Below are 100,609 nucleotides of genomic sequence, written 5' to 3'. Positions count from 1 at the left end.
GGTGGCTACGACGGGATTCGAACCTGTGACCCCATCATTATGAGTGATGTGCTCTAACCAACTGAGCTACGTAGCCATAATATTCTGTGAAAAGCGAAACGCTTATTTTCAAGAACGGAGCGCATTATGCGGATATGGCCTTACAGCGTCAATAGTTTTTTTGAATATATTGGCTGAAATTGGCTGTTCGTGTTTTTTTTAAACAAAGCGGGCTATTTCTAAATGAAAGCGTGTCTCAAATCACCCAGAGTTCTTGTTTTTAAGTGGGTAAAATAGAGCATATAAAAAAGGCCAATCAAAAATGATTGGCCTTAAATTACCACTTGTTTGGTTTAGACGTTAAAGCGGAAGTGCACTACATCGCCGTCTTTTACTATGTAGTCCTTACCTTCTAAGCGCCATTTACCGGCTTCTTTCGCACCAGATTCACCACGGTATTGGATAAAGTCATCATAGCCCACCACTTCTGCACGAATAAATCCACGTTCGAAGTCGGTATGAATCTTACCCGCAGCTTGAGGAGCAGTCGCGCCAACTGGGATGGTCCAAGCTCTCACTTCTTTTACACCAGCCGTAAAGTAAGTGTGAAGAGTTAGTAACTCGTAACCAGAGCGAATTACACGGTTAAGGCCTGGCTCTTCAATGCCTAGATCTGCCAGGAATTCGTCACGATCTTCATCGTCAAGCTCTGACATTTCAGCTTCAATTGCCGCACAAACCGGTACAACGACGTTGTTCTCTTTTTCTGCGTATTCACGAACAGCATCAAGATGAGGGTTATCATCGAAACCATCTTCATTCACATTGGCAATGTACATGGTTGGTTTTAGCGTTAAAAAGTTAAGATAGGCAACGGCTGCTTTCTCTTCTTTCGCTAACTCAACGGTACGAGCCGAACCGCCTTCAGTAAGTACTGGAAGCAATTTCTCTAGCACGGTGATTTCAAATTTTGCGTCTTTATCGCCACCTTTTGCGCGTTTCGCTTGGCGTTGAATAGCACGTTCACATGAGTCAAGATCGGCTAATGCAAGTTCAAGGTTAATCACTTCAATATCGTCTAATGGAGAGACTTTTCCTGATACATGGACGATGTTTTCATTCTCGAAACAACGCACAACATGACCAATCGCATCCGTTTCGCGGATGTTGGCAAGAAATTTATTCCCCAAACCTTCGCCTTTAGAGGCACCAGCAACGAGACCTGCAATATCAACAAATTCCATTGTAGTCGGAAGTATGCGCTGAGGATTAACAATTTCCGCTAATGCATCGAGACGTAAGTCAGGCACAGGAACGATCCCTGTATTTGGCTCGATAGTACAGAAGGGAAAGTTTGCCGCTTCGATACCGGCTTTAGTTAACGCATTGAAAAGTGTGGACTTGCCCACATTTGGCAATCCTACGATGCCGCATTTGAAACCCATGACAGTAAACCTTATTCCGCTTTGAACGTATGTAAACGATTTTGAGCTTTGGAAAGCCCATCTTTTAATAAAATATCTAAGCAACGTACTGCTTCGTCAACCACAGCATCAAGACACTCTTGTTCTTTGGTTGGTGCTTTACCAAGTACGTAGCCTGCGACTCTATCTTTATGTCCCGGATGGCCAATGCCAATTCTGAGACGATAAAAGTCTTTGTTATTTGCAAGCCGGCTAATCGTATCTTTGAGGCCGTTATGACCACCGTGACCGCCGCCTTTTTTAAACTTTGCCACACCAGGTGGAAGATCTAACTCATCGTGAGCGATCATGATTTCTTCTGGTTTGATCTTATAAAACGTTGCGAGAGTGCCAACGGACTTTCCCGACAGGTTCATAAAAGTGGTTGGAATTAATAAACGTAATTCTTCACCATTGATAATCAATCGTCCAGTTGCACCAAAAAATTTGGGTTCAAGTTTTAATGGGGTGTTGTGCACCCTAGCTAACTCTTCTACCACCCATGCACCCGCATTATGCCGCGTACGTGCGTATTCTTGGCCAGGGTTGGCTAATCCTACAAGCAGTTTGATTTTTTGACTCACCGTTCGGTCTCTAACAATTTAAAAAGCGCGGTATGATATCACAGAATGTAACGAGTAGGGGAGTGTCTGTTTTGGATATAGAAAGCAAAGAAAAAGGCGCATAAAGGTTTCCCTTATGCGCCTTCCAAATACCAAACTGGCAAATTAATTGAACATTGCCGAGATAGATTCTTCATTGCTAATACGACGAATCGCTTCAGCAAGCATCGTAGACAATGTTAGTTGGGTTACTTTACCTGTTGCTAGCATTTCTGCTGATACAGGAATGGAGTCAGTTACAATAACCTGATCCAAAACAGATTCACCGATATTTTTCGCCGCATTACCAGAGAAAACAGCGTGCGTTGCATAAGCGTAAACTCGCTTCGCACCGCGCTCTTTTAGGGCTTCAGCGGCCTTACATAATGTTCCACCGGTGTCGATCATATCGTCAACAATTACACAGTCTCGGCCTTTAACATCACCAATAAGGTTCATTACTTCTGATACATTAGCGCGTGGACGGCGCTTGTCTACAATTGCAATATCAACATCATCCAAGGCTTTTGCGGTTGCTCTAGCGCGAACAACACCACCTAAGTCAGGCGATACAACAACAGGATCTTCTAGACCACGTACTTTCATATCTTCAAGTAGAACAGGTGTACCGAAGATGTTATCAACGGGTACGTCAAAGAAACCTTGAATTTGCTCAGCGTGCAAATCAATGGTTAAAACGCGGTCTACACCAACGTTTGACAAAAAGTCAGCGACGACTTTTGCAGTAATGGGTACACGAGCAGAACGCACACGGCGATCCTGACGAGCATAGCCAAAGTAAGGGATAACAGCAGTAATACGACCTGCGGAAGCTCGGCGCATCGCATCAATCATTACAACGAGCTCAATTAAGTTGTCGTTGGTTGGGGCACAAGTAGATTGAATGATGAATACATCACTGCCACGTACATTTTCATTGATTTGCACTGCTATTTCTCCATCAGAGAAACGATTAACAGTAGCATCACCAAGTGAAATATACAGGCGTTCAGCAATACGTTTGGCTAGTTCAGGCGTTGCGTTACCAGCAAATAGCTTCATATCAGGCACGGTGGAAACCTCGGGGTTGCGTCCAGTTTTTAGTGTGGTTGTGTGGTGGCAATTCATTGCGTCACCAGAGTCTTTTTCAGCGGAGATGTATTTCGCCCTTGGGCTACAAATGCTGTGACTCCGTCAGGTAATTTGGCGAGAATGTTATTGGCTTTCTCTTGGCTATCGAATTCAGCAAAGATACAAGAGCCTGTTCCCGTCAATCTTGACGGGCCGTATTGTAGCAGCCAAGAAAGTTGCTTATCAACCTCTGGATACAGTAATTGTACTATTTTTTCGCAATCGTTTTCATAGGGAGTATTGAGAAGCTCTGCCAACTCACGCTTGGGCGTGTTTCTAGTTAATTGAGGGTGAGAAAAAATCTCGGCAGTCGAAATACTTACATTGGGTCGAATAACAAGATACCAGGGCTCCTCAGGGGTGATGAAGGAAAGCTTTTCACCGACACCTTCAGCAAAAGCGGCATTCCCATGAATGAAAATTGGAACATCGGCTCCAAGAGTTAAGCCTATTTTCGCCAATTCTTCATCATTTAAGTTCGTCTGCCATAAGTGGTTCAACGCCACCAATGTCGTTGCGGCATTCGACGACCCACCACCGATACCACCGCCCATCGGCAGCTTTTTTTCGATATTAATGTTTGCCCCTAGCGAGCATCCCGTTTTCTCTTTTAATGCCATTGCAGCGCGCCAAATCAAGTTGTCTTGCGTTGCAACGCCTTCTAACTCAGGGGTGATTGTAATTTCATCACGTTGAGTGGGGGTAATGAAAAGCTGGTCGCTGTAATCGAGGAATTGAAACAAGGTTTGTAATTCGTGATAACCGTCATCTCTTTGCGCCGTAATATAGAGGAATAGATTCAGTTTAGCGGGTGATGGCCATTGGGTTGTGGATGATTGCATTTATTCAATTGTCCATTTTGTAATTTGGAGATTAATTTTAATGTCGTCTTGGGTAAGCTTTAGCAAACTTGGCAACGGAAGTTTACTGTCGCCATCGGTAATATCAGAGTAACGTAGATAGTCCACCTGCCAGGTACGCTCAGCAACACTCGTGGTTTGACTGGCGAGCGTATTGGTTTCTAGTAATGTGTAGCTGTTTTCGATGTCTATCGTTACTGCGCCTTTTAACCATTGTGGCAGTTGTTCAAGGGGGACAACCAAACCAGTCAGTTGATAAAGTAGGCTAGCGCCATCTGCCGCCTGAAATTGATCGCCTAAATAGGTTTCAATGCTGGTCTCTTCAGGTGTCATTGTAAGTTTTAATAAGGTTTGGCCAAACAAAGAAGTCAGTCTAAGCTGGGTTCTTTCTTCTTCTTGTTGCCAAAAAAAGGTCATTGAGCGCCGTTCTTCGGGAGATATAAACCCTAATTTCCCTGTGGCCTTGTAATGTTTTAGATTGGTTAAACGTTGTTGGTGCTGCTGCCATTCAACATTGGTCGAATCGTCTGGAAGTTGAGCACAGCCAAACAGGAGAATTGTTGTAATAACAATAAGAACATAACGTTTTAGCGGTAACTTAACAGTACTAATAAACATCAATTTTAGTTCTCTTTTATCAATTTTAGGTATGAGAGAATGGGTGTAAAACGCGACTAACTATACCATCCAAATCACGAACTAAGGAAAACAAATCCTTTCAGTGCTTTCAATCACTAGGGGCATACAGTAAAATTCCCGCTTTAATTCTAACCTTGTTACCAGAGTATCCTCACACCATGTCTTTGCTTGTTATTGGAATCAACCATAATACTGCCCCACTCGAGCTTCGAGAAAAGGTAGCATTTGGGCCCGATAAGTTACGTAAAGCACTTTTGGAATTGTGTGCAAGAGAATCGGTGAATGGCAGTGTTATTGTATCGACTTGTAACCGCACCGAGCTTTATTGTACGGCAAAACGTTGTACCAAAAATCAGATTATTGATTGGTTGTCGGAGTTTCATCAGGTTGATGCGACCCTTTTGCGTCCGAGTATTTATGAATATGAAGAACAGGCCGCCATTCATCATTTGATGCGAGTTGCCTGTGGTTTAGATTCATTGGTATTAGGTGAGCCTCAAATCTTGGGACAAGTGAAACAAGCGTTTTCTGAATCGCGCGAGGTCAATGCTGTCGATTCTACCATGGATAAATTGTTTCAAAAGACGTTCTCTGTTGCTAAGAGAGTAAGAACTGAAACCGAAATCGGTGGTAGTGCAGTTTCTGTTGCTTATGCCGCTTGCACGCTTGCGAAGCATATTTTTGAGTCTTTGGAACAATCGACAGTGCTGTTGGTTGGTGCTGGAGAAACCATAGAGTTGGTGGCAAAACACTTAACTTCGAATGGGTGCACCGACATGATTGTGGCAAATAGGACGCGAGAGCGAGCGTTGGGTATGGCGCAAGAGTTTTCGGCGGAAGTGATCAGTTTACAAGAAATTCCAGAGCATTTAGCCAGAGCGGATATCGTAATTAGTTCTACGGCGAGCCCTTTGCCTATCATTGGAAAAGGCATGGTTGAAAGTGCGATCAAAGCTCGTCGTCATCAACCTATGTTATTTGTAGATATTGCCGTACCTAGAGATATTGAGGCTCAGGTGGGTGAATTACCTGATGTCTATTTATACACAGTCGATGATTTGCAGTCGATTATTGATAGCAACTTGGAGCAACGTAAGGTGGAAGCGGTTCAAGCCGAGGCGATCATTACTGAAGAAAGTACCGCTTTTATGAGTTGGATGCGATCTTTGCAAGCGGTAGACAGTATAAGAGAGTATCGCGAACAATCGAACGAATTGCGTGAGGAATTGTTGGCGAAGAGTCTACAAGCTCTGGCTTCAGGTGGTGATGCCGATAAAATTATGAATGAGCTCAGTAATAAGCTGATGAATAAGCTGATTCATGCCCCAACGAAAGCGATGCAAGTTGCTGCAGAACAAGGCGAACCTGCCAAATTAGCCGTTATTCGGCAAAGTTTAGGTCTAGAAGATCTATCTTAAATACATTTATTGAGTAAAAAGAAGAATCTATGAAAGCGTCGATTATTACAAAGCTTGAAACGCTGGTTGAGCGTTATGAAGAAGTGCAACACTTATTGGGTGATCCTGATGTTATTGGCGATCAAAATAAGTTCCGAGCTTTATCGAAAGAATATGCTCAGCTCGAAGAAGTCACTAAATGTTTTCAATCTTATCAGCAAGCTAACGAAGATTTAGAATCTGCTGAAGAGATGATGAAAGAAGATGACGCTGAAATGCGTGAGATGGCGCAAGAAGAAATCGTTGAAGCGAAGGAGACCATTGAGCGTCTTACTGATGAGCTTCAGATTCTATTACTACCGAAAGATCCCAATGATGACCGCAACTGTTTTCTTGAGATTAGAGCCGGTGCGGGTGGAGATGAAGCTGGAATCTTTGCGGGAGATTTGTTCCGCATGTATAGCCGATTTGCAGAGAAGAAAGGATGGCGCATAGAAGTCATGTCGAGCAACATTTCTGAGCAAGGTGGTTACAAAGAGATGATTGCAAAAGTCAGTGGCGATGGTGCTTATGGCGTACTGAAATTTGAGTCAGGTGGGCATCGTGTGCAACGTGTTCCTGAAACTGAGTCTCAGGGCCGTGTCCATACTTCGGCATGTACCGTTGCGATCATGGCTGAATTACCAGAAGCAGAAATTCCTGATATTAAAGCAAGTGATTTGAAAATTGACACATTTCGTTCATCAGGAGCAGGTGGGCAGCACGTAAACACCACGGATTCTGCCATTCGAATTACTCACCTTCCTACGGGCACAGTGGTCGAGTGTCAAGATGAACGTTCACAACATAAAAATAAAGCAAAAGCGATGTCGGTGCTTGCTGCTCGAATTGCTCAGGCTGAAATTGCTAAGCGCGCTGCTGAAGTGTCGGATGCGCGCCGTAATTTGTTGGGGTCGGGCGATCGCAGTGACCGTATTCGAACGTATAACTACCCACAAGGTCGAGTGTCTGACCACCGAATTAACTTAACCTTGTACCGCCTGTCCGAAGTGATGGAAGGCGATCTCCAGTCGTTAGTTGATCCGATTATTCAGGAGTTCCAAGCAGACCAACTTGCCGCTCTGTCGGAGCAAAATTAAGGTAATGTTGATAACGGATTCGATTGAGTCGCTAATTAGTCAAGCTGAAGAGCGCTTTACTAAAAGCGGCAGCAATTCTCCCCAGCTCGATGCTGAAGTCTTGCTTTGTCACGTTATCGATAAACCTCGTTCGTATCTTTTTACCTGGCCGGAACGATGCATCGAAGACGGTCAGCTCGAGGGCTACCGAGCTTTAGTTCATCGTCGTGAGCAGGGAGAGCCGATTGCATACATTGTGGGCAGCAGAGAGTTTTGGTCTTTGCCACTACAAGTGTCACCTTCAACACTCATTCCTCGGCCTGATACAGAACGCTTGGTCGAACTGGCGTTAGAAAAAGCAACGCAAACAGAAGGCTCGTTACTGGATTTAGGAACAGGCACTGGGGCCATCGCTTTAGCCCTCGCTTCTGAATTACCATTTCGTCAGGTCGTCGGTGTCGATTATCAACCAGAGGCGGTCGCACTAGCGAAAGCTAATGGTGAGCAGTTGAATATTAAAAATTGTAAATTCGTTCAAGGTGATTGGTTTGGCGGAATAGAATCTGGTATGAAGTTTGCTGTCATAGTTTCTAATCCACCCTATATTGATGCTGGAGATCCTCATCTATCGCAAGGCGATGTGAGATTTGAGCCAGCCTCGGCACTAGTTGCTGAACAGAATGGATTAGCGGACATTGTATTCATAGCGAAGCAATCGAGTCAGTTTTTGCTTGAGGGTGGCTGGCTGTTGTTTGAACATGGTTTTGAACAGGGCTGCGCAGTGCGAGATATTCTTTTAGAGTTAAATTTTGACAATGTTACGACCGAAACTGATTATTCAGGGTTAGATCGAGTGACATTGGGGCAGTATAAGGTTAATTGAAAGTATGTATTTAGTTGTTAAAAATTTTCATATGGTGAGTGTCACCATTAGTGTTTTGTTGTTATGTTTTCGTTTTGCTTTGATGTTATTTGACTCCCCCTTACTTCAACGTAAGTGGCTAAAGGTAGTTCCTCATATTATTGATACACTGTTGCTTGCATCGGGACTTTATTTAATTCACTTAACTCGTTTTATTCCGTTTACCGCTGCCGCGCCATGGCTTACTGAGAAGCTAGTGTGTGTGGTGGTGTACATTATTTTAGGTGCTTTTGCATTGAAATATGGACAAAATAAAACGGTACGTACGTTTGCCTTTATTGGGGCATTAGGTTGGATTGCGACAGCGGGTTACCTCGCGGTAGTAAAACTCCCTATTTTTATTCAATAACAGTGAGTGATGATAAATATGCTTGAGTTATTTGATGAAGATTTTGATGCCATGGAGTTGGTGGACGGTGCGCTGATTCTGAATCATGCGGTCGATCCAGAAACGGACGTTGAATGGAGTAAACGGGAACTTGACCGGCTATTGGCAGAAGCTGAGCACGAGTTAGCCCATGAAACTCACACTCAATCTAGAGTTGATGCTTTTCTGCGTTTGTTTTATCACCAATGGAAGTTTCATGGTGATCAAGATGCTTTTTTCCATTCAAGTAATGGTTTTATCGATAAAGTGTTAGAAGAAAAAAGAGGGATTCCTCTTTCTTTAGGCTCACTATTATTGTTCTTTGGACGTAATTTAGGGCTTCCATTTTCTCCGGTCATGTTTCCGACTCAGTTTTTGGTTCGAGTGGACTGCGCTGATCAACCGCCAATGTTTATCAACCCATTTTCTGGAGAATACGTCTCAAAACACACATTGCAAGCATGGTTAACGGGTCATAAGGGACCGTTAACTAAGCTGAAAAATGAAGATACGCAAATCGCTGATCATCCGACCATTATTGGTCGCTGGTTGGCATTGCTAAAAAGTTCTTTATTGCGAGAAGAACGCTTTTTATTGGCTTTGCGTTGCACTGATATTGCGCTTTCATTTGTTCCTTATGATCCACATGAAATTCGAGATCGTGGTTATATTTATCAGCAGTTAGAGTGTCACCATGTTGCTTTGACCGATTACCGTTATTTTGTTGAGAATTGCCCTGATGATCCAGGTGCAGAACTACTTAAAAACCAGATTAGCGTACTAAGCAATAGTCAGGTTACGCTACATTAATTAATTCGAGAAAGAGAGCTTAAGATGGAACAGAAAATAGTTTCGGTTGATGGAATTCCGGTAGCAAACGACAAGCCTTTTACGTTATTTGCCGGTATGAATGTATTGGAATCTCGTGATTTAGCCATGCGAATTTGTGAGTATTACGTTGAAGTGACAACTAAACTCGGCATTCCGTATGTTTTTAAGGCTTCGTTCGATAAAGCGAATCGAAGTTCTGTCCATTCTTATCGTGGTCCTGGTCTTGATGAAGGGATGCGTATTTTTGAAGAACTTAAGAAAGAATTTGGCGTAAAGATCATTACAGATGTTCATACCGAAGCCCAAGCTCAGCCAGTTTCTGAAGTGGTTGATGTGATTCAACTTCCTGCTTTTCTTGCGCGTCAGACTGATTTGGTTGAAGCAATGGCAAAAACCGGTGCGGTCATTAATGTTAAGAAACCTCAATTTATGAGCCCAGATCAAGTGGGAAATATTATTGAGAAGTTTGCGGAATGCGGTAATGAGAACATTATTTTATGTGAGCGTGGCACATGTCATGGCTACGATAACCTTGTTGTCGATATGCTTGGTTTTGGTGTAATGAAAAAATCATCTCAAGGTTCACCGATTATTTTTGATGTGACCCATTCTCTTCAGATGCGAGATCCTTCTGGAGCTGCATCAGGTGGACGTCGTGAGCAGACAGTTGAACTGGCTAAAGCAGGCTTGGCGACGGGGATCGCAGGGTTATTTATTGAAGCTCACCCAGACCCTGATAATGCGAAATGCGATGGGCCTTCAGCGTTACCACTCGACAAACTTGAACCGTTCTTGGTACAAATGAAATCGTTGGATGATTTAATTAAAAGCTTTAAGCCTATCGATATCCAATAATTGATTTGATATCAGATAATTAAATTTCTTATCGAATTTAAAAGCACAGACTGAGGTGACTCATCTGTGCTTTTTTCTGACTAGAATTTTCATAAAGTGCTTTTCACAGCAAATAGAGTTGCTTACACTGGTTTATTAAAGTAATTACTCTCATTTAATTATAGCGCTAAAATGTCGGCGTAAGGAAAAGGAAGTTGCATGAATAAGGTATTCAAAATAAGTGCGATCACGGCGTTACTCGCATCAGCAATTACAGGATGTACTAGTACTCCAGAACATATGTGGGAGCCTGATACTACCTATCAACTAACAGTTCTGCATACTAATGACCATCATGGCCGCTTTTGGCAGAACCGCCATGGCGAGTACGGTATGGCAGCTCGTAAGACATTGATCGATCAAGTTCGAGCAGAAGTTGAAGCGGCAGGTGGCAGTGTCTTGTTGTTTTCTGGTGGCGATATTAACACCGGTGTTCCTGAATCCGATCTTCAAGATGCCGAACCTGATTTTAAAGGTATGAGTCTGATTGGGTATGACGCAATGGCGTTAGGTAATCACGAATTTGATAACCCATTATCAGTATTAGAAAAACAACGTTCGTGGGCAAACTTCCCAATGTTATCTGCCAATATCTATGACAAGGCAACCGGCGAACGCTTGTTTAAGCCTTATGAGATATTCGACAAGCAAGGGGTTAAAATTGCCGTTATTGGGTTGACGACGGAAGACACGGCTAAAATTGGTAACCCTGAATTTATTAGTGGCTTAGAGTTTCGCGATCCTAAAGTAGCAGCTAAAGAAGTTATTGAAGAACTTGAAGCGAATGAAAAGCCAGATCTTATTTTTGCAGTAACCCATATGGGACACTACCAAAATGGTCAATTTGGTGTAAACGCTCCGGGTGATGTGACTCTTGCTCGCTCGTTGCCAAACGGTGCATTGGATATGATTGTTGGCGGTCACTCTCAAGATCCAGTGTGTATGGCAAGTGAGAACGTCGCTGATCCAAACTTTAAGGCGGGACAAACTTGTGTTCCTGATATGCAAAATGGAACCTACATCGTTCAAGCCCATGAATGGGGTAAGTATGTCGGCCGTGCCGATTATGAATTCCGCAATGGCGAGCTGTCTTTGGTCAATTACGACCTAATTCCGGTCAACTTGAAGAAGAAAATCAAAGTTGACGGTGAGTCTAAACGCGTTCTTATTCAAGACGAAATTGAGCAAGACTTAGAATTACTTGGATTCTTAACGCCGTATCAAGAAAAAGGGCAAGCTGAACTTGGGAATAAAGTTGCTGAAATAGATGGAAAACTGGAGGGCGATCGTAATGTTGTTCGCTTCTCTCAAACCAATTTAGGTCGCTTAATTGCTCGTGCTCAGCAGGAAAGATCGAAAGCCGATTTCGGTGTAATGAACTCTGGTGGAGTGCGTGATTCGATTGAAGAAGGGGATGTGACGTATAAAGATGTCCTTAAGGTTCAGCCGTTTGCTAACCAAATTACTTACGTTGATATGAGTGGACAAGAGGTTCTCGATTATCTTAATGTCGTTGCCATTAAACCTGTCGACACCGGAGCATATCCTCAATTTTATGGCATTGGTATGACGGTTACAGCTACTGGCGTTAGTGATGTTAAGGTTCAAGGCGAGCCGCTAGACTTGACTAAACAGTACCGCTTCTCGATTCCTAGCTTTAACGCAGCCGGAGGTGATGGTTATCCTAAGCTAACCTCGCACGCTGGTTATGTTAATACTGGGTTTGTCGACGCAGAAGTGCTGAAACAATACCTCGAGTCACACTCTCCAATTCAAGTTTCTGATTACGAGCCTCAAGGTGAGATGACTTACAACTGGTAAGGTAAATAGTTAGAGTAAGAGAGTTCAGAGTGGTGGCGAAAGTCCCACTCTGATTTTTTATAGGAGCACATCATGACCCCCGCAATTAATCTCGCGAAAAAGAAGAAAATAGCATTCAATGTTCTTCAATATAACCATGACCCCAAGCATTCAAGTTATGGTTTGGAGGCTGCTGAGGTGTTGGGGCTTGATCCAAAAAGGGTATTTAAAACCTTACTATTTGCACTAAATGGTGAGCCAAAGCGCTTGGCTGTGGCCATTATTCCCGTCGAGCAAAAACTCAACCTTAAACTTGCGGCAAAAGCTGCAGGTGGCAAAAAAGCGGAGATGGCTGACCCAATCATTGCTCAGAGCGTCACCGGCTATGTGCTTGGTGGTATTAGCCCGCTCGGACAGAAGAAGCGTTTGCCGACGTTCATTCATTCAACGGCCACTGAATTTGAGAGTATTTGTGTTAGTGCGGGTAAACGGGGTTTAGAAATTGAGCTTTCGGCAAATGACTTAGCGACCTTGGTTCAAGGATCTTTTGTCGATCTGTGCCTTTAGTAAGACCAAAAAAGGCCCTTAACGTTAAGGGCCATCATAAAAATAAATTATTTCTGGTTATTACTCTAATTACAGAGCGTTACTCTTCAATTTGAGCATTATCAACAACGTGGTTTTCACCGATATCATCAGGTAGCACAAGATTTAGAACAATCGCAACGATACCGCATAAACTCACACCTTGTAGGTTGAAGTCACCGACTCCAAACGCCATCCCACCGATACCAAACACCAATGTCACAGCAACAATTACTAAGTTACGAGATTTGTGCAGGTCGACATTATTTTTGATCAGTGAGTTGAGACCGACTGCGGCAATAGAACCGAATAGCAAAATCATAATCCCACCCATTACTGGTGTTGGTACGGTTTGCAATATTGCGCCTAGTTTACCCACTAACGCTAGGACGATGGCACAGATAGCAGCCCAAGTCATAATGACAGGGTTAAAGGCTTTAGTTAGCATTACGGCACCCGTTACTTCACTGTATGTCGTATTCGGTGGCGCACCGAGAAAAGCGGCAGCCATTGTTGCAACACCGTCGCCAGCAATAGTGCGGTGTAAGCCAGGCTTTTTCAGGTAATTTTTACCGGTTACATTCGAAATCGACAGAATATCTCCGACGTGTTCGACAGCAGGTGCAATAGCGACTGGAATCATAAACAGAATGGCATTGATGTTAAATTCTGGGAAAGTAAAGTTTGGGATTGCAAACCAAGCTGCTTGCGTAACAGGCTCAAAATTAACCACACCGAAAACTAAACTTAAAAGGTAACCCGCGACAATACCGCCGCAAATAGGAAGTAACCTCAACATGCCTTTGGCAAATATACTAATAAATATTGTGGTTAAGAGAGAAACAACAGAAATCCACAAAGCGATGTCGCCTTCAACGAGTTGAACCGACCCATCACTCGTTTTACCTAATGCCATATTTACTGCAACGGGTGCTAACCCTAAACCGATGACCATGATGATTGGCCCCACAACAACTGGAGGCAATAGTTTGTGGATAAACCCTTCACCTTTTAATTTAATCATGCCACCAAGAACAACATATATAAGGCCAGCGGCAACTAAGCCTCCCATTGTGGCGGCAACACCCCAAGTTTGTGTTCCGTACATAATGGGAGCGATAAAAGCGAATGAGGATGCTAAAAAAATGGGAACCGTGCGACGCGTTATAAATTGAAATAAGAGAGTACCTAAACCGGCGCCGAATAGAGCGACATTAGGATCAAGACCTGTCAGTAATGGAACGAGAACTAAGGAACCAAATGCAACAAATAGCATCTGGAATCCCATGAGAGTGTTTTTCATTATTTTCCCCAAGTAAGCAAATTTCACGAATAGTATCATTACTTTTATGGGCTTCTATTATTCTGTCTCAAATATTTTACGAATTGAATGAGGGAAATGACATACATGATATGGCGAAGGAGCGAAGTTGTTCTATTTGTTTGCGGTTTCTAGTCTATTTCGGCCATTATGTTTAGCTTTATATAATGCTTGATCTGAAGATGAGTACAGTAGATCGACGGTTGAATTCTTGTTGGTGAGTTTAGAAAGACCAATACTAATGGTGAGCTTAATTTCGATGCCATCGAAAATAAAAGTATGCTGGCTGATGGCTAATCGGAGCTCATTTAGAGCATTGATAGCGTCTTCCATTGAAATATTTGTCATTAAGATTGAAAACTCTTCGCCGCCCATACGCCCTACTAAATTAGGAGCCTTAAAATAATCAGAGCATTTCTCAGCAACGTTTTTCAGTATTCTATCCCCAATTGGATGGCCGTATTTATCGTTGATGCTTTTAAAGTGGTCTAGATCTATTAGAGCCATAAACAACTGAGTATTATTTTGTTTTGCTCGAACGATTTCACCTTGAGTAGAAGATAAGAAATAGCGCCGGTTATACAAACCGGTTAAGCCATCTTCATTGGCTAACTGGTTGAGTTTATTCTCCAGATCCACTCGACGAGCAATTTCTTGCTCAAGATAAGCTCGTTCGTTGATAAGCTCCATATTTTGTCGATTAAATTTCTCCGTGTATCGAGCTCGATAGTATTCAAGCCAACAAGTGATCAATAGTATGGTGAGATAACTTGCGGCAAATCTTATTTCAAAATTCACAGAAGCAGCGGAATCAATATCCTTATCTAATAGCACACCAATGAGAATAGAGGCTAGCAGTAGCAGACTCCAACGAACTCCAACTCGATTTCCAAATAGAAAAATACTTATTAAAGGGTATGTGTAGCACCATAAAATTTGCCCTTGGCTCAAATCACTCCAAACAGTGATGAGAAAGAGCATCAATAAATATAAGAAATTATTAAAGTGATAAATGTAGGTTAGATTCAGTTTTCTTATGATGCCGATGATGCTGACAATCATACAAAATGCAAAAATACCAGACACTGTGGCAATATGCATATTATTTATTAATACGTTTTTGATGATGAAACCAACAGTAATAGGCGTCGATAATACAATCAGCCATATATAGTGGTTTAGGCGAAGCTTGTCGTTCGTACTGGCACAATTACACCGTGCAACAAGACGATCAACCACTTTTTGACCTTGGGTTAAAAGTGACAGCATTAAATAACAACCCTAATCTAAACGTATTGGTATATGGCTGAAACAATAGCCATATAAGTAATACCATTAACTATAGTAGAATTATATGGTTAGCGTAATAACTCAAAAATTAAATTTGAACTAGAGTCCGCTATTTTAATGAATGATGTCTGTTATTACGTCGAGTCGTCTAGGGTTTGTTAGTGAACAAAGCCTTCTCATTTTTCTCGACCTGAGACAGTTTGGTGAGTTTTAATCCCAATTCTCTTCCTCGATGTCGTGCATAATAGATATTCGCGACAAAACTTAATGACGTTAGAAGTAATTCTACAAATGCCAGTAGACGTTCGCCTTCGTCGAGGTAAATCATACTTAAGGCGTGGAGAAAATAGAGCATTAATACAAAATTTGCCCATGCGTGTGTATAAGGCTTACCTTTAATTATTCCGATTAAAGGAAATAGTAAAGGAATCAACCATGCGATTGCGATACCCCATGGCGATATTTGTTGATGTGGGGCTAACCATAAGTGCCATAAAATGACCCATAGTGTTAATCCTAAATAGGATGTTAACGCGAGTATCCGCCATGCTTTGGTTTTATCTGACATCGGTATCACTATGTACTTCCCTGTAATTTTAGGGTTATGTTGGCCAAACGTTTCCCTAGTTGTTGAGCTAAGTTTCGCTCATGTTGATCTAAACTTTCGTTACCATTGTCTAAACTACTTGCCCCATAAGGTGTACCACCGGTTTGGGTTAAATGAAGACTTGGTTCACTGTACGGAATGCCGAGTATGATCATACCATGGTGTAGAAGTGGCAATTGCATACTAAGCAAGCAACTCTCTTGCCCACCATGTAAGGAAGAGGACGATGTAAACACAGCGGCAGGTTTATCAATGAGATCGCCACTAAGCCAAAGAGATGATGTGCTATCCCAAAAGTGCTTCATCGGTGCAGCCATATTACCAAACCAAACAGGGCTACCCATTGCCAACCCAGAACAGTTTTTTAGCTCATCGAGTGTGGCCGGTGGATCAAACTCATCCTTTCCATTTGAGTCAATATCCGCAACGGTTCTAAGTGCCGCGCGACACCCCTCAACAGACTCGATTCCTCGAGCAATGTGACGAGCCAGTTGGCGCGTGGAACCGTGGCGGCTAAAGTAGACCACTAATATGGTGTGACTCATAAAATCTCTAGAACACTTTCAGGCGGTCGGCCAATACGAGCTTGTCCCTGACTGACAACGATAGGTCGCTCAATTAACCTTGGATGTGACACCATTGCGTTGAATAGATCGGCATCACTAATTGTGGAATCTTTTAAATTAAGTTCCTGATATTCTTTTTCTTTGGTTCTCATCATATCTCGAACTTGAGTTAATCCAAGTTGTTGATAAATAGTCTGAAGTTGCTCAACCGTTAACGGAGTATCAAGATAAGTGATGATTTCCGGTGCAATGTCTCGGGCTTGCAATAACGTTAAGGTTTCACGGCTCTTTGAACATCTTGGGTTATGATAAATAGTCACGGACATAGATATTGCCTCTTATCGTATTGTTCATTATTAGTGGTTAATTCTTCAACGTAGAATAGTGTTCACGTTGGATTAATAGTTGGTCTATTCGAGCATCGTAACGTGCTTGAGTTAGACTACCTAGTTCGGTCAACTGACTCGCCTTAGTATAATACTGTATCGCTTTATTCCAATCAGCTTTTAGTGCAAAAAGTTCAGCGCGAGAGGCCAACTCTTCTTTTTCATTTCCTAAATGGTTATTGGCTTCAGCCAAAAGTTGCCATCCGATTGTGCTATTAGGGTCATCGTGGGTGTAGCGTTGTAATAGTTTAGCGGCTTCTTTGTAGTTTTTCTTTTGCATCAACACGTTAGCTAAATTTACTGTCAAGACGTTATTTTTTGGTGATTGAAGTAGGGCTCGATTAAGCATTTGAATGGCTTGGTCGTATTTTTCTTCAGCAATGTATACATCGCTGATGGCATCAAGGTAAAAATGATTGCTTGGGTCGTTACTAAGCAGTTTTTTTAATATTGCTTCTGCTTGTTCGGTTTTTTTTGTATTGAGATAGACCAAGGCTTCACCGTAGGCCGATGCGGTTGATAACTGTGCTTGATTCTTTTTTTTCTGCCTAGCGAGCCAATCTAAGGCGTTCGTTGTGTTTAACCCTGAATATCGCACGACTACACGGGCTCGAGCCAACTGAAACTGCAGGGATAGTGGTGGATTTGTTTGCGGATAATTCGCCGATCTTGATCGGCTATCGGTGATGCGAGAGTCCGGCAAAGGGTGTGTCAGCAACATTGCCGGTAACGTACTTGAGTAGCGGTATTCATCGGATAACCGTCCAAAGAAGGTTGGCATTGCTTGAGGTGCAAATCCGGCTTTTGCAAGTGTGTCTATCCCAAAGCGATCCGCTTCTTTTTCATTTGCTCTGGTATAGTTGATAGCACTTTGCATTGAGCCTGCTGTAGTGGCAGTAAGCGCGGCAACACCGACCTGTGGAGCGGCAATAGCGAGTAACAAAGACCCTGCAAGAGCAGCCATAGTTGTTGCAGAACGGTTAGCTTGGCTTTCCATACTCCGAGCAAGGTGACGTTGAGTGACGTGTGCGATTTCGTGAGCCATCACCGAGGCGAGTTCACTCTCTGAACGCGTATAGCGAAACAGTCCAGTATGCAGTGCAACGTAACCGCCAAAGAAAGCATAAGCGTTAAGCTCGTTGTTTCGAACCAAGATAAATGTGAATGGCGTTTTGACATCGTCTGCATTCGCCACCAACTTATGGCCAAGTGTTGATATATATTCAGATAGAACCGGATCTTCTATTAGTGGTTGATTGCCACGTAGAACTCTCATATAGGCATCACCGTATAAGCGTTCTTGATTGATCGTCAGTGTCGAACTGGCGACGGTTCCAATATCAGGTAAGTCTATATCATTTGATGCATGGAGCGGTTGAAGTAAACTCGCTGCAACTAACATTGAACAGACCGAATGTTTCAGCTTCATCATTGACCTTAAAAGATGGTTTGAGACTAACGCTAGTCAGACAGAGGGAATCATTAATGGTTTCATTTTCTTACGTTTGGTTTACGATAATCGATTGTTACAAAGTGATAAATGAAATTCTGTTTAATCATAGCTGCAATATCGATAATGTGTGGCGTGCAGATTAAAACGATATACAATACTCAAATATTCAACTCAAAGAGACTGCATGAAGCCGGTAACCCTTGATTTACGAGAACAACGTTGCCCATTATCTCTTTTGCTCGTAAAAAGGGAGTTGAAGATGATACCAGAGGGAAAGAGTTTACGTATTTTGATTTGTGATGAAGCGTCATTTCGTGATATTCAAAGGTATCTTCAACGTGACTATGATTCTACACGTAGTAGAGTGGTAAGTGATGGCTTTCAAATTGACGTAACAAAGGAAGTGAATTAAATGTTCGAAATGCTAGTTCGGTGGTACAAACGGCGCTTTTCTGATCCCCATGCTGTGAGTTTATTTGCCATCCTGTTTGTTGGTTTCTTTACTATTTATTTCTTCGGTAGCTTGATAGCACCTCTCTTGGTTGCAATTGTCTTAGCTTACCTGCTTGAACGTCCTGTCGCGAAGATGGTGTCTTTTCAGGTTCCGAGAACGTTAGCTGTATTAATCGTGATGTTAATCTTTACTGGCGTTATGTTAATTGCCATATTCGGCCTCGTGCCTACGATTTGGCAGCAGGTTGGAAACTTGATTAACGATATACCGAGTATGTATAGCGAGTTACAAGCTAAAATCGTTGTTCTTCCTGAAAAGTACCCTGAACTTGCGAATCTTCAGATTGTTGAATCAATCATGACAAACGCGAAAAACCAGCTGATCTCTATGGGAGAAAGTGTGGTTAAAGGATCTCTTGCTTCCCTTGTTAGTATTGCGACTCTATCCATTTACTTAATACTGGTTCCACTGCTGATGTTCTTCCTTTTGAAGGACAAACGGCAGATGATGAAGTCAGTCAGTAACGTTATGCCAAAAAATCGAAAGCTTGCTGATAAAGTCTTAGTTGAAATGAATCAGCAGATTTCCAATTATATTAACGGAAAAGTGTTGGAAATATTGATTGTAGGTGGCGTTAGCTACATTACGTTTGCCATTCTTGATTTGCGATATTCAGTACTTTTAGCAGTTGCGGTTGGATTTTCAGTGCTGATTCCATACATTGGCGCGGCAGTAGTTACGGTTCCTGTTGCTATCGTCGGGTTATTTCAGTGGGGCATTACGCCAGACTTTTATTGGCTCTTAATTGCATACGGAATTATTCAAGCCCTTGATGGTAACGTATTAGTGCCCGTGCTGTTTTCCGAAGCGGTTAATCTTCATCCCGTTGCTATTATTGTCGCGGTATTGGTCTTTGGCGGCATGTGGGGATTTTTAGGTGTGTTCTTTGCTATTCCATTAGCGACATTAGTCAAAGCCGTCTGGACTGTTATTCCAAGTAATGACGACGAGCCTGAAACGGCCTAAAATCCTACTGATTAATTTATAAACTACGAAATTTAAGTCTATATTGTATATATAGGCTTAAAGTTATTGGCAATATTGCCGATATCTTAAAAGGTCATTTTATTGTGTGAATTTTTCCACATTTGGTGTTTTAAGAGGTCGTATGAAATTTAGTCACAAAATCGTTGCCGCGTCTTCCGTTCTATTGTTTACCACAGTTGCGCTATTGTCATTCCAGCAACAATATACCGTTAAAAATGAAATTGAGTCGATGGTTAATAGTAACGTCGAAGAAATGGTTGTTGGTATATCAAGGACCATGACAGCCAGCATCGACAGTAAAAAATCCCTTGCTCAATCTGTTGCGGATACATTAGCTCTAGCACCGAATGATCGAGAATATGTAAGTAACATATTAGAAACCCCTCAAATTAAGAGCAGTTTCCTTGGAGCCGGGTTGGGTTATCAATCTGATGGTCGAGTGGTTGAAAACTTTGATAACTGGACTCCTGGAGATGATTACGACCCTCGTCAGCGCCCTTGGTATATTGATGCTAAGCAGAAAGGTAGCATAATGCTGACTCAGCCTTATATGGATGCTGCCTCAAATCAGATGATTACGTCCATTGGTGTACCAGTGAGTGATAAAGGTTCTTTTACTGGTGTAATGTTCTTCGATATGGACCTTTCAAGTTTATCTGAACTCGTTAACTCAACCACGATGTTTGATTCGAGTTACTTGTTTATTGTTACTAAAAATGGCATCACAATTGCTCACCCTGACCAAGAAAAAAATGGGCAAGAGTTGTCGAGCTATTTACCACAATTGCAAATAAAAGAAGGCATGCAGACGGTCGAAGTTGATGGGGAGACCTATCTTGTAGATATCACTTTGGCCTCGAGTGAAGGTTGGTATGTTGCTGCGGTTGTGAATGAATCAGTAGCGTTCAGTACGTTGGACGCGTTGAAAACCAGTTCTATCATCTACACTTTAGTTGGCTTTGTATTAAGTGTGATTGCGCTAATGTTTTTGCTGAATGTTCTAATGAAACCTTTAGGCGCATTAAATCGGGCAATCAAAGATGTGGCATCGGGTGAGGGCGATTTAACCAAACGTTTAGACACCAATACAGATCAAGAGTTTTCGGAGTTGGCTCAGGCATTCAATGAATTTACTCAATCACTACAAGGACGAATTCGTCAATCAAAAGAAATTAGTGGAGAGCTGCATATCGGAGCCGATACCATTTTAGATAGCTCAGAAACATCGGCTAAAGCGGTGGACTCTCAAATGTATGAGCTAGAGCAGTTGGCGACAGCAATGAATGAAATGTCGGTCACGGCTTCGGAAGTTGCGGGGCATGCTCAACAAGCTGCTGATGCTGCTAAATTAGCGGATGATGCGACGATTGAAGGCGAGAAAATGGTAGAGACAACGACCAACTCAATCTCGACTTTATCAGAGCGAATCGAACAAGCAGTACAACAGGTTAAAGGTTTGGAAAGTGCAACGACAGACATAGAAACTGTGCTAAAGGTGATTAATGATATTGCCGATCAAACCAACTTATTAGCACTGAATGCTGCGATAGAAGCGGCGCGAGCAGGTGAGTCTGGACGAGGCTTTGCCGTGGTAGCAGACGAAGTACGGACGTTAGCTTCCCGAACTCAGGAATCTACGACGGAAATTAAAACGATGATCGAACAGCTACAACAGGGATCGTCAGCGGTATCGTTAGCTATGTTGGATAGTCAAACCACAGTTTCAGAAGCGGTCGAACACTCTGCTGAGGCCGATCGAGCTCTTGTGAGCATTCGTGAGTCAATTAGTCAAATCAGCGATATGAATATTCAAATTGCGTCAGCAGCAGAAGAACAAAATGCTGTGGCCGAAGAAATTAACGCAAACACAGTGAAGATAAAGGATATTGGTACTCAAGTGAGTGTTCAGGCCAATGATGTTGCTCAAGCTATTCAATCTCAGGTAAATCAAGTTCGCGAGCAAGAAAAATTACTCAACACCTTTGTTGTGTGATGATTGTCCGCCTTTGATATATCATCCTAAGTGTGGGGTGATGCCTAAACTAAAAAACGCCAGTCTTGGCGTTTTTTATTATTTCTTTTCCATGAATCGTGGTAGTGGAACGCGTAACAGGGATTATTGATTTAAATAATCCAACACCACTTGATGATGGTCTTTGGTTTTAAACTTGTTAAATACATGTTCAATCATGCCATTTTCATCAATTAAAAAGCTGATTCTATGTAAACCATCGTAGACTTTTCCCATAAATTTCTTCTCGCCCCAAACGCCAAAGGCTTCGGCAACTTGGTGATCTTCATCTGAAAGTAGTGTGAAATTAAGGTTGTCGCGTTCAATAAATTTACCCAAACGCTTTACAGGATCAATGCTGACACCAAGGACAACGACATTTTTATCGTCTAGTTGCTGTTTAATATCTCTCATTCCTTGAGCTTGCACCGTACATCCCGGTGTCATGGCCTTAGGGTAAAAGTAAAACACGACCTTTTTTCCTTGAAAGTCAGATAAACTGACGGTATTGCCATCTTGATCTAATAGGGAAAAATTTGGGCAAGCAGCCCCAGCGGTTAAGGTGTTCATTTTGGCTTCCTTTTTAATAACTCAATTGAGCTAGTTGCTCTTCTTTATTTCTGATTAATCTTATCACAGCTTGAGCCGAGAGTTTCAGATGGGATAAGGGAATATTTATGTTTAAAAAGCACAAACAATCAAATGAGTGCAGTATGGCTTGGTTTAATATATCGGAAACGACAACAGGGAAGAGATATGAAGTACTTAAGCAAAATTCAGAAAGGCGTTGATTACATTGAGGATAACTTAGACAAGCCTCTCGACCTAAAGTCTGTTTCAGCGCATGCCAATATGAGTCACTGGCATTTTCAACGTATTTTTAAAGGCTTGACGAATGAAACATTAAAATCGTATGTGCGCTCAAGGCGCATTGCAAACTCGATGGACAGTTTATATAACAAAAACTTGTCGATCTTGGATGTGGCCATCGCATCTGGTTTTGAGTCTCATGAGGCTTATACCCGAGCATTTAAAAAATTATTTGGCTATTCACCGAGTGAATATCGTGAACGTTCGAGCCAATCATTGATTATGAAGAAGGCACGCTTTGATAACGAATATCTTAAAAACCTAAACCAAAATTTAACCTTAGAACCTAGAATTTACACGTCTCAGTTGAAGCAACTTGTTGGCACTAAGATTGAAGTTATTGGAATCGAGTCTGAAAAAACGAATATAGCCGAGAAACTTCCGAGTCTATGGCAGAGTTTTATTCCGAGACTAGCTGAGATCGAGAATCAAATTGAAGGAACTTGCTACGGAATTATTAGCGTAGAAGAAAACAAAGAGGGAGAGCAGAAATTGTTCTATACCTCTTGTGTTGAAGTATCAGAAATCGCATCTTTGCCAGAGGGGATGATTAGTCTTACGTTACCTGAGCAAAGATATGCTGAGTTTAAGCACAAAGGTCAGGTCAACACCAAGCATTTTAACCAAACCATAAGCTACATCTATTCTAGTTGGCTTTTGCGTTCAAACATGAAACACACATATGGACCAGATGTAGAAACTTACGGTCCAGAATTCCAATATCAGTCAGATAATTCAATCGTCTATTATGCATTACCGATAGACGCTATTTCGGCTTAGGAAAGCTTGTTTCATTATTTTATTAGTCCATGACTAAATTCGTCCATATTTCAGGGGTTTTGCTATGCCTTATGTTGAACTTGTTGCCATATTAGCAGTTTGCCAATTTTTATTTTTTGGTGCGATGACAGGCCGTGCCCGAAAAAAGACGGGCTTATTAGCCCCTGCGATTATCGGTGCGCCTGAGTTTGAACGGATGTATCGCGTACAAATGAATACATTAGAGTTATTGGTGGCATTTCTTCCTGCTTTATTTATCGCAGGAAAGCATCAAGATCCCATTTGGATGGCGGTTCTCGGAAGTTTTTACATCGTGGGGCGATTTATTTATTGGCAGGCTTATGTTAAAGCTCCAGCATCACGAGGAATCGGATTTATGTTGAGTCTAGTACCAACGTTATTACTCTGTGTTTTTGCGCTGTGTGGTGTATTAAGAGCACTTTAACTTTACGTCTTTAAGGATAAAATAATGATAACGTTATACGGTTTTGGCCCTAATCTAAATATCATAGACCCGAGTCCTTTTGTATTAAAAACGCATTTTTTACTTAAGGAATCCAAACTTGAATTTGACGTAAAAACTGGAACTAAGTACCTTCAAAAAGCCCCTAAAGGAAAGCTTCCTTTTATCGAAGAAAATGGAAAAATTATTGCCGACAGTTTTTTTATCGAACGTTACCTTCGAGAAGAACGGAAATTTGATATCAATGCTCATTTAACTGATGAACAAAGTATGGCATCTGCTCTAATGTGTAGTGCATTAGAAGATCGTTTATATTGGTGTGTGGTTTATTTTCGTTGGGGTTATGAAAGTAATTGGCGAGTAATCAAAGACACTTTTTTTTCAGATATGCCATTTCCTATGAACAAAATTATTCCCGCAGTGGCCAAGAAAGGAACTATGAAAGCACTTTATGGGCAGGGGATAGGACGACATTCACAAGAGGAAATATTACAAATAGCTGAGACACAGCTATCGGCATTGAATGAGTTCATTGGAGATAAGGCATATTTTTATAATGATAAATTGAGCTTAATTGACATTACCGCTTATTCAGTACTTGCTCAGATATTGCTAACGCCTTTACCTTCGCCTTTGGTTGAGCTTACCAAGCAACATAGTAATTTAGTACGATTCTGTAACGATATTCATCGTCAATACTATGTTTAAACCCAAATCGAGGGAATGTTGTTGGTCGACATGTCGGATTGTTCCATCAGTTAGATTTGTACAAAATAAAACGGAAAAGTGTAAGGATTTACATCATATCGGGCTCGACGATAAAAATTCAGCCAAATAAGTCAAATAAGCAGACGGTTTCGCTTGTTTTTTTTGACTTGCTTACAGTACCATGCAGGGAGTATCAACCTTGGGAGAAAGACATGTTTTCTGGAAGTATTGTTGCATTAATAACACCTTTTGATAGTGATGGCGAAGTAGATTACGCAAATCTCAAAAAACTCGTCGATTATCATGTTGAAGCAGGAACTGACGCGATTGTTTCTGTTGGGACAACTGGCGAATCTGCAACGCTGAGCAATGAAGAACATGTCAAAGTCGTATCGAAGACAGTTGAATTTGCCGATGATCGTATTCCTGTGATCGCGGGAACAGGGGCTAATGCCACCCATGAAGCGATTACTTTTACTCGTCTATTTAATAACACCGGTATTAAAGGGTGTCTGACTGTAACGCCTTATTATAATAAACCTACTCAAGAAGGAATGTTTCAGCACTATAAAGCCATTGCTAATGAAACGGATATTCCTCAGATTCTTTACAATGTTCCTGGTAGAACCGCGGTAGATTTGTTACCTGAAACCGTTGCTCGTTTGTCTGAAATACCGGTTATCGTAGGAATCAAAGATGCAACGGGTGATGTAAGCCGAGTGAAAATACATCGTGAACTTTGTCGTGATGATTTTGTCCTATTTAGTGGTGATGACCTTACAGGGCTTGAATTTGTCAAGCAGGGCGGAAATGGTGTCATTTCTGTGACCAATAATATTGCAGCCAAAGATATGGCCGATATGATGCGTTTAGCATTAAGTGGTCAGTTTGCTGAAGCGGAAGCTATTAATCAGCGCCTGGAAACTCTTCACAAAAACTTATTTGTTGAATCTAGCCCAACCCCAGTTAAATGGGCGGCACATCAACTTGGTCTGATCGAATGCAGTGATTTACGTTTACCACTAATGCCATTAACAGAGTCATCTCAACCTATCGTTGCTGAAGCACTTAAACTTGCTGGTATTGAATAAATATCTCTGCTGATAGTTCATTTTCCGAGGGTTCATCCCTCGGTTTTTATTTGGGAGTATGAATGAAATTTTCTTATCAGCTAATGGGGATATCCATTGCTGCATTGCTACTAACGGCGTGTACTAAATCTCCACTTGAGCGCAATCAAGCGAAAGATGATTTTGAGTATCTAAATACACCAGAATTTACTCAGTGGCAGACAAGTGATGATGCGGTCGCTCAATCTTATCGTCAATTTATTATCCCACGTGGAAATTTCTCTGGTGAAGTTGGAGGCGATCTTGATATTCGTCCCCCTCTTCAGGTATTAGAATTAGTACCGGGAATGATTGTGGATGAAGAACCTCGTGCGGTTACGCTATGGACAGCAAGGCCAGAACAATCGGATCAGCTGTGGGCCATCTTGAAGAGCGAGCTCAATAAACACAATGCAACGCTAGTTGATCATTCCGATCGAGACTTGATTGGTAAAAATGTGACTTGGGTTATTGGTAATGAAGAAGGCCAAGCTATCGCCGATTATCAATTTACACGTATTAATTTCGGTCGTCGCTCTGGTGTTCGAATTGAGATCACTCAGCTAACGAATGATTTGAATTTACCAAGCCAAGACTTTTTGCTCGATCGCTATGCAGCGGCTATGGCCAACTTGCTAACAACAAATTACGATGCACAATTGCGCGCTGAAACTAAACGCCAAGCACTGCGTTTAGGGCAAAATATTGTCTTTACTATGGGTACAGATAGAAATGCATTGCCAATTATCGTTGCTCGTACACCGTTTGATATCGCTTGGCATCGAGTTCCAACTATGATTGAACAGTTTGGCTTTACCGTCACGGGTAAAAGCCAGTCGCAAGGAGAGCTAACGGTATTTTATCGTCCAGCTGATCAAGAAGTTTGGGATAGCCATAAAATTGAACCACTGACGATCGATCGCGGTAAGTATCATTTATTATTTGGTGACTTAGGGAATAGAACTTCAATTAATATTACCGACACCGATGGAAAGCTTCTTACTGAAGAGCAGTTAAGTGAGTTTATTCCAATGCTTAGTGCGACATCAAACAGCACAAATTGATACACTGATAAAAGTGAAAAGGACGAGTGATTACTCGTCCTTTTTTTTGGTCGTTTTATCGTTGTGGTTATGCAATGTTTCCTGGTGCTTTTTATCTAATTCAATTAAACGGTTGAGTTCGTCATTGTTTTTGGGTTTAAATTTGTCGAGATTTTTTGGGGTAAAATAACGAAAAGCCGCAATGTTACCGATTAAAAAACACATGATGATCGTTATGATGACCCAAGGAGAGGTAAGAAAGTCCATATTGCCCAACTATAATGAAATATTGAGAATATATTGATTGTATATACTTTCTAGTTTTTGTCTCACGATATCTTTTGCCAAAACGTGTTGCTGAGCGAGAGTTTTATCTAGAGTATCGATAGAAAACTGATTAAGGCAATTAGTGGCTGTTTTTCGATGGCTGATATGCCAAGGCTCGATACTCACCCCACCTAACTCTTTTCGATAAGGCAAAAAGAAACCAAATTGCTCTAAATTACATTCGAGCCATACAAAAAACTTAGCTTGATGTCCGGTTTGATACTCCCAGGGCTCTAGTTTTAAATTATGAATACCTAAAGAGGTTTTACAATAGACATCAAAATCGGTGCCCCAATGATGACGACTGGCACCAGGTAACGCCGACCAGCGTAAGATTGCGTCGACTAATTGATGCTGAGAAAGTAAAGAGATGTCTAACGGGCGGCTTTGCTTATCTAATACAGGGAGTTCGCCAGTGCACTTTCGATTCCAAATCGACGCTTGGCGCCCAAAATCTCGAAAGCCACTAGCAATAGAACAGTTAAATCCAGCTTTATCGGCCGCATGAATTAAACGGCCGAGATCTTGATGAACATCTGGGTGAACTAACATTGAACTTGTGCCTATTTGCATCGGCGCAAGATGTGAATCGATTAGGCCACTAAGCTGTTCTGGAGTCATGGTTTAAACCAGTAAATGTTTTAGTACATTTTGGTACATATCGGTTAGCTTCTCAAGATCAGCGACATTTACGCACTCATTGACTTTATGGATCGTTGCATTAACCGGCCCTAATTCAACAACTTGAGACCCCATTTGAGCAATGAAACGCCCATCTGATGTCCCGCCTGTTGTAAGCAGTTCTGGGGCTTTGTGGTTAACATCAGTTACTGCGTTCACAACAGCGTCAAGTAGACTTCCTGCATCCGTTAAGAATGGTTGACCGTTGATTGTCCACTTTAGATCGTAATCTAGACCATGCGCATCTAATGTTGAATGAACACGACGTTGAATCTCTTCATGGGTTAGCTCAGTGCTAAACCGGAAATTAAACTGAACATCGAGCTCCCCAGGAATGACATTCGAAGCACCAGTGCCACTATTCATATTTGGGATTTGAAAGCTTGTTGGTGGGAAGAAAGCATTACCGTCATCCCATTTCGTTGCTGCAAGTTCAGATAACGCAGGCATAGCTTGGTGAACCGGGTTTCTTGCTAAGTGTGGGTAAGCAACGTGTCCTTGAATGCCTTTAACGTGAAGATCACCGGTTAATGATCCGCGACGACCATTTTTAACCACATCACCGACAGCATTTGTACTTGATGGTTCACCCACAATACACATGTCAATAATTTCGTCTCTGGCCATTAGTGTATCAACAACACGAGTCGTACCGTTGATAAATGGGCCTTCTTCATCAGAGGTAATTAAGAATGAGATCGAACCTTTATGGTCGGGATGCAGTTCAACAAATCGCTCTACGGCAACCAGCATACAAGCCAATGAACCTTTCATATCCGCTGCGCCACGGCCGTGAAGGTGACCATCGATAACCGTTGGTTCGAAAGGTGGAGTGTGCCACTGTTCTAATCGGCCGGCAGGGACAACATCAGTATGTCCCGCGAAGGTAAATAAAGGCGCTTCTGTACCACGACGAGCCCAGAAGTTGGTCGTATCTTCAAACACCATCACTTCAATTTCAAAACCCAATGCTTTGAGACGTTCGATCATTACTTCTTGGCAGCCAGCGTCTTCTGGAGTGACCGATTGACGGCTAATCAAATCCTTTGCAAGTGCCAGTACGGGACTGTCTGTCATTATTTAATCCTATATTCTTTTTCGATTCTATATTAACTAAAAAGTTAAAAGCTAAGAGCTGAAAATTGCAGCGTATTGTTCAGCTTTAAACCCTATGTTTAATGCGCCTTTAGTTGCTAGCACTGGGCGCTTTATCATGGCTGGGTATTCTACTAGAAGATCGATTATTGTGGTGTCATTTATTGACTCTTTTTGTTCATCACTTAATTGACGATAGGTTGTGCCACGTTTATTAAGCACATTTTCCCACCCTAATTGCTGGCAAAATTGCACAACTAATTCATTATCAATTCCATCTTTACGAAAGTTGTGAAAAGTGTAATCAACCTGATGTTCATCAAGCCACTTCTTGGCTTTCTTAATCGTATCGCAGTTTGGGATACCGTATAGGACTGTGCTCATTATGATGGTCTCTTGTGTTCGATTGATGAAAACTATGAATCCTATCAGGAACGAGAGATGAGGACAAAACAGGAATGGTGAGAGCTTTCGGTAATCTAACTTGGTAATTCATAACTAAGTTGGTGCGAGTTATTGATCTCTTGATCAAACGCAACACACAAAATGCCAAAACATAAATAATAAATCGATATAGAATTAGGAGGTATCGATGGAACTAAGTCCTGTTTTCGCAAGGCGATTGTATCTTGCGTATTTGGTTGAACATATTGAACGCCCTAATGTTCCCAAATTGATAGAAATTACGGGGTGGCCGCGTAGAACTATTCAGGATGTATTAAAAGCACTTCCGGGAATTGGTATCGAATTAATGTTCATTCAAGATGGGCGTCGCCATAATGATGGTTATTATCAATTGTCTGATTGGGGACCATTCGACAGCCAATGGGTATTAGATAAGCAAAATGATATTGCATCCAGCTTAGGACGTTGATTTCTTATATTGAATTCACGTCCAAAACTGACGGTTGATACACCCACTATTTTACGTAAATAAACGCAATAAACCCAATCCAACTGATTAACAACAATACCCAAGGTAGCTTTGGTGATGTTTGTGGTTCAGGTGTTGGTAGGTGATTTTGCTCGGGAAGAGAAGATGATTTACTAATCTTCTCTTTTTGTTGTTTCTTTCTTTCCTTATCAGCCTGGCGTTGTTTTTCTTTTTGTTGCTTTTTGTATAGTGCAATGCCATGTTCAATTCCCTGAGCAATCAATTTCGTTTGATCTTTGGTTTGCCCTGGTTTTTGAGTTGCTTTGGCTAGCTTTAAGGCCTCTTGCTGAGTTTGTGGTGACACTGTTTTTTTATTCATCGCGGATTATACTGTTTTCAGAGGTTATCTAACACTTTACCATATTGGTTTAGGTGGGCACCTGTAAATTACGTAATAATGATAGTGTAATGTGTATATAGTTTTCATTTTACTTGGTTTTTGTCGGTGACAACTAGCCTAGTATATTAAGTAATCAAATTGAGTTAGAAATAAAAGCAAGTAGGAAAAATACCTACTGATTTCAAAGTGGATAGAGGATTTATAATGTTGTGTCAAAGTGCCATTTTACCGGAAGCGGAACCTTTTGCGCTCTATACGCTGTTTAAGATCAAGAGTGAACCGAACTTGGTTTTAGAGCATTTAAAAAAATTACCAAAAATTGTCGATGAATTAAATCAAGTTCAACCAGGCGCGAAGCTTACCTTATCGATAGCCTTTACTTCTCAATTCTGGGCTTTGTGTGACGTGGCGATGCCAACTGAATTGGTTGAGTTTCAGCCTTTAGGTGAAGGTGATATATATGCTCCTGCGACCGATGTTGATTTTATTATTCATGCTCACAGTGCTCGTCATGATTTACTATTCTATTTCTTACGTAAATTCGTATGTGAAGTAGAAAGCCATATTGAGTTTGTTGATGAAAGCTATGGCTTCCGATATTTAGATGCTCGAGATACCAACGGCTTTATTGATGGTACTGAGAACCCTGAAAATGAAGAACGTAAAGACGTTGCGATTATTCCAGACGGTGAATTCTCTGGTGGTAGCTACGTCATGTTGCAGCGTTTCGTTCACAATTTACCTGCTTGGGAGCGCCTTAATATTTCGGCCCAAGAAAAAGTCATTGGTCGGACAAAGCCTGACTCAATCGAATTGGATAATGTCCCAGCTAACTCGCACGTCGGCCGTGTGGACATTAAGAAAGAAGGTGTGGCACTAAAGATTGTTCGTCATAGTTTGCCGTACGGATCGGTGAGTGGGGATCATGGCTTGGTGTTTATTGCTTACTGCAATACGTTATCGAATTTCCAAGATATGCTGCACAGTATGTACGGCATGACCGACGGGAAAACCGACAGTATGTTGCGCTTCACTAAAGCCGTAACTGGCGTTTTTGCTTTTGCACCATCTCAAGAAATGCTTCAGGCTCTGACTCTTAAATAGGTTTAGCATCATAATGTTAACGATAGTCGTGATAACATTGGTGACGATTTAGAATTAATAGAATAAAAAATGGCGCGTCTTAGTAGGACGCGCCATTTTTATTGCTTAGAGTCATTTACTGCAACGCATTATCGCATTTTGAATATCTCTTTATGAAATTGCTGCTTTGGAAGTCCTGATTTTTCAAAATAGGTTTGCAGCTGCTGCCCAAAACCTTCAGGCCCACAGAAGCAAACATCGAACGTTTTACCTGCCATGGTTTGCTCTATTTTACTGCCATCTAAAATCTGATTGTTTTCAGCATCGAACAGGTGTAACTCAACAAATTTAATCTTATTAAGGATAGCGAGCATTTCTTTCTCGAAATACGCCTCTTTTTTGGAGTTAACGCAATAGAATAGGTCTATTTTCGTGTAGCGATTGGGTTGGTTGTTCTTTTGATTTTGTAACCAGTAAAGGCGAGAAACGAAAGGCACAATCCCAATTCCAGCCCCAATCCAAACCTGATTCTCTGCTTGAGGAATTTGAAAATGACCATAGCTACCTTCAATTGTTACCTGTTGACCAACTTCTAATTTATTGACCAACACAGTGGTATAGTCACCCAATGCTTTAATACCAAATTCAACCTGTTTTGATTGGTCATCATAATTCAAAATAGAAAATGGATGAGGCGCTTCACCATCATGAAAATTTAGATAGGCAAATTGTCCCTCTTTATATTGAATTGGAGAGTCAAGCTTTACGCTAAAGCGAACAATGGCATTTTCGTTGTCACCAGCACCAAACTTTTCAACGCTCGACACAGTTCCTTCTGATTTATTAGCTTGTCCAATTTTCCCTGAGAGAGATAAGTATGAGCACCAAACTCCTACAATAGAAAACAGCGTAATGGCGATATTGAAAGGCGTAGACGCTGTGGTCCAGTCGAGTAGCAATGCTGAATGAAATGCTCCGGCAATCACAAGGATACCACCCAATTTATGGGTGAATTTGAATTTTTTGTAGCTGATGGCTTGAACCAAGCTAATGACACAGAAGATAACAAAGACCTTGAATGAAATATCACCAACTTGTTCAGCGACACCATGCCAATTAATTCCTTCAATAGTTGGACGATCATCTCGATTTGGAGGTGAAAGGAAACCAAGATCTGTAAGCCAATGAGCACTCTCTATCGTTGCCCAATGTAAAATAAGGGCGACTAGGGCACCAATACCTAATTGTTTATGTATGGCGTAGCCTTTATCCAATCCGCGAACGATGGATTCAACCCACTGAAATCGAGAAGCTATCAAAACGGCAGTACACATATAGCTAAAGCCCAACATACCTGTGAGCATTGTTAATTGATGTCTCCAGAAGATAAATTCACCAAACTGATCGTAGCCAACCAGAAGGGAGGGCAGCCAGAGTAAAAAGAGGATGATAGTTATTCGAAACATAATAGCTCACTGTATAAAATTGATGGGCGATGGAATGGCGTAATAATAAGCAAAATTGGGGTAAATAGTAGTGAGTAGACGCATTCTTTGCATGGATTTACATATTTTTACGAATAAAAGAAAGGTTCTAATTGACGCTGATCGACGTGTGATCCTTTCAATACCGAAAGTGCTTAAGTTTTTCTGATGTCGACCGATACCCTTGTTGAGAACAATTGTAAGGTAGATTATGACCATCACCGTTAATACCAACGTGCCTGCGTTGACGATTCAAAGACAGTTAACGAATTCAAGCGAGATGTTAAATCAAGCGCTTGAACGTTTGTCGTCTGGAAATCGGATTAACAGCGCGAAGGATGATGCGGCAGGGTTACAGATCTCAAATCGACTTCAATCACAAATGAGTGGTTTAGATGTCGCGGTGCGAAATGCTAACGATGGTATCTCTATCTTGCAAACCGCAGAAGGCAGTATGCAAGAGAGTACGCAATTGCTGCAACGGATGCGAGATCTTGCGCTTCAGTCGAGTAATGGTGCAAATAGCCAAGATGATCGACGGGCATTACAGCAAGAGATGTCCGCGTTAAATGATGAAATCAATCGTATCGCAGAAACGACGTCATTTGGTGGCAATAAACTGCTCAATGGTCAATATTCTAAAGCCGCATTCCAAATTGGTGCGAGTTCAGGGGAGGCGGTTCAAGTGTCACTCCAGAATATGCGCAGTGACAGTATCAATATGGGAGGCTTTAGCTACCAAGCTTCTGCAAAGGCTGATTCAACATGGCAAGTTTCTGCCGCAAATAGAAACTTGACTATAAGTTACCTAGATCGCCAAGGAAATCAGCAAGATATTTCCATTGATGCAAAAGTAGGTGATGATATTGAAGAGTTGGCGACCTATATCAATGGCCAAACGGATTCTGTTTCAGCCTCGGTGAATCAAGATGGTCAACTTCAGATTTATATGGCAGGGAAGGAAACTCAAGGAACCTTATCGCTTTCCGGTGGCTTAGCCTCTGAACTGCAAATAGGGGCGTTAGGTTATGAAGCCGTCGATAATATAGATATTACCGATGTCGGAGGCTCACAGCGGGCTGTCGCAATTCTAGATACTGCTCTTGAGTTTGTTGATCAACACCGCTCAGAAGTGGGGGCATTGCAAAATCGATTTGGTCATGCAATTACTAACCTTGAGAACGTCCATGAAAATCTTGCAGCATCGAATAGTCGTATAAAAGATGCAGATTACGCAAAAGAAACCACTCAGCTTCTTAAGCATCAGATATTGCAACAGGTTGGCATGTCATTGTTAGCTCAAGCAAAGAAACAGCCCAATCTCGCGATTACCTTATTGAGTAATTAACAAAAAATTTTGTTATATCGTATTGAATGCGAAAAACTTTAGCACTTTTTTTGAAAAGTTTGACACCTAGAACACTTAAGTTATCGGCAAAAATAAATTTAAAAAAAAATCACTTTTTTCCTCAAGAATCCCAAACCAGTGCCGTTATAAAAAGTAACTTTGAGAGAACTACTTGGTTTTTCGAGACGTCGAAAACCTGAATATCGGAAAATCAATTGGAGAATCATCATGGCAGTTAACGTAAATACAAATGTATCAGCAATGACAGCGCAACGTTTTTTAAACAGCGCAACTCAAGCACAAAATACATCAATGGAACGTCTATCTTCTGGCTTTAAAATTAACAGTGCAAAAGATGACGCAGCGGGATTACAAATTTCAAACCGCTTAAATGTTCAGAGTCGCGGTCTAGACGTTGCAGTCCGAAATGCCAATGATGGTATTTCAATGGCACAAACCGCCGAAGGCGCAATGAACGAGACCACGAGCATTTTACAAAGAATGCGTGACTTGTCCCTACAATCAGCGAATGGTGCGAATACCGATGATGACCGTGGTGCAATCCAGGAAGAGATGACTGCACTGAATGATGAGTTAAATCGTATTGCTGAAACCACATCATTTGGTGGTAATAAATTACTTAACGGCACATTCGCGACCAAATCAATGCAAATTGGTGCTGATAACGGTGAAGCCGTTATGCTAACAATAAATGACATGCGCAGTGATAACGCAAGTATGGGTGGCATGTCTTATGTTGCGGCAAATGGTAAAGACAAAGATTGGACTGTTCCTGAAGGCGCGAATGATCTGCAAATTTCGCTGACTGATGGTGATGGGGTTGAGCAAACAATATCAATCAATGCAAAAGCAGGCGACGATATTGAGGAGCTAGCGACTTACATTAATGGTCAAAATGATTTGGTCAAAGCGTCGGTGAACGAAGATGGAGAGCTACAAATCTTTGCGGGAACCGATACCGTTTCAGGCCCTGTATCGTTTTCTGGCGGATTAGCTGGTGAGCTTTCGATGGGAGCGGGTAAAGCAGAGACGGTCGATGAAATTAACGTAAGATCGATTGGTGGCGCACAACAAGCGGTTGCGATTATTGATTCAGCTCTAAAGTATGTTGACAGTAACCGAGCGCAACTTGGTGCATTCCAAAATCGCTTCGACCACGCGATTAACAACTTAGACAACATTAACGAAAATGTGAGTGCTTCGAAAAGTCGAATTAAAGATACTGATTTTGCGAAAGAAACAACCAACCTCACTAAATCACAAATATTGGCGCAAGCGTCGAGCTCTATCTTGGCGCAAGCTAAACAGGCTCCTAATGCCGCTCTTAGCCTTCTTGGTTAATTGTGAAGCGAACCAAATCCAGCCTTCGGGCTGGATTTTTTTTGCCTAAATTTTAGATTGAAGTTTTTCTGTAATATCAAAAGGTTAATTCACAATCCTCGCCAAAAGGAATCATACTTTCCTATTCAATACAACTTTTTTATCAAAAAGATCAAAAAAAACCTAAAGGATGTATTCATCTCGCCGTTAAAGGAAATGAGAGAAATGAAAATGTACCAAGATGAGGTGAGAGTCGTCGCGGTACATAAGTCCTAAAGGAGATCTATATGTCTATAACTGTTAACTCAAATGTTTCAGCGATGACCGCTCAGCGTTATTTGAACAATGCATCGGAAGTCTCGCAGAAGTCTATGGAACGTCTATCATCGGGCTATAAAATAAATAGTGCAAAAGATGATGCGGCGGGATTGCAAATATCAAATCGATTAACATCGCAAAGCCGTGGTCTAGATGTCGCTGTTCGTAATGCGAACGATGGTATATCTATGGCGCAGACTGCTGAAGGTGCGATGAATGAAACGACAACGATTTTACAGCGTATGCGCGATCTTTCTTTGCAATCTTCGAATGGTTCAAATACGAAATCAGATCGTCAAGCGATTAACCAAGAAGTGACGGCACTGAACGACGAACTAAATCGTATTGCAGAATCAACCTCGTTCGGTGGCAACAAACTACTAAATGGTACGTTCGGGAATAAGTCCTTTCAGATCGGCTCATCGTCTGGTGAAGCTGTGATGTTATCTATGGGGAACATGCGTTCAGACACCGATACAATGGGTGGGAATGCGTATGTTGCTACCGAAGGCAAAGACTCTAGCTGGACAGTTGGTAGCGCGACAGATATGACATTGAGCTACACTGATAGTGATGGTGAAGCACAAGAAGTGACAGTGAATGCGAAGCAAGGCGACGATTTAGAAGAGCTTGCGACTTACATCAATGGTCAAAATAGTGACCTTTCTGCATCGGTTGATGAAGACGGTAAAATGCAGATATTTGCTTCAAACCAGAAGGTTTCGAGTGAGGTTACTGTTGGTGGTGGGCTAGGTGCTGAAATTGGTTTTGGAGCGGCAGAGAAGGTCACAGTGGGTGATATTAACGTTTCATCTGTTGGTGGTTCTCAGTTAGCGGTTTCAGTGATTGATGGCGCATTGCAAGCAGTAGATAGCCAGCGTGCAGAACTTGGTGCATTCCAAAACCGTTTTGATCATGCGATCAATAACTTGGATAACATTAACGAAAATGTAAACGCATCACGCAGTCGAATCAAAGATACTGATTATGCGAAAGAAACCGTGCAGATGACTAAGTCTCAGATTCTGCAACAAGCGAGTACGTCTGTTTTAGCGCAAGCAAAACAGTCGCCATCAGCGGCTCTAAGTTTATTGGGCTAATAGCGAAGTGGATTGAGTTTACTCAATTCCATTTATGTTTATTCATCCAATGAGATGGAGAGGGAGATAGTTATGGACATTACATCCTATACATCGAACATCCAGTCTTATGGCTCGAAAAGTGGCACCAAATTTGCTTCTGAGAGTGAAACTGCAAAAAGCATTTTAACTCCTCAACAAGTGAATCGTGCAGACGATGCGCAAGAGAGGACGGTTGAAAAAACAACCGATTCAGTGGAAGAAGCAATAAAACTTGCTAAACAACACGAGCGATCTACGGAAGAACAGCGAGTAAAAACGAGGGAGCAGATGCAAGAATTTGTATCGTCCATCAATAAAGACTTGTCGTTCAGTGTAGATACTGAGTCTGGTCGAGAAGTGATGACGATTTACGAAGCCGAAACGGGCGACGTGATTCGTCAAATACCAGAAGAAGAAATGTTAGAAGTACTGCGGCGCCTTGCGAAAGAGCAAGATCATCATACTGGTCTGGTTATGACTAAGGTGTAAAGTGTAACTTTAAAGGTGATTTAATGAGTATGGGCCCAATAGGGATGAGTTCTGGCATGGATATAAATTCCTTGGTCAGCAAAATTGTCGATTCAGAGCGCGTTCCTAAGCAGCAACGTATCGACAATACGCGCATGGAAAATAATGCCAGTATCAGTGCTTATGGGCACCTCAGAGAATCGCTAGATACAATGAAAAACTTAATGGCGGGTTTTCGTCAGGACGAGGCTTTTGCTACACGTAAAGTTGGTAGTTCAGATGAAAACGTTGTCAACGCAGTCGCGTCGACAAAAGCTATTGCTGGTAGGTATGCTGTCGATGTACTGCAGCTTGCCCAAAGTCATAAAGTTGCATCTCATGTATTAGATGAAGATGTGAGATTTGGGCCGGGTAAGTTGCAGATATCGTTAGGCAAGTCAAATTATACTGTTGATGTTCAAAGCGGCACTAAATTGCAAGAAGTGGTGGCAGGTATTAACCGCTCAAAAGGCAACCCTGGTGTCAGAGCATCGATTATTAATGATAAAGAAGGTCCGCGTTTAATTGTCGCATCTGATAAGACTGGTGAAGACAATAAAATCTCTATTCGAGCTGAAGCGGTAAGAGGAAATCCACTTAAACAACTCGAATATAAAACGTTAGAAGAACGAGTAAAAGACATCGAGGCGGCTCGTTCCGAAGCACAGCAATTAATCGCACCACTTAGCCCAGACGAGCAGAAAATTGCTAAGAAAGTGGCTGAGAAAATGGAATCCGCGGCTCGACTCGTTGATGAGGATGTTGCGGCGCAAATCAAACAAGCGGCAGGTGAGTCAGGAGCGAAAACGCCTGAAACGACTGCAGCGGCAACGAAACAAGACGCGAACTCCGGTGCTGTTACACCCAATGATGAAGCGAACGTTGCGGCGGCTCTTCAATCCCAGTCTAGTGACGTCACCGATCCAAATGAGTATGTTCGCCCAGAAGATAGAATCCCCGGTTGGTCAGAAACCGCTTCGGGTACATTACTTGATTCGTACCGAGAGCTTGAACCTGATTTAGATCCTGCCGCAATCGAGAAACTTCAAGAGATTCCAGGGGCAAGTAATAGCGCTTCCGGTACGTTATTCGATTCTTATGTCACGCCAGAAGAAGCGCAAAGTAAACTTGAAGCTGAGTTGAAGAAAGAACAGCGCGCTATTGATCAGGCTGTGGCAAACGGCGGCATGACTGAACAAGAAGCGAAAGAGTTAGAGCGCTCAAAGCTTTCGCCAGAAGAAAAAGAATACATTAATAAAGTCGAGCTGGTCCAAGCTAGACTAGAGAAAGCGCAACAATCCTTTGAAGGTTATCAAGGGATGAAAGAGGTCGAAACCGCGCAAAATGCCGAAGTGCTGCTTGATGGGGTTGCGAGGTTATCAAGCGATAACAATATCATTGAAGATGCGATCGATGGTGTCGATCTCGAGTTAGCTGGCTTATCACCAAGCGAAGGTAAACCCGCTGAAATTAACATCGAATATGACCGTGAAACTGTCCGGAATTACATTGAGCAATTTGTCGACTCTTATAATCAATTCTACCGAACGACTAAATCATTATCGAGTGTCGACCCTCAAACGGGAGAAGCTGGGCCGTTGGCTGGAGATAGCGTCGTCCGTAGTGCTGACTCTCGACTTAAAAGGGTATTCAGTACTCAAATCGAAAGTGCTCCTGCTGAAATTCGTAGTCTTACGGAGTTTGGTGTGACAACAACGCGGCAGGGAACACTTGAAATTAATTCAGATATGCTGACTAAGCAAATCAACAATAATTTTTCTAAGTTAGGTGAATTTTTTGGTGGTCGTGATGGGTTTGCTAAACGTGTTGAAGATTCGATTCAAAGTTTGACAGGTGTTACAGGATCGATACGGACACGTGAGCGTACTTTAACCGAGCAAAATTATCGTTTAGGTGATGATCAGGCGACGTTAGACCGAAGAATGCAGGAATTGGAAAAGCGAACTCAGGCAAAATTCTCTGCGATGCAAGATGCGACTGGAAAAATGCAAAGTCAACTTTCCGGTATGATGAATGCATTAGGTTAATAATATGGAAAATGAAATTAATCAATTAAGTGATATTGATCGCATTTTGAATCAAGAGTTGACGAATGTTGTCCTTGATAGTGAAGAAATTACGCGTTTGGTCGATAAAAGGGATCAGATATTGCAGCAATTAATAGACTATGCGTCAAAAAATGAACGATTTGCAAAATCAACAATGTGGGCAGATGCCATTAGTTCAACACAAAAATTGGTTGAGTTAATGAATTCGCAAACTATGAAGGTTGGCGAGGATTTGCGAAAGTTCCGCATTGGGCAAAAATCAGTTCAGCTGTATCAAAAGTATTAATAAGAGGGATTCTAATGCGCGGTTCTTTACAGGCTTACAAAAAGGTCTCAGTAGACAGCCAATTAAGTGCGGCTTCACCGCATAAAGTTGTGCAAATGCTGATGGCTGGAGCTATTGAACGTCTAATCCAAGGTAAAGTTGCGATGGAGCAGGGGAATATTCCAGTTAAAGGCGAACGCTTAGGTAAAGCATTGGATATTATTATTAGCTTGCGTAGCTGTTTATCGATGGAAGACGGTGGTGATATTGCCGAGAATTTGGATCAATTATATGAATTTCTAATAACGCAAATCACCACAGCAAACCAAACCAATGATCCAAATCCCATTGATGATGTGATTGAAATTATTCGCGAGATAAAGTCAGCATGGGACCAAATACCAACAGAATTTCATAACCTAACTGTTGGGGATGTCTGAATATAGTTAATTAGTTTAAACCAACATCACATCTGATTAGCCGTTGGTTGCCAATTTTTATTTATTCCCTAGAATAGAAGCCACTCTATGCGCGAGTGGCTTTTTTTAGTTGCTGAATATAAAAAATTGTCTATTGTTTATAGAGATAGGTTATATTTGAATATCAATATAGCGATAGTTATTTTAGTTTAAAGGCATAAACAGGTATCCATGCAAGGTTTAGCAAAACTTCTTGTCATTGAAGACGACCCAACAACACGCCAGCATTTGTCAATTATATTGGAATTCGTCGGTGAACTCTGTGATGTCGTTACGTCTTCAAAAATAGATAAAATTGATTGGTCCTTACCATGGGCGGGTTGCATTTTAGGTTCTATGGAATACGGAACGATAAGTACAGAGCTTAGAGAGCATTTGTCTAAGGCAAATCACATCCCTCTACTTGTTGCGAATCAGCAGCCCTATTCGATAGATGAGTTCCCCAACTTTGTCGGTGAGCTTGATTTTCCTTTGAACTTTGCTCAAGTCAGCGAAGCGCTGCGACACAGTAAAGAATTTCTTGGTCGACAAGGTGTTTCTGTCGTTGCATCAGCACGCAAAAATACGTTATTTCGTAGCTTGGTTGGTCAAAGCATTGGCGTTCAAGAGGTTCGTCACTTAATTGAGCAAGTTTCCCCTAGTGAAGCAAACGTTCTCATATTGGGTGAGTCCGGTACGGGTAAAGAAGTGGTTGCTCGAAATATACATTACCATTCGACTCGACGCGGTGGACCTTTCGTACCCATCAACTGTGGCGCAATCCCGGGAGATTTGCTTGAAAGTGAGCTATTCGGCCATGAGAAAGGGGCGTTTACTGGCGCGCTGACCGCAAGAAAAGGGCGTTTTGAACTTGCCGATGGTGGTACGTTATTCCTCGATGAAATCGGTGATATGCCGATGTCTATGCAAGTTAAGCTATTACGAGTCTTGCAAGAGCGTTGTTTTGAACGCGTCGGCGGAAATACGACGATCAAGGTGAATGTACGAGTTGTTGCGGCGACCCACCGTCATCTTGAAACCATGATTGAGAATGAATCATTTCGGGAAGATTTATATTATCGCTTGAACGTTTTTCCTATTGAGATGCCAGCTCTTAAAGAACGTAAGGATGATATTCCTTTGTTACTTCAAGAGCTATTAACGCGTATGCAAGCAGAAGGCGCACAGCCGATCTACTTCTCGCCTCGTGCAATCAATTCTCTGATGGAGCACAACTGGCCAGGTAACGTACGTGAGCTAGCGAACTTGGTTGAGCGTATGATTATTCTGTATCCGAATAGCTTGATTGATGTGAATCACTTGCCTACCAAATATCGTTATAGTGACATTCCTGAGTTCCAACCCGGTGGTGGTTTACAGAGCAGTATTGAAGAGCAAGAGCGCGAAGCACTATCAAATATTTTCTCTGAAGACTTTAATCTTGCTGCCGTGGATGAAATTGTTAACGCTAACAATGGAAACCAAGAGCTGCCGCCAGAAGGGGTTAACTTAAAAGAGTTATTGGCTGAATTAGAAGTAAATCTGATCAATCAGGCCTTGGACGCGCAAGATGGTGTTGTGGCAAGAGCTGCCGATATGCTAGGTATGCGTCGTACTACCTTGGTAGAGAAAATGAAAAAATATAACATGCAACGTTAACTCGTCATTGAGTCAATATATTGTCAGGTTATTATTGCCAGTTTTAAGTTGTTGAATATAAATAACTATTAGGCTTGGAATGCTTCTTGCTTCCAAGCCTTTATTATTTTTGTTTGACCGCTGTATTGGGCTAATAACGACATGCAAGATTTATCGACAGAACAAGGCCAGTCTCATTTAGATTCCTTAGAGAATCAGGTTGAACGCTATAAGCAGGTTTTAGAAGTGATGCCTGCGGGGGTCATTTTACTCGATACTCAAGGGATCATTCGCGAAGCAAACCCAGAAGCGATGCGTCTTCTTGAAGTGCCACTGCTAAATCAGCGTTGGTATGAAGTGATTCAAAATGCATTTGCGCCTCGTGAGGATGATGGACATGAAATCTCATTGCGTAATGGACGTAAGGTTCGTTTAGCGATTACCGCTTCTTCCACCGGTCAATTAATGCTGATAACGGATCTAACAGAGACCCGATTACTGCAATCCCGTGTTGGTGATCTCCAGCGTTTGTCTTCTCTTGGCCGAATGGTTGCGTCACTTGCACATCAAGTTAGAACCCCATTGTCGAGCGCAATGCTATATGCCTCAAACCTTGGTGCGCCAAACCTACCACCAGCCACGCGCGAGCGTTTTCAAACGAAATTAACGGACAGATTGCAAGACTTAGATAAGCAAGTTAGCGATATGTTGCTGTTTGCCAAAGGTGGCGACAACAAGGTTATTCATCCATTTACGTTGCAAGATCTGATTAACGAATTTCATCCGATGATAGAAACGGCCATCAAGAGCCATCAAGTTGATTATGGTGAAGAGGTTGAACAACCAGAGGTGGTGTTACTTGGGAATGTTAATGCTGTGGCATCAGCGCTCAGTAATCTCGTTATGAATGCTATTCAGATCGTGGGTAAGCAAGCTCAGATCGATCTTTTCTTTCGACCCGTCAACGGTGAACTTAAAATCTCGGTTCAAGATAATGGTCCCGGAGTAGCCGAAGATATTCAAAACAAAATTATGGAACCTTTTTTTACCACTCGTTCTCAGGGAACAGGGCTTGGTTTAGCGGTCGTGCAGATGGTCTGTCGTGCGCATAACGGTCGACTGGAACTTGAATCTCAGCAGGGAGATGGCGCGTGTTTCACCATGTGCTTGCCTATAGAACGTGCGAATACAGAAATAAATGCTCAACAAGGAGATAACTAATGGCTCAAAGTAAAGTACTGATTGTCGAAGACGACGAAGGTTTACGCGAGGCGTTGGTTGATACCTTAGCGCTTGCGGGATATGACTGGATTGAAGCCGATTGTGCAGAAGAAGCGCTCATAAAGTTGAAAGCAGAATCGATTGATATCGTTGTATCTGATGTACAAATGGCTGGGATGGGCGGACTCGCTTTATTGCGAAATATCAAACAAAACTGGCCTAATTTGCCAGTACTTCTGATGACAGCCTACGCCAATATTGAGGACGCAGTTGCGGCGATGAAAGAAGGTGCGATTGATTATATGGCCAAGCCTTTTGCACCGGAAGTCTTGCTAAATATGGTGAGTCGCTATGCTCCAGTAAAGTCCGACGATAACGGCGATGCAATTGTTGCCGATGAAAAAAGCAAACGATTACTGACATTAGCCGATAAAGTCGCTAAGACCGATGCCAATGTCATGGTATTGGGGCCGAGTGGTTCGGGCAAAGAAGTCATGTCTCGATATATCCATAATGCGTCTAATCGAAAAAATGGTCCTTTTGTTGCGATTAACTGCGCCGCAATACCAGATAACATGCTCGAAGCGACATTATTTGGATATGAGAAAGGTGCATTTACAGGTGCTGTACAAGCTTGCCCAGGTAAGTTCGAACAAGCCCAAGGTGGCACGATTTTACTTGATGAAATTAGTGAGATGGAATTAAGCCTTCAAGCTAAGTTGCTTCGAGTTCTCCAAGAGCGGGAAGTCGAACGCCTTGGTAGCCGTAAGAGTATTCAGTTAGATGTTCGAGTATTGGCAACCAGTAACCGTGACTTAAAGCAGTATGTTCAAGAAGGACATTTTCGTGAAGATTTATACTATCGTTTGAACGTTTTCCCAATTATTTGGCCAGCGTTATCTGATCGTAAAGGGGACATTGAACCCTTGGCACTTCACTTGATTGAGCGCCATTGTCAAAAAATGGGAGAGCCTGTCCCAAGTTTACAAAAAAGTGCGTTGGACAAATTACTCCGTTATACCTGGCCAGGCAATGTACGCGAGTTAGACAATGTGGTTCAGCGTTCGTTGATCTTATCTGAAAAAGGTCAGATTACGGGCGAGCATATTCTTCTTGAAGGTGTCGATTGGCAGGATGCAAGTGGGTTGCAAGATATGGTCGCGACCAATGGAAAAGCTGCAGAGTTATCCGAAGTTGTGGAACCCAATGTGTATCCGAAGGCTGAAGCCGAAAATTTACAGAGTTCATCTAACCAGACTCCAGCGATGGGGGGATCAACGGAGTCTGGTTCTTTGAATTCCACAAGTGCAGGCTTGGGGGGAGAGCTCAGAGACCAAGAGTTTGCCATCATTATGGAAACACTAGTAGCTTGCCATGGACGCAGAAAAGAAATGGCCGAAAAGTTGGGTATCAGCCCGAGGACCTTGCGCTATAAGCTCGCCAAGATGCGAGACGCTGGAATTGATGTGCCAGGATAGCTCAATCTTATTTATGGCACGCTACTTGCTCTTTTGTTAGTAAGACAAATTATAAGTCAAAGAATTGGCAATCGAGGGCACTATGAGATTAGACGGGTTACAAAGCGAAATGCAAGCAATGATGGCTCAAGCGTCAAATAATCAGTCGCAACCAACCATCAATACATCAGGCAGTGATTTTGGTGATCTTTTAGGGAAAGCGATAAACAGCGTTAATGGATTACAAAAAACCTCATCGTCTCTCCAGACTCGGTTCGACCAAGGAGATGCAGATGTTTCTCTTTCTGATGTGATGATTGCTCGTAATAAAGCGAGTGTCTCATTTGACGCAACCATTCAAGTGCGAAACAAAATGGTTGATGCGTACAAAGAACTTATGAACATGCCAGTTTAAGTAGTAGGTGACGTATTGTGGCAGAAGATAAGCAATCTACCGATCTCGCTCTCGCAGATAGTAATGATGTAAGCCTATCTGGCGGTGAGATGACCTTAGAGAATCAAAACCCTGATTTAGGTGAAAAAAGCTCATCGAGATTTGATTTTGCGGTGGGCGATTTAGACATGATTCGTCAGATTGTCTTAGTCTTGTCGATTTCAATTTGTGTCGCGCTTATCATCATGCTCTTTTTCTGGGTTAAAGAACCTGAAATGCGCCCACTGGGTGTTTATGAAACGGACGAGTTAATTTCGGTCCTCGATTATTTTGATCAAAGCAAAAAAACCTACAAGCTCGACGGGAATACCATTTTGGTTCCTGCTAGTGAATACAACAACCTAAAACTTGAACTCGCGCGAGCAGGAATAAATAAACAAGCAGACGATGGCGACAACATCTTACTCCAAGATATGGGGTTTGGTGTCTCTCAGCGCCTCGAAATCGAACGCCTCAAACTCAGCAGAGAGCGTCAAATATCCAAAGCAATCGAAGAGATGACTCAGGTACGAAAAGCACGTGTGTTGTTGGCGATGCCAAAGCAAAGTGTGTTTGTTCGTCAAAATCAAGAAGCATCAGCGTCGGTATTTCTTACGCTTCGTAGCGGAGCAAATCTAAAACAAGATGAAGTTGATGCGATTGTGGGAATGGTCGCAAGTGCCGTACCAGGCATGAAATCAACACGAATTACGGTCACGGACCAGCATGGTCGACTGCTTAATTCTGGCTCAGAAGATGCGCTTACGGCATCGAGACGTAAAGAGCAGGAGCTTGAATATAAGAAAGAACAAACATTACGTGAAAAAATTGATTCAATTCTTATTCCGATTCTAGGTCTGGGCAATTATACCGCTCAGGTAGATATTGTACTGGACTTTAATGCGGTAGAGCAGACTCGCAAAGTGTTTGATCCAAGCAATGCATCACCACGCAGTGAATATACCGTAGAAGATTATAACAATAGCAATACCGTTGCCGGAGTCCCGGGAGCATTGAGTAATCAACCTCCAGCAGACGCATCTATTCCTGAAGATGTCGCTCAAATGAAGAACGGTTCGCTTATTGGTCAAGGATCTGTACGTAAAGAAGCAACACGTAACTATGAAATTGATACCACCATTAGTCATGAACGTAAGCAAACAGGTTCTGTGAGTCGTCAAACCGTTTCGGTTGCGGTTAAACAGCGAGCGGTTGTAAATCCAGAAACCAACGAAACGACCTATACACCTCTTACGGAAAGTGAGCTGAATACCATTCGTCAGATTTTGGTTGGTGCAGTAGGGTTTAATGAGGGACGAGGAGACTTGCTCAATGTTCTTAGTGTGCAATTTGCGGTCCCTGAAGTAGCAGAAATGGTAGAACCGCCGATTTGGGAGAACCCGAATTTCAATGATTGGATACGCTGGGCCGCAAGTGCTCTTGTTATTATCGTTATCGTATTGGTTCTTGTTCGACCAGCAATGAAAAAACTTATTAATCCTGTGTCCGATGACCAAGAAGGAATGTATGGACCTGATGGTCTACCGATTGGTGAAGATGGTGAAACTAGCCTGATTGGTAATGACTTAGAGGGAGGCGATCTGTTTGAATTTGGTTCGACAATCGACTTACCTAATTTACACAAAGACGAAGACGTACTGAAAGCTGTTAGAGCACTTGTGGCTAATGAGCCAGAACTTGCAGCTCAAGTTGTGAAAAACTGGATGAATTTGGAAGAATAATATGCCGGATGAAGAAAACCAAGCTCCTGGTACTGAGGTTGCAACCACCGATTTTGACGTAAGCTCAATGATGGGTGATGAGAAAGCATCTATTTTACTTCTTAGCTTAAATGAAGAAGATGCAGCTAACATCATTCGTAATTTAGAACCGAAACAAGTTCAACGAGTCGGTGCTGCAATGGCGCGTGCAAGCGACTTGAGTCAAGAAAAGGTAGGGGCGGTTCATCGAGCATTTCTAGATGATATTCAGAAATACACCAACATTGGGATGGGTAGCGAGAACTTTATGCGTAATGCTCTCGTAGCGGCATTAGGTGAAGATAAGGCCAATAACTTGGTTGACCAAATTCTACTTGGTACCGGTTCGAAAGGTTTGGATTCTCTTAAATGGATGGATCCTCGTCAGGTTGCAACGATTATTATTAATGAACACCCTCAGATTCAAACAATCGTACTCTCCTATTTGGAGCCGGATCAATCAGCAGAGATTTTGTCACAGTTTGCTGAACGTGATCGTCTCGATTTAATGATGAGAATTGCTCACCTCGAAGAAGTTCAGCCAAACGCCTTGGCAGAACTCAATGAAATTATGGAGAAACAGTTTGCCGGTCAAGCTGGTGCTCAAGCCGCGAAAATTGGTGGCCTAAAAGCCGCCGCTGAAATCATGAACTTCATGGATAACAATGTTGAAGGCATCTTGATCGATCAAATGCGTGACAAAGATGAAGATTTGGCCACGCAAATTCAAGACCTTATGTTTGTCTTTGAAAACTTGGCTGAGGTTGATGACCAAGGTATTCAAAAACTACTGCGTGATGTACCACAAGATATACTTCAGAAAGCACTTAAAGGGGCTGATGAAGGCCTAAAAGAGAAGATCTTCAAGAACATGTCTAAACGTGCTGCCGATATGATGCGTGATGACATAGAGGCGATGGCACCAATCAAGGTCTCGGATGTTGAAGCAGCGCAGAAAGAGGTGCTGGTTGTGGCTCGTCGCTTAGCGGATGCTGGTGACATTATGCTTGGTGGTGGCGGTGATGATTTCGTATAACTTAGATAATCATGGATAACGGCCAAAGAATGGTGTCACCCATAAGGCTGGTAGTGTATGTCAATAGATAGAAAAAGAGGGTTTTTACGCCCTGAATCAACTCAAGACTCCGAGTCAATTCAACCTCAAGCGTGGGGGTTGCCCGATTATGCTGAAGGAGAATCAGCGAAAGAGACAGCGTTAAATTATGATCCGAGCTGGTCGCCAGATTTCGAAGAAACCGAGCAACATGAACTGCGTCCTTTCACGCAAGAAGAACTCGAAAATATCCGCCAAGATGCGTACCAAGAAGGATTATTTGAAGGTAAGGAAGCTGGGTTTAAACAGGGTTACGAAAAAGGGAAAGCAGAAGGGATTGAAGCCGGTCATATTGAAGGCCTTGAACTTGGCAAAGCAGAAGGGCTTGAAAGCTCTCAACAAACCGTAGATGAACATATTACCAGCTTTGTCGAACTCGCATCTCAATTTGCAAGCCCTCTTGAACTTATGAATAGCCAGGTTGAGCGTCAATTAGTTGATATGGTTCTCACCTTGGTGAAAGAAGTGGTGCATTTAGAAGTAACGACCAACCCACAGATTCTTCTAGATACCGTTAAAGAATCGGTTGAATCACTCCCAGTAGCAAATCACACCATCGAGTTAAAACTCAATCCTGAAGATGTGGAGTTAGTTCGACAAGCCTATGGTGAGGAAGATCTCGAGCAGCGAAATTGGAGCTTAAGTAGCGAACCTTCTTTGACTCGTGGAGATGTACAAATCGTCGCGGGCGAATCGAGTGTTTCATACCGTATGGAAGATCGAGTGCGTTCTGTATTGCAAAATTTTTGCTCCTCTAATCGACATGTTGGAGGTGAGTAATGCTCGCACTAGCGGAACGATTATCCAGCTATAAAACCACAGGCTTATCAACTCGCCCAGTGGCATCTGGGCGATTGATTCGTGTGGTTGGGCTAACACTTGAAGCTATTGGTTGTCGCGCTCCAATTGGAACGACATGCCGAGTTGAAACGATGTCCGGTGACATAGAAGCCGAAGTTGTTGGGTTTTCAGGTGACCGATTATTTTTGATGCCGAGTGAGCAAGTTAACGGCATTTTGCCAGGTGCGAAAGTGACACCATTGGCTGAGAACACTGGTATTCCGGTAGGGATGGAGTTACTTGGTCGTGTGATTGATGGTGTTGGAAATCCATTAGATGGACAAGGCGAAATTTACACCGAAAATTACGCAAGCTTTGATGTTCCTGCAATCAACCCATTAGCGAGAAAACCGATTTCCGAGCCGCTTGATGTAGGGCTTAAAGCGATTAATGGACTTCTCACTGTCGGCAAAGGTCAGCGTATTGGTCTATTTGCTGGTTCTGGTGTGGGTAAATCTGTGACCTTAGGAATGATGACCTTAGGCACAACAGCACAAGTTGTTGTGGTCGGTTTGATTGGTGAACGTGGTCGAGAAGTAAAAGAATTTATAGAAGAAATTTTAGGCGTCGATGGGCGTCAACGATCTGTTGTGGTTGCCGCTCCGGCAGACTCATCGCCTCTTATGCGTCTTAAAGGCTGTCAAACGGCATTAACCATTGCAGAGTATTTTCGTGATCAAGGGTTAGATGTGCTGCTGTTGTTGGATTCATTAACGCGTTTTGCTCAGGCACAACGTGAAATTGCTCTCTCGGTTGGTGAGCCTCCAGCGACAAAAGGCTATCCGCCGTCTGTGTTCGCAAAGTTACCTGCGTTAGTTGAACGAGCGGGTAATGGTGCTGAAGGAAAAGGATCCATTACTGCATTTTTCACGGTCTTAACTGAAGGGGACGACTTGCAAGATCCGATTGCTGATGCATCTCGAGCCATATTGGATGGACACATTGTATTATCGCGTGAAATGGCGGATGCAGGTCATTACCCTGCGATTGATGTCGAGAAGTCGGTTAGCCGCGTTATGCCTCAGGTAACAACCGATCAGCATATGTTGATGGCTCGTGCGGTTAGACAAATTCTTTCTGTATGCAGAAAAAATCAAGACTTAGTCGCGATTGGTGCTTACAAAGCAGGAAGTGACCCGGCAGTGGATCAATCGTTTACATTAAAACCAATGATTGATCAGTTTTTGCAACAAGGAATGAAGGAATCAGTCCCGTTTGATATGAGTGTGAATATGCTGAAAAGTTTATTGCAAGTTGAAGGTTAATTATGACGAATGCTTTAGTACTTCTGCTTGAGCAGATGATAGATAAAGAAGATAAAGCGGTTATGGCATTGAGTCAGGCGCGTCGAGAACTTGACGAATATTATCAGCAGATTAATCAAATAGAACAATATAGGTTGGATTATTGTAATCAATTGGTTGAACGCGGAATGAGTGGTTTAACCGCGAGCGAATATGGCCACCTTAATCGTTTTTTAACTCAGTTAGATGCGACATTGGATAAACAGAAAGAAGCAGAATCACAGTTTAAGCAGCAAGTCGAAACTAGCGAGGAGCATTGGCACGAGGTTCGTAAGCAGCGTCGCTCTTATGAATGGATGTTAGATAAAAAGCGGGTTGAACGTGAAAGATTGGCAAGTATACGGGAACAAAAAGAGCTTGATGAGTTCACCACATTACAATTTGCTCGTCGTAAAGGAGCGCAAACGTAATTGAGTACCGTATATGAAACTGGCGCACTTCTTGCAATCGATCTTTTATTAGCAGGTTAATAAGAGAATATTAAGTGCTTTATTGACGTTAACTGAGTTCATATCGACGTCTTACTAGAGCAAATCGGCCTTTCTGAGAAGGAAACTTCCAAAAAGACTGAAATAAGCGGCGCGCTATTGCCATTTGCGTACCTACGTATGAATAAGTCTACGAGAGTATTGTTATGAATATCGATTTCATCCCGTCAGCAAAGTCATCGCCCAATGTGGCAGCATCAAACAGTGATGCAGAGTTAGTATCCACCGATGAAGCTACCGAAGAAAGCGGCGAAGGTTTTTTCGCCAAGTTATCCGCTTTATTTAAAGGTGAAGCTAAGAGTGAAGTTAAATCCGAGGGTGATTCTCTTGATGTGGATAATAGTGATGAGATAAATGCCGATGTCGACGTCAAAAAAGTGGCTTCCGAGCTTGATGTCGCTGAAGGCCAAGCAGTAGATGAGCTCGCGGAATTGGAAGGTGAGGCTGCTCAGTTAGATGACGTCGAAGAAAGTGATGACACCGCTGCAGCAGATATGAAAAAGGCAAATAGAGAGAATACTGAAGAGCTGAAATCCGATGCTAAAGTCGCATCACTTGATACTGAAAAAGTGATGGAGTCTGGCGACAAAATTTTGGACAAACTCAAACAAGCTAACAGTGTGTTATCTCAATCTAATCAAACTAAGCAAGACCCATCCTTGTCAGACGACGGCAAAGCCTTGCCAGATCAAACACAATTATTGGACGAACCTAAGCTAAATAAAGCGGAAACTTTGGCAGCAATGTCAGAAACACAAACTGACTCAATTGAAGAAGCTAAGGACAGTGACGTCGATGACATATTACTGAAAGCCGATTTGGCTGCTGTGGAAAATCAGGCTGAGGTTAAACAGGCGCTTGTTGATAATGAGGTCGTTGCCAAATCAGAAAATACTAAAGAAGACTTACAACAAATGGCCATGGCAGCAGCAACGTTTTTCGAAACAAAGCAGGAAACACTAAATGCAGAGTCGGTTGATGATGGCGCAGTAGAATCGAAAGAACCTGAACTGATTGATTTGGAGCGAATTAACTCTGGATTGGCGGCTAAACCAGACGAAGCGGTTGATGAATCTAGCCAAAATATCGCGAAACAAACAGAAGTGACACTCGCTGCATCTAAAGATGTATCAGCAACTCGAACGGTAAACAATGTACAAGTCGCCACACCTGGTATGGTTTCGGCAGAACAATCTAACCAGAGTCAAACAGGGAAACCTGTTTTAGAGTCAGCCACAATGAATAGTGATGTGGAAGAAATATCACTGCAAGGCAAAAGTGTGGTAGTTGAAGCAGAGGGCAGCGCTAAAGAAGCCAAGTTGGTTCGCCAGCCTCAGGTTATTCAATCAAATTTAAGTGCAGCGGTGCAAGAACGAATGGCTCCACAAGTTGGTGTTAACAGTAGTGCTCCCGTTTCATCAGAAGTAGCGCTAAATGCTACGACAGCGGCGAATGCTATGCCATCAGCCGCGGCAGCACTAGGTGGTATGTCGGTACTTGCGGGAACAGATACTAAAGCGAAGTGGTCGGCAGAGCATATTGAACAAAATGGCCTTCAGGCTCTTGAAAGCACTCGAACAGAAACTGGAAAAGAGAGTTCACTTGCTCAGCAACTTTCCTCGGTAAGTGGATTAAGCGGCCAAATGTCGTCACCACTCAATAAAATGGAAGCAATGCCAGCTCAAGTTCCTGTCATGGTTAACAAAGAAGTCGCGGCAGACCAGCTATCTGAGCGGGTTCAGATGATGTTATCTAAAAACTTAAAGAATATTGATATCCGACTTGATCCACCAGAGTTGGGTCGAATGCAAATTAGGATGAATATGAATGGTGACTCGGCAACCGTTCATTTTACGGTGGCGAATCAACACGCTAGAGATGCACTTGAAGGGGCAATGCCACGTCTACGTGACATGCTGGCACAGCAAGGTGTTCAGCTAGGTGAAACGGGTGTTCAACAGCAAAACGCTCAGCAACAGCAAGGTTACGCGTCTGGAGAAAGAGGTCAGTCTCAATCTGATTCGAATCACGGTAACGAACAGATGGCTGGAGACGAAAGTTTTCCAACTGATGTAAAACTTGATGTAAATCTTGGCGCAAAGCCTGATGGGATAAGCTACTACGCCTAAATCAATATAACTAATTATAAGAGAATAATATGGCTGACGACGAAGTTAAAGAAGAGGCTCCGAAAGGAAAAAGCAAACTGCTGATCATTATTATTGCAGTCGTTGTGTTACTTGGCGGTGGCGGTGGTGCAGCATTCTTTCTTATGGGCTCAAGTGAAGATGCTGCGGAAGGTGGCGCTGAAGCACAACAACAGGTTACACAAGAGCCTGCTGATCCGGTGCAATATGTAAGTATTCCGCAACCCTTTGTTTTTAATGTGACAGGGGATAAGCGAGATCGTTTAGTACAGATAAAAATTCAATTGATGGTTCGAGGTTCTGAGAATGATGAGCTCGCTCGTTATCATACGCCTCTTATAGAAAGCTCCTTGTTGTCGACTTTTGCGTCGGCGACGGTGGATCAATTGCGCAGTCCCACAGGGCGAATTGAACTGCGTGATAAGGCAACAGAAGATATACGTTCAGCGTTAAATAGAGCGGTAGGAAATCCCGTTATTGAACGGGTGTTGTTTACCGATTTCGTAATGCAATAGTAGGTGTAGAGTGACCGATTTATTAAGCCAAGACGAAATTGATGCACTGCTGCATGGTGTCGATTCTGTAGAGGAAGATGAGGAACAAGAAGCTGGTGCTCAGGAAAGCACGAGCAGTTCGTTTGACTTCTCGTCACAGGATCGCATTGTGCGTGGTCGTATGCCAACGCTGGAATTGATTAACGAGCGTTTTGCACGACACATGCGGGTGAGTTTGTTTAACATGCTCAGAAAACCAGCAGAGCTATCGATTAACGGCGTACAGATGATGAAGTTTGGTGAATACCAAAATACGCTCTACGTTCCGACAAGCTTAAATATGGTTCGACTTCGCCCTCTCAAAGGGACGGGCTTAGTGACTCTAGAAGCACGCTTAGTGTTTATCCTTGTAGAGAACTTTTTTGGCGGCGATGGCCGTTTTCACGCCCGTATCGAAGGGCGTGAATTTACACCTACAGAGAGACGTGTCGTTCAACTTTTGCTGAAAATTTTAATTTCAGACTATAAAGAAGCTTGGGCACCCGTGATGGGAACCGAACTCGAATACCTCGACTCGGAAGTAAACCCTGCTATGGCCAACATTGTGGGGCCCACCGAAGTGATTGTTGTGAGTTCATTTCATATTGAAGTGGATGGTGGTGGCGGAGATTTCCATGTCGTTCTTCCATATTCAATGATCGAACCGATTCGTGAATTGCTCGATGCGGGTGTCCAGTCCGATAAGATGGAAGCGGATGTTCGTTGGAGTTCTGCACTACGTGAAGAAATTATGGATGTACCGGTTAATTTTCGCATCGATCTTGCAGAAAAAGAACTGTCATTACGCGATCTTATGGAATTACAAACCGATGATATTATTCCGATAAATATGCCTGAGCATGCGTTGATGTATATTGAAGATTTACCCACATTTCGCGTTAAGTTAGGTCGTTCTAAAGATAAAGTCGCGGTGAAAGTATCAGAGAAAATTCAGCGTCCTGAAGTGGTTAAAAGTGATTTGTCGTTTTTAAGCGAAAATATCTTAACGGATCTTGAGAATGAAGATGCACCTGAAGAATAAACAATTTTTAATGGAAGTAGGTAAATAACTATGTCTGAATCTGAAGACCAAAAGCTAGCGGATGAATGGGCAGCAGCGCTGAGTGAAGATCCTAATGCCTCCTCAGACATCGATGTCGATGAAATCTTGGCTGCGCCATTAGATGAGTTGGAAGATACCTCTCCAGCCATCTCGCAAGATGAAATGCGTAAGCTAGATACCATCTTGGATATTCCTGTGACCATTTCAATGGAAGTGGGACGCTCAAAAATCAATATTCGTAATTTATTGCAACTTAACCAAGGTTCAGTCGTAGAGCTTGATCGTATTGCGGGAGAGTCACTGGATGTTCTCGTTAATGGAACACTTATCGCCCATGGTGAAGTGGTCGTGGTCAACGATAAGTTTGGTATTCGATTAACCGATGTCATTAGTCAAACTGAGCGTATTAAAAAACTCAGGTAATCAAAAACTAGGGTAACGTTCATGAAATGGATGATCATAGGGCTATTACCGCTACCGGCGATGGCAGCGTCTACAGCGCCACAATTTGATATTGCGGCAAGCTTTGGGGCGTTGATTTTAGTCATTGTCTTTATTTTGTTTTTGGCTTGGATGCTTAAAAAAATGCGCTTGCCAATGCTTGGTGCTCAAAGTGACTTGAGTGTTGTTCGTCAGTTGCCGGTTGGAACCAAAGAGAGAGTTATGGTAATCCAAGCCGGTGAAGAGCAATTTTTAGTCGGTGTGACGACGCAATCAATTCAACTAATTTCTAAGTTAGAGACACCTATTTCAACGACAAAAGAGAAAGGTGATGCGCCCAAGTCCTCTTTCGCCCAGCAACTGAATCAGGTGATTAAACGCCATGATAAGTAATCAGAGTTATTCGAATTTGTTTGGAAAGCATTGGCTTGAAGCTAACGTACTGGTCATAACTAAAGCATTAGTACTTATGCTCCTTCTTACGACAATGGTTATGGCCGCTGACGACCCAACGTCGGCTGTATCGGTTGTTGATAATGCAATTAGTCAATCAACCACCTCGACATCGAATACAGTGCTAGGTCTGGGGAATCAAGGCATTCCTGCTTTGACGATGACGACAAATCCGAATGGTGGGGAAGATTACTCCATTAATTTGCAGATTTTAGCTTTGATGACTGTGATGGGCTTTTTGCCTGCCATGGTGATTTTAATGACGTCGTTTACTCGAATCATTATCGTGATGTCTATTTTACGTCAAGCTATGGGATTACAGCAGACGCCTTCAAATCAAATTATCATCGGTATCTCACTTTTCCTTACTTTTTTTATCATGTCGCCAGTATTGAATGAAATAAACGATAAGTCGGTTCAACCTTACTTAAATGAACAAATCTCGGCTCGTGAGGCATTTGATACTGCTCAAGGGCCAATTAGAACTTTTATGCTTAAGCAAACACGAATGAAAGATCTAGAGAGCTTTGTGGAAATTGCAGGCGTTGAAGTGGATGACCCGAATAATGTTCCATTATCAATTTTAATTCCTTCATTTGTCACTTCTGAGCTAAAAACCGCCTTCCAAATTGGCTTTATGCTTTTCTTGCCATTTTTGGTTATTGACTTAGTTGTCGCATCGATATTGATGGCGATGGGTATGATGATGCTTTCGCCAATGATCGTGTCCTTACCTTTTAAATTGATGTTGTTTGTCTTGGTTGATGGGTGGAATTTGATTCTTTCGACACTGGCGGGCAGTTTTGCGCTTTAGGGGAGTATATCTATGACACCTGAAATGTTTGTTGAGCTGTTTCGAGATGCCTTATGGATCGTTTTAATAATGGTGTGTGCGGTTATCATTCCGAGTCTTCTAATCGGTTTGGTTGTAGCAATTTTTCAAGCGGCAACCTCGATAAACGAACAAACACTGAGTTTTCTTCCTCGTCTAATTGTTACCTTGTTGACCTTAATGGCCTTTGCGCATTGGATGTCTCAGATGCTAATGGACTTCTTTTTTTCTATGATTGAGCGTATGCCTCAAGTACTGTACTGACTGAGGCAGACATGGAGTATCCGACTCACATTATACTTGATTGGATGGCTAACTTCTTTTGGCCGTTTACGCGTATCTCAACAATGCTGATGGTGATGACGGTAACTGGTGCTCGTTTTGTCCCTACTCGTGTCAGATTCTATCTTTCTCTCGTAATTACGTTCGCTGTCATGTCAGTTATTCCTCCAGTCCCGACCGATATAGAGCTCTTTTCCATCCAAGGTTATCTAACGACGTTTGAACAGCTGACCATTGGAATCGGCATTGGGATCGTGACTCAGTTTATTCTCCAAACGTTTGTGATGTTAGGGCAAATTATTGGTATGCAGTCGAGCTTAGGTTTTGCGTCGATGGTCGATCCTGCGAATGGTCAAAATACCCCCGTACTTGGTCAGTTTTTTATGTTTCTTGCGACGATGTTTTTTTTGGCAACAGATGGTCATTTAAAACTCATTCATATGGTGGTTCTTAGTTTCAAGACTTTGCCGATTGGCACTGGTGGGCTGCGTAGCGTGGATTATCGTGAATTAGCATTATGGTTTGGGACCATTTTTAAAGTTGCATTAACGTTATCACTATCCGGCATTATAGCCCTACTTACGGTTAACCTATCGTTTGGTGTTATGACTCGTGCTGCGCCTCAGTTAAATATATTCTCATTGGGTTTCGCGTTCGCACTTATGGTTGGCTTGTTATTGTGTTGGTATATTGTCAGTGGGTTGTACAGCCAGTATGAGCCTTATTGGCTTGAAGGCGAAGCGCAAATTTGCCGACTCATTCGAACGAGTTGCTAGGAGGCTGATATGGCAGAATCAGACGGTCAAGAACGCACCGAAGACGCCACCACCCGAAGGCAGGAGCAAGCTCGGGAGAAAGGGCAGGTTGCCCGATCAAAAGAGCTTGCGTCGGTTTCGGTTTTAGTCATTGGTTCTGTTTCGCTTATGTGGTTTGGTGAGAGTTTAGCTAAAGCTTTGGCGGCAATTATGGCTAGAATGTTTAATCTGAGCCGGGCAGAGATTTATGACCATGGCCGATTGTTTGATATTACCTTGAATGGATTGGGTAATCTGATATTTCCTTTATTTCTAATTCTTATTATTTTGTTCTTGGCGGCGTTGATTGGAGCTGCTGGCGTGGGTGGTGTTCGTTTTTCTGCGGAAGCGGCGATGCCAAAAGCATCTAAGCTAAATCCACTGAGTGGCTTTAAGCGTATGTTTGGTATGCAAAGTTGGGTTGAACTACTGAAGTCTATACTGAAGGTGTCATTAGTCGCTGGAATGGCGATGTATCTGGTGAATGCTTCGAAAGTGGATCTGTTTCAATTATCGTTTGATGTTTTTCCGCAAAATATTTTTCACGCTCTCGATATTCTACTGAATTTCATATTCCTTATCAGTTGTTCATTGCTCATTGTCGTTGCCATTGATATCCCGTTTCAGATTTGGCAACACAGCAATCAATTAAAAATGACTAAGCAAGAAGTCAAAGACGAATATAAAGAAACCGAAGGTAAGCCGGAAGTAAAAGGGCGCATTCGGATGTTGCAACGAGAAGCTGCGCAACGTCGAATGATGGCGGATGTCCCCCAAGCCGATGTTATCGTCACCAACCCGGAACACTTTTCGGTGGCATTGCGCTATAAACAAGACTCAGACAAAGCCCCCATTGTCGTAGCTAAAGGTATTGATCATATGGCAATGAAGATTCGAGAAGTGGCTCGAGAACATGACATTGCTATTATCGCAGCTCCACCTTTAGCTCGGGCGCTGTATCATACAACCGAGCTAGAGCAAGAGATTCCCGATGGATTGTTTGTCGCGGTAGCGCAAGTTCTCGCTTATGTATTCCAATTAAAACAATATCGTCGACGTGGCGGTCAGCGCCCTGTTCTTGATGAGGCGGCAATGAATATTCCGAGCGATATGAATTATTAATGTGATGAACGATTAACACTTTGAATAATTAACGCTCAGGAATTGAGAGTAAAACCAATAATGCTCCCGCACCACCATATTCAAGGGGGGCTTGGTGATAAGCCATAACATCCGGGTGTTGGGCAAGCCATATAGGTACTTTTTGCTTTAGTATATGTTTACCAATGCCATGTTGAACACAGGCACAAGCGACACTTTCCTTAACACAGTACGCCAGCATTGCTGCCAACTCCCTTTTGGCCTCTTTTTGCGTCATTCCATGCATATCCAAAAATACATCGGGAACATACACACCGCGGCGTAACCGTTTAACTTCAAACTTAGACACATCACTGCGAGCATAACGAGTAGGTCCATCGCTATTGAGTAGTGGAACGAATTCATCAGAGAAGTAGAAACCACTATTCGTCGCTTCTTTCTCAAATTTACGTTTTTCGGTTTGTTTGATGCTTCGGCTTGGCGGTTGGATTATGGTATCCTGTCGCAACTTTTTTACGCCTTGTACTGCATCTTTAAACAGAGAAAAATCATCGTCGTCTAAGTCGTTATCTTTATTGCTCATGGCTTAGGAGTTCGTGTTGATTGAGATAATGGGTCGTATTGTAGCGCTTTTTGGAGATAATTTTGGATAAGATTTTTGAGGAAGAGGCCGTTTCCGAACTGGTTACCCTTCAAGACATGATTCGTTGGGCAATGAGTCGATTTAACGCTGCGCAGCTTTTTTATGGTCATGGGACCGATAATGCCTGGGATGAGGCGGTACAACTGATTTTGCCGTCACTATACCTTCCGATTGATACCCCACCACATATGATGAACGCTCGACTTACGACAAGTGAACGAGCCAAACTCGTTGAATTGGTCGTTCGTCGTATCAATGAGCGCACTCCCGTGGCTTATCTCACCAATAAAGCGTGGTTTTGTGGCTTAGAGTTTTTCATTGACGAACGAGTATTGGTGCCGAGATCACCGATCGGTGAACTGATTCAAGCAGAGTTTCAACCTTGGCTAGTCGAGGAACCGCAACGAATCCTAGATCTATGTACCGGAAGTGGCTGTATTGCTATTGCTTGCGCACACGCCTTTCCTGATGCAGAGGTCGATGCTGTCGATATTTCATCTGATGCCCTGCATGTGGCTGAAATCAATGTTCAGGAGCACGGTCTCGAACATCAAGTATTCCCAATGCAGTCCGATGGATTTAAATCGCTTGCACAAGATCACTATAACCTGATTGTGACCAACCCTCCTTATGTTGATCAAGAAGATATGGACTCGTTGCCTGTTGAGTTCGAACATGAGCCTGTTATTGGACTAGCCTCTGGGCCTGATGGATTGGATTTGGTACGTCGAATTTTAGCTAATGCGCCTAACTACCTCAGTGAAAAAGGAATATTGGTGTGTGAAGTGGGGAACTCGATGGTTCATATGATGGAACAATACCCAGACGTACCGTTTACATGGATAGAGTTTGAGAATGGTGGTCACGGCGTATTTATGATTACCAGAGATCAGTTGGTGGAATGCGCGGCGCTTTTCTCTGCGTATTTGGATTAACTTGTATCGACGATAGGTTCTCTTTTTTATAGATGAATCCTATTGGAAAAGTCCGGTGAGAGGCTTTACATCTCACCCCAATAACGCCACTATGTGGCCAAGAATTTTAGCGTAAACTTGAAGGCATACTTGAAGTGCTGGAACTAAGGTAGAGGATTTCATGGCAGGAAATAGCATCGGACAACACTTCCGAGTCACTACGTTCGGGGAAAGTCACGGCATTGCATTAGGCTGTGTGGTGGATGGATGTCCTCCAGATTTGGAAATTTCTGAGTCTGATTTGCAGGTAGATTTGGATCGTCGACGCCCCGGAACATCCCGTTATACGACTCAACGTCGTGAAGCGGATGAAGTGAAAATTCTTTCAGGTGTGTTTGAAGGAAAAACCACTGGTACGTCTATCGGTCTATTGATTGAGAATACCGATCAGCGTTCAAAAGATTATTCAGATATCAAAGATAAATTTCGTCCAGGTCATGCCGATTATACTTACCATCAGAAATATGGTGTGAGAGATTATCGTGGTGGTGGTCGTTCATCTGCTCGTGAAACCGCGATGCGAGTGGCGGCAGGCGCGATCGCTAAAAAGTATCTCAAAGATCAGTTTGGCGTAGAAATCAGAGCATACTTGGCTCAAATGGGTGATGTCTCTATCGATAAAGTCGATTGGGATGAAATCGAAAATAATGCATTTTTCTGTCCAGATGTCGACAAAGTTGACCAATTTGATCAGCTAATACGTGATCTTAAAAAAGATGGCGATTCTATTGGCGCAAAAATTCAAGTGGTTGCGACCAATGTCCCTGTTGGGCTTGGAGAGCCGGTGTTTGACCGAATTGATGCCGATATTGCCCATGCTTTAATGAGTATTAATGCGGTAAAAGGGGTTGAAATTGGCGATGGTTTTGGTGTTGTTGAACAACGAGGTAGCCAACACCGTGATGCTTTGTCACCGCAAGGATTTGAGTCTAATCATGCTGGTGGTGTTTTGGGCGGTATTTCAACGGGGCAAGATATTGTCGCAAACATTGCGCTTAAGCCTACGTCATCGATTACGGTTCCAGGCGATACCATTGATAAATCTGGGCAAGCAACTCAGCTTATTACTAAAGGACGTCATGATCCATGTGTCGGGATTCGAGCAGTTCCGATTGCTGAAGCGATGCTAGCCATTGTGGTTATGGATCACCTCTTGCGTCATCGTGGTCAAAACTACAATGTCGTGACGGAAACACCAAAAATTTAATTGGTTTGGACGCTCAAGTCGTAAGTTGCTATACAAAACCCTCCACCGAGGGTTTTATTTTGTTTGAGTAATGGCATGAAACATCAGTATCAAGACTTAATCACTCTATTTAATCGTACGTTTTCTCTTAGTTATAACACTCGGTTAGAACTTGGCAGTGATGAACCAATCTATCGCCCAGCGGATTCAGATTGCAATTACCATCGAATTATTTTTGCTCGAGGGTTTTATGCCTCTGCGCTTCATGAGGTAGCTCATTGGTGCGTTGCAGGTCCAGAGCGTCGTTTGCTGGAAGATTTTGGGTATTGGTATGAACCCGATGGACGAAACGAAGAAACCCAAGCTCGATTCGAGAAAGTGGAAATTCGTCCACAGGCTTATGAATGGATACTTTCCGTGAGTGCTGGTTTTCCATTTAATGTGAGTTGCGACAATTTAAATGGTGAATTTGAACCTAATCGAATGCAATTTATGCAGCTTGTTCATCAAGAGGTGATGAAGATATTTGAGCTGGGGATCCCTGAAAGAGTGGCGAGTCTATCGAACGTGCTTCGAGATTTTTATCAAACTCCTGAGTTAAAGCCAGAACTGTTTATCGTGAAATAACGAGAGTATTTATGATTATTGAATTTGAAGAAAAATTACTAGAATTGATCGATGCACGAATTGAAACGGCATCTGATGATGAATTATTCGCAGGTGGTTACTTGCGCGGTCATGTATCACTTTCTGCCGCTAGCTGCGAAGAAGAAGGTATTGATGATGTTGCTGAGCTAAAGCAACGGATTATTGCCAGTTTGGAGGAAGCTCGTTCTGAGTTATCTCCGGCTGATCGACTTATTGTGCAAGGCGTATGGGACGATCTGGTTGCGCAAGTTAAATAGTGCCGTCGGGATATGATATTCTCGATATAAGCTAGAATTTTAGTAAAACATCAAATTAACGAGGCCCTACTTAAGCGCCTCGTTTTTTATTGAAATGCTTACACTGCTTTTCCTTTGAGAAGCTTTCTGACCCACATGCGGCTTGGGTGAAGTTTTTCTAATATGTCGACAGGGAGTGGCAAAGGATCGTTACATATTATTGATGCGAGCAATTCGCCAAGCAGCGGTGCAGAGCTTAGTCCTCGTGAACCTAATCCTAAGAAGGCGTATAGGTTAGGGTAGTGATGAACTTCATCAATCGGTGACCCTTTAAAGCCGCTAGAAGCCTTATATTGATGTCGAATAATGTCCAACTCACCGATATTACCGACAAATGGAAGGTGATCCCGACTGACACAACGCACCCCTTGACGTGACAACCCATCCTCCACATTTACTTCTTTAGGCCAGTTTTGGTCGTTGACGCAGTTGATCAGTTTTTGTTTGTTTATCCGCTGAGCATCGGGATCGAAGTCATTGTTAAGCTGGCTCCGGTCGTAACTCGCACCAATGCAATGGTGGCCATTATTGGGGTTAATAGGTGTCATGTAGCCGTCATAGCAAAGCACGTTGTTCAGTTGTTTGAGGGCATCAGTGGTGGGAATATGGCTAACTTGGCCTTTTACTTTCCCGAGTGGTAGTTTGCTGCTTGGTGACAATTGATCGAATAAGTGACCATTAGCGATAACAACGGTTTGATGAGTGAAGTGCTGATCACCCGATGTTAATAACCAATGTTTTTCGCTATCGTCCCAGGTAATCTCATTAATTTCACAGTTAAAATGTGTGGTGAGCTTTTGATTCTGGGTTAACCTACTAATCAGCTGCTCAGTTAATTGTGCAGGGCAAAGCCAGCCACCTAATGGGTAGTGAATACTGGGGCTTGATACCGGGACACCTAACGACAAGCACGTTTGTCCTGACGTAAAACGTGTGACTAACTCAGAAGGAAATTGACCATCACCTAATCGTTGAAGCTTTCTCGTTGATTTTTCATCCCACATTAACTGCGTAACACCACACCAATCATGGTCGAACTTTAGTGATTGAGCGGCGTGATTAATAAATTGCCGAGAGTAAATAAAAGCAGAAGTAAAGAAGCGAGAAATGGCGTCATGCGAATGATTGATCAGTGGATAGATTGCCCCTTGACGATTTCCTGATGCGCCTTGAGCGGGTTGAGCATCTTTACAATAAAGGGTTACAGAGATACCTCTATCTGAGAGTGCTTTCGCTAAGCTGGCACTGGCAATACCTCCGCCGATAATCGCCACATCTTGAAGGTTAGAAACCGGAGGCATCGCATAGCAAGGTGAAATATTGGTATAAGGCGTTTTAACTTGCATTGAGCCTGCGAGCATGTCTCGTTTGGTGCCAAAGCCCTTTACTTTCTTCATTTCGAAACCAGCTTCGATTAAGCCACGTCGCACAAACCCAGCAGCAGTAAAGGTAGCGCAGCTGCATTGATACTTTGCTAGTTGTGCCATACCGTTGAAGAGCTCTTGGCTCCACATATCGGGATTTTTACTTGGTGCAAATCCATCGAGAAACCACGCGTCAATAATACCCGTTTTAGGGGTTGGAACCTTAGGCATGCACTCTTTGATATCCCCAAACCAGAGATCGAGAGTCACCATGCCATCGGCAAGTACGATACGATGGCATTCTGGAGCAGCAATAGGGTAGTGCTGTTGTAATTGCTCTGCATAATGTGCCAATTCTGGCCAAGCTTGGTGCGCTTTAACTAGGTCTGACTTATCGAGCGGGAATTTTTCAAAACTTATAAAATGGAGTGATTGAAGTGGTGCGTCAGGGTGCTGTTGACGAAATTGCTCAAACCATTGCCATGTGGCCAAAAAATTAAGACCAGTGCCAAATCCGGTTTCACCGATCACAAAGCGTTTTTCATCGGCTTCAAGCCAACGCTGAGGAAGTTGATTTTGGCGTAGAAATACGTAGCGAGTCTCTTCTAGCCCATTGACATTAGAGAAATAAACATCGTCGAATTGTTCAGAGACAGGCGTTCCTGAGTCGTTCCAATCGAGGTGAGCATGAGTAATTTTGGTCATAATTCGCAAATCTTTATTGAAAAACACATTATTGTAACCGAATTGTACGAATTTCTTGGAAAGCTGACCACTTTTGTTATCCTTGTTCGTTATTATCTAGCTGAATGTTGATTTATAGGGATCTTATATGAAACGAGTCGTAATCACTGGTATGGGTATTGTTTCCAGTATCGGTAACAATGTCGAAGAAGTGCTAGCCTCTCTAAAAGCAGGTAAATCAGGTATTACTGCATCTGAACAGTTTAAAGAGCAGGGTTTACGCTCTCAGGTTTGGGGTGATTTGAAAATCAATCCAGCTGAGCACATCGATCGCAAGCAAATGCGCTTTATGGGTGATGCGGCTGCGTATGCATACTTATCAATGGAAGAAGCGATTAAAGACGCAGGACTACCTGAAGAGATGGTATCCAACGATCGTACTGGTATTGTTGCTGGTTCGGGCGGAGCTTCTTCAGCGAACCAGGCACTTGCGGTTGATACTCTGCGTAATAAAGGCGTTAAGAGAATCGGTCCATATATGGTTCCACGTACCATGTCTTCTACGGTTTCAGCTTGTTTAGCGACACCATTTAAAATTCGTGGTGTTAACTACAGTATGAGTTCTGCGTGTGCAACTTCAGCTCACTGTATCGGTCATGCGGCTGAATTGATCCAACTAGGTAAACAAGACATTGTTTTCGCTGGTGGTGGTGAAGAGCTTGATTGGACATTAACAATGATGTTCGATGCAATGGGCGCATTATCGACTAAGTATAATGATACCCCTGAAAAAGCATCGCGTACCTACGATGCAGACCGTGATGGTTTCATCATTTCTGGTGGTGGCGGTATGGTTGTAGTTGAAGAGCTAGAACATGCACTTGCTCGTGGCGCGACTATCTATGGTGAAATCGTAGGTTATGGTGCGACATCAGATGGCTACGATATGGTAGCTCCTTCTGGTGAAGGTGCGGCACGTTGTATGAAGATGGCAATGCAAGATGTTGATTCTATCGACTACGTAAATACACACGGCACTTCAACTCCTGTTGGCGATGTGAAAGAACTTGGTGCGATTCAAGAAATTTTCGGCGGCAACAGCCCAGCAATTTCTGCAACTAAGGCTATGACTGGTCATGCGTTAGGTGCTGCTGGTGTTCATGAAGCTATTTACTCTACGCTAATGTTGCACCATGGTTTCATTGCGCCAAGCGTAAATATTGAAAACCTTGATGAAGCGGCAGCTGGTTTGGATATCGTAACGGAATACCGTGAGCAATCTCTAAACACGGTTATGTCGAATAGCTTTGGCTTTGGCGGAACCAATGCGACATTGGTTTTGAAAAAATACCAAGCTTAATTAATAACCTTAGGTGACCTAGAGTCACTAAAGTGTTAGGTTATGCCCCAAAGTACCCGGCTCGAGTAGCCGGGTACTTTCATTAAGACGATTTGTTTCTCTTTCCTATTCTTACTAAAGCTAATATCACGCGCCAATGAAAATCTTAATTGATGAAAATATGCCTTATGCTGAAACGCTTTTCAGTCAATTGGGCGAAGTAATACTGAAACCTGGCCGAACATTAACGGCTGATGATTTAGTTGATGTCGATGCATTAATGATTCGCTCGGTGACCAAAGTGAATGCCGCATTGCTTGAAAAAGCCAATAAATTAAAGTTTGTTGGTACTGCCACAGCTGGAATGGATCATGTCGACCAGGATCTATTGACCTCAAAAGACATCTTTTTTACTGCTGCGCCGGGATGTAATAAGGTCGGAGTTGCCGAGTACATTGTCAGCTCGCTAATGATTTTGGCACAACAGCAGGGTTTCTCGGTTTTCGATAAAACCGTTGGGATCATCGGTGCTGGACAGGTAGGCAGCTATCTTGCGCAATGCCTAGATGGGATCGGCATTAAAGTCCTGCTCAACGATCCTCCCAAACAAGCCACGGGTGATAGTCGAGAGTTTACACCCCTTCAAGCATTGTTAGAACAAGCAGATGTTGTCACTGTTCATACACCGCTAGTTGATTCTGGTGAGTGGCCCACAAAACATTTAATTGATCAGGCGGTTCTTGATCAGTTTAGACCCGATCAAATCTTGATTAATGCCGCGCGTGGCCCAATTGTTGATAATCAAGCTTTAAAGCAACGTTTGCAGAAGCAAGATGGTTTTACTGCCGTCCTAGATGTGTTTGAGTTTGAACCAGAAGTGGATTTTGAGCTACTACCACTGCTTGCGTTTGCGACACCTCATATTGCCGGATATGGCCTAGAGGGAAAAGCTCGTGGAACAACGATGATCTTTAATCGTTATTGTCAGTTCTTAGGTCAAGAGCTACGAGCAAACCCAAAACACCTGCTTCCGATTGCCCCAGTGCCAAAAATGGTGTTATCAAGACGGTGGAATGAGCAATCACTCTATAATTTAATTCAAATGATTTATGATGTCCGAGTTGATGATGCAGTATTTAGACGAGAAATCGTTAAGCCAGGTGCATTTGATGCGATGCGTAAATCTTATTGGGATCGCCGTGAATATAGTGCGATTACCTTAGTGGGTGATGATCAATGTCATTTATCGCCACTAGAAAAACTCGGTTTTCAAATAGAGGTTAAGTCATGAGCCAAGAATTTAATATTGCATTGTTAGGTGCGTCAGAGCCTGTCGGTGAAGCGATTATCGATATGCTTCAGGAACGTGAATTTCCGATGGGAGACTTAATCCTATTAGCAAGCGAACCGAATGAAGAAAAGTCATATCGTGTTGATGGTAAGTCTCTTTATATTCAAGAAGTGGCGGATTTCGATTGGTCGCAAGTTCATTTGGCTTTCTTTTGCGAAAGCTCAGAGTCTTCAGAACAATGGGCTTCAGTAGCGGCAGACGAAGGTGTTATCGTCATCGACAGCACAGAGCGTTATCGTTATGACTATGATGTTCCGCTTGTTATCCCTGAGGTTAATCCAGAAGCAATTTCAGAATTTCGTAATCGAAATGTTATCGCGAGTCCATCTGCAACAACGGTTCAACTGTTAGTTGCGCTAAAGCCTATTCATGATGCTTTCGGTGTCGAAAGAGTGAATGTGAGCACTTATCAGTCGGTTTCGGCTGCCGGAAAAGCGGGAGTCGATGAATTAGCGGGGCAAACAGCTCGTCTATTAAATGGTTTACCACCGGAGTCAGACCATTTTAGCCAGACCATTGCTTTTAATTGCCTTCCACAAGTGGACCAATTAACTGAAAATGGATATACACGAGAAGAAATGGCCTTGGTCTTAGAAACTCAGAAAGTGTTTAATGATCCTTCCATTGCGGTCAATCCGACGTGTGTCATTGTACCTGTTTTTTATGGTCATGCAGCGACGGTACACCTTGAAACGCGTACACCAGTGGATGTATCTCAAGTTACTGAGTTGTTAGAGCAGGCTCCAAGTATTCAAGTATTTAACGGACATGATTTTCCAACAACAGTACGTGATGCAACGGGTAAAGATGAGGTCATGGTAGGGCGTATCCGCAATGATATTAGCCACCATAGTGGAATAAACTTTTGGGTTGTTGCTGATAATGTCCGTAAAGGATCTGCAATCAATGCAATCCAGATCGCTCAGTTGCTTATTGATGAGTATCTATAATTTGTAGAATGATTAAGCCGATATTAGATTGAGCTAACAGAAAAACGCCAGTCAGTGACTGGCGTTTTTTATATTCTATTTAGTTTAATATTACTAAGTAACGTAAATTAACTAGCGAGCTTTATGTGCGTTAGGGTCGTTTTTACAGGCCCCGTCCATGCATCGACCGTATAGGTATAAACTATGGTTAGTCAGAGATACATTGTATTTCTCTGCGATTTCTTTTTGACGCTGTTCAATCACATCATCAGAAAACTCAATTACTTCACCGCAGTCTAAGCATACAAGATGATCATGGTGGTGCTGTGTAGAAAGTTCGAATACGGACTTCCCACCTTCGAAATGGTGACGAGTTACAATTCCAGCATCATCAAATTGATTGAGTACGCGATAAACTGTAGCAAGTCCGATCTCTTCATCTAAATCGATTAATTTCTTATATAGCTCTTCAGCACTGATGTGTTGGCACTCTGGTTGCTGTAACACTTCTAAAATTTTAAGTCGAGGTAACGTAACCTTTAGACCTGCATCTTTAAGTGCTTGATTGTTATCAGACATAGACTTTCCTGTTAATGTTCTGCAGATGTGCAACGAAAATATACCGCCCATTATAGGTTAGTATATGCTAATAATAAACCACTAACTGTAAAAGGATATTTCAAAAAATTCCGTTATGTTACATGATTAGTGTTTGGGAGTTATTGTATCGTTGAAATCGATAACTTATTGATAATAAAGCCTTCAATACGTTGAAGGCATAGTATCGATAGTTTGTCGCTTAGCCTGCGAGTTCTGCTAAACACATTTCATCGTAAATTTGTTTGACCCATTTATTTACGCGCTCTTCTGTTAGTTCAGGCTGACGGTCTTCATCGATACATAGACCAACGAAATTATCGTCATCAACTAAAGCTTTAGAGGCTTCAAACTCATACCCTTCCACTGGCCAGTAGCCTAAGATGGTTGCGCCACGAGCTTCAACGATGTCACGGAGAGTCCCCATAGCATCACAGAAATATTCAGCATAATCTTCTTGATCACCACAGCCGAACATTGCTACAAGCTTACCTGAGAAATCGATAGCTTCTAGCTCAGGGAAAAAGTCATCCCAATCGCATTGAGCTTCACCGTAATACCAAGTAGGAATACCAAATAAAAGAAGATCAAAGTTATCAATGTCTGCTTTGCTGCTTTTAGCGATATCTTGAACTTGAACTAGTTTTGATCCTAGCTGTTTTTCAATCATCTTCGCTACAGCTTCTGTATTACCAGTATCACTGCCAAAAAAGATACCTACACTTGCCATATATCTGTTACCTTTTATAGTCTTGATTTGTAGAATGAATTTACCCTAAACCAGTGCCTTCCCAGCTTAGTTGAATTAAGCCTTTAGCTATAAAACCCGCACAGCCCAAAAATAGAACACCCCATACAATGCGGCGTCCAAATACAGGAACATTACCTTGTTTTAGTACATCTTTGATTGCCATTCCGATAAAGAAAAATATTGCAGCAAAAAGTATGTCTAGACCGATAGATTCTAGTTGGTTCATATAGTCGTAAAGCATAGTGAGTCTTTCATCCCAAAATGATTGCGCGAACTATACCATTGTTACTAGGCAAAGTTAATTGGTGAAAAACCAACAATTCGCTACAAAATAAAGATTTTTACTATTGGTTTAAGAATTTTCGAATTACTCGAAGTACTTCATCGGGCTTTTCTGCATGGAGCCAATGGCCAGTATTGGCAATAATATGCGCTTTTGCATTTGGAAACTGTGCTCTAATCGTTGATTGATGCTCAGACGTTATGTAATCGGAGTTTTCACCTTTGACAAACAGGGTTGGAATATCACTACTTGGAAGCGACTGCCAGCCAATGATTTGTTCATAGTTTTGATACAGTTCTTGTACGTTAAAGCGCCAAGTAAAATGCGTTTCTGCTTTGTAGAGAGACTTACCTAAAAATTGGCGGACACCATCTAATTTTATGTGTTTAGCGAGTATGGACATGGCTTGTTGACGTGTCGTGGGTTTTTGCTCGATAACAGCAAATAGACCCGAAAAGACTTGATCGTGACTTCTCGACGGGTAGGCGACAGGGGCCATATCTAAAACGATGAGGCGTAACACAAGATTGGGTGATACTTCTGTAAGTTTCATCGCCACTTTTCCACCCATTGAGTGGCCAATAATTGTTGCACTTTCAGCACCAATGGATTTAAGAGTTCTCGCAACATCTAGAGCCATTACAGCATAATTATGCTCTTCATCATGAAATGATAAACCGTGATTTCGAAGATCTAAACTAATCACTTGATGATCTTCTTTTAGATTCCGAACCAATAAACCTAGATTGTCTAGATTTCCGAATAAGCCATGGATCAAAACGATGGGTTGACCCTGTCCTTCGATTTTATAATTTAAGTAAGTCGACATTTTCTCTTAATACTGTTGGGTTTAGCGTGGAGTATCATCAAAGATCTCGGTATAATCTACAGGAGTTTAAACATAGAGATTGTGAAAAGCGAATGAAAACAATTGAGGTCGATGAAGAACTATACCGCTATATTGCTGGCCAAACTTGTCATATTGGTGAAAGTGCGTCGGAAATATTGCGTCGCTTATTAAATATAGATGGTCAATCTGCAGTATCTTCAGATACAGGCACTACCCAAACCAATGTGTCTCAGAATGAAAACAATGGAGATATAGCGGCTTGCGATACAGTCACTATTGATACTGTGAAGGCGATACGTGAATTGCTTATATCAGATGAATTTGCAGCACAGAAAAAAGTGATTGACCGTTTTATGCTGGTTTTAAGCACATTATGGAATATTGATTCGGTTAACTTTTCTGAAGCAATTCAAGTTAAGGGACGTAAGCGAGTTTATTTTGCTGATAACGAGCAGACACTGCTTGATGGTGGAACGACAACAAAGCCTAAAGCAATCCCTCGTACTCCATTTTGGGTTATTACTAACACCAATACTAGCCGTAAGCAGCAGATGGTAGAACAAGTCATGGTAAGAATGGAATTCCCTGCTGAGTTGGTTGAAAAAGTTAAAAATGCAATCTAACTAATTCGAACGTTCTCTCACTCCGGAATTTAAGCCTCGTATTAATTTAATACTGATGTGAGGATGTTAATAAATAATTTTGATTTAAAAAGGATGTTTTATGGCTATTCACCCACGTGCAGGACAAAAAGCGTTACAAGAAGATCTCAATAATATTCCTGCGCTCGTTTCAAATTATTATTTACTTAAACCAGAACCGAATAATGCAGCTCATAAAGTCGAGTTTGGTACATCGGGACATCGTGGTACATCGAATAAATCAAGTTTTAATGAGCAACACATTCTTGCGATAGCACAAGCTGTAGCAGAAGTGCGTAAAGCGAATGGAGTGACAGGGCCTATTTTTGTTGGTAAGGATACTCATGCTCTATCAGAACCTGCGTTTGCAAGTGTCATTGAAGTATTAATTGCGAATAACATCAATGTCATTGCACAACAAGAGAATGGATATACGCCAACTCCAGGTGTCTCTCATGCCATTTTGACTCACAACCTGAAGAAAAGCGAAAACCTTGCTGATGGTATTGTGATTACGCCGTCGCACAACCCGCCACAAGATGGTGGTATTAAATATAATCCGACTCACGGTGGTCCTGCTGAAGATGCGTTAACTAAGGCGATTGAAGCCAGAGCAAATGAGATTATCGCTAGTGGAATGAGCGATGTAGAGCGAGTGTCTTTTGAAGATGCTAAAGAGTCATCATTGTATCAAGAGAACGATCTTGTTACGCCTTATGTTGACGATTTAGTGAATGTTATCGATATTGAAGCAATTCAAAAGGCTAAGTTGCATATTGGTGTCGATCCTCTAGGTGGAAGTGGCATTGAGTACTGGCGTCAAATTGCTAAAACTTATGACTTAGATATCACGTTAGTAAACGAAGCAATTGATCCTACATTCCAATTTATGTCGTTAGATAAAGATGGCGCGATTCGAATGGATTGTTCGTCGCCTTATTCTATGGCGGGTTTATTAGCACTCAAAGATGATTACGATCTTGCGTTTGGCAATGATCCTGATTATGACCGCCACGGTATTGTGACTCCAAAAGGGTTAATGAATCCAAACCATTACCTTGCGGTATGTATCGATTATCTTTATCGTCACCGCAGTGAGTGGAAAGCAGAAGTAGCCGTGGGTAAGACTCTTGTATCGAGCGCATTAATTGATCGTGTTGTTGCTGATCTTGGTCGAGAACTATGCGAAGTGCCGGTTGGGTTTAAGTGGTTTGTTGATGGTCTTTTCACAGGTCGTTTTGGCTTTGGTGGTGAAGAGAGTGCTGGTGCGTCGTTCCTTCGTAAAGATGGTACACCATGGTCTACTGATAAAGATGGGATTCTTTTGTGCCTACTAGGTGCAGAAATTACCGCCGTAACTGGAAAAAACCCTCAGGACTATTATGAAGAACTCGCTGCGAAACACGGTGAATCAAAATACAACCGTATTCAAGCTGTCGCGAATGGGCCTCAGAAAGATGTGCTGAAGAAACTGTCGCCAGAGATGGTCTCTGCTCAGGTGCTTGCTGGCGACCCAATCACGGCTCGCTTAACTCATGCTCCTGGTAATGGCGAAGCGATTGGTGGTTTGAAAGTGACCACAGATTTCGGTTGGTTCGCTGCTAGACCATCAGGTACCGAGGATGTTTACAAAATATACTGTGAAAGCTTCCGTGGTGATGATCATTTAAAACAGATTGAAGTTGAAGCACAGCAGATTGTTAACCAAGTCTTTGCTGACGCTGGGTTAGCGTAAGGTTTCATCATTCATTCTATAGAAAATTTTCTATAACAGTTTTCTATACCAATCCAAGAGAGCAGCCATTAGGTTGCTCTCTTTTTTTATATTGCTTATTGGTTATCTGGCCACTGCTCTGGAACGACAAACCAGAATCGTCCACGCGAGTCTTGGCAATGTTCAAATTGCCCTGAAACTGGGCGATATAGTTCTTGATGGATAGAATGACCGGTAGCCCAATATGGCTTTTCTAGTTTAAATAGGGGGCTTTCTACAAGCTCAAGTTGAGATTGGTAGCACCAAAATCCATTGATTTGACTCGATTCTAATTCGTAGTCTAAGCATTTTGTAGGAATGGTTTGATCGAGAAATGGGTTTATATATAACCGGCCTTGAAGCAGTACTTTTGGCATAATAGGATGCCAATTTGGATATTGCTGAACAAAGCTTGGATTCTGGCTCATACTGAGTTGATGCTTCAGCATATGATTGAGTTTTTTGTCCAAGCGATCATGAGCATTTGGACCATACCAGTAACCATTATGGAATAGATAAAACTTGATCGCCACTTCCCAATGTTGGTATCCACTGAATGGATCATTGATGATAAAGTCGATGGCGCCTAAGGTACGTTTGTTATCATTTATTTGAATCTCCTCGGCCAGTAATTCATGGTGTTGAGACGATTGAAACAGTTGGCTGCATATATGTTGATAAACGAAGCCCAAACGATGGTTGCCATTATAATTACTTTCCTTTAATGGCGACATATGAGTAAAAGGGGAAGGGTTGGCGATCACCTGTGTAGGCTTCAATAAACTATTGGTATTGATCACCCAATGGCTAAACTGAGTCAGATCCATAATAACTAGCTCTTGATGATTGAAGGCTGTCATTGTAGCCTGATTTTAAAATCGACTCGACTTTATACTTAAGGCTCTTAGATATGAATGTTATTGAACTTGAAGCGTTGCTAAATGATCACCTCTCACCTCACCTCATTAAGGATTATTGTCCGAATGGGTTACAGGTAGAAGGTAAAGTAGAGGTTCATAAAATTGTTACTGGAGTTACTGCTTCACTTGAATTAATTGAGAGAGCGATAGACTTAGAAGCCGATGCAATATTGGTTCATCATGGCTATTTCTGGAAAGGAGAACCCGAAACAATCAGAGGGATGAAAGGAAAACGAATTCGTCAATTGATTCAAAATGATATCAACTTATTCGCTTATCATCTTCCGTTGGATATTCATCCAGAACTTGGTAATAACGCTCGTCTAGCTGATTTATTAGATATAGAGGTCCTTGGTGGGTTAGAGAACCATGCACAATCTGTTGCGATGTATGGTCAATTTAAAACGCCAATTAGTGCGTCTCAATTCGCGTTACGTATTGAGGAAGTATTAGCGAGGAAGCCTTTACATATCGCTTCTCAAAACAGTGATAAGTTACTTGAGAGTGTAGGATGGTGTACTGGAGGAGGGCAAGATTACATTGATATGGCCGCGCAAAGAGGTCTTGATTGTTATATTTCAGGGGAGATTTCTGAGCGAACAACATACAGTGCACGTGAGCAAGGGATTGAGTATTTTGCTGCAGGTCACCATGCGACTGAGCGTTATGGTGTCAAAGCGCTTGGAGAATGGCTATCACAATATCATGGCTTTGATGTGACGTTTATTGATATCGACAATCCAGTTTAACGTGAAAAAAGGAGCGTTAAGCGTTTTAGGTATAGGTACAGCTGCAGATTAGTAAGAATGTAATAGAAATAGAAAGAGCGAGTTAAACTCGCTCTTTGGGTATTGTGAATAGAGTATTACGTCTTATTTTTCACGTTCTTCTAAAGGAACAAATTCACGTGATTTTTCACCAGTATATAACTGACGAGGGCGGCCAATACGGCTTTCTGGGTCACTATGCATTTCATTCCAATGTGCAATCCAACCGATAGTACGAGACATTGCGAAGATTACTGTGAACATTGATACCGGAATACCAATTGCTCTTAAGATAATGCCAGAGTAAAAATCGACATTTGGATAGAGTTTTTTCTCAACGAAGTACTCATCAGATAGTGCAATACGTTCTAATTCCATTGCAACATCTAATAGTGGGTCTTGGATGTTCAACTCGTTCAATACTTCATGACATGCTTCACGCATTACGGTAGCGCGTGGGTCATAATTTTTGTATACACGGTGACCAAAGCCCATTAAACGGAATGGGTCTTCTTTATCTTTGGCGCGTTGTACAAACTCAGGAATTGCATCCACAGTACCAATCTCTTCAAGCATACGAAGACATGCTTCATTAGCACCACCATGGGCTGGTCCCCAAAGTGACGCAATACCTGCAGCGATACAAGCAAATGGGTTTGCACCCGAAGAGCCTGCTAAACGAACAGTAGACGTTGACGCATTTTGTTCGTGGTCAGCATGAAGGGTAAAGATTTTATCCATAGCGCGAGCAACGACAGGGTTTACATCGTACTCTTCACAAGGTGTTGCATACATCATATGTAGGAAGTTGCTTGCATAATCCAAATCATTGCGTGGATAAATGAATGGCTGACCTACTGAGTACTTGTAACACATGGCAGCTAAAGTGGGCATTTTTGACAGTAAACGATATGCTGCGATCTCTCGGTGAGTATCATTATTGATATCTAAAGAGTCGTGATAGAACGCAGCCAAAGCGCCAACAACACCACACATAATTGCCATCGGGTGAGCATCACGACGGAAACCATGGAAGAAGCTCGCGATCTGCTCGTGAACCATCGTATGACGAGATATGGTCCATTTGAACTTCTCGTATTCTTTGCGATTTGGAACATTGCCATACAACAAGATGTAACAGACTTCTAAATAATCAGCGTTATTTGCTAATTGATCAATTGGATAACCTCGATGTAGCAACACTCCTTTGTTACCATCGATGTAAGTGATTTGAGATTCACATGAAGCAGTGGCTAGAAAACCAGGGTCGTAGGTGAAATATCCATTAGCACCAAGTTTGCGAACATCGACTACTTCTGGCCCCATAGCACCTTGTATAATCGGCAGTTCGATTGGAGCTTTACCTTCAATGTGAAGGGTAGCTTTCTTATCGGCCATAACAATCTCCTATATTTTATTATTTAATCCATCCCGGATGTTTGTGCGCTAAATTCTTAACTCTGTGTTGAGTAAAGTCAATGTTTCTCATTGGATGTGTGCACTCAATTGTGTTTTTAGTGCGAATTAAGTTAAAAATATGTTCTATGTAACAAAAATTGTTACAGTTATTGTATTAGAATGTTGCAAGCCATATATTGGCAAGGAGTTTTTTTGGTTGAAACCCAGATGCTTAAAGGGAATTGAGCAGAGTTACCCTCTATTGATTTATACCTTTATTAGTTTTAACAATTTTCGATAACTGAATCACTAGTTTATGCTTTTTATGTTACTTAATTGTTAAAAATAGTCGTTTGGTAACCAAAGCTTCATCTATAACTATAAATGCTCTATAGAGCTGAGTGAGCAAGCCCGTGAAAGAAAGAAAGTCAAGACCTGTTAATCTCGATTTGCAGACCGTCCACTTTCCTATTACAGCTATCGCATCGATCCTCCACAGAGTGTCAGGTGTGATTATGTTCGTTGCAATAGGGATATTGTTATGGTTGTTATCGATTTCACTATCTTCTCCAGAAGGTTTTCAATCTGCTGTGAATATTGTCGATAGTTTTTTCGTTAAATTGATATTGTGGGGAATAGTAATAGCGTTAGCTTATCATATAGTCGGTGGTATTCGTCACCTGATTATGGACCTTGGTTACTTTGAAGACTTTGAGTCAGGTACTAAAACTGCAAAAGTTGCTTTTGGAGCAACAATTGTCTTAGCGCTTCTCGGAGGAATCTTAGTATGGTAAAGAATATTTCTTCAGTCGGTCGTAATGGGATACACGATTTTATATTAATTCGTGCCACTGCGATTATTATGACTTTATACACACTGTATTTGGTTGGCTTTTTCACCTTTTCTGGTGATATAAGTTATGCAGATTGGACAGCCTTTTTTGGTGGCACCTTCACTAAAGTATTTACAATGCTTGCACTGTCTTGTGTATTGATACACGGATGGATTGGTTTGTGGCAAGTACTTACTGACTATATCAAATGTGCAAAACTTCGCGGTTTATTGCAACTGCTTGTTATTGTTGTGCTTTTGGGATACTTTTTCTCTGGCTTATTTGTTTTGTGGGGTGCTTAAGTGACTATTCCAGTTCGTGAATTCGATGCCGTTGTTATTGGTGCTGGTGGCGCAGGCATGCGTGCAGCACTGCAAGTTTCTGAGCAAGGCCTTTCATGTGCCTTGTTATCTAAAGTATTCCCAACTCGTTCTCACACAGTTTCAGCTCAAGGCGGTATAACTGTTGCCTTAGGTAACGCGCATGAGGATCATTGGGAGCAACATATGTACGATACGGTCAAAGGTTCCGATTATATCGGTGACCAAGATGCGATTGAGTATATGTGTAAAAATGGACCTGAATCTGTTATTGAATTAGAAAAAATGGGATTACCTTTTTCGCGTTTTGATAATGGTACCATTTATCAACGTCCTTTCGGTGGGCAGTCAAAGAACTTTGGTGGTGAGCAAGCAGCCCGTACAGCAGCTGCTGCAGACCGCACAGGTCATGCGCTGTTACACACTCTTTATCAACAAAACATTAAGCATAAAACGACGATCTTCTCAGAATGGTATGCGCTTGATCTTGTTAAAAATGAAGATGGAGCAATACTGGGAACAACAGCTTTATGCATGGAGACGGGCGAAGTTTGCTACTTCAAATCGAAGGCGACTATTCTAGCGACAGGCGGAGCAGGCCGTATTTATGCTTCAACAACCAACGCTCATATTAATACCGGTGATGGTGTTGGCATGGCTATTCGTGCTGGCGTTCCTATGCAAGACATTGAAATGTGGCAGTTCCACCCAACTGGTATTGCTGGTGCTGGTGTTCTGGTAACAGAAGGTTGTCGTGGAGAAGGTGGTTACCTTCTTAATAAAGATGGCGAACGTTTCATGGAGCGTTATGCGCCAAACGCGAAAGACTTAGCTGGCCGTGATGTTGTTGCTCGTTCAATGATGATTGAAATTCGAGAAGGTCGTGGTTGCGATGGTCCATGGGGGCCGCACATAAAACTTAAGCTTGATCACTTAGGTCAGGAAGTTCTTGAGTCTCGCCTTCCTGGTATTTGTGAATTGTCGCGAACTTTTGCTCACGTTGATCCTGTTAAAGAACCAATCCCTGTAATTCCAACTTGTCACTATATGATGGGCGGAGTGCCAACTCAGGTTTCTGGTCAGGCAATCAAGCAAGATGCTAATGGTCAAGATGTTGATGTTCATGGTTTATATGCTTGTGGTGAAATTGCATCAGTATCGGTGCACGGCGCAAACCGTTTAGGTGGTAACTCTCTACTTGATTTAGTTGTATTTGGTCGAGCGACGGGACTACACTTAGGTGAAACGTTGAAGAAGCAAGCTGACGCTAAGCCCGCGACTGAAGATGATATTCAACGTTCGTTAGAACGTTATAATCGTTGGGAAAACAGTACAGACGGTGAAGACCCAACTGAAATTCGAAAAGACTTACAGCAATGTATGCAGAATAATTTCTCCGTATTCCGTGAAGGTGATGCGATGGAAAAAGGTTTGGCTGAGCTGAAAGTTATTCGTGAGCGTTTGAAAAATGCGCATTTATCGGATAAGTCGACGGAGTTTAATACTCAACGTATTGAATGCCTTGAGTTAGAAAACCTTATGGAAACAGCGTATGCGACAGCCGTTGCTGCAAACTTCCGAACTGAAAGTCGAGGAGCACATGCTCGCTTTGATTTCCCAGACCGTGATGATGCTCAGTGGTTATGCCACTCTATTTACAACCCTGAGACTGAAAGTATGTCTAAGCGAAGTGTAAATATGGAACCTGTGCATCGTGAAGCATTCCCACCTAAAGCTCGTACGTACTAAGGAGAGGACCTGATTATGAAAATGAATTTCTCTTTGTACCGATATAATCCTGATGTGGACCAAAAACCATACATGAAGGATTATGTGCTTGAGGTAGAAGAAGGCTCAGACATGATGTTACTTGATGCTTTAATCCTCTTAAAAGAGCAGGATTCATCAATTTCATTTAGACGCTCGTGCCGTGAAGGAGTCTGTGGCTCTGATGGTTTGAACATGAATGGTAAAAATGGATTGGCTTGTATTACACCATTGTCAGAATTAAGTGGTGACAAGATTGTAATTCGTCCGTTGCCAGGTCTACCTGTAATTCGTGACTTGATCGTCGATATGAAACAATTTTACGACAATTATGCCAAAGTGAAGCCATACTTAATTGCGGATGAAGAATTACCTCCTTCTCGTGAAAATTTACAGTCACCAGAAGAGCGTGAACATCTTGATGGGTTATATGATTGTATTATGTGTGCGTGTTGCACAACATCATGTCCTTCATTTTGGTGGAATCCCGATAAATTTATTGGCCCTGCAGGGTTATTAGCTGCTTACCGATGGTTGATTGATAGCCGAGATACGGCAACAGATGAACGACTATCTGATCTTGATGATGCATTTAGCGTTTTCCGTTGTCATGGCATCATGAACTGTGTAAGTGTTTGTCCTAAAGGGTTAAATCCAACGAAAGCGATTGGTCATATTAAAACTATGCTGATCAACCGTTCGATTTAGACAATTTGCAGGCCTTTAGGCCTGCTTTTTTTGAACAGATAGCGCGGCATCTAATTTAGGTAGTCGCAACGTGTTAAAACTACTAGTAAAGGGAATATATGCACAACGGCGTGATGAAGGCATGGCTCGAGTCTTCACACTTGGCTGGCGCCAATGCAACGTATGTAGAAGATATATACGAACTCTATTTAAGTGATCCCGATCTGGTAAGTGAGGAGTGGAAACGTGTATTTGAGGGGCTTTCAGCTCCTGATAATGTAGCTGATCAGCCGCATTCACGTGTCCGTGACTACTTCCGTCGACTCGCGCAAGAGACAAAGCATTACAATGTCCAAGTTAGTGATCCCGATGTCGATGCAAAACAAGTAAGAGTATTACAGCTGATTAACGCATACCGTTTCCGCGGTCATGAGGCAGCGAAGCTTGATCCTCTTGAGGTTTGGCAACGTGCCCCAGTGGCAGAGTTAGCTCCAGAATTTCATAATCTTAATGAAAAAGATATGCAGGATTCATTTAACGTTGGTTCACTTGCCATAGGCAAAGAAACCATGCTGTTAAGTGATATTTATGAATCTCTTAATAAGATATATTGTGGTTCTGTCGGTGCAGAGTATATGCACATGACCGACACAGAACAAAAACGTTGGATTCAACAACGTTTAGAATCTGTTGTTGGCCAACCATCTTTCACTCAGGAAGAGAAAGTTACTTTTCTTGATGAACTTACCGCAGCCGAAGGGTTAGAGCGCTACTTAGGCGCTAAATTCCCAGGTGCAAAACGTTTCTCTCTCGAAGGTGGTGATGCTCTCATTCCCATGACAAAAGAGTTGATCCGTCAAGCGGGTTCACAAGGGATGAGAGAAGTTGTTGTTGGTATGGCACACCGTGGCCGCCTGAACATGTTAGTCAACGTGTTAGGTAAGCGACCTCAAGACCTGTTTGATGAATTCGCTGGAAAACACGATGAATCATGGGGAACCGGTGATGTTAAATACCACCAAGGCTTCTCGGCAGACTTCGCGACTTCGGGTGGCGATGTTCATTTAGTGTTAGCGTTTAACCCATCACATTTGGAAATTGTTAACCCGGTTGTTATGGGTTCGGTTCGTGCTCGTCAAGATCGACTAGATGATAAAGATGGAAGCAAAGTGCTCCCTATTACCGTTCATGGTGATTCAGCTATCGCTGGTCAGGGAGTAGTAGCAGAAACCTTTAACATGTCTCAGGCTCGTGGGTATAAGGTTGGCGGTACAGTTCGAATTGTTGTGAATAACCAAGTCGGTTTTACCACATCTAATCCGAGAGATACTCGCTCGACTATGTACTGTACTGATATTGCGAAAATGGTCCAAGCACCTATTTTTCATGTCAATGCTGATGATCCAGAAGCGGTTGCATTCGTCACTCGAATAGCACTTGATTATCGTAATACGTTCAAAGCTGATGTTGTTATTGATTTGGTTTGTTACCGCCGCCATGGACATAACGAAGCGGATGAGCCGAGTGCGACTCAGCCTTTGATGTATAAAAAAATCAAAAAACATCCTACTCCGAGAAAACTCTACGCAGATGTGCTAATTGAACGCAATGATGTTGACACCGATACGGCGACTCAATTAGTCAACGAATATCGAGATGCACTTGATCAAGGTGAAGTGGTCGTTAAAGAATGGCGTCCAATGACAATGCACTCTGTTGATTGGTCACCTTACTTATCCCATGACTGGGATGAAGCATGGAATGACAAGGTTCCTGAAGAGCGCTTTTTAGAGCTTGGAAAGAAAGTGACAGAGTTCCCTGAAAGCCATAAATTACAAAGTCGAGTACAAAAAGCGTACAACGACCGTATTCTTATGGTGAAAGGTGAAAAACAGGTCGATTGGGGTATGGCTGAAATTATGGCATACGGCACGTTACTTGATGACGGTCATCGTATCCGCATATCTGGTCAAGATTCAGGCCGTGGTACGTTCTTCCATCGTCATTCTGTATTGCATAATCAAGCTGACGCGAGTACCTATATTCCTCTTCGCAATCTTCATGCGAATCAAGGGCCATTTCAAGTTATTGATTCGGTTCTTTCTGAAGAAGCGGTACTTGCTTTTGAGTATGGATATGCAACGGCTGAACCAAGTGGGTTAACTATTTGGGAAGCGCAATTTGGTGATTTTGCAAATGGTGCTCAAGTTGTTATCGACCAGTTTATTTCATCAGGTGAGCAAAAGTGGGGACGTTTATGTGGTCTGACTATGTTGCTTCCACATGGATATGAAGGTCAAGGTCCTGAGCACTCTTCTGCGCGTTTAGAGCGCTATCTTCAGATGTGTGCAGAGCAGAATATGCAAGTTGTCGTGCCTTCGACTCCTGCTCAGGTCTACCACATGATACGTCGACAAGTTGTACGCCCGATGCGTCGTCCATTAATAGTTATGTCGCCTAAATCGTTACTACGCCATCCACTTTGTGTTTCATCGTTAGATGATTTAATGAATGGTACGTTCCAAGCCGCTATCCCTGAAGTTGATACTTTAGAGCCTAGCGAGGTGAAACGGGTCGTATTCTGCTCAGGTAAAATCTATTACGATTTGCTTGAACAGCGTCGTAACAATGAACAGACCGATGTTGCTATTGTGCGAATTGAGCAACTTTATCCGTTCCCGATGGAAGAAGTACAAGCCGCGATCGCTCCGTATGTCAATGTAGAGGGTTTTGTTTGGTGTCAAGAAGAGCCGCAAAACCAAGGTGCATGGTACAGCAGCCAGCATAATTTCCGCGCTGCGATTCCTGCAGGATCAGATCTTAAATATGCTGGACGGTCAGCATCTGCCTCTCCTGCGGTAGGGTATATGTCCGTACACATGAAACAACAAAAAGCATTGATTAATGATGCTTTGACGCTTGATTAAGAACTAGAAGTAAAAGGAAAATACAGATATGACAATTGAAATTCTGGTTCCAGACTTACCCGAATCAGTTGCTGATGCTACTGTTGCTACTTGGCATAAGCAGCCAGGTGAAGCTGTTGAACGTGATGAAGTATTGGTTGATATTGAAACCGATAAAGTGGTTCTTGAAGTTCCTGCACCAGAATCTGGAGTGTTGGAGTCTATTATTGAATTGGAAGGTGCAACCGTGCTTTCCAAACAATTATTGGCGAAGTTAAAACCAGGAGCTGTTGCTGGTGAGCCAACGAAAGATTCAACTGAGAAAACGGAACCATCTCCAGATAAGCGCCATAAAGCATCATTGACCGAAGAGTCTAACGATTGGCTAACGCCAGCTGTTCGTCGCTTGTTAGGTGAGCACGATATCGAGCCATCAGATGTTACCGGAAGCGGTGTAGGTGGTCGAATCACTCGTGAAGATATTGATGCTCATATTGCAGCTAAAGCCTCTGCTACAAAGGCATCGGGAAGTGAAGCTCCAGCAATAGAAGTACCAGCAGCGGCACGCAGTCAGAAGCGCGTTCCAATGACTCGTTTGCGCAAGACGGTAGCGAAGCGTTTGTTGGAAGCAAAAAATAGTACTGCAATGCTAACAACGTTTAACGAAGTGAACATGAAACCTATCATGGATCTTCGTAAACAGTATCAAGAGCAATTTGAGAAGCGTCATGATATCCGTTTAGGCTTTATGTCGTTCTACGTTAAAGCTGTGACAGAAGCCCTTAAACGTTACCCTGAAGTGAATGCTTCAATTGATGGCGATGATATCGTGTATCACAATTATTTCGACATTAGTATGGCCGTTTCTACTCCTCGCGGGTTGGTTACTCCAGTACTGAAAGATTGTGACATGCTTGGTATGGCTGATATTGAAAAAGGCATCAAAGAGCTAGCAATTAAAGGACGTGATGGAAAACTAACCGTAGATGAGTTGATGGGTGGTAACTTCACCATCACTAATGGAGGCGTATTTGGGTCACTTATGTCAACACCAATTATCAACCCGCCACAAGCGGCTATTCTTGGAATGCATAAGATTCAGGACCGCCCTATGGCAGTTAATGGCAAAGTTGAAATATTGCCAATGATGTACCTGGCTCTGTCCTATGATCACCGTTTAATCGATGGTAAAGAATCGGTTGGTTTCCTTGTAACAATTAAAGAGTTACTTGAAGACCCAGCTCGACTATTGCTTGATGTATAGAAATTACACGGTATAAGGTAATTAGCGTTTAGATATCTAGACGTCTAAAAGAAAAAGGACTAGACTTGCTCAACGTCTAGTCTTTCCAAGCCAACTGGTGATGAAAGCAGTAGTTGGCCACTCTTTATGAGTACCCTACAGATGTAAAGCTATATGCCGAAAGCATTGAGCTCTATGGAATAATAATAAACAATGGAATCTCACAATGAATTTGCATGAATATCAAGCGAAACAGCTATTTGCTGAGTTCGGATTGCCAGTACCAGAAGGCTATGCTTGTGATACAGCACAAGAAGCGTTTGAAGCGGCTGGCCGCATTAGCACCGAGAAAAAAGTAGTAAAATGTCAGGTTCACGCAGGTGGACGTGGTAAAGCGGGCGGTGTTGAACTGCACGATACTAAAGATGGCGTAAAAGCATTTGCACAAAAGTGGCTAGGTAAAAACTTAGTGACATATCAAACAGATGCAAATGGACAGCCAGTCACTAAAATTTTAGTTGAAGAAGCATCGAGTATTGCTAACGAGCTATATCTCGGCGCTGTAGTTGATCGTGCTTCTCGTCGAATCGTCTTTATGGCGTCGACAGAAGGTGGTGTTGAGATTGAAAAAGTGGCAGAAGAAACGCCAGAGCTGATTCATAAAGCAGCTATCGATCCTCTCGTCGGTCCTCAAGGTTATCAAGGTCGCGAGCTAGCATTTAAGCTCGGTTTAGAAGGCGATCAAATTAAACAATTCACCAAGATCTTTATGGGCTTGGCAAATATGTTTGCACAATACGACTTAGCGCTTCTAGAAATTAACCCATTAGTGATTACTGGTGACGGTAACCTATTGTGTCTAGATGGTAAGATTAATATTGATTCAAATGCAATGTATCGTCAGCCTAAGTTACGTGAAATGCACGATCCGTCTCAAGAAGATGAACGTGAAGCACACGCAGCTCAATGGGAACTAAATTACGTTGCTCTTGATGGCAGCATTGGTTGTATGGTGAATGGTGCCGGTCTTGCGATGGGTACTATGGATATCGTTAATCTTCATGGTGGTCAACCAGCAAACTTCTTAGATGTTGGTGGCGGTGCAACCAAAGAGCGTGTAACCGAAGCATTCAAGATCATCCTTTCTGATGATAATGTTAAAGCCGTATTAGTAAATATTTTCGGTGGAATTGTACGTTGCGACCTTATTGCCGACGGTATTATCGGTGCAGTTGAAGAGGTTGGTGTCAAAGTGCCAGTTGTCGTTCGACTTGAAGGTAATAACGCACCACTTGGCTCTAAAAAGCTAGCTGAAAGTGGATTAAACATCATTGCCGCGAACTCGCTTAAAGAAGCAGCGGAAAAAGTAGTTGCAGCTGCGGAGGGCAAATAATGTCTGTATTAATTGATAAAAATACTAAGGTAATCTGTCAAGGGTTTACCGGCGGTCAAGGTACGTTCCACTCTGAGCAGGCTATCGATTACGGTACGCAGATGGTTGGTGGTGTTTCGCCAGGAAAAGGCGGTCAGACTCATTTAGGCTTGCCAGTATTTAACACTGTTAGAGACGCTGTTGAAACAACAGGTGCAACGGCATCAGTTATTTATGTCCCAGCTCCTTTCTGTAAAGATGCGATTCTTGAAGCGATTGATGCAGGTATTAAGTTAATCGTTACTATCACAGAAGGTATTCCGACTCTCGATCTTTTAGACGTAAAAGTACGTTTGGATGAATCTGGTGTTCGTATGATTGGTCCAAACTGTCCGGGTGTTATTACGCCTGATGAATGTAAAATCGGCATTATGCCAGGTCACATTCATAAGAAAGGTAAAGTGGGAATCGTTTCTCGTTCTGGAACGCTAACTTATGAAGCAGTGAAGCAAACGACAGACGAAGGCTTTGGACAGTCGACTTGTGTTGGTATCGGTGGGGATCCTATTCCAGGTTCTAACTTCATCGATATTCTTAAGTTGTTCCAAGAAGATCCTGAAACTGAAGCAATCGTGATGATCGGTGAAATCGGTGGAACAGCGGAAGAAGAAGCTGCGGCATTCATTAAAGACAATGTCACTAAGCCAGTTGTATCTTATATCGCAGGTGTGACAGCTCCTCCAGGTAAACGTATGGGGCATGCTGGCGCGATTATCTCTGGTGGTAAAGGTACCGCTGATGACAAGTTTGCTGCACTTGAAGCTGCAGGTGTTAAAACAGTGAAAAGCCTAGCTGATATTGGTAGCGCACTACGCGAGATCACTGGTTGGTAATTTGCTCTTTATGACGTCGCTTACTTATAAGTGATAAGCTATTTACATTAAAAGTCCTCCAATTGATTGGAGGACTTTTTTATTGGAAATCGTTTTACGCAAAGCGATGAACTTGGATTAAGCTCGAACTTTAGCTAACTGACTCAAGATAAAGAATAGCGAGGCACTTACGACAACCGACGGGCCTGCCGGGGTGTCAAAACTCCAAGATAATCCCAGACCACATAAAACGGAAAGTGAGCCAATAACAGCAGCATAGATTGCCATCGTTTCCGGTGATGTGGAAATTCGACGTGCCGTTGCAGCTGGAATAATTAGTAGTGAAGTCATAATGAGAGCGCCAACAAACTTCATCCCAATTGCAATTACAGTTCCAATCATCAGCATGAGTATCATTTTCATCAATTCAACATTAACACCTTCAACACTCGCAAGTTCTTCGCTTACACTTGAGGAGAGCAACGGGTGCCATAGAAACTTTAGCAATCCAAGAACCACAAAAACACCTAGCCAAATAAAAATGAGGTCTTCAGGGGTAACTGAAAGCAAGTCACCAAACAAATATCCCATTAAGTCGATTCTAACATCGTCTAGGAAGCTAACGGCGATTAAACCAATCGAAAGGGCACTATGAGCTAGAATGCCAAGTAAGGTGTCATTAGCGAGCACAGACTGACGCTGAAAGAGCACCAATGCCGCAGATAGAATTAAACTACTGCAGATGAGTGCCGCATTAATATTAACGTCAAGTAAGAAGCCTAGCGCTAACCCCATCAAAGAAGCATGAGCAAGGGTATCGCCAAAGTAGGCCATTTTTCGCCAGACGATAAATGAGCCTAGTGGGCCTGAAAGGATAGCAATGCCAATACCCGCGAATATCGAAGGGAGTAAAAAATCAATCATGATGGTGTCCGTGGTGATGGCATCCACAAATATCAGCATCGCCGTGAACAGGTTCGCCCGATAGATCGTGATGGTGATGGTCGTGTTGGTGAGGATAAAATGCCAGACTATCTTTGGTTGTCTGACCAAAAAGTGCAATGTAGTTTGGGTGCTGGCTAATATGCTTAGGTGTACCAGAGCAGCATATATGGTGGTGTAAACAAATAACATTGTCGGTTTTTGCCATCACTAAATGAAGATCGTGAGAAACCATTAATATTGCACAATTAAAACGGACCCGAAGCGTATTGATTAACTCATATAAATCAATCTGGCCCTGTAGATCGACACCTTGAGCGGGTTCGTCCAGTACGAGAATATCCGGCCGTGTGAGAAGCGCACGGGCAAGTAAGACTCGCTGGCTTTCGCCACCAGAAAGAGTGTGCATATTACTGGTAGTGAGATGTTCAGCACCAACCAAACTTAATGCATTCATTATTTCTTGTTCGCTATATTTTCCGGCTAACCGAAGAAATCGATAAACATTTAATGGTAAGGAATCATTGAGTTTAAGTTTTTGAGGGACATATCCGAGCCGTATCTTAGGTAGTTTCGATATATTACCTGTATCGATAGCCTGTAATCCGAGAATAACGCGTACTAAAGTTGACTTTCCCGCTCCATTTGGACCGATCAAGGTGGTTATTTTTCCTCGTTCAAGGGCGAAAGAAACATTATCAAGCACCCGTCGTGTTCCAAAATAAACACAAATGCTATCCAGTTCGATTAGTGGTGACATGAATGGAACTCATTTACAATTGTTAATGTTATAATGTAACATTCGGCACTTATTTAGGCTAGCATTCAGGAGTAAGATATTGTGGTAAAAATTCGCGTAATTACAGCGGTTGTTGCTTTATTGTTGGCGATGCCATCATGGGCGATTACGGTACTTAGTAGTATTAAGCCCATTCAGATGATTACTCATGAACTCACTCTAGGAGTCGCTGATTCAGAAGTTCTACTTGATAACAATACGTCTCCTCATGATTATGCGTTGCGTCCATCGGATATAAAGAAAATTCATTCAGCGGATTTAATTGTTTGGTTTGGAAGTGGATTAGAACCCTTTATGGATAAAATCCTAGAAAGTGTTGATGAAAAGAGTGTTTTAACAGTCAGTCAGCTTGGTCACGTCGGTTTATCCCAATATGGTGATGATCATGAAGATGATGGGCATAATCATGGAACATTGGATCCGCATTTTTGGTTAGGAAAAAAAGCTACATTGGGCACCGCCCAAGCCATTGTGGACAAGTTGATCATTTTAGATGGCCAAAATGCTGAGCAATATCGCAGCAATCTACAGCGCTTTAATAACGCGATAGAAGCGTTGGCCCAGACTATAAATACACAATTGTCACCATTTAATCAGTTACCGTACTATGTTTTTCACGATGCTTATGGATACTTTGAGCGAGATTATCAACTTCGTAAACTTGGGCATTTTACTGTATCTCCAGAAAGAAAACCGGGTGCTAAGACTCTGGTGAACATTAAGCGAACGTTATCAGAGACAAAAGGGGTTTGTGTTTTCTCAGAGCCTCAATTCTCGCCAGCAGTGATCAATACCGTTATGCGTGGTACATCAGCTAAGCTCGGAACATTAGACCCATTAGGGAGCGATGTAGATGTTGCAGATGGTAGCTACTTTGAACTATTAAAACAGTTGGCCGATGAGTTTGAGCGTTGTTTTGCTGTAGAGCAGTAAATGCTATTAGTAAGAAGAAAAACTTACGTGGTATAGCGGGGGAGGCTATACCACGGGCGAAAACCGCCAATATCGAATTCCTTTAAAATGATAGTAATCAGTTTATTGGGCTTCGTGTCGTGAGAACTTATCCCAACGACCAAAAATATAAGTAGACAGGCTAATCTCAAGAATATGTCTACACGCTAACGCATATAGACGTAATTAAGATAAGCCATTTAAATATAGCACCGTATATTGGGTTTATCTGTCTTATTTTCGATACATTTGAAGGTTTTTTATTTTCTTCATCGTGGTAGTTGGAATTTACGTAACCTTTTAGTAGCGCAGTTTTAGCCAACGTTGATTTATCTCAAATTGAATTTCACATTTTCAGTTATCATTCAATTAGTAATAATAATTCTTCTCATTTGGGTTTTTTAAGGTGTAGTTTATGAAGTTGAGTGAACTAAGAGAAGGACAGTGTGCAGATATACTGGCATTTGTTAATTTAGACAGTGAAGCGCGCAAACGCTTGATGGTCATGGGTTTGCTTCCCAACACTTCCGTAACTTTAGTACGCCGAGCCCCAATGGGAGATCCACTACAAGTTATGGTCAGAGGAGTTTCTCTTGCTGTACGAGAAAAAATAGCCTCGTCTATTGAGGTGGAGTTAATTCAATGAAGTACCATATTCTCACCGTAGGTAACCCTAATAGTGGTAAAACAACACTTTTCAATGGATTGACTGGCTCAAAACAGCAAGTGGGTAATTGGGCTGGAGTGACTGTCGAAAAGAAGACGGGCTATTATACTCATACTGGTGATGAATTTTTACTGACAGATTTACCCGGAATTTATGCGTTAGACAGTGGTAACGATAGCAATAGTGTTGATGAATCTATCGCTTCACGTGCCGTACTGACTCATCCCGCAGATTTGATTATTAACGTTGTTGATGTGACTTGCCTAGAGCGCAGTTTATATATGACGTTGCAGCTTCGTGAATTAGGACGCCCTATGGTGGTGGTTCTAAATAAAATGGATGCACTCAAGCGAGTTCGCCAAACGCTTGATATTGGTCTACTAGAGAAGTTTTTAGGTTGTCCGGTTTTAGATTTATCAGCACACGATAAAAACCAAGTCACTAAATTTAAAGAAAAATCACATAAGCATCTAGTCCAAGGTATTGTTTTAAAAGAACTACCTTTAAACTATGAACCACAGTTTGAAGCTGCTATAGACTCTCTTTCCCCTCTTTTTGAGCAGCAGCAAAATGTGACTACGCGAGCTCTTGCGATTCGAGCACTTGAAAATGATCGATTAATCATAAACCAACTAGATGACGTTGGGCGCTTGAAAGTTAAGAAAGAACAAGATGCCTGTAATATTGATATCGACCTGCATGTTGCTGATACCAAATATACGTACCTACATCAGCAGTGTGTTAGCGTTCGTCGTACTCAAGGAAAATTAAGTAATAGTGTGACAGAAAAACTCGATCAATTTGTACTCAACAAGTGGATTGGCGTGCCGTTTTTCTTCTTTGTCATGTACGTTATGTTTATGTTCTCGATAAACATTGGCAGTGCTTTTATCGATTTTTTCGACATCGCCATTGGAGCATTATTGGTTGATGGGGCTCATCATGTATTGGATGCGCATTTGCCTGTTTGGTTGGTTACAGTGCTCGCTGATGGGATAGGTGGCGGTATTCAAACCGTTGCGACTTTCATTCCGGTAATCGCTTGTCTTTATCTGTTTATGACTATCCTAGAAAGTTCTGGCTATATGTCTCGTGCGGCATTTGTGCTTGATAAAGTAATGCAACGTATTGGTTTACCGGGTAAAGCGTTCGTCCCACTCATTTTAGGGTTTGGCTGTACAGTTCCTGCAATTATGGCAACTCGTACTTTGGATCAAGAACGTGAGCGTAAACTGGCTGCTTCGATGGCGCCGTTTATGTCGTGTGGTGCTCGCTTACCTGTCTATGCCCTATTTGCAGCCGCATTTTTTCCTAGCAATGGTCAGAATATTGTTTTTGCCTTATATCTGTTGGGTGTCGGTGCGGCAGTGTTTACGGGTATCGTACTAAAGCGAACACTATACCCTGGTTCAAGTGATTCATTTGTTATGGAGTTGCCGGATTACGAATTACCAACGCTTCAAAATGTCGTGATTAAAACTTGGCAAAAACTAAATCGCTTTATATGGGGTGCAGGGAAAACTATCGTTGTTGTAGTGACGATCCTTAGTTTGCTTAACTCCGTTGGATCTGATGGAACGTTTGGTAATGAAGGGACCCAAAAGTCAGTATTATCTCAAGCAGCTCAAACGGTTACGCCTTTATTCTCGCCAATGGGTGTCGAAAAAGATAATTGGCCAGCAACGGTGGGTATCATTACAGGGATTTTTGCTAAAGAAGCCGTAGTTGGGACGTTAAACACGCTGTACACCGATGCAAGTGAAGATGCAGGTGAATTCAATTTAACAGAGAGTATTAAAGCGGCGTTTATCTCGATTCCGGAAAACTTGACGGGATTAAGTTTTAGTGACCCATTTGGTATCGAAGTGGGTGATCTCTCAGACTCTGAAGCGGTTGCACAAGAGCAAGAAGTGAACGTCTCAATTTTCGCGAATATTCAGGATCAATTTGTTACTGGCGGCGCAGCATTTTCGTATTTGATCTTTATTTTGTTATATACGCCATGTGTGGCTGCGATGGGAGCTTATGTTCGTGAATTTGGAGCTAAGTTTGCTCGCTTCATTGGAATCTGGACATCAGGACTTGGCTATCTATCTGCAACACTTTTTTATCAAGCAACCAATTTAACATCACATCCACAGCAAAGTCTGATGTGGATTGTTGGCATCGGGGTATCGTTAATGATTGTCTACCGTTGGCTGACCGTTCACGGTAATAAATTACGTCAGATAGAGGCACAATTATTATGATATTGCAGGAGTTGCGAAGTTACATTGAACAGCGTGGTTCAGTGACTCGTCTCCAACTCGCTAAGCAGTTTAAAATGAGCGAAGACGGTGTCGACGCAATGCTATCGGTATGGTTAAAAAAGGGCGTTATTTCGCGAACTGTTGATACTAATTCGGATGGTTATGTTATGAGGGTTCGTTATCGGATTCATCAACCTGACTCACTATCACTGAATGTGATTATGTAATTGAAAAAGGCCGCAATTGAAGTGCGGCCTTTTGTTTGTTCTTTAATTAACTCGATATCTACATTCTTTCTAAGGTTTCAATCCCAAGTAGAGAAAGGCCTTGTTTGATAGTTTTCGCAGTGAGAGCAGAGAGTTTTAAACGACTCTCTTTAATGGATTGATCAGAAGCGTTTAGAACAGGACAGGCTTCATAGAAACTTGAAAATTGACCTGCAAGCTCGAATAGATAGTTACACATAATATGTGGTTGACCTTCACGAGCGACACTTTGAACCGCTTCTTCAAATTGGAGAAGCTTAGCAATGAGCGCTTTTTCTTTCTCTTCACTAACTTGAATATTGCCAGCCAGGTTATCCATTTCGATGGATGCTTTTTGGAAAATAGATGCGACGCGTGTATAAGCATATTGCATGTACGGAGCAGTATTGCCTTCAAACGCAAGCATGTTATCCCAGTCAAATACATAATCTGTGGTACGGTGCTTTGATAAGTCAGAATATTTAACCGCAGCCATTGCAACAGTATTGGCGATATTTGCTTTTTCAGCTGTTGTAAGATCTGGGTTTTTCGCTTCGATTAACGCATTTGCGCGTTCTTCTGCTTCATCCAGTAAATCGGCTAAACGTACTGTGCCACCCGCGCGGGTTTTAAATGGACGACCATCTTTACCCAGCATCATGCCGAAAGCGTGGTGTTCTAGCGAGACACTTTCTGGAATATAGCCAGCTTTGCGTACGATAGTCCATGCTTGCATCAAATGCTGATGTTGGCGTGAGTCGATAAAGTAGAGTACGCGATCTGCACCAAGTGTTTCATAACGGTATTTAGCACATGCGATATCGGTTGTTGTGTATAGGAAGCCACCGTCACGTTTTTGTACGATAACACCCATAGGATCGCCGTCTTTATTCTTGTACTCATCTAAGAATACAACTTGAGCACCATCATCTTCTGTCGCTAAACCCTGTGCTTTCAGATCAGATACGATGCTTGGTAGCATGTCGTTATACATGCTTTCGCCCATCACATCATCGCGAGATAGTGAGACATTTAAGCGATCATAGTTACCTTGGTTTTGCGTCATGGTAATATCGACGAGTTTTTTCCACATCTCTGCACAAGCAGGATCGCCGCTTTGCAGTTTAACAACATAGTTTCGAGCTTTTAGTGCGAATTCCTCATCTTCATCGTAGAGCTTTTTCGATTCACGATAAAACCCTTCTAAGTCAGAAAGCTCCATAGACACTTCACCAGAAGCTTGCTGGACACGCTCTAAGTTGGCGATGAGCATCCCAAACTGAGTTCCCCAGTCACCAATGTGGTTCGCACGGATAACTTTATGACCTAGAAACTCTAAGGTACGAACGACTGCGTCCCCAATGATGGTTGAGCGTAAGTGGCCCACGTGCATCTCTTTAGCAACGTTAGGCGCAGAGTAGTCTGCAACAATCGTTAATGGTGCATCTTTCGCTACACCGATCCGAGAGTCGGCCAGAGCAATTTCAGCTTGTTTAGCGAGAAACTCTTCACTAAGAAAGATATTGATGAAACCAGGGCCTGCTATTTCAGTTTTACTTGCAATGCTGTCAAGATCGAGAACATCTAACACTTTTTGAGCGAATTCACGTGGATTCATTTTCAGCTTTTTCGCTACACCCATAACACCATTCGCTTGGTAATCACCAAACTGTGGTTTTGCAGATTGACGTACGGCTGCTGGGCTACCTGCTGGTGCGCCCGCCGCTTCTAGGGCTTGTGATACTTTATCGTTTATGAGTGCTTGGATATTCACACGTTTGTCCTTCGATTTAACGAAATGTTAGGAGACATATTGGACTCACCAGATTGGGTGACTTATATCTCGATCTTGTTCAAAAATTGGCGCACATAATAGCAATTTTATTCGATATCTTATAGAGCGGAGTTAAGGAATTTTCTACTTTTCCTATCTGGCTGTTACTATGCTGTCGTTTCTTACCAATAAGGATGATCTAGATGACACACCATGAACCCAATTTTGAGTTTTCACCTGTGATGATGATTGATGGTATCTCTTTGTTTTCAAATAAAATTGATAGTTTTATGAAGATCCTTGGGTTGGATGTGGCGTCATTGAACATGGATCATGTTGCAATGAGGATCAATCAACACTGCGAAGCACAAAGAGCCGAGAGTGAATGGGCCAAAATGGGAGAGGTTATTTCTAGAGCTGAAATCAATGGACGTCCGATCGTCGTTGTTGAATTAAACCAGCCTATCGTTGTCGGTAAATGGCAAACCGATTGTGTAGAACTTCCTTACCCAGCAAAGGGGAAAACATACCCAATTCAGGGGTGGGAACATGTGGAATTTGTGATTCCCTGCCGCGTGGATTCAATGGATGAATTTGTTACTTTTATTCGCCATCAATTCCCTCATTTGAATCGTTGTTGGGATGACTTTTCTGAACTGGGAGTGAGTGTCAAAATGTCAGAACCAAAAGCAAGCGGTGAACGATTGCCAAACCCAACAATTGCATTTAAGTGGAGTGGGGTAACGATTAAACTTCATCCTCATGCGTTAAAAACGGTGATCTTGTCGGAACAATCACCGTTATTTACGTAATATCGGATTTACCCTAGCCGACAATCTTTTGGCATCGATTGAAGATCGCTTAACGAAGTGATAGCACTACCAATATCAAGTGTTTCTGCGTCGGTATGACCGATTCCTAAGCTATGCATAACGAGACGATGGGCTGTTCTAGGTTTTAGTTGATTAACAACAAATCGAATCATATCGCTACGGCATAAAGACTCCAGCTCTTCAACGACTATTTGACGTTGGTTAAATTCGAGATCTTTGTTTCCGATGGCAACCCATAATCGCTGAGCTCGACTGCGAAGCGACGTATCAGGTGTCGACATTTGATTTATTAACCCTTTTTTACTGCTTTGCCACTGATACTCATTTAACTCCAGTAGCACCATATAGAATGCGTTGAGAAATTCATCAATCGACTTCATTAACTCAGTAGGAGAGGCGTGAGGAGATTGGACATACAGAACAATTCCTGGGTGGCGGTTAAGTGGTAAATTTCCTGTTCCTACCATATAGCCCAATTGTTGTTTGGTTCTGATCTCATTAAAAAAGGTTGCTGACATCAAATGATTCGCCAGTGAATAAAGTGCGATATTTCGTGGCAATATGTTTTCACACTGATGATAAACCACAACGGCAGAGTCTTCTTGGTTGCATTTTATTTCATGCTGCAATGATCCTTGATTACCAAGCATAATTAAAGGTCGCAATGACTCTTCATAACGTTGATCTTGTGCCAATAATGTTTGATAAACCGTGTCACCGATTTCAACGGCATCTGCTTGAGTCCAGTCACCTACGACAAACACTTCGATGTGCAGTAGTGTCATTATTTGATCAACAAAAGGTTTTAGGTCGTTAAGTTCAACTGTCTCAAGGGCCTCTAAAAGTTGTGTAAATGGTGGATTATTCGGTTGCAACAATCCTGTAAGAGCATTAAAGAGTTGGGATAATGGGCGATCTAATGAAGAATTACGCCAGCTTCTTTCTAGCTGAGTTTTAATGGTATCAAATCGAGGTTGGTTGAATTCTCGGTGAGTAAACCGGTGCAATATTAACTTGAGGAGTTCGAGTTGTTTGGCGTTGAACCCAGAGAGTGAAAGAGTTACTCCACCTTGATGAGCATACATATTGTAACTCATACCTGCGATTTCCGCTTGATAAGTTTCCTCAACAAGCGAATCGAGAAACATTTCAACACATAGACGAACCATAACAATCGCTCGTGGACTCGATACCGCATGAGGGCTGTCTATTGCGATATAGATGACCCCTTTAGGAACCCTAAACTGGCTATCTTGCATGTGCCATAAACGATACCCTTCACTCTCTTTCAGTATCTGTGGTGTATCATGATACTGTTCTAATGTTTTGGGAGTTTGTACATCCTGAATAAACGGATTTTTCTTAGGTAGGTGGATGTCGAGATCGGCCAGTGGCGTCGCTAACAGAGTTCGTTCTTCATCACTCAGTTTTCTCATTGAATAAGGGGTGAAGTACCAGTTGGCTTTTTGGTTATATTCACCGTCAAAAGCGACTAATGTTACACGCAAGTTGTCTAACGTAAATTGATCGATAACCTCTCTTAATACCGCCTCGTCATACTCTGTCATCATGTAGTCACCAAAAATAGTGTCATCGAGATGATAGTGCTGCATATTGATCACTAGGTGCGATACCGTTTCTAACGCTCTGGTTTTTTCTTGAAAACGAAATGCTGATTCTATGACTGTTTTCTTTTCGATATATCGCCATTCTTCAAGCCCTTGTTGACGAATCAACTCGATAGTTTGAAGAGTTGCTTGGGTTATTTCTTGAATGAATTCTAGGCCGTCGTTGGTCAGTTGGAGGCTAATGTTAAATTCACGGTAATTACTCCCACTCGCGCCACCACCTGCAGATAACCCGGTAATCCAACCTTTATTTTTCAATGCCAATAATAAACTGCCTTCACCTTCGTGACCGATAAGATGAGCAAAATAGGAAAGGGGCTTTGTTTGGTAATATTGATTCATTGACGGAAGCGGAAAGCTTAAGGTGAGCTTACGAATCTCTTTTAACGGTTCTATCTGTATATAAACCGCACGTTGCTCTTCAGTCGTAAATGGAATGTCTATTTTTTTTCCACGTAACGATTTGTTGGTCACTTGTTCAAATAAAGGCGTTACAAGTGCTTCCATATCATCAAGGGATTGGTCACTAATTATCGCAAGAGTCATGATATCAGCAGAATATTGTTGTTGGTAGAATGACAAGATTTCTTCGCGAATCGATTTTTCATTTCTGTCGTTTAATGTGTGTAAGTTACCAACAGAGAATTTTGAAAACGGATGCTCTGGATTGATCGTCTCTTTGTGTACCTGATATAAGCGTCGCGTATCATCATTTAACTTAAGTTTGTATTCCGACTCAACCGCTTGGCGTTCCTTATCAAGCGCTTCTTCATTAAATAAGGGTTCAAAAAAGAATCGAGCAAAGCGATCTAAGCCTTGTTCAAAAGCATTTGGACTAATATCGAAGAAAAAGCAACTATGCTCTGTGCCAGTCCACGCATTGTGAGTCCCACCATGCTGATTTATGAAGCTTTGGAACTCACTGGTTTTAGGGTAGGTTTTTGTCCCTAAGAAAAGCATATGCTCCAAATAATGAGAAAGTCCTTCACGATCAATCGGATCGTCGAAGTGACCAACATTCACCGCGAGTGCTGCAGACGATTTTTGGGTCGTCGAATCTTCTATCAATAAAACTCTTAATTGATTTGATAGAGTTAGGTAGCGGTAGTTGTTGGAATCATTCGGGCTTATATGCACAATGTTAGTTCTCGTTCGTCGTTTAATCATTTAGTATGGCGTTGATTTGATTACTCGCAACGTCTTAGGACTATTTTTATGAGCAAAATAGTGTTTTCGTGCTTATAAAACCATTAAGATATCGAGTATATACACAATAATAAATATCGCTGCGTTTAAACTTTAACCAAACTACAGAATGTCTGGACTTGGGGTGTAGAGTAAAAGGTCGTTACTATGAAAATTTATATTATGCGTCATGGAGAAGCCGGGCTTTTAGCTTCCTGTGATGCAGAGAGAACATTAACCCAGCGTGGGAAAGATGAATCTCTTGCCACAATTACCCAGTCATTAGATAAAATGCCAGCGAAAATAGATAAGGTCTTCGTCAGTCCTTATGTTCGCGCGCAAGAGACATGGCAACAAATAGCGCCTTTATTGGATGCAAAATCCGTTGAATTATATGATGACATTACACCTTACGGACAATCAGAACAGGTATACGAATATGTGTGTGCCTTGGCTGAGTTAGAAAATCTACAGTCTATTATGTTCGTGTCTCACCTCCCGTTGGTTGGGTATTTAACCGCTGAATTTGTCGCTGATTTATCCGCTCCAATGTTTCCAACATCTGGACTAGCGTGCGTAGAATTTGACGTCGCATCAAAACAAGGTGAGTTACTGTGGCAGAACCGTCCTTAATATAACTCTTTGAAAAATATATAAAGTAAACCGATTTAATCTCGAGCCATAAAATTGACTTTTCTATGGTTCGATATTTGCATATTGATATCTTGATTGAGCAAATTCGTGCTCATATTTTGAGATAACAGTGGCAAAAAGGTTTATGAAGTTTACTTTACCGTTTAGTAATAAGTTTCCCAATGTTTCACAGCGAGGCCTACCAGCAGTAGGCGCACCAGTCATGGTATTGGCAACACTCGCAATGATTATATTGCCAATCCCTGCCTTTTTGCTCGACCTCTCTTTCACTTTCAATATTGCGCTTTCCATGGTGGTACTTTTAGTGACGATTTACACTCGTCGACCATTGGAATTCGCGGCTTTTCCGACCGTTTTATTAATTGCGACCTTACTGCGCTTAGCATTGAACGTAGCTTCTACCCGTGTTGTTCTCTTAAAAGGTCACGAAGGCGCAGGTGCCGCGGGTAATGTGATAGAAGCATTTGGTAATGTCGTAATTGGCGGGAACTACGCTGTTGGTCTTGTTGTATTCCTTATCTTGATGATCATTAACTTTATGGTTGTAACCAAGGGTGCGGGAAGAATATCAGAAGTTAGTGCGCGTTTTACCTTGGATGCCTTACCGGGTAAACAGATGGCAATTGATGCTGACTTAAATGCAGGGCTGATTGACCAAGAGCAAGCTCGGACTCGACGTTTTGAAGTGACAAAGGAAGCAGATTTTTATGGTTCGATGGATGGTGCTTCTAAATTCGTCAAAGGTGATGCGATTGCCGGTATCTTGATTCTTTTCATCAACATTATTGGTGGGTTGAGTATTGGTATGGCTCAATATGAATTGAGTTTTGGTGAAGCGATTGAGATATACACCTTATTGACCATTGGTGATGGCCTTGTCGCACAGATTCCATCTCTTCTTTTGTCGATTGGCGCAGCCATTATGGTGACGCGTCAAAATACTGATGAAGACATGGGACAGCAAGTTGTTTTCCAGCTTGTTGATAACCCTAAGGCTCTGATGATCACTGCGATTATTTTGGCTGTTATGGGTGTTGTCCCAGGGATGCCTCACTTTTCGTTTTTACTTCTAGCATCATTGGCTGGAGGAAGTGCTTATTGGATTAATCGTAAGCAAGGTAAAGAAAAAGAAGAAAAACAACTTCCAGATACACCAGCTGTAGAAGCACCAATCAATAAAGAACTGTCATGGGATGATGTTCAACCTGTTGATATTATAGGATTAGAAGTGGGTTATCGATTGATCCCGCTGGTAGATAAAGATCAAGGCGGCGAGTTACTTGAGCGTGTGAAAGGTGTACGGAAGAAACTATCACAAGATTTTGGTTTTCTTATCCCACCCGTTCACATTCGAGACAACTTAGAGCTCACGCCGAATAGTTACCGCATTACTTTAATGGGTGTGGCTGTAGGTGAAGCTGAAATTAAAGCGGACCAAGAGTTGGCGATAAACCCAGGCCAAGTTTATGGTGCGATTGAGGGTGAACATACATTCGATCCTGCTTTTGGCTTAGAAGCGGTATGGATATCAGACGAACAGCGTGAAACAGCACAAGCACTAGGCTATACCGTGGTCGATGCTGCAACAGTGCTTGCGACCCACCTCAGTCAACTATTAACCAATAATGCTTCACAATTGATAGGCCATGAAGAGGTTCAGAACCTATTAGATATGCTAGCGAAGTCAGCGCCTAAATTGGTGGATGGCTTTGTTCCAGATCGTGTTTCTTTAGGCGTTGTTGTTCGTGTGCTACAGAATTTACTTAATGAAGCCATTCCAATTCGTGACATTCGGACGATCGTCCAAACACTGGCTGAATACTCAGGAAAGAGTCAAGAACCTGACGTATTGACTGCCGCTGTACGCATCGCCTTGAAACGCCTTATCGTTCAAGAAATCAATGGTATCGAGCCTGAACTGCCAGTTATTACTCTAATTCCAGAATTGGAACAGATATTGCATCAGACTATGCAGGCGTCTGGTGGAGAGTCTGCTGGCATTGAACCGGGTTTAGCTGAACGTCTTCAATCAGCATTAACTCAAGCAACTCAAGATCAAGAGCTTAAAGGTGAAGCCGCGGTTCTCTTAACTTCAGGAATACTTCGTTCAACATTGGCGAAGTTTGTGAAGAACACAATACCGAACTTGAGAGTCCTTTCTTATCAAGAGATACCAGATGAAAAACAGATTCGAATTGTTCAAGCAGTTGGAAATTAACTTGAGAGTACAGTTGATTGATGGTGGATTTTAGCATTGAAAATTAAACGTTTTTTCGCTCAAGATATGAAAGCGGCGTTGCTACAAGTCAAAGAAGAACTTGGGTCTGATGCCGTCATCATGTCTAACAAAAAAGTTGCCGGTGGTGTCGAAATCGTCGCAGCGGTTGACGGCGATAACACGCTACCTAAATCATCGGCTCAGCAGTACAACAGTCAACCGCGTCACAAAACACCCGCACCTGTCACTCGATCTGCTCCGCTAACACGCAACCTAGCAGATGATCAGGTTCAACTAGGTCGTCGTGGTAGCCAGAATGAAGCTCCAATGACGAAACGGTTTGCAGATTTGCTCAATCAATATTCTACGGATGATTCATCTGCGGACAACTCTGAGCAAGCCGACTCTTTGGATGCATTGTTAAAACGTCAAGCGAAAGGCAGCCAAAGGGATCAAGGTAGTAGTAGAAAACCGTCGCAAAACCGCCGAGGAAACGAAACGGCTTCAAATTCGCTTGCTGGTGGGCGAGGAGGGGTGTCTAAATCTCCTAATATGAATGTTAACTCTCATGAAGAGAGCGACGGTGAATTGAACTTAATGCGTGAAGATATTAATTCGATTCGGCGATTACTCGAACATCAGGTTTCGGGATTGATGTGGCAGGAGGTTGAACGTCGAGAGCCGTTAAGAGCAATGCTGATTAAGCGACTCGAACGGATGGGAGTCTCATCAGAGCTTGCGGATCAACTTGCTTGCTATATCCCAGAAGATACTGCACCGCCAAAAGCGTGGAAAGCTCTGTTACGACTCGTAGCAGACCAAATTCCTGTGGCAAAAAAAGATATTTTGAAACGAGGTGGGATTGTCGCGTTACTTGGTCCCACTGGAGTAGGAAAAACCACGACAATTGCTAAATTGGCCGCGCGTGCCGCAATGGAATATGGATCTGACAGTGTGGCGTTAGTCACCACAGATACCTTTAGAATCGGAGCGCATGAACAATTGGCAATTTATGGAAAAATTATGGGTTGCCCTGTAAAAGTCGCTAAAGATTCCAACGATTTAGCCGATGTTATACATCAGCTGCGAAATCGGCGTCTCGTGCTTGTTGATACGGCTGGT

The 100,609-nt window shown here is 42.4% G+C and carries 98 protein-coding genes, 1 tRNA gene and 1 pseudogene (1 of these 100 running past the window's edge); 70 read left to right on the top strand and 30 right to left on the bottom strand.

The features are described 5' to 3' along the window. Positions 1-2 precede the first annotated feature (2 nt). From ACXJY6_RS06015 to lolB, 6 genes are all read right to left on the bottom strand, one after another. Positions 3-76, bottom strand: a tRNA-Met gene (locus ACXJY6_RS06015). A gap of 256 nt (positions 77-332) precedes the next feature. Then, positions 333-1,424 carry a redox-regulated ATPase YchF gene (gene ychF, locus ACXJY6_RS06010; RefSeq protein WP_456050797.1) on the bottom strand — a complete coding sequence of 364 codons (1,092 nt, stop codon included), beginning with the start codon at positions 1,422-1,424 and terminating at the stop codon, positions 333-335. Positions 1,425-1,435: 11 nt separating this feature from the next. After that, complete coding sequence (gene pth / locus ACXJY6_RS06005) at positions 1,436-2,026, bottom strand: aminoacyl-tRNA hydrolase (protein ID WP_456050798.1); 591 nt, start codon at positions 2,024-2,026, stop codon at positions 1,436-1,438. A gap of 144 nt (positions 2,027-2,170) precedes the next feature. Beyond that, complete coding sequence (locus ACXJY6_RS06000; RefSeq protein ID WP_456051057.1) at positions 2,171-3,115, bottom strand: ribose-phosphate pyrophosphokinase; 945 nt, start codon at positions 3,113-3,115, stop codon at positions 2,171-2,173. Between the two features lie 53 nt (positions 3,116-3,168). Beyond that, positions 3,169-4,017: a 4-(cytidine 5'-diphospho)-2-C-methyl-D-erythritol kinase gene (gene ispE, locus ACXJY6_RS05995; RefSeq protein ID WP_458767694.1), complete on the bottom strand. Its 849-nt coding sequence runs from the start codon at positions 4,015-4,017 to the stop codon at positions 3,169-3,171. Beyond that, complete coding sequence (lolB, locus tag ACXJY6_RS05990) at positions 4,018-4,653, bottom strand: lipoprotein insertase outer membrane protein LolB (protein ID WP_458767693.1); 636 nt, start codon at positions 4,651-4,653, stop codon at positions 4,018-4,020. 179 nt (positions 4,654-4,832) lie between these two features. Here lolB and hemA point away from each other — a divergent pair, with 179 nt between their 5' ends. The 8 genes from hemA (at position 4,833) to ybaK (ending at position 12,570) form a co-directional block, all read left to right on the top strand. After that, on the top strand, positions 4,833-6,092 hold the full coding sequence (gene hemA / locus ACXJY6_RS05985) for a glutamyl-tRNA reductase (protein WP_456050801.1): 1,260 nt from the start codon (positions 4,833-4,835) through the stop codon (positions 6,090-6,092). A 29-nt stretch (positions 6,093-6,121) separates the two neighbouring features. Continuing rightward, positions 6,122-7,210, top strand: coding sequence for a peptide chain release factor 1 (prfA, locus tag ACXJY6_RS05980; protein WP_456050802.1), 1,089 nt, complete (start codon positions 6,122-6,124; stop codon positions 7,208-7,210). 10 nt (positions 7,211-7,220) lie between these two features. Further along, entirely contained in the window at positions 7,221-8,072 is an 852-nt protein-coding gene (gene prmC, locus ACXJY6_RS05975; RefSeq protein WP_458767710.1) for a peptide chain release factor N(5)-glutamine methyltransferase, read from the top strand. 4 nt (positions 8,073-8,076) lie between these two features. Further along, complete coding sequence (locus tag ACXJY6_RS05970) at positions 8,077-8,460, top strand: SirB2 family protein (RefSeq protein ID WP_456050803.1); 384 nt, start codon at positions 8,077-8,079, stop codon at positions 8,458-8,460. Positions 8,461-8,478: 18 nt separating this feature from the next. Then, the gene (locus ACXJY6_RS05965; protein ID WP_458767692.1) at positions 8,479-9,288 is read left to right on the top strand and encodes a SirB1 family protein; all 810 of its coding nucleotides are present in this window, start codon (positions 8,479-8,481) and stop codon (positions 9,286-9,288) included. 24 nt (positions 9,289-9,312) lie between these two features. After that, complete coding sequence (kdsA, locus tag ACXJY6_RS05960; RefSeq protein WP_458767691.1) at positions 9,313-10,164, top strand: 3-deoxy-8-phosphooctulonate synthase; 852 nt, start codon at positions 9,313-9,315, stop codon at positions 10,162-10,164. 198 nt (positions 10,165-10,362) lie between these two features. Further along, positions 10,363-12,024, top strand: coding sequence for a bifunctional UDP-sugar hydrolase/5'-nucleotidase UshA (ushA, locus tag ACXJY6_RS05955; protein WP_458767690.1), 1,662 nt, complete (start codon positions 10,363-10,365; stop codon positions 12,022-12,024). A 72-nt stretch (positions 12,025-12,096) separates the two neighbouring features. Then, positions 12,097-12,570, top strand: coding sequence for a Cys-tRNA(Pro) deacylase (ybaK, locus tag ACXJY6_RS05950; protein WP_456050807.1), 474 nt, complete (start codon positions 12,097-12,099; stop codon positions 12,568-12,570). Positions 12,571-12,649: 79 nt separating this feature from the next. Here ybaK and ACXJY6_RS05945 read toward each other — a convergent pair whose 3' ends face one another. From ACXJY6_RS05945 to bepA, 6 genes are all read right to left on the bottom strand, one after another. Next, positions 12,650-13,891: a uracil-xanthine permease family protein gene (locus tag ACXJY6_RS05945; RefSeq protein ID WP_456050808.1), complete on the bottom strand. Its 1,242-nt coding sequence runs from the start codon at positions 13,889-13,891 to the stop codon at positions 12,650-12,652. Positions 13,892-14,023: 132 nt separating this feature from the next. Continuing rightward, positions 14,024-15,178, bottom strand: coding sequence for a GGDEF domain-containing protein (locus ACXJY6_RS05940; protein WP_458767689.1), 1,155 nt, complete (start codon positions 15,176-15,178; stop codon positions 14,024-14,026). Positions 15,179-15,347: 169 nt separating this feature from the next. Continuing rightward, entirely contained in the window at positions 15,348-15,767 is a 420-nt protein-coding gene (locus tag ACXJY6_RS05935) for a DUF2069 domain-containing protein (protein WP_456050810.1), read from the bottom strand. An 8-nt stretch (positions 15,768-15,775) separates the two neighbouring features. After that, positions 15,776-16,351 (bottom strand): NAD(P)H:quinone oxidoreductase, encoded by a 576-nt coding sequence (wrbA, locus tag ACXJY6_RS05930; RefSeq protein ID WP_456050811.1) that lies wholly within the window; start codon positions 16,349-16,351, stop codon positions 15,776-15,778. Then, positions 16,348-16,698 carry an arsenate reductase (glutaredoxin) gene (gene arsC / locus ACXJY6_RS05925; RefSeq protein ID WP_456050812.1) on the bottom strand — a complete coding sequence of 117 codons (351 nt, stop codon included), beginning with the start codon at positions 16,696-16,698 and terminating at the stop codon, positions 16,348-16,350. Before arsC ends, wrbA begins: the two co-directional genes overlap by 4 nt. A 37-nt stretch (positions 16,699-16,735) precedes the next feature. Further along, entirely contained in the window at positions 16,736-18,190 is a 1,455-nt protein-coding gene (bepA, locus tag ACXJY6_RS05920; protein WP_458767688.1) for a beta-barrel assembly-enhancing protease, read from the bottom strand. A gap of 205 nt (positions 18,191-18,395) precedes the next feature. On the opposite strand from bepA, the gene ACXJY6_RS05915 reads away from it, so the two are divergent. The 3 genes from ACXJY6_RS05915 to ACXJY6_RS05905 all read left to right on the top strand — a co-directional run bounded on the left by ACXJY6_RS05915 (position 18,396) and on the right by ACXJY6_RS05905 (position 21,705). After that, on the top strand, positions 18,396-18,623 hold the full coding sequence (locus ACXJY6_RS05915; RefSeq protein WP_458767687.1) for a sulfurtransferase TusA family protein: 228 nt from the start codon (positions 18,396-18,398) through the stop codon (positions 18,621-18,623). Next, complete coding sequence (locus ACXJY6_RS05910; protein ID WP_456050815.1) at positions 18,624-19,691, top strand: AI-2E family transporter; 1,068 nt, start codon at positions 18,624-18,626, stop codon at positions 19,689-19,691. 142 nt (positions 19,692-19,833) lie between these two features. Then, entirely contained in the window at positions 19,834-21,705 is a 1,872-nt protein-coding gene (locus ACXJY6_RS05905) for a methyl-accepting chemotaxis protein (RefSeq protein WP_458767686.1), read from the top strand. A 123-nt stretch (positions 21,706-21,828) separates the two neighbouring features. Here the strand turns inward: ACXJY6_RS05905 and bcp are convergent, their stop codons facing one another. Next, the gene (gene bcp / locus ACXJY6_RS05900) at positions 21,829-22,293 is read right to left on the bottom strand and encodes a thioredoxin-dependent thiol peroxidase (RefSeq protein ID WP_458767685.1); all 465 of its coding nucleotides are present in this window, start codon (positions 22,291-22,293) and stop codon (positions 21,829-21,831) included. 186 nt (positions 22,294-22,479) lie between these two features. Between bcp and ACXJY6_RS05895 the strand changes: the two genes are divergently transcribed. The 5 genes from ACXJY6_RS05895 to bamC all read left to right on the top strand — a co-directional run bounded on the left by ACXJY6_RS05895 (position 22,480) and on the right by bamC (position 26,717). Beyond that, positions 22,480-23,373 (top strand): AraC family transcriptional regulator, encoded by an 894-nt coding sequence (locus ACXJY6_RS05895; protein WP_458767684.1) that lies wholly within the window; start codon positions 22,480-22,482, stop codon positions 23,371-23,373. A 64-nt stretch (positions 23,374-23,437) separates the two neighbouring features. Then, positions 23,438-23,818, top strand: coding sequence for an MAPEG family protein (locus ACXJY6_RS05890; protein WP_456050819.1), 381 nt, complete (start codon positions 23,438-23,440; stop codon positions 23,816-23,818). 24 nt (positions 23,819-23,842) lie between these two features. After that, positions 23,843-24,544 (top strand): glutathione S-transferase family protein, encoded by a 702-nt coding sequence (locus tag ACXJY6_RS05885; RefSeq protein WP_458767683.1) that lies wholly within the window; start codon positions 23,843-23,845, stop codon positions 24,542-24,544. Positions 24,545-24,756: 212 nt separating this feature from the next. Then, the gene (dapA, locus tag ACXJY6_RS05880) at positions 24,757-25,635 is read left to right on the top strand and encodes a 4-hydroxy-tetrahydrodipicolinate synthase (protein WP_456050822.1); all 879 of its coding nucleotides are present in this window, start codon (positions 24,757-24,759) and stop codon (positions 25,633-25,635) included. Between the two features lie 62 nt (positions 25,636-25,697). Then, positions 25,698-26,717 (top strand): NlpB/DapX family lipoprotein, encoded by a 1,020-nt coding sequence (gene bamC, locus ACXJY6_RS05875; RefSeq protein WP_458767682.1) that lies wholly within the window; start codon positions 25,698-25,700, stop codon positions 26,715-26,717. 255 nt (positions 26,718-26,972) lie between these two features. Here bamC and ACXJY6_RS05870 read toward each other — a convergent pair whose 3' ends face one another. Genes ACXJY6_RS05870 through ACXJY6_RS05860 form a run of 3 tightly spaced genes read right to left on the bottom strand, consistent with a single transcriptional unit; the run spans position 26,973 to position 29,183 of the window. After that, positions 26,973-27,644 (bottom strand): M15 family metallopeptidase, encoded by a 672-nt coding sequence (locus tag ACXJY6_RS05870; RefSeq protein ID WP_458767681.1) that lies wholly within the window; start codon positions 27,642-27,644, stop codon positions 26,973-26,975. Positions 27,645-27,647: 3 nt separating this feature from the next. Continuing rightward, a complete protein-coding gene (gene dapE, locus ACXJY6_RS05865; protein ID WP_456050825.1) occupies positions 27,648-28,781 on the bottom strand; it encodes a succinyl-diaminopimelate desuccinylase in 1,134 nt (377 codons plus the stop codon). Between the two features lie 51 nt (positions 28,782-28,832). Next, complete coding sequence (locus tag ACXJY6_RS05860; protein WP_456050826.1) at positions 28,833-29,183, bottom strand: ArsC family reductase; 351 nt, start codon at positions 29,181-29,183, stop codon at positions 28,833-28,835. Between the two features lie 208 nt (positions 29,184-29,391). Here ACXJY6_RS05860 and ACXJY6_RS05855 point away from each other — a divergent pair, with 208 nt between their 5' ends. Further along, positions 29,392-29,673, top strand: coding sequence for a winged helix-turn-helix domain-containing protein (locus ACXJY6_RS05855; protein ID WP_456050827.1), 282 nt, complete (start codon positions 29,392-29,394; stop codon positions 29,671-29,673). 46 nt (positions 29,674-29,719) lie between these two features. Here ACXJY6_RS05855 and ACXJY6_RS05850 read toward each other — a convergent pair whose 3' ends face one another. Then, complete coding sequence (locus ACXJY6_RS05850) at positions 29,720-30,052, bottom strand: DUF2956 domain-containing protein (protein WP_456050828.1); 333 nt, start codon at positions 30,050-30,052, stop codon at positions 29,720-29,722. 222 nt (positions 30,053-30,274) lie between these two features. Here ACXJY6_RS05850 and ACXJY6_RS05845 point away from each other — a divergent pair, with 222 nt between their 5' ends. Continuing rightward, positions 30,275-31,177 (top strand): Dyp-type peroxidase, encoded by a 903-nt coding sequence (locus tag ACXJY6_RS05845; protein WP_458767709.1) that lies wholly within the window; start codon positions 30,275-30,277, stop codon positions 31,175-31,177. A 128-nt stretch (positions 31,178-31,305) separates the two neighbouring features. Here ACXJY6_RS05845 and ACXJY6_RS05840 read toward each other — a convergent pair whose 3' ends face one another. After that, complete coding sequence (locus ACXJY6_RS05840; RefSeq protein WP_458767680.1) at positions 31,306-32,622, bottom strand: ferredoxin reductase family protein; 1,317 nt, start codon at positions 32,620-32,622, stop codon at positions 31,306-31,308. 229 nt (positions 32,623-32,851) lie between these two features. Between ACXJY6_RS05840 and ACXJY6_RS05835 the strand changes: the two genes are divergently transcribed. The 25 genes from ACXJY6_RS05835 to flhB all read left to right on the top strand — a co-directional run bounded on the left by ACXJY6_RS05835 (position 32,852) and on the right by flhB (position 57,989). Next, complete coding sequence (locus ACXJY6_RS05835; protein WP_458767679.1) at positions 32,852-33,988, top strand: flagellin; 1,137 nt, start codon at positions 32,852-32,854, stop codon at positions 33,986-33,988. Between the two features lie 228 nt (positions 33,989-34,216). Further along, on the top strand, positions 34,217-35,350 hold the full coding sequence (locus ACXJY6_RS05830; protein WP_456050831.1) for a flagellin: 1,134 nt from the start codon (positions 34,217-34,219) through the stop codon (positions 35,348-35,350). A 266-nt stretch (positions 35,351-35,616) separates the two neighbouring features. Then, positions 35,617-36,747, top strand: coding sequence for a flagellin (locus ACXJY6_RS05825; protein ID WP_456050832.1), 1,131 nt, complete (start codon positions 35,617-35,619; stop codon positions 36,745-36,747). Positions 36,748-36,819: 72 nt separating this feature from the next. After that, the gene (gene flaG / locus ACXJY6_RS05820; protein ID WP_456050833.1) at positions 36,820-37,257 is read left to right on the top strand and encodes a flagellar protein FlaG; all 438 of its coding nucleotides are present in this window, start codon (positions 36,820-36,822) and stop codon (positions 37,255-37,257) included. A 23-nt stretch (positions 37,258-37,280) separates the two neighbouring features. Further along, positions 37,281-39,323 carry a flagellar filament capping protein FliD gene (gene fliD, locus ACXJY6_RS05815; RefSeq protein ID WP_458767678.1) on the top strand — a complete coding sequence of 681 codons (2,043 nt, stop codon included), beginning with the start codon at positions 37,281-37,283 and terminating at the stop codon, positions 39,321-39,323. A gap of 4 nt (positions 39,324-39,327) precedes the next feature. Continuing rightward, entirely contained in the window at positions 39,328-39,630 is a 303-nt protein-coding gene (locus ACXJY6_RS05810; RefSeq protein ID WP_456050835.1) for a flagellar protein FliT, read from the top strand. A gap of 14 nt (positions 39,631-39,644) precedes the next feature. After that, a complete protein-coding gene (gene fliS, locus ACXJY6_RS05805; RefSeq protein ID WP_456050836.1) occupies positions 39,645-40,049 on the top strand; it encodes a flagellar export chaperone FliS in 405 nt (134 codons plus the stop codon). Between the two features lie 210 nt (positions 40,050-40,259). Continuing rightward, positions 40,260-41,726, top strand: coding sequence for a sigma-54 dependent transcriptional regulator (locus ACXJY6_RS05800; protein WP_456050837.1), 1,467 nt, complete (start codon positions 40,260-40,262; stop codon positions 41,724-41,726). Positions 41,727-41,867: 141 nt separating this feature from the next. Beyond that, entirely contained in the window at positions 41,868-42,926 is a 1,059-nt protein-coding gene (locus ACXJY6_RS05795; protein ID WP_456050838.1) for a sensor histidine kinase, read from the top strand. Continuing rightward, positions 42,926-44,404 (top strand): sigma-54-dependent transcriptional regulator, encoded by a 1,479-nt coding sequence (locus ACXJY6_RS05790; protein ID WP_456050839.1) that lies wholly within the window; start codon positions 42,926-42,928, stop codon positions 44,402-44,404. The genes ACXJY6_RS05795 and ACXJY6_RS05790 overlap by 1 nt, the downstream gene beginning before the upstream one ends. 82 nt (positions 44,405-44,486) lie before the next feature. Then, positions 44,487-44,798, top strand: coding sequence for a flagellar hook-basal body complex protein FliE (fliE, locus tag ACXJY6_RS05785; RefSeq protein ID WP_456050840.1), 312 nt, complete (start codon positions 44,487-44,489; stop codon positions 44,796-44,798). A 17-nt stretch (positions 44,799-44,815) separates the two neighbouring features. Then, a complete protein-coding gene (gene fliF, locus ACXJY6_RS05780) occupies positions 44,816-46,558 on the top strand; it encodes a flagellar basal-body MS-ring/collar protein FliF (protein WP_456050841.1) in 1,743 nt (580 codons plus the stop codon). A gap of 1 nt (position 46,559) precedes the next feature. Then, positions 46,560-47,612 carry a flagellar motor switch protein FliG gene (fliG, locus tag ACXJY6_RS05775; protein ID WP_456050842.1) on the top strand — a complete coding sequence of 351 codons (1,053 nt, stop codon included), beginning with the start codon at positions 46,560-46,562 and terminating at the stop codon, positions 47,610-47,612. Positions 47,613-47,669: 57 nt separating this feature from the next. Then, positions 47,670-48,470, top strand: a complete 801-nt coding sequence (gene fliH / locus ACXJY6_RS05770; RefSeq protein ID WP_458767677.1) for a flagellar assembly protein FliH — start codon at positions 47,670-47,672, stop codon at positions 48,468-48,470. Continuing rightward, on the top strand, positions 48,470-49,795 hold the full coding sequence (fliI, locus tag ACXJY6_RS05765; RefSeq protein WP_456050844.1) for a flagellar protein export ATPase FliI: 1,326 nt from the start codon (positions 48,470-48,472) through the stop codon (positions 49,793-49,795). The genes fliH and fliI overlap by 1 nt, the downstream gene beginning before the upstream one ends. Positions 49,796-49,797: 2 nt before the next feature. After that, positions 49,798-50,244: a flagellar export protein FliJ gene (fliJ, locus tag ACXJY6_RS05760; protein WP_458767676.1), complete on the top strand. Its 447-nt coding sequence runs from the start codon at positions 49,798-49,800 to the stop codon at positions 50,242-50,244. Positions 50,245-50,468: 224 nt separating this feature from the next. After that, entirely contained in the window at positions 50,469-52,451 is a 1,983-nt protein-coding gene (locus tag ACXJY6_RS05755) for a flagellar hook-length control protein FliK (RefSeq protein ID WP_458767675.1), read from the top strand. A 29-nt stretch (positions 52,452-52,480) separates the two neighbouring features. Then, positions 52,481-52,984, top strand: coding sequence for a flagellar basal body-associated protein FliL (gene fliL / locus ACXJY6_RS05750; protein ID WP_456050847.1), 504 nt, complete (start codon positions 52,481-52,483; stop codon positions 52,982-52,984). A gap of 10 nt (positions 52,985-52,994) precedes the next feature. Continuing rightward, on the top strand, positions 52,995-54,044 hold the full coding sequence (gene fliM / locus ACXJY6_RS05745) for a flagellar motor switch protein FliM (protein ID WP_456050848.1): 1,050 nt from the start codon (positions 52,995-52,997) through the stop codon (positions 54,042-54,044). Positions 54,045-54,074: 30 nt separating this feature from the next. Then, positions 54,075-54,488: a flagellar motor switch protein FliN gene (gene fliN, locus ACXJY6_RS05740; protein ID WP_456050849.1), complete on the top strand. Its 414-nt coding sequence runs from the start codon at positions 54,075-54,077 to the stop codon at positions 54,486-54,488. Positions 54,489-54,509: 21 nt separating this feature from the next. Further along, positions 54,510-54,899, top strand: coding sequence for a flagellar biosynthetic protein FliO (gene fliO, locus ACXJY6_RS05735; RefSeq protein WP_456050850.1), 390 nt, complete (start codon positions 54,510-54,512; stop codon positions 54,897-54,899). Continuing rightward, positions 54,889-55,773: a flagellar type III secretion system pore protein FliP gene (fliP, locus tag ACXJY6_RS05730; RefSeq protein WP_456050851.1), complete on the top strand. Its 885-nt coding sequence runs from the start codon at positions 54,889-54,891 to the stop codon at positions 55,771-55,773. Before fliO ends, fliP begins: the two co-directional genes overlap by 11 nt. 12 nt (positions 55,774-55,785) lie before the next feature. Next, entirely contained in the window at positions 55,786-56,055 is a 270-nt protein-coding gene (fliQ, locus tag ACXJY6_RS05725) for a flagellar biosynthesis protein FliQ (protein WP_456050852.1), read from the top strand. Between the two features lie 11 nt (positions 56,056-56,066). Next, a complete protein-coding gene (fliR, locus tag ACXJY6_RS05720) occupies positions 56,067-56,849 on the top strand; it encodes a flagellar biosynthetic protein FliR (RefSeq protein ID WP_458767674.1) in 783 nt (260 codons plus the stop codon). 9 nt (positions 56,850-56,858) lie between these two features. Then, entirely contained in the window at positions 56,859-57,989 is a 1,131-nt protein-coding gene (flhB, locus tag ACXJY6_RS05715; RefSeq protein WP_458767673.1) for a flagellar biosynthesis protein FlhB, read from the top strand. A gap of 28 nt (positions 57,990-58,017) precedes the next feature. Here flhB and smrB read toward each other — a convergent pair whose 3' ends face one another. Next, on the bottom strand, positions 58,018-58,551 hold the full coding sequence (gene smrB, locus ACXJY6_RS05710; protein ID WP_458767672.1) for an endonuclease SmrB: 534 nt from the start codon (positions 58,549-58,551) through the stop codon (positions 58,018-58,020). A gap of 62 nt (positions 58,552-58,613) precedes the next feature. On the opposite strand from smrB, the gene prmB reads away from it, so the two are divergent. From prmB to ACXJY6_RS05690, 4 genes are all read left to right on the top strand, one after another. Beyond that, positions 58,614-59,546, top strand: coding sequence for a 50S ribosomal protein L3 N(5)-glutamine methyltransferase (prmB, locus tag ACXJY6_RS05705; protein WP_458767671.1), 933 nt, complete (start codon positions 58,614-58,616; stop codon positions 59,544-59,546). A 160-nt stretch (positions 59,547-59,706) separates the two neighbouring features. Further along, positions 59,707-60,792 (top strand): chorismate synthase, encoded by a 1,086-nt coding sequence (gene aroC, locus ACXJY6_RS05700; RefSeq protein WP_458767670.1) that lies wholly within the window; start codon positions 59,707-59,709, stop codon positions 60,790-60,792. A 75-nt stretch (positions 60,793-60,867) separates the two neighbouring features. Further along, a complete protein-coding gene (locus ACXJY6_RS05695) occupies positions 60,868-61,398 on the top strand; it encodes an elongation factor P hydroxylase (protein WP_456050858.1) in 531 nt (176 codons plus the stop codon). 11 nt (positions 61,399-61,409) lie between these two features. Then, on the top strand, positions 61,410-61,676 hold the full coding sequence (locus ACXJY6_RS05690) for a YfcL family protein (RefSeq protein WP_456050859.1): 267 nt from the start codon (positions 61,410-61,412) through the stop codon (positions 61,674-61,676). Positions 61,677-61,774: 98 nt separating this feature from the next. Here the strand turns inward: ACXJY6_RS05690 and mnmC are convergent, their stop codons facing one another. Beyond that, positions 61,775-63,784, bottom strand: a complete 2,010-nt coding sequence (mnmC, locus tag ACXJY6_RS05685) for a bifunctional tRNA (5-methylaminomethyl-2-thiouridine)(34)-methyltransferase MnmC2/FAD-dependent 5-carboxymethylaminomethyl-2-thiouridine(34) oxidoreductase MnmC1 (RefSeq protein ID WP_458767669.1) — start codon at positions 63,782-63,784, stop codon at positions 61,775-61,777. A 127-nt stretch (positions 63,785-63,911) separates the two neighbouring features. Here mnmC and fabB point away from each other — a divergent pair, with 127 nt between their 5' ends. The 3 genes from fabB to ACXJY6_RS05670 all read left to right on the top strand — a co-directional run bounded on the left by fabB (position 63,912) and on the right by ACXJY6_RS05670 (position 67,403). Beyond that, on the top strand, positions 63,912-65,123 hold the full coding sequence (gene fabB / locus ACXJY6_RS05680; RefSeq protein ID WP_456050861.1) for a beta-ketoacyl-ACP synthase I: 1,212 nt from the start codon (positions 63,912-63,914) through the stop codon (positions 65,121-65,123). Positions 65,124-65,259: 136 nt separating this feature from the next. Then, a complete protein-coding gene (locus ACXJY6_RS05675; protein WP_458767668.1) occupies positions 65,260-66,393 on the top strand; it encodes a 4-phosphoerythronate dehydrogenase in 1,134 nt (377 codons plus the stop codon). Further along, positions 66,390-67,403 (top strand): aspartate-semialdehyde dehydrogenase, encoded by a 1,014-nt coding sequence (locus tag ACXJY6_RS05670; RefSeq protein ID WP_456050863.1) that lies wholly within the window; start codon positions 66,390-66,392, stop codon positions 67,401-67,403. Before ACXJY6_RS05675 ends, ACXJY6_RS05670 begins: the two co-directional genes overlap by 4 nt. Positions 67,404-67,514: 111 nt before the next feature. Here the strand turns inward: ACXJY6_RS05670 and fcrX are convergent, their stop codons facing one another. The 4 genes from fcrX to ACXJY6_RS05650 all read right to left on the bottom strand — a co-directional run bounded on the left by fcrX (position 67,515) and on the right by ACXJY6_RS05650 (position 69,842). Further along, the gene (gene fcrX / locus ACXJY6_RS05665) at positions 67,515-67,961 is read right to left on the bottom strand and encodes a ferric iron uptake transcriptional regulator FcrX (RefSeq protein WP_458767667.1); all 447 of its coding nucleotides are present in this window, start codon (positions 67,959-67,961) and stop codon (positions 67,515-67,517) included. A gap of 220 nt (positions 67,962-68,181) precedes the next feature. Next, positions 68,182-68,709: a flavodoxin FldA gene (gene fldA / locus ACXJY6_RS05660; protein WP_456050865.1), complete on the bottom strand. Its 528-nt coding sequence runs from the start codon at positions 68,707-68,709 to the stop codon at positions 68,182-68,184. Between the two features lie 40 nt (positions 68,710-68,749). Continuing rightward, entirely contained in the window at positions 68,750-68,971 is a 222-nt protein-coding gene (locus tag ACXJY6_RS05655) for a DUF2788 domain-containing protein (RefSeq protein WP_456050866.1), read from the bottom strand. 103 nt (positions 68,972-69,074) lie between these two features. Then, complete coding sequence (locus ACXJY6_RS05650) at positions 69,075-69,842, bottom strand: alpha/beta fold hydrolase (RefSeq protein ID WP_458767666.1); 768 nt, start codon at positions 69,840-69,842, stop codon at positions 69,075-69,077. Between the two features lie 92 nt (positions 69,843-69,934). Here ACXJY6_RS05650 and ACXJY6_RS05645 point away from each other — a divergent pair. The 3 genes and pseudogenes from ACXJY6_RS05645 to pgm form a co-directional block, all read left to right on the top strand. Continuing rightward, positions 69,935-69,991: pseudogene (locus tag ACXJY6_RS05645) on the top strand (replication initiation negative regulator SeqA); the annotation flags it as partial. 3 nt (positions 69,992-69,994) lie between these two features. After that, a complete protein-coding gene (seqA, locus tag ACXJY6_RS05640; protein WP_458767708.1) occupies positions 69,995-70,486 on the top strand; it encodes a replication initiation negative regulator SeqA in 492 nt (163 codons plus the stop codon). 100 nt (positions 70,487-70,586) lie between these two features. After that, entirely contained in the window at positions 70,587-72,239 is a 1,653-nt protein-coding gene (pgm, locus tag ACXJY6_RS05635; protein ID WP_458767665.1) for a phosphoglucomutase (alpha-D-glucose-1,6-bisphosphate-dependent), read from the top strand. 95 nt (positions 72,240-72,334) lie between these two features. Here pgm and ACXJY6_RS05630 read toward each other — a convergent pair whose 3' ends face one another. Further along, the gene (locus ACXJY6_RS05630) at positions 72,335-73,084 is read right to left on the bottom strand and encodes a DUF1853 family protein (RefSeq protein ID WP_458767664.1); all 750 of its coding nucleotides are present in this window, start codon (positions 73,082-73,084) and stop codon (positions 72,335-72,337) included. A gap of 83 nt (positions 73,085-73,167) precedes the next feature. Between ACXJY6_RS05630 and ACXJY6_RS05625 the strand changes: the two genes are divergently transcribed. Beyond that, positions 73,168-73,926, top strand: coding sequence for a Nif3-like dinuclear metal center hexameric protein (locus ACXJY6_RS05625; RefSeq protein ID WP_458767663.1), 759 nt, complete (start codon positions 73,168-73,170; stop codon positions 73,924-73,926). Positions 73,927-74,049: 123 nt separating this feature from the next. Here the strand turns inward: ACXJY6_RS05625 and ACXJY6_RS05620 are convergent, their stop codons facing one another. After that, entirely contained in the window at positions 74,050-75,342 is a 1,293-nt protein-coding gene (locus tag ACXJY6_RS05620) for a citrate synthase (protein WP_456050872.1), read from the bottom strand. A gap of 401 nt (positions 75,343-75,743) precedes the next feature. Between ACXJY6_RS05620 and sdhC the strand changes: the two genes are divergently transcribed. From sdhC to sucD, 8 genes are all read left to right on the top strand, one after another. Continuing rightward, a complete protein-coding gene (gene sdhC / locus ACXJY6_RS05615; RefSeq protein WP_456050873.1) occupies positions 75,744-76,136 on the top strand; it encodes a succinate dehydrogenase cytochrome b556 subunit in 393 nt (130 codons plus the stop codon). Continuing rightward, positions 76,130-76,477, top strand: coding sequence for a succinate dehydrogenase, hydrophobic membrane anchor protein (sdhD, locus tag ACXJY6_RS05610; RefSeq protein WP_458767662.1), 348 nt, complete (start codon positions 76,130-76,132; stop codon positions 76,475-76,477). The genes sdhC and sdhD overlap by 7 nt, the downstream gene beginning before the upstream one ends. Continuing rightward, positions 76,478-78,244, top strand: coding sequence for a succinate dehydrogenase flavoprotein subunit (gene sdhA / locus ACXJY6_RS05605; RefSeq protein WP_458767661.1), 1,767 nt, complete (start codon positions 76,478-76,480; stop codon positions 78,242-78,244). It abuts the gene before it with no gap. Between the two features lie 15 nt (positions 78,245-78,259). Then, on the top strand, positions 78,260-78,970 hold the full coding sequence (locus ACXJY6_RS05600) for a succinate dehydrogenase iron-sulfur subunit (protein ID WP_458767660.1): 711 nt from the start codon (positions 78,260-78,262) through the stop codon (positions 78,968-78,970). A gap of 98 nt (positions 78,971-79,068) precedes the next feature. Then, positions 79,069-81,876, top strand: coding sequence for a 2-oxoglutarate dehydrogenase E1 component (gene sucA / locus ACXJY6_RS05595; protein ID WP_456050877.1), 2,808 nt, complete (start codon positions 79,069-79,071; stop codon positions 81,874-81,876). Positions 81,877-81,904: 28 nt separating this feature from the next. Continuing rightward, positions 81,905-83,119: a 2-oxoglutarate dehydrogenase complex dihydrolipoyllysine-residue succinyltransferase gene (gene odhB, locus ACXJY6_RS05590; RefSeq protein WP_456050878.1), complete on the top strand. Its 1,215-nt coding sequence runs from the start codon at positions 81,905-81,907 to the stop codon at positions 83,117-83,119. A gap of 205 nt (positions 83,120-83,324) precedes the next feature. After that, on the top strand, positions 83,325-84,491 hold the full coding sequence (gene sucC / locus ACXJY6_RS05585) for an ADP-forming succinate--CoA ligase subunit beta (RefSeq protein ID WP_456050879.1): 1,167 nt from the start codon (positions 83,325-83,327) through the stop codon (positions 84,489-84,491). Beyond that, the gene (gene sucD / locus ACXJY6_RS05580) at positions 84,491-85,363 is read left to right on the top strand and encodes a succinate--CoA ligase subunit alpha (protein WP_456050880.1); all 873 of its coding nucleotides are present in this window, start codon (positions 84,491-84,493) and stop codon (positions 85,361-85,363) included. Before sucC ends, sucD begins: the two co-directional genes overlap by 1 nt. A 117-nt stretch (positions 85,364-85,480) precedes the next feature. Here sucD and znuB read toward each other — a convergent pair whose 3' ends face one another. After that, complete coding sequence (gene znuB / locus ACXJY6_RS05575) at positions 85,481-86,266, bottom strand: zinc ABC transporter permease subunit ZnuB (RefSeq protein WP_458767659.1); 786 nt, start codon at positions 86,264-86,266, stop codon at positions 85,481-85,483. Further along, the gene (gene znuC, locus ACXJY6_RS05570) at positions 86,259-87,044 is read right to left on the bottom strand and encodes a zinc ABC transporter ATP-binding protein ZnuC (protein ID WP_458767658.1); all 786 of its coding nucleotides are present in this window, start codon (positions 87,042-87,044) and stop codon (positions 86,259-86,261) included. The genes znuB and znuC overlap by 8 nt, the downstream gene beginning before the upstream one ends. A gap of 129 nt (positions 87,045-87,173) precedes the next feature. Here znuC and ACXJY6_RS05565 point away from each other — a divergent pair, with 129 nt between their 5' ends. The 4 genes from ACXJY6_RS05565 (at position 87,174) to ACXJY6_RS05550 (ending at position 91,177) form a co-directional block, all read left to right on the top strand. Continuing rightward, complete coding sequence (locus ACXJY6_RS05565; protein WP_458767707.1) at positions 87,174-88,016, top strand: zinc ABC transporter substrate-binding protein; 843 nt, start codon at positions 87,174-87,176, stop codon at positions 88,014-88,016. Between the two features lie 433 nt (positions 88,017-88,449). Continuing rightward, positions 88,450-88,680: a FeoA family protein gene (locus ACXJY6_RS05560; RefSeq protein ID WP_456050883.1), complete on the top strand. Its 231-nt coding sequence runs from the start codon at positions 88,450-88,452 to the stop codon at positions 88,678-88,680. Beyond that, complete coding sequence (feoB, locus tag ACXJY6_RS05555; RefSeq protein WP_458767657.1) at positions 88,677-90,950, top strand: Fe(2+) transporter permease subunit FeoB; 2,274 nt, start codon at positions 88,677-88,679, stop codon at positions 90,948-90,950. The genes ACXJY6_RS05560 and feoB overlap by 4 nt, the downstream gene beginning before the upstream one ends. Further along, entirely contained in the window at positions 90,947-91,177 is a 231-nt protein-coding gene (locus ACXJY6_RS05550; RefSeq protein ID WP_458767656.1) for a FeoC-like transcriptional regulator, read from the top strand. Before feoB ends, ACXJY6_RS05550 begins: the two co-directional genes overlap by 4 nt. 58 nt (positions 91,178-91,235) lie before the next feature. Here the strand turns inward: ACXJY6_RS05550 and argS are convergent, their stop codons facing one another. Continuing rightward, entirely contained in the window at positions 91,236-92,969 is a 1,734-nt protein-coding gene (gene argS / locus ACXJY6_RS05545) for an arginine--tRNA ligase (protein ID WP_458767655.1), read from the bottom strand. A 203-nt stretch (positions 92,970-93,172) separates the two neighbouring features. On the opposite strand from argS, the gene ACXJY6_RS05540 reads away from it, so the two are divergent. Then, on the top strand, positions 93,173-93,781 hold the full coding sequence (locus ACXJY6_RS05540) for a VOC family protein (RefSeq protein ID WP_458767654.1): 609 nt from the start codon (positions 93,173-93,175) through the stop codon (positions 93,779-93,781). Positions 93,782-93,789: 8 nt separating this feature from the next. Here ACXJY6_RS05540 and ACXJY6_RS05535 read toward each other — a convergent pair whose 3' ends face one another. Continuing rightward, positions 93,790-96,567 carry an insulinase family protein gene (locus ACXJY6_RS05535; protein WP_458767706.1) on the bottom strand — a complete coding sequence of 926 codons (2,778 nt, stop codon included), beginning with the start codon at positions 96,565-96,567 and terminating at the stop codon, positions 93,790-93,792. A 216-nt stretch (positions 96,568-96,783) separates the two neighbouring features. Between ACXJY6_RS05535 and sixA the strand changes: the two genes are divergently transcribed. From sixA to flhF, 3 genes are all read left to right on the top strand, one after another. Beyond that, complete coding sequence (sixA, locus tag ACXJY6_RS05530) at positions 96,784-97,248, top strand: phosphohistidine phosphatase SixA (protein ID WP_456050888.1); 465 nt, start codon at positions 96,784-96,786, stop codon at positions 97,246-97,248. A gap of 145 nt (positions 97,249-97,393) precedes the next feature. Continuing rightward, complete coding sequence (flhA, locus tag ACXJY6_RS05525) at positions 97,394-99,487, top strand: flagellar biosynthesis protein FlhA (RefSeq protein WP_456050889.1); 2,094 nt, start codon at positions 97,394-97,396, stop codon at positions 99,485-99,487. A 66-nt stretch (positions 99,488-99,553) separates the two neighbouring features. Further along, positions 99,554-100,609: the 5' portion of a flagellar biosynthesis GTPase FlhF gene (gene flhF, locus ACXJY6_RS05520; protein ID WP_458767705.1), read on the top strand. Its footprint extends 378 nt past the window's final position; 1,056 of the gene's 1,434 nt are visible here — the first part of the coding sequence; the start codon lies at positions 99,554-99,556; its stop codon lies beyond the right edge, outside the window.

Source organism: Vibrio phycocola (assembly GCF_054404255.1).
This window is presented reverse-complemented; position numbering and strand designations above follow the sequence as displayed.

What these genes read in the sequence shown, in the direction of transcription:
- lolB (WP_458767693.1), bottom strand. Translation starts at nt 4,653, where the DNA reads ATGTTTATTAGTACTGTTAAGTTACCGCTAAAACGTTATGTTCTTATT.
- fliO (WP_456050850.1), top strand. Translation starts at nt 54,510, where the DNA reads ATGAAATGGATGATCATAGGGCTATTACCGCTACCGGCGATGGCAGCG.
- ACXJY6_RS05600 (WP_458767660.1), top strand. Translation starts at nt 78,260, where the DNA reads ATGAAAATGAATTTCTCTTTGTACCGATATAATCCTGATGTGGACCAA.
- bamC (WP_458767682.1), top strand. Translation starts at nt 25,698, where the DNA reads ATGAAATTTTCTTATCAGCTAATGGGGATATCCATTGCTGCATTGCTA.
- pgm (WP_458767665.1), top strand. Translation starts at nt 70,587, where the DNA reads ATGGCTATTCACCCACGTGCAGGACAAAAAGCGTTACAAGAAGATCTC.
- ACXJY6_RS05870 (WP_458767681.1), bottom strand. Translation starts at nt 27,644, where the DNA reads ATGACTCCAGAACAGCTTAGTGGCCTAATCGATTCACATCTTGCGCCG.
- kdsA (WP_458767691.1), top strand. Translation starts at nt 9,313, where the DNA reads ATGGAACAGAAAATAGTTTCGGTTGATGGAATTCCGGTAGCAAACGAC.
- ushA (WP_458767690.1), top strand. Translation starts at nt 10,363, where the DNA reads ATGAATAAGGTATTCAAAATAAGTGCGATCACGGCGTTACTCGCATCA.
- fliL (WP_456050847.1), top strand. Translation starts at nt 52,481, where the DNA reads ATGGCTGACGACGAAGTTAAAGAAGAGGCTCCGAAAGGAAAAAGCAAA.
- fliP (WP_456050851.1), top strand. Translation starts at nt 54,889, where the DNA reads ATGATAAGTAATCAGAGTTATTCGAATTTGTTTGGAAAGCATTGGCTT.
- ACXJY6_RS05625 (WP_458767663.1), top strand. Translation starts at nt 73,168, where the DNA reads ATGAATGTTATTGAACTTGAAGCGTTGCTAAATGATCACCTCTCACCT.
- fliN (WP_456050849.1), top strand. Translation starts at nt 54,075, where the DNA reads ATGTCTGAATCTGAAGACCAAAAGCTAGCGGATGAATGGGCAGCAGCG.
- ACXJY6_RS05905 (WP_458767686.1), top strand. Translation starts at nt 19,834, where the DNA reads ATGAAATTTAGTCACAAAATCGTTGCCGCGTCTTCCGTTCTATTGTTT.
- dapA (WP_456050822.1), top strand. Translation starts at nt 24,757, where the DNA reads ATGTTTTCTGGAAGTATTGTTGCATTAATAACACCTTTTGATAGTGAT.
- mnmC (WP_458767669.1), bottom strand. Translation starts at nt 63,784, where the DNA reads ATGACCAAAATTACTCATGCTCACCTCGATTGGAACGACTCAGGAACG.
- sucD (WP_456050880.1), top strand. Translation starts at nt 84,491, where the DNA reads ATGTCTGTATTAATTGATAAAAATACTAAGGTAATCTGTCAAGGGTTT.
- fliI (WP_456050844.1), top strand. Translation starts at nt 48,470, where the DNA reads ATGCTCGCACTAGCGGAACGATTATCCAGCTATAAAACCACAGGCTTA.
- ACXJY6_RS05965 (WP_458767692.1), top strand. Translation starts at nt 8,479, where the DNA reads ATGCTTGAGTTATTTGATGAAGATTTTGATGCCATGGAGTTGGTGGAC.
- fliE (WP_456050840.1), top strand. Translation starts at nt 44,487, where the DNA reads ATGAGATTAGACGGGTTACAAAGCGAAATGCAAGCAATGATGGCTCAA.
- sucC (WP_456050879.1), top strand. Translation starts at nt 83,325, where the DNA reads ATGAATTTGCATGAATATCAAGCGAAACAGCTATTTGCTGAGTTCGGA.
- bepA (WP_458767688.1), bottom strand. Translation starts at nt 18,190, where the DNA reads ATGATGAAGCTGAAACATTCGGTCTGTTCAATGTTAGTTGCAGCGAGT.
- ybaK (WP_456050807.1), top strand. Translation starts at nt 12,097, where the DNA reads ATGACCCCCGCAATTAATCTCGCGAAAAAGAAGAAAATAGCATTCAAT.
- aroC (WP_458767670.1), top strand. Translation starts at nt 59,707, where the DNA reads ATGGCAGGAAATAGCATCGGACAACACTTCCGAGTCACTACGTTCGGG.
- ACXJY6_RS05790 (WP_456050839.1), top strand. Translation starts at nt 42,926, where the DNA reads ATGGCTCAAAGTAAAGTACTGATTGTCGAAGACGACGAAGGTTTACGC.
- ispE (WP_458767694.1), bottom strand. Translation starts at nt 4,017, where the DNA reads ATGCAATCATCCACAACCCAATGGCCATCACCCGCTAAACTGAATCTA.
- ACXJY6_RS05690 (WP_456050859.1), top strand. Translation starts at nt 61,410, where the DNA reads ATGATTATTGAATTTGAAGAAAAATTACTAGAATTGATCGATGCACGA.
- ACXJY6_RS05650 (WP_458767666.1), bottom strand. Translation starts at nt 69,842, where the DNA reads ATGTCGACTTACTTAAATTATAAAATCGAAGGACAGGGTCAACCCATC.
- arsC (WP_456050812.1), bottom strand. Translation starts at nt 16,698, where the DNA reads ATGTCCGTGACTATTTATCATAACCCAAGATGTTCAAAGAGCCGTGAA.
- wrbA (WP_456050811.1), bottom strand. Translation starts at nt 16,351, where the DNA reads ATGAGTCACACCATATTAGTGGTCTACTTTAGCCGCCACGGTTCCACG.
- ACXJY6_RS05810 (WP_456050835.1), top strand. Translation starts at nt 39,328, where the DNA reads ATGGAAAATGAAATTAATCAATTAAGTGATATTGATCGCATTTTGAAT.
- fliG (WP_456050842.1), top strand. Translation starts at nt 46,560, where the DNA reads ATGCCGGATGAAGAAAACCAAGCTCCTGGTACTGAGGTTGCAACCACC.
- ACXJY6_RS05560 (WP_456050883.1), top strand. Translation starts at nt 88,450, where the DNA reads ATGAAGTTGAGTGAACTAAGAGAAGGACAGTGTGCAGATATACTGGCA.
- dapE (WP_456050825.1), bottom strand. Translation starts at nt 28,781, where the DNA reads ATGACAGACAGTCCCGTACTGGCACTTGCAAAGGATTTGATTAGCCGT.
- ACXJY6_RS05945 (WP_456050808.1), bottom strand. Translation starts at nt 13,891, where the DNA reads ATGAAAAACACTCTCATGGGATTCCAGATGCTATTTGTTGCATTTGGT.
- ACXJY6_RS05565 (WP_458767707.1), top strand. Translation starts at nt 87,174, where the DNA reads ATGCCATCATGGGCGATTACGGTACTTAGTAGTATTAAGCCCATTCAG.
- znuC (WP_458767658.1), bottom strand. Translation starts at nt 87,044, where the DNA reads ATGTCACCACTAATCGAACTGGATAGCATTTGTGTTTATTTTGGAACA.
- ACXJY6_RS05860 (WP_456050826.1), bottom strand. Translation starts at nt 29,183, where the DNA reads ATGAGCACAGTCCTATACGGTATCCCAAACTGCGATACGATTAAGAAA.
- odhB (WP_456050878.1), top strand. Translation starts at nt 81,905, where the DNA reads ATGACAATTGAAATTCTGGTTCCAGACTTACCCGAATCAGTTGCTGAT.
- fliH (WP_458767677.1), top strand. Translation starts at nt 47,670, where the DNA reads ATGTCAATAGATAGAAAAAGAGGGTTTTTACGCCCTGAATCAACTCAA.
- ACXJY6_RS05620 (WP_456050872.1), bottom strand. Translation starts at nt 75,342, where the DNA reads ATGGCCGATAAGAAAGCTACCCTTCACATTGAAGGTAAAGCTCCAATC.
- prfA (WP_456050802.1), top strand. Translation starts at nt 6,122, where the DNA reads ATGAAAGCGTCGATTATTACAAAGCTTGAAACGCTGGTTGAGCGTTAT.
- ACXJY6_RS05675 (WP_458767668.1), top strand. Translation starts at nt 65,260, where the DNA reads ATGAAAATCTTAATTGATGAAAATATGCCTTATGCTGAAACGCTTTTC.
- ACXJY6_RS05695 (WP_456050858.1), top strand. Translation starts at nt 60,868, where the DNA reads ATGAAACATCAGTATCAAGACTTAATCACTCTATTTAATCGTACGTTT.
- ychF (WP_456050797.1), bottom strand. Translation starts at nt 1,424, where the DNA reads ATGGGTTTCAAATGCGGCATCGTAGGATTGCCAAATGTGGGCAAGTCC.
- feoB (WP_458767657.1), top strand. Translation starts at nt 88,677, where the DNA reads ATGAAGTACCATATTCTCACCGTAGGTAACCCTAATAGTGGTAAAACA.
- hemA (WP_456050801.1), top strand. Translation starts at nt 4,833, where the DNA reads ATGTCTTTGCTTGTTATTGGAATCAACCATAATACTGCCCCACTCGAG.
- znuB (WP_458767659.1), bottom strand. Translation starts at nt 86,266, where the DNA reads ATGATTGATTTTTTACTCCCTTCGATATTCGCGGGTATTGGCATTGCT.
- ACXJY6_RS05795 (WP_456050838.1), top strand. Translation starts at nt 41,868, where the DNA reads ATGCAAGATTTATCGACAGAACAAGGCCAGTCTCATTTAGATTCCTTA.
- fliQ (WP_456050852.1), top strand. Translation starts at nt 55,786, where the DNA reads ATGACACCTGAAATGTTTGTTGAGCTGTTTCGAGATGCCTTATGGATC.
- sixA (WP_456050888.1), top strand. Translation starts at nt 96,784, where the DNA reads ATGAAAATTTATATTATGCGTCATGGAGAAGCCGGGCTTTTAGCTTCC.
- ACXJY6_RS05855 (WP_456050827.1), top strand. Translation starts at nt 29,392, where the DNA reads ATGGAACTAAGTCCTGTTTTCGCAAGGCGATTGTATCTTGCGTATTTG.
- ACXJY6_RS05540 (WP_458767654.1), top strand. Translation starts at nt 93,173, where the DNA reads ATGACACACCATGAACCCAATTTTGAGTTTTCACCTGTGATGATGATT.
- sdhD (WP_458767662.1), top strand. Translation starts at nt 76,130, where the DNA reads ATGGTAAAGAATATTTCTTCAGTCGGTCGTAATGGGATACACGATTTT.
- ACXJY6_RS05940 (WP_458767689.1), bottom strand. Translation starts at nt 15,178, where the DNA reads ATGCTGTCACTTTTAACCCAAGGTCAAAAAGTGGTTGATCGTCTTGTT.
- fliR (WP_458767674.1), top strand. Translation starts at nt 56,067, where the DNA reads ATGGAGTATCCGACTCACATTATACTTGATTGGATGGCTAACTTCTTT.
- ACXJY6_RS05890 (WP_456050819.1), top strand. Translation starts at nt 23,438, where the DNA reads ATGCCTTATGTTGAACTTGTTGCCATATTAGCAGTTTGCCAATTTTTA.
- ACXJY6_RS05850 (WP_456050828.1), bottom strand. Translation starts at nt 30,052, where the DNA reads ATGAATAAAAAAACAGTGTCACCACAAACTCAGCAAGAGGCCTTAAAG.
- fcrX (WP_458767667.1), bottom strand. Translation starts at nt 67,961, where the DNA reads ATGTCTGATAACAATCAAGCACTTAAAGATGCAGGTCTAAAGGTTACG.
- smrB (WP_458767672.1), bottom strand. Translation starts at nt 58,551, where the DNA reads ATGAGCAATAAAGATAACGACTTAGACGACGATGATTTTTCTCTGTTT.
- fabB (WP_456050861.1), top strand. Translation starts at nt 63,912, where the DNA reads ATGAAACGAGTCGTAATCACTGGTATGGGTATTGTTTCCAGTATCGGT.
- ACXJY6_RS05910 (WP_456050815.1), top strand. Translation starts at nt 18,624, where the DNA reads ATGTTCGAAATGCTAGTTCGGTGGTACAAACGGCGCTTTTCTGATCCC.
- ACXJY6_RS05800 (WP_456050837.1), top strand. Translation starts at nt 40,260, where the DNA reads ATGCAAGGTTTAGCAAAACTTCTTGTCATTGAAGACGACCCAACAACA.
- fldA (WP_456050865.1), bottom strand. Translation starts at nt 68,709, where the DNA reads ATGGCAAGTGTAGGTATCTTTTTTGGCAGTGATACTGGTAATACAGAA.
- fliS (WP_456050836.1), top strand. Translation starts at nt 39,645, where the DNA reads ATGCGCGGTTCTTTACAGGCTTACAAAAAGGTCTCAGTAGACAGCCAA.
- ACXJY6_RS05670 (WP_456050863.1), top strand. Translation starts at nt 66,390, where the DNA reads ATGAGCCAAGAATTTAATATTGCATTGTTAGGTGCGTCAGAGCCTGTC.
- ACXJY6_RS05825 (WP_456050832.1), top strand. Translation starts at nt 35,617, where the DNA reads ATGTCTATAACTGTTAACTCAAATGTTTCAGCGATGACCGCTCAGCGT.
- ACXJY6_RS05840 (WP_458767680.1), bottom strand. Translation starts at nt 32,622, where the DNA reads ATGTTTCGAATAACTATCATCCTCTTTTTACTCTGGCTGCCCTCCCTT.
- flhB (WP_458767673.1), top strand. Translation starts at nt 56,859, where the DNA reads ATGGCAGAATCAGACGGTCAAGAACGCACCGAAGACGCCACCACCCGA.
- ACXJY6_RS05835 (WP_458767679.1), top strand. Translation starts at nt 32,852, where the DNA reads ATGACCATCACCGTTAATACCAACGTGCCTGCGTTGACGATTCAAAGA.
- ACXJY6_RS05755 (WP_458767675.1), top strand. Translation starts at nt 50,469, where the DNA reads ATGAATATCGATTTCATCCCGTCAGCAAAGTCATCGCCCAATGTGGCA.
- ACXJY6_RS05895 (WP_458767684.1), top strand. Translation starts at nt 22,480, where the DNA reads ATGAAGTACTTAAGCAAAATTCAGAAAGGCGTTGATTACATTGAGGAT.
- sucA (WP_456050877.1), top strand. Translation starts at nt 79,069, where the DNA reads ATGCACAACGGCGTGATGAAGGCATGGCTCGAGTCTTCACACTTGGCT.
- ACXJY6_RS05970 (WP_456050803.1), top strand. Translation starts at nt 8,077, where the DNA reads ATGTATTTAGTTGTTAAAAATTTTCATATGGTGAGTGTCACCATTAGT.
- ACXJY6_RS05630 (WP_458767664.1), bottom strand. Translation starts at nt 73,084, where the DNA reads ATGGATCTGACTCAGTTTAGCCATTGGGTGATCAATACCAATAGTTTA.
- ACXJY6_RS05830 (WP_456050831.1), top strand. Translation starts at nt 34,217, where the DNA reads ATGGCAGTTAACGTAAATACAAATGTATCAGCAATGACAGCGCAACGT.
- flhA (WP_456050889.1), top strand. Translation starts at nt 97,394, where the DNA reads ATGAAGTTTACTTTACCGTTTAGTAATAAGTTTCCCAATGTTTCACAG.
- ACXJY6_RS05655 (WP_456050866.1), bottom strand. Translation starts at nt 68,971, where the DNA reads ATGCTTTACGACTATATGAACCAACTAGAATCTATCGGTCTAGACATA.
- ACXJY6_RS05550 (WP_458767656.1), top strand. Translation starts at nt 90,947, where the DNA reads ATGATATTGCAGGAGTTGCGAAGTTACATTGAACAGCGTGGTTCAGTG.
- ACXJY6_RS05935 (WP_456050810.1), bottom strand. Translation starts at nt 15,767, where the DNA reads ATGTCAGATAAAACCAAAGCATGGCGGATACTCGCGTTAACATCCTAT.
- ACXJY6_RS05885 (WP_458767683.1), top strand. Translation starts at nt 23,843, where the DNA reads ATGATAACGTTATACGGTTTTGGCCCTAATCTAAATATCATAGACCCG.
- bcp (WP_458767685.1), bottom strand. Translation starts at nt 22,293, where the DNA reads ATGAACACCTTAACCGCTGGGGCTGCTTGCCCAAATTTTTCCCTATTA.
- ACXJY6_RS05915 (WP_458767687.1), top strand. Translation starts at nt 18,396, where the DNA reads ATGAAGCCGGTAACCCTTGATTTACGAGAACAACGTTGCCCATTATCT.
- fliD (WP_458767678.1), top strand. Translation starts at nt 37,281, where the DNA reads ATGAGTATGGGCCCAATAGGGATGAGTTCTGGCATGGATATAAATTCC.
- fliJ (WP_458767676.1), top strand. Translation starts at nt 49,798, where the DNA reads ATGACGAATGCTTTAGTACTTCTGCTTGAGCAGATGATAGATAAAGAA.
- flaG (WP_456050833.1), top strand. Translation starts at nt 36,820, where the DNA reads ATGGACATTACATCCTATACATCGAACATCCAGTCTTATGGCTCGAAA.